Origin of the sequence: Lacrimispora sinapis, from assembly GCF_043633585.1 — a bacterium.
Taxonomy (GTDB): Bacteria; Bacillota; Clostridia; order Lachnospirales; family Lachnospiraceae; genus Lacrimispora; species Lacrimispora sinapis.
In genome coordinates, this window is record NZ_CP141832.1 from 1,440,357 (window position 1) to 1,555,169 (window position 114,813).

A 114,813-nucleotide genomic window follows, 5' to 3' on the forward strand; every position below is an offset into this window, starting at 1 on the left:
CGCAGAAAAGACTGGTGCTTCCACTGCGACCATCAGCCGAGTCAACCGTTCCTTAAATTATGGAAACGACGGCTATGATATGGTATTTAAACGTCTGGAAGAAAAGAAAGAAGGATAAAAACAAGGGACAGGCCCAAACAGGTGCTGTCCCTTGTTTTATACTATTTTTTCTTTTTCCCCGGAGCAGTTTCTGTCAAATCGTCAATGAGCTGTTCAATGACCTGCTTTTTCATGTAAACATCAAAGGAAAGTCCGCAGATCCAGGAGAAGAGCTGCAGATATTCCAGATCCTCAGGATCTAAGTCTTTGTCGGCAAACGCGGACTGGGCATGTTCATATTTTTCCAAAACATCCGCTTTAATCCTGCTTAATTCAGATTCCTCCTGTTCAAAGATCTCCTTGTAGATATCTTCCAGAGGCAGATCTTCCGTCCGGTTAAAATGTTTTTCCGTTATGGGGCGGAAAAGCTGCTCAATATCACGGAAGGAAAGAAGATTCTTAAAATAGTAGATAAATATAAGCAAAAGAATGTGTTCTCTTGTATACTTCTTTTTATTGGGAGGCGGTAAAAGATTATTTTTTGCATAATTGTTGATCATGGTTTTTGTAAGGACCTTGTCTTCCGGATAGCGCTTTGTATCTTTTAAATGCTCATCCATAAAGGTTGTGACCTGGTCCATATATAGATCTATGTTAGGAATGGTTTCCGGTTTGATATGCTGAAATGATTCCAGGTGCTTTACGATATCCTGCATTCTTTCGTCGTTTGTTTTCATGTGTTCCTCCGTTCTGTGCACAGAATGTCCTGCACAAGAAATAAATCCCTTTATGGTATTATATAGTATTCAATACCAGATGACAAGAGTAAAAGGTGATAAAGTGTCAAATGGATCAAAAGCATATAAGAGATTCTTGACTTTTGGAAAATGTATGTTAATCTTAAACTATTAATTTGGCGAATGAAAGGAGATACAACAAGATGAAAAAAGTATTGGCTACAGAAAAAGCACCGTCAGCCATCGGTCCCTATTCCCAGGGAGTGCGCTGCGGGGATTACGTATTTGTATCCGGACAGCTTCCGATTGATCCGGCTACGGGTGCATTTACAGGAGATGATATTGCAGTGCAGACCAGACAGTCCTTAACAAACATTCAGTCCATTCTGGCAAGTGATGGTTTAACCATGGCCAATGTGGTAAAGACAACCGTACTGTTAAAGAATATCAGTGATTTTGCTGCCATGAATGAAGTGTATGCTACCTTTTTTGAAGGTGCCTGTCCCGCCAGAGCAGCTTTTGAAGTCGCAGCGCTGCCGAAAGATTCGTTGATTGAAATCGAAGCGGTTGCATACTGCGGAGAATGAGATCATTAAGACAGGGAGTATGGCTTTGATAAGCGATGCTCCCTTTTTTATTGGACAAAGAACGGTAATTCGGGAGTCATTGTAGAAATTAAGGGCTTTTTGCGAAAGAAATGGGTTGCATATTGACGGACTTATATTATAATAAATTGAGGAAGTTCGATTGCTTCTTATACCTATCAAATGGTTGATTTTCCCTTTTAGGAGTAAAATCAAGGTTTAATTTAACGATGGAAGTTGGTACTTTAACGATGAAGGTGAACGAGACGGCAGAGGAATACTTAGGCAGGATTCCCATGTGGGCCAAAAAGAAAAATTCTCTGGCAGATATCCGAAGCTTTTTGTGTGAGATGGGAGAGCCGGATGAGGATATGAAGATTTTTCATGTGGCCGGAACCAATGGGAAGGGATCGGTATGCGCATTTCTTCAGTCTGCTTTAATAAGCTCTGGGTTTCGTGTGGGGACATTTACCTCTCCCCATCTGATTGAGACAAGAGAACGTTTTTCCATAAATGGAAAGATGGTATCTGAAAATACATTTTTAAAAAGCTACGAAAGTGTTCGGGAACTTTCAGAGAATATGATGGAGAAAGGGTTCTGCCATCCTTCCTATTTTGAATTTCTGTTTTATATGGCCATGGACCTGTTCCGGAAAGAAAACGTGGATTACGTTATATTGGAAACAGGGCTGGGAGGAAGGCTTGATACTACCAATGTCATAAGACACCCGATGGTATCGGTAATTACCTCGGTCAGTCTGGATCATACAGAATATCTGGGGGATACGATTGAAAAAATCGCAGCGGAAAAGGCTGGCATTATTAAGAAAGGTGTCCCGGTGGTCTTTGACGGGAATGACCGTCAGGCGGCTTCCGTAATAAAACGCAGGGCAGAAGCACTTGGTGTTTCCTTTTACGAGGTGGACAGGCAGGACTATCAGATAACCAGTTACGAAGATATGGGCTTTAAAGCCGGATTTTTTGATACAAAAGGAGAGCTTACCGAGGTTTTTATACCTTCCCACGGGGAATATCAGGTCATGAATGGACTTCTTTCCTATCGTGCTTTGGAGGCGGCTGGATTGGCTGGATTAAAAGGCATTAGAGACGGATTTGCGCAGATGCGCTGGCCGGCGAGGATGGAAGAAGTTCTGCCGGGCGTATTTCTTGATGGGGCCCACAATCCGGGTGGAATCGAGGCATTTATAAAAGCGGCGTCCGGTTTATGCCAAAAGAGACAAAAAAAAGCAGACCTGTTGTTTTCGGCAGTATCCGGCAAGGCTCACGGTGAAATGATAAAAAGGATTGCAAATGCCCTTCCTCTCAATCAGGTGGCGGTGGCTCATATTGATTCGGAACGGGGAATGGACACGGAAATTCTTCTTCAGGAATTTCAAAGTGTATGCAAAAACCAGGCAATAGGATTTACCACAGTAGAAGAGGCTGTTTTATATATGCTGAAAGAAAGGGAGGAAGGCCACCTGCTTTTTTGCGTTGGCTCCCTTTACTTAATGGGTGAAATTAAAGCAGTTTTAAGGAGGAACGGTTTATGATTGATTTTGAAGCTGAAATTAACGAATACAGGCCAAGCCTTGAGGTTGATGCCATTGAAGATGCCATTGTAAAAAGCGATTTGACAGATATGAAAGACTTAATAATGGATCTTATCAAAGAAGTCAGCAAGGAATAGGCGGTTACGATATGGATTATGAAAGAAAAACCCGTTTCATAGCAAACAGCTATTACAACATGGGACTGGAAAAGGCAAGGCTCAGGGATCTATCAGGAGCAGCGGAATGCCTGAAGAAAAGCCTGCATTTTAATAAATATATGACAGATGCAAGAAACCTTCTGGGACTGATTTATTATGAGGTCGGAGAGGTGGGCGATGCTTTGGTTCAATGGGTAATCAGCATGAATCTTCAGCCGGAGGAGAACCGGGCAGATTATTATCTGGGAGAGATACAGCGGAAAAAAGGCACTATGGATAATGAGCGGCGTCTGGTGCGCAGATTTAATCAGGCGCTGGTATATGCACAGAACGGAAGCGAGGACCTTGCGATATTACAGCTTAACAAGGTGGTGGAAAGCAAGCCCAACTATGTAAAAGCCCAGCTTTTGTTTGCCATACTCTGCATTGCCAGAGGAGATTACCAAAAAGCCGGAAAGGCAGTTAATAAAGTGCTGCAGATTGACTGCAGCCACCCAAAAGCCCTGTACTATAAATCGTTAATAAAGTCTTCCGGTGTGAATATGAAGCCTGAGAAGGAACCGGAAAAGCGAAAGCTGAAAAATGTGCTTTCCCACAGGCAGATGGAAGATGATGATGTGATCATACCTCCCAGCTACCGGGAGAATACCAAAGATCAGGCCGTTATGAATATTCTGGCCGGACTTGTTTTGGGGGCAGCCGTAATCTTTTTTGTGGTCATGCCTGCCAATACAAAATCCATCAATGAGGCTCATAACAGGGAGATGCTCAAATACAGCGAACTGCTGAGTCAGGCCAATAAAAAAGTGGACAGCCTCAGTGACCAGCTGGAACATTTAAAAGCAGAGAAAAAGGCAGCAGAGGATTCCCTGGCATCTTTAACCAATAATGCAGACAGCATATTAGCCCAGTACCAGGCAGTCATAGGCATTCTTGAAGCGTATAAAAAGGATGATTTTAATACGGCAGTCAAGATTTATGCCGGTCTGGACCCGACTCTTATCACTTCAGAGGATGTACAGGCAGTCATTGGAGAGATCAGAAAAGATATGGCTGAGAAAGGCACATCCGTACTGGAAAACCTTGGGGATAAAGCAACGGCAGCCGGTGACAGCCAGACAGCACTTGTTTACTATTCCAAATGCATTGAGCTGAAACCAGCCAGCTGGCAGGCAAAATTTAAGGCAGCAGTCATTTATAAGGCTATGGACCAGAAGGACCAGGCCAATGGACTGTTTTCTGATATTATCAATAACAGCAAAGATGTGGAATTATCTGCAAAAGCAAAAGCAGAACGCGGTTTTTAAAAACGTTCTGTGAAAAAGACACTACAGAAGAGAAATCTTATTTTGTGGTGTCTTTTTTTCTATTACGGAAAGACAATAAAGAATGGAGGAGATTGCATATGAATCAACCGCACTTTACATATGAGGCAGATGGTCATACACTGATCGTACATCTGCCGGAGGAGTTGGATCATCATAACTGCTCAGGACTCAAATACGAAACCGATCTGATCCTTTCGGAAAATTACATCAAACGGATTCTGTTTGATTTTACAAAAACCAGATTCATGGACTCTTCGGGATTAGGAATTTTGCTGAATCGTTATAAACAGATGGCATTAAGCGGAGGAACCGTTGCCATCTACGGTGCAGGCGCCCAGGCTCTCCGCATTCTTAAAATGGGAGGCATTTTAAAATTAATGAAATTATATGACTCTAAGGAAGCAGCAGTCACAGGTTGAGGAGGAACGTATGTCTGAACAAAACAAACCAGAAATTCTGAAAATGGAATTGGAGGCCTTATCAAAGAATGAGGAATTTGCCAGAGTGGCAGTGGCTGTTTTTATGGCGAGATTAAATCCTACTCTGGAAGAGGTGGATGATGTAAAAACAGCCGTGTCGGAGGCAGTTACCAATGCAGTCATCCATGGATATCAGGGGAAGGGAGGGATCATATACCTGGAAGTTGGAGTGGAAGGTCAGGAGATCACCATTACCATTCGGGATACCGGAATTGGAATCCCGGATATTAAGCAGGCCATGGAGCCTATGTATACCACAGATCCTGACGGAGAGCGCACCGGTATGGGATTTTCCTTTATGGAAGCATTTATGGATGAGGTGGAAGTACAGTCGGCGCCGGATGAAGGAACTGCCGTGACCATGAAAAAGAAGATTAAAGGGTGAGCCTTATGGATGAGACCATGAGATTGATACAAATGGCTCACGAAGGAGATAAAGCGGCAAGGGATCAGCTCGTGACCGACAATTTCGGGTTGATCTGGAGCATTGTACGCAGATTTACAGGGCGGGGGTATGAACCTGAGGATTTATTTCAGATCGGAAGCATAGGCTTGATGAAAGCCATTGACAAATTTGATTTATCCTATGATGTGAAATTTTCCACTTATGCGGTACCCATGATTACAGGAGAAATCAAACGGTTTTTAAGAGATGACGGAATCATCAAAGTCAGCCGTTCCATTAAGGAAATGGCATTAAAAGTGAAGCGGGTGCGAGAAGAGTTGGTGTTCCGTTTTGGCAGAGAGCCTACGGTGGAGGAGATCGCCGGAGAAATCGGGGCCAGCAAAGAAGAAGTAGCAGCCTCCATGGAAGCCGGTGCCGAGGTGGAATCTTTATATCGTTCCGTCAATAAAAATGATGAAAACAGCATTTTGCTGATTGATAAAATCGAAGAGGAAAGCTCAGCCCAGGAAGAGCTTCTAAACCGAATGGTGCTTCGGGACTTGCTTACGGAGCTTTCTGACAAAGACAGGGAAATCATCATCAGGCGCTATTACTACAATGAAACTCAAAGTCAGATCGCAGCAAAACTGGGAATATCCCAGGTTCAGGTTTCCCGGCTGGAAAAAAAGATTTTAAAACAAATGCGTGAAAAATTATAGAATAAAAAAATTGGTACGGCTCATACTAATTCTGAAAAACCAGAGAAAAGGATGTGAGCACGTATGGAATCCGTTAAACACAAGCTTGTCATGGCACTTCTTATCGTGTGCCTGATTGCAATTGCAGCAGCTATCTGGTATATGATTGCTGTTATGCCGGATGGTCTTGAAAAAGAAGGTACTCTTGTAGAAGCATTTCCCGGAATAGGGACGGTGATTTCATGAACAAAACAGTATACTTAAATATTAGAGAAATTACCGAGGTTCATCATAAAGACATCCAATTAAAGGATGTAGCAGATGTATATTGTGACGATTCTGCCACAATGAATAAGTGCAATGCCATGAGGATCAAAACCATTCATTTGGATCAGAATAAAAGGTATGTGGAAAGCGCTCTTGATGTCATTAAGAAGCTGGTGGAAATGGACCCGTCCATTTCTGTCACAAATGTGGGGAAAGTAGAATATATCATTGATTACCATAAACCCAAGCCTCCTCACTGGGCATGGCAATGGGCCAAAACCATATTTGTATGCATCATATGTTTCTGTGGTGCTTCTTTCGCAATTATTACCTTTAACAACGATGTGAATGTTGCGGATGTATTTAAGGAAATTTATAAAATTGTAATGAGAGAAGAATCAAGCGGATTTACAATTCTTGAAATCTGCTATTCTGTCGGCTTGTTTTTGGGAATCGTCGGATTCTTTAATCATTTTGCAAAATTCAAGATCAATACCGATCCGACGCCTATTGAGGTGGAAATGCGTCTTTATGAAGATAATGTCAGCAAAACTCTGATCCAGAACGATGGAAGAAAGGAGTCCGATATTGATGTTACTTAAAGAAGTATTTCTTGGTTTTATCGGGTTAAGCGCTGGCGGCATTATCGCAGCCGGCGTTTTTGCTTTTTTAGCGATGATCGGAGTTTTCCCCCGGATTATTGGATATACCAAGACCCATAAACACATCATTCTTTTTGAAACGTGCATCATTCTTGGAGGTGTACTCGGAAATATCTTTGATATTTATGAATTTCCAATTGGCTTTGGGGGGAATGTAGCTTTGGGGACTTATGGCCTGGCCGTAGGAATCTTTGTAGGCTGTCTGGTCATGTCACTTGCAGAAACGTTAAAAGCACTTCCTGTCATCAGCCGCAGAATTCATCTTGGGGTTGGTCTGCAGTATATCATTCTTTCCCTGGGCCTTGGTAAATTACTGGGATCCCTGGTATTTTTTGCGGAACGGTTCGGACAGTAAATGCGGCAACTATGGTACAGAACGGAGGAAAACAATGGAGATAAACAAAAAAGCGTATGAAGCGTATGTAAAAGAAGTAACACCGGTACACAAAAAATGGCCTTCCATCATAAAGGCATTTCTGGTAGGGGGGATCATATGTACCCTGGGCCAGTTCATCACCAATATTTTTATGAATATGGGACTTGAAAAAGAGGCTGCCTCATCCTGGACGATTCTGGTCCTGATTGCCTCCAGCGTCATTTTAACGGGACTGAATATCTATCCGAAAATCGTCCAATTCGGAGGTGCAGGTGCATTGGTGCCGATTACAGGTTTTGCAAACTCTGTCGTGGCCCCGGCTGTGGAATTTAAAGCGGAAGGCCAGGTATTTGGGATCGGCTGCAAGATATTTACCATCGCCGGACCCGTCATCTTATATGGAATATTAAGCTCCTGGATTCTTGGAGTTATCGCCTATGTATTAATGGCTTTTGGGATACTGTAGGAAGGAACAATTAGAGAAATGGAGAGAAGATATGCAGGTAGGAAAAGCAAGCATTAAATTTGAGGAACCGCCGGTCATTGAAAGTATGGCATCAATCGTCGGTAAAAAAGAAGGGGAAGGCCCTTTGGGAAAACTATTCGATATGGTAGAGCAGGATGATATGTTTGGAGCGGACACCTGGGAAAAAGCAGAAAGTGCTCTTCAAAAACAGACCGCTGATCTTGCCATAGAAAAAGGTGATATCCGGAGAAAAGATCTCCGCTATTTGTTTGCGGGAGATTTGCTTGGACAGCTGATCGCCACTTCCTTTGGTACTGTGGATCTGGAAATACCGCTGTTTGGCTTATTCGGAGCCTGCTCCACCATGGGGGAAGCCCTAAACCTTGGTGCAATGACCGTAGCAGGCGGCTATGCCGATAAAATCATGGCCATGGCTTCCAGCCACTTTGCAACGGCAGAAAAGCAATTCCGTTTCCCCCTGGGATACGGAAATCAACGGCCGTTTTCCGCTTCCTGGACCGTAACCGGATGCGGTTCCATCATTCTGGGTAAAAACAAAAAGGAAGGAATTGCTGCTATAACCGGAATCACCACGGGACGCATGGTGGATATGGGAATCAAGGATTCCATGAATATGGGAGCCGCAATGGCTCCATCAGCCTTTCACACCATTCAGCAGAATTTTGACGACTTTTCCGTGGATGAATCCTATTACGATAAAATTATAACAGGAGATTTGGGAACGGTGGGCCGCACCATTTTGTTGGACTTTATGAAAAACAAAGGCCATGATTTGGAAAAGATTCATATGGACTGCGGGATTGAAATCTATGACAGCGAGGCGCAGGATACCCACGCGGGAGGAAGCGGCTGCGGCTGTTCTGCCGTAACACTATGTGCTTATATTCTCCCCAAAGTACAGAGCGGAGAGTGGAAAAGGGTTTTGTTTGTCCCCACAGGTGCCCTGCTTTCCACTGTCAGCTTCAATGAAGGAGAAACCATTCCCGGAATTGCCCACGGAGTTGTCATAGAGCATATTGAAAACCAGTCATAAGAGGAAAGGAGTAAGCGATGGACTACGTAAAAGCATTTTTAGTAGGGGGAGCGATTTGTGCATTAATCCAGATATTAATGGACAATACAAAACTAATGCCAGGCCGTATTATGGTACTGCTGGTGGTAAGCGGAAGCATTCTTGGTGCGCTGGGACTTTATCAGCCATTTTCTGAATGGGCAGGTGCAGGGGCCACAGTTCCTCTCCTTGGATTTGGAAACAGTCTTTGGAAGGGCGTTTGGAAGAGCATAGGAGAAGATGGCTTTTTGGGGTTATTCAAAGGAGGATTTACTGCCAGTGCAGTCGGCATATCTGGAGCTCTTATCTTTGGATATTTAGGCTCTATTATATTTAAGCCAAAGATGAAGGGTTGACATTAGGCCGAATAAAGGGGGACACTATCTTGGGTGTCCCCCTTTATTCGGCCTTTGTTTGCTCATCGCAGTACAGCGTTACCGTTATGATGCGGTTTCTCCTATTCTGGAAAGGAATCAGTATCCCCAAGGCCAAAAGCCTCCCGGCGTCTGTGGCGGCTGAGGTACCTGTGGTGCCGGTCCCGGACCATATTGCTGAGGAGCATCTTCTGAAGGCCCTGGATTATCCGGAACATTCCCCGGCGGAATAATAATGGAATTAGCCGAATGAATGGTACAATATCCCGGCATCGCATATTTTGAATCATCCGTGATCCCATTTTCTCCGGCCGGCAGAACCATAAATACAGCGGTGGTACGCTCCGGACAATATGGGGTGGGTAGTTTGTGAGAAGTCGCACAAACCGTAGCACGCACATGGTTGTTGCAGACGTCCGTGGGAACGGTTCCTTTTGCAAAATATTCCGTATACACCGGATTGCCCCTCGGATCTTCGGTGCAGACTCCTGTAACTGCCAGCTTACCGGATTTACGGCAGATTTCAGCCGTTTCAATGCTGTCTGGTACGGCAAACCCTGGGTCTGACATGCCCTGATGTACTCTGGTCATGATTTTCCGCCAGATGGCTTTGTGGAAGGAGGTCCCTCCGTTTTGTTTGGTAAGCTTCTGGTTGTCATCGCATCCGCCCCAGATGCCGGCAGTATAGTAAGGAGTATATCCTACGAACCAGATATCATTGTTTGCTGATGTGGTTCCGCTTTTTCCGGCAGCCGACATACCCGGTATGCTTGCGGCCGTACTGGTAGAAGACGGTCCGTTGCTCGAAAACTTTCTGCTGCTTTTCATGGAGTCAGCCATGGCATCCGTTAAAAGAAATGCAGTGGAATCCTTTAAAACCCGGTAAGTTTCCGGCTTGTTCTCAATTAGGACTTTTCCATTGTGATCCAGTATTTTAGTAAAAAAGACAGGTTTTGTATACACGCCTCCGTTAGCAATGGTGGCAAAAGCACCGGTCAGTTCCAGGTTTGACACACCTTTTGTGATACCGCCCAGCGCCAGGGCAGGGTTATAATCGGTATCCGTTAAGGAGCTGATCCCGAAATTCTTCGCATATTCCACTCCCAGCTGCGGGGTTACTGTTTCCATCAGACAGCGGACTGCCACAATGTTCATGGAATAAACAATCCCATCCCGGATGCTGGAATAACCCTGATAACCGGAACTATACCAGTTGCGGAAGGTTTTCTTTCCGATCGTGTAATTGGTATCGTAATAAACGGTTCCAAGAGTGGCCCCGCTGGTATCTAAGGCAGGTGCAAATGAAGTCAGGATTTTAAAAGCAGAACCAGGCTGCCGGTATGTGTTGGTGGCACGGTTTAACGTCAGACTGGCCGTCTTTTGCCCCCGTCCGCCGCTGATTGCTTTCACTTCCCCGGTTCGTTGATCCATAATAACAAAGGAAGCCTGGGGCTCCAGTGTTTTATGAAGGCTTTCGCCTATAATGGTGTCCCCGTCTTTGATCAGTTCTGCCTTGTAGCCGTCAATATCATTCTGGATTTCCTGTTCTGTGTTGTATAATCCGTCAAACCCAGCATCCACATTTTCTTTATGATATCTTTGGAGTTGCTTCTCCGAATAATGTCTGGTAGTCCCATCCTTGTGGGTGACGGAAAGCCGGTATTCGATGGAATAGCGGGCCGCCGAATAATTTTCAGGATTGTTGATTTCCTCATCCACTATAGTCTGGATGCCAGGGTCCTGTGTGGTATAAATAGACAATCCCCCGCTGTACAGCATGTTGTGGGCCTGAGTTTCCGTATAGCCTAACTGGGTCTTCATGGCTGCTATGACCTGTTCCACCAGTTCGTCGGTAAAATAACTGTAAGGAGTGGACGTCTCTTTGGCTGCCATGTCCACATTCTGGATTCTGGAGTAAACATCGTCAGAAAGAGCAAGTTCTTCCTCTTCCTTTGTAATATAGCCCTGGTCATGCATGTACTGAAGAATTACTTTCTGCTTTGCAGCGTTTAACTTCTGGCCGGTGATTGGATTGAATTTGGAAGGATTCTGTGTGATTCCTGCCAAAACGGTACATTCGGACAACGTCAGGTCCTTTACATCCTTATTAAAATACCTCTTGGCGGCTACCTTTACTCCAAGCGTGTTGTTGCCAAGGTTGATGGTATTCAAGTAATTGGTAATGATCTGCTCCTTGGACATGGCACCATCCAGCTTGACAGCCAAAAACCATTCCTGAAGCTTACGTTCCAGACGTTCGCCGAAGCTTTTTTCCATACCGCCGCCAAACACGCTGTTTTTAATCAGCTGCTGGGTGATGGTGCTTCCGCCTCCTGCAGAGGAATCACCGGTCAAAACCCCTTTTGCGGCACGTAAAATGGAACGCAGATCAATTCCGTTGTGTTCCCAGTAACGGGAATCTTCATAGGAAACAAAAGCATTTATTAAATTTTTAGGTAGTTCTTCATAAGTAGCTTCCTCCCGGTTGGAACCTGCAGTCACCAGAGTTTCGGTGATGTTCCCGGCACTGTCGTAGACCGTGGATGCATATTCATTGGGGACGATGGTTGATATATCTACATCAGGAGCATTGTCTATGATTCCTTTTACCATGCCGATTCCAACACTGGCGATTATAATACCGCCGAACAGGCACAGTACAAATAGACTTTTGATAAAAGCCAGAAAAACTTTATTGGTGTATTTCCTTGCTTTTGAATTGGCAGATCGGATTTTCTTCTCTGTCGCTTGTTTGCCGTAATTCATAGGAAACCTCCTTTACTGGTCCATTATACCAAAAATAGGGCAGCAATTCAACAATTACCATTTTCGGAGAAAAAATGGAGAAATATACATGAAGGCTTGATTGAAATACCAATTTTCGATATAATGAGAGAAATTTTTAAATTTATGGAAGTAAAGAGAAATGAGGCTGCTTATGAGAACGTCTTACCGGATTTTATACGAAGGCGCAACCGGGGAGATCACCGAAAAAAAATCACGTTTTATCGCGAATTTCAGACCCGTACGGTCAGAGGCGGAAGCACTGGCTTTTATAGAAGAAATGAGAAAAAAATACTGGGATGCCAGACATAACTGCTATGCGTGGATCATCGGTAAAAAAGGGGAAGAGAAACGCTGCAGCGATGACGGAGAGCCAAGCCAGACCGCAGGAAAGCCCATGCTTGATATTTTAGAGGGAGAGCAGATCGTAAATGTCTGTGTGGTGGTGACCCGTTATTTCGGAGGAACCCTGCTTGGCACAGGAGGGCTTGTGAGAGCCTATTCGGGAGCGGTAAAAGAAGGACTGAAAGCGTGTAAGCTATTAACCGTCGAACCCGCTAAAAAAATTGCGGTTTACACAGATTATAATGGAATCGGAAAGATTCAGTACCTACTCGCACAGCAGGAAATTACAACCTTAGACAGCCAATATACGGACAAGGTAGAGCTGACCATTCTTGTGCCTGATGAGAAAATCGGGAAGTTAAATGCAGAAATAAGGGAAGCAACAAGCGGAAAAGCAGAGTTTCTTGAATTGGAAGAGGTTTATTATGGCATACTGGAAAAAGAAGTCCTTTTATTTTCAGAATAGGTAAGTAACTGCAAAAAAACAAGAAAAAAATCTTGCAATATCAAATACATGATGTTATACTAACTAATCGTGATAATGTTAATGGAACTAAGGACAGAACCGGTCCTTAGTTTTTTATGGTATGGACATGGGTTTGTCCGTATTATAAAAATGTTCTCTGGTTTTTGCCTCTTGGGCGGCTGGAGTGCATTCTTTGTTGAAAGAAGAGAAAGAAGAGTACATTTTATGAAGATGAAAAGAGAAGACGTAAGAAATGTGGCAATTATTGCCCACGTCGATCACGGCAAAACAACACTGGTTGATGCCCTGTTAAAGCAGAGCGGTATTTTCCGTGAAAATCAGGAAGTAATGGAGCGCGTTATGGACTCCAATGATATCGAAAGAGAACGTGGGATCACGATCTTATCAAAGAATACAGCCGTACATTATAAAGGTACAAAGATCAACATCATTGATACGCCAGGACATGCAGATTTCGGCGGCGAGGTGGAACGTGTGTTAAAGCTGGTAAACGGCGTTATCCTGGTTGTGGATGCCTATGAAGGTGTTATGCCCCAGACCAAATTCGTTCTTCGCAAAGCTCTGGAACTGGGACTTTCCGTAGTTACCTGTATCAATAAAATCGACCGCCCCGAAGCAAGACCGGAAGAGGTGGAGGAAGAAGTATTAGAGCTTTTAATGGATCTTGATGCCAGTGAAGAACAGCTTGACTGCCCATTTCTCTATGCATCTGCAAAGGCTGGATTTGCGAAAAAAGCCCTTACGGATGAAGATGTGGACATGGCTCCTTTATTCCAGACGGTTATCGACCAGATTCCCGCTCCGGAAGGCGATCCGGTTGCATCCACTCAGCTTTTGATCAGTACCATTGATTTCAATGAATACGTGGGCCGTATCGGTGTAGGGAAAGTGGATAACGGCAAGATTAAGGTAAATCAGGAATGTGTGATCGTAAACCATCATGAACCTGACAAATTCCGCAAAGTAAAAGTAGGTAAGCTTTACGAATACGAAGGTCTTAACAAGGTAGAAGTCCAGGAGGCTTCCATCGGTGCTATCGTTGCCATATCCGGCATTTCAGATATTCATATCGGCGATACCCTTTGCTCTGTGGAAAATCCTGTGGCCATTCCGTTCCAGAAGATTTCTGAGCCAACCATTGCCATGAACTTTATGGTAAATGACAGTCCTCTTGCAGGTCAGGAAGGTAAATTCATCACATCCCGTCATATCAGAGAGCGTTTGTTCCGTGAATTAAATACCGATGTCAGCCTTCGTGTAGAAGAGACAGAATCTCCGGACTGCTTTAAGGTATCCGGACGTGGAGAACTCCATTTATCCGTATTGATTGAAAACATGAGAAGAGAAGGCTTTGAGTTTGCGGTCAGCAAAGCAGAGGTTCTTTATCATTACAACGAAAGAAATCAAAAACTGGAACCAATGGAGATCGCCTATATTGATGTACCTGAGGAATTTACAGGAGCTGTCATTCAGAAGCTTACCGGCCGGAAAGGAGAGCTTCAGGGCATGAGTCCGGCAAACGGAGGCTATACAAGACTGGAGTTTTCCATCCCTTCCAGAGGTCTGATCGGATACCGCGGGGAGTTCATGACAGATACTAAGGGAAATGGTATCATGAACACGGCTTTTGACGGTTATGCACCATATAAGGGAGAGATTTCCTATAGAAAATCCGGTTCCCTGATCGCTTATGAGTCCGGAGAATCCATCACCTACGGTCTTTTCAATGCGCAGGAAAGAGGAACCTTATTTATCGGAGCCGGAGTAAAAGTATATTCCGGTATGGTCATTGGACAGAATCCGAAAGCGGAGGACATTGAAATTAATGTCTGCAAGACAAAGAAACTTACCAATACCCGTTCCTCCAGTGCGGATGAAGCCCTCAAACTGACCCCGCCAAAGGAAATGAGCTTAGAGCAGAGCCTTGATTTCATTGATACAGACGAGCTTTTGGAGATCACTCCTGTAAGCCTTCGGATCAGAAAGAAAATTCTTGACCCGACCATGAGAAAAAGGTCTTCCAGCAATAAAAAATCATTAGGATAATCTGTAATAAAATGGAGGATGCTGACTTAGGTGGCCGAATATTCGGTGATCTGGCGGCATTCTCCATTATTTTTGTGCATCATGCCTGGTTCTGTCGATATTTTTGGATTGTTTTTTATCATTTTAGAGCATTCTATCACATAAATTTAATAATAGCTGTGAAGCGTATTAGCAAATAAGTGAAAGAAGAGGAGAAATACTATGTCAGAAAAAATGATTGAAAACAACAAAGTAAGCGTTATCGGAGAGATTATCTCCGGCTTCACCTTCAGCCATGAGGTATTTGGAGAAGGATTCTATATGGTGGACATGGCAGTAAACCGTCTCAGTGACCAGGCAGATGTGATACCGTTAATGGTTTCAGAGCGTCTCATTGACGTAACTGGAGATTACAGCGGCTGTACGGTAGAAGCAATCGGCCAGTTCCGTTCCTACAATCGCCATGAAGGAACCAGAAACCGTCTGGTGCTGTCCGTGTTTGTAAGAGAAGTACACTTTATGGAAGAATTTACCGATTATACAAAAACCAATCAGATTTTTTTGGATGGATACATATGTAAAGCTCCCATTTACAGAAAGACTCCCCTTGGAAGGGAAATCGCCGATTTGCTGCTTGCAGTAAACCGCCCTTACGGAAAATCCGATTACATCCCTTGTATTGCCTGGGGACGAAATGCCAGATACGCGTCCGGATTTTCAGTAGGAACCAGAGTGAAGGTTTGGGGGAGGGTCCAAAGCAGAGAGTATACCAAAAAATTGAGTGAGACAGAATGCGAGAAGCGGATCGCCTATGAAGTATCTGTCAGCAAGCTGGAATGTGCAGAGTAAATTCTGTTGCAATTATATTAAGAAAATGGTAAGAAAACTTGCAAAATAGTTAATTTTGTGATACGATAAGCAGGTTCTAACGTAATATGTAAGTTTTTGCATTTTAGCTGTTATGAGGTGCTGAAGGATGAATAGAGGTACGATACAAGTTATATGCGGCGAAGGAAAAGGAAAGACCGCAGCTGCATTCGGTATGGGAATCGAAGCTCTGATGAAGAACAGGAATGTGATTGTCATCCAGTTCTTAAAAGGATGTACAGGGCGTGGATCTTCAGATATTATCAAACGCCTGGAACCGGAGATGAAGATATTCCGCTTTGAAAAATGTGACGGTTTTTTTGAAAACCTCACAAAAGAAGAACAGGATGAAGAGCGGATGAATATCCGCAATGGTTTGAATTTCGCCCGGAAGGTCGTATCGACAGGGGAATGCGATTTGCTGATCCTGGATGAAATATTAGGAATACTGGATCAAAAGATTATTGAGGCAGAGGAGCTGGTTAAGCTGCTTCAGACCAAGGATGATGAGATGGATATCATAATGACCGGAAAGGTGTTCTCCAAAGAAGTGGAGCCTTATGTAGACAGTATTCTGGAAATCAACCATGTTAAAGTTGACAATACAAAATAATAATGATAGTATGGAAACATACATAATAGAGTAGAGGTTGCGTTGCTTATGAGTACTCTGTCCGATGTATCAGGTACAGGTGAGGGCAGAGGGAAGGAAGAGACGCCGAAGAACGGTGCGGCCTGAACGCATTTGTTCTGGGCATATGGTTAAGAGCCATATGACTGTCATCCTGGTGGGATGGGGAGCTACTTAAAGAAAGATGAGATTACCAAATTCTGGACTTTAAGAGCTGACCCTGTTGTCAGCTCTGTTTTTTCGTGTACAGACAGCGGTTCCCTGACTTCCGCGATGACGGATGAAAGTTTACTATGTATGATGAGAATGGATCAGGAGGATGAGATCATGGCAATTTTTGAAGGCGCTGGTGTAGCGCTTATCACACCATTGAAAGAAAACGGAGAAGTAAACTACGAGAAACTGGAGGAACTGGTAGAGGAACAGATTGCAGGAGGAACGGATTCTATCATAGCCTGCGGAACCACCGGAGAAGCGTCTACTATGACTCATGAAGAACATTTGGAGGTAATCAAATACGTTTGCCAGGTGACAAAAAAACGGATACCGGTCATTGCCGGTACCGGCTCCAACTGCACAGATACCGCAATTTATTTATCCAAAGAGGCGCAGCACTGCGGAGCGGACGGACTGCTTTTGGTGTCTCCATACTACAACAAAGCGACTCAGAATGGACTGAAAGCGCATTTTAAAGCGGTTGCCGATGCGGTAAAACTCCCCATTCTTTTATACAATGTACCTTCCAGAACCGGAGTGGATATTTCAGCAGAAACCATCGCAGACTTATGTTTGAATGTTTCCAATATTTTAGGAGTAAAGGAAGCCAGCGGCAATTTCTGTTCCATTGCGGATTTGATGTATCTTACAGACGGAAAAGCCGATGTTTATTCCGGCAATGATAATCAGATCGTGCCGATTCTCTCTTTGGGCGGAAAAGGCGTAATCTCCGTACTTTCAAATATCGCGCCTTCCCAGACCCACGAGATCTGCCAGGCATATTTTGACGGCGATGTAAAGCGAAGTGCCAAATTACAGCTTGATGCGATCCCGCTGATCAATGCCCTGTTTTGTGAAGTGAATCCAATTCCGGTCAAGGCTGCTTTGAATCTTATGGGAAAGAATGCAGGACCTCTGCGTCTGCCGCTGACGGAGATGGAACCAAAGAACCAGGAACGGTTGAAAAATGCCATGAAAGCGTATGGAATTTTATAATGCGTGAAAGCGATACCTATGGAGGAAAACATGATTAAGATGATAATGCACGGCTGCAACGGGGCGATGGGACAGGTGATTACCTCAATGGCGGCAGAAGAAAAAAACATTACGATCGTAGCAGGAATTGATCCTCATGATACGAAAGCAAATCCCTATCCAGTATTTCCATCTTTAAAAGAATGTGAGGTTGCGGCAGATGTAATCGTGGATTTCGCTTCGGTAAAAGCGGTGGATGCGCTTCTTGATTACAGCATGGAAAAGAAGATCCCCGTTGTGGTATGTACCACAGGGCTTTCCGATGATCAGATCAGAAAGCTGGAAGAGACCTCCAATCATGTTGCGGTACTTCGTTCGGCCAACATGTCTTTGGGTGTGAATCTGCTTATGAAGCTTGTAAAAGATGCGGCACAGGTGCTTGCTGTGGCAGGATTTGATATAGAAATCGTTGAGAAGCACCATAATAAAAAAATAGATGCTCCCAGCGGGACTGCCTTGGCTTTGGCTGATTCCATCAATGAAGCCATGGACCAGGAATATCACTATGTCTATGACAGAAGCCAGGTGAGAAACGCAAGGGATAAAAAAGAAATTGGCATCCAGGCAGTTCGCGGAGGAACCATCGTCGGCGAGCATGATGTGATTTTTGCAGGAAAAGATGAAGTAGTCACTTTCAATCATACGGCATATTCTAAGGCCATTTTTGCCCAGGGTGCAATATCTGCTGCAAAATTCCTGGCAGGTAAAAAACCCGGATTATATACGATGCAGGATGTGATTGAATCCTAAATTTTCCAAAATTTTCCACCATAATTCATTTGACCTTTACACATACTAATTGTAGAAAATGAAAGGAGAATGTATTATGAAAAGAATAAAACCATTAGTATTAACCCTTCTTGTAATTATGGCAGTGATGTCTCTTACCGCCTGCGGAACAACCAACAAAAACGGAGGAACCTCTGCAGCAACTTCCGCAGCTACTACCCAGACAACTGCAGCCACCACAAAAGCAGAAACTACTTCAGCAAATAAAACCACAAATGACGGTGAAGCAACAACAGAAAGTACAGGTGTCATCAACGGAGTTGTAAATGATGTTGAAAAAGGTGTTGACAAAATCACAGGCGAAAGCAATGGCCAGCCAACGACAGAAAGCACAACAGCAGCAAGATAAGGTGAAATATGAGGAAAAAGCTTCAGGCAAAATTTTATGCTTGAAGCTTTTTTTATTATAAGTTATAATAGATTGTAACATATCTTCCTGTAACATACATCAATTCCTTTTAACCTATCAAGAATCTGTAGTTTGATTTCAGACCCATTTACCCTATCCTTATGTCAGGGGGCCGCCGTTTCGTGACAGAAAAATTTGATTTATTAAGAATGCAACGCTATAATAACAAAAGAAAACCATGGAGACAGTTCCAGTGGACGGTAAAAAAGATGAACAGCAGAAGTCCTCGCATTGTGGCTGTGCTTTTTTTGCTTGCCGGTCTGGAAGCAGCGTTTTTGATTCCTGGCTGTGGACAGGCCATTCTTTCTGAGACCCGATCCCTCTTTGCTGTCAGCAGAGAGATGGAATTAAAGACGGAAAAAGGTTATCCTTATTCTGTTGATGCCGGGGAAACAAAGGAACATGGTTTTTCCCTGGATTGGAAAGACGGAAAAGTGAAGCTATGGCAGAAAGTAGAGCGGGCAGTCTTTCAAAAAACTGATTGAGAAACAGAAACGCATAGTGGTCATTAGTATTTATAATAAGAAAATCAGTTGCATTCCTATTTTCAGTGTATTATAATTTCTACTGAAACACCATAGTTTTATTTGAAAAACTAATAAATTAATTCAGAAAAGGACAGGTGGCTGCCATGGAGAAAAAAGAAATGCTGTATGAAGGAAAAGCAAAAAAAGTTTATATGACGGAAGATCCCGACGTATTGATTGTTTCATATAAAGATGATGCTACAGCGTTCAATGGCCTGAAAAAAGGTACCATTGTTGGAAAAGGTGCGATTAACAACCGAATGACCAATTTTATCTTCAAAAAGTTAGAAGCCAAAGGTGTTCCGACACATCTGGTGGAAGAATTAAGCGACCGTGAGACTGCGGTAAAAAAAGTGGAGATTGTTCCTCTTGAAGTGATTATCAGGAATTTCTCCGCCGGAAGCTTTGCCAAAAAGATGGGAATGGAAGAAGGCGTGAAGTTCTCCTGTCCGACGCTTGAATTCAGCTATAAAAATGATGATCTGGGAGATCCGTTCATCAATGACTATTATGCACTTGCATTAAATCTTGCCACTCAGGAAGAGATTGATGCCATTACAAAGTATGCATTTAAAGTGAATGAAGTATTGCAGGAATATTTTGACGGTTTGAATATTGACCTCATTGATTTTAAACTTGAATTCGGCCGTTACCATGGAGAGGTGATACTTGCCGATGAGATCTCTCCGGACACATGCAGGCTTTGGGACAAGGATACCCACGAAAAACTGGATAAGGACCGTTTCCGCAGAGATTTGGGAGATGCAGAAGGCGCATATGAGGAAGTGTTCCGCCGTCTTGGGATTCAGTAAACCGCACAGAGAGGGAAAAAACATTAGATGAGTAACGAATTAAACTTCAACATAGAGGAAGAGTTACATGAGGAATGCGGCGTCTTCGGTATGTATGATTTTGATGGTGCTGACGTTGCATCTACCATTTATTACGGATTATTTGCTTTACAGCACAGAGGCCAGGAAAGCTGCGGGATTGCCGTCAGTGATACGGAAGGGCCCAAGGGAAAAGTGAGTGCCTATAAGGGGATGGGGTTATGTAACGAAGTTTTTACTCCGGAGATTTTAGAAGGCCTTCATGGGAATATCGGAGTAGGTCATGTTCGTTATTCCACGGCCGGAAGCAGTACACGGGAGAATGCACAGCCTCTTGTCCTGAACTATGTAAAGGGTACTCTGGCAATGGCCCATAACGGCAATTTGGTGAATGCGCCGGAGCTTAGAAGAGAATTGGAATATGACGGGGCTATTTTTCAGACGACCATTGATTCAGAAGTGATTGCCTACCACATCGCCAGGGAACGGGTAAAGACTTCGTCCGTTGAGTCAGCAGTAGCCAATGCCATGAAAAAGATTGTAGGTGCTTATTCTCTGGTCGTTATGAGCCCGAGGAAGCTGATTGGAGCAAGAGACCCTTATGGGTTTAAACCTTTGTGCATCGGGAAAAGGGATAATGCTTACATCATTGTATCGGAAAGCTGTGCGCTTGATACCATTGGAGCTGAATTTGTCCGGGATGTCTTACCGGGAGAGATTGTGACCATTACAAAGAATGGGATTGTTTCCGATACAAGACTTTGCCAGACAGACAAGTCAAAGGAAGCCAGATGTGTGTTTGAATATATTTATTTTGCTAGACCGGACAGTGTTTTTGACGGAGTCAGCGTGTATCATGCAAGACTCTGTGCGGGACGTGCACTTGCTATAGATTCTCCGGTAGAGGCAGACCTGGTTGTAGGTGTTCCGGAATCCGGCAATGCGGCGGCACTCGGCTATTCCCTGCAGTCCGGAATCCCTTATGGAACGGCTTTTATTAAGAATTCTTATGTTGGAAGAACTTTTATAAAGCCGAAGCAGAGCAACCGGGAATCCGCTGTGAGAATTAAACTAAATGTTTTAAAAGAAGCGGTTGTAGGAAAGCGTGTGATTATGATTGATGATTCCATTGTCCGGGGGACCACCAGTGCGTTGATCGTCAATATGCTTCGGGAATCGGGAGCCAAAGAGGTCCATGTCCGCATCAGTGCGCCGCCGTTTCTCCATCCCTGCTATTTTGGAACGGATATACCGGATGAGGACCAGCTGATCGCCCATAACCGAAGCGTAGAAGAGATCCGGGACTTGTTGGGAGCGGATTCCCTGTCTTACTTAAATATAGACCGGTTACCGGAGATGGCGGCTGGTCTGCCGATCTGTACGGCTTGCTTTAGCGGCAATTATCCCATTGAACCGCCAAAAGAGGATATCCGCGGAGAATACAGCAGATAAAACGATCCGTATTGGGTGGGAGGACTGCCTGACTGGCTGGAAAGAGGCCCGTCAGGCGGTTTTTTCTTCCCCTTTTCAAACAATAGAAAATATGATAACATAAAACTAACATGACCCCAAGGAGGAATATAGGAAACATGACAGATCGATACCAAAGCCCGTTGTCTGAGCGATATGCCAGCAAAGAGATGCAGTACATTTTTTCACCGGATAAGAAATTTAAAACCTGGAGAAAACTTTGGATTGCACTTGCGGAAGCAGAGAAAGAACTGGGTCTTCCCATTACGGAAGAACAGATAGAAGAGTTAAAGGCGCACCAGGATGACATTAATTACGATGTGGCCAGACAGAGGGAAAAAGAGGTCCGCCATGATGTTATGTCCCACGTATATGCATACGGTGTTCAGTGTCCAAAGGCCAAAGGCATCATTCATTTGGGTGCAACTTCCTGTTACGTTGGGGATAATACGGATATCATTATTATGACAGAAGCTTTAAAGCTTGTAAGAAATAAATTGATCAATGTGATCGGAGAGCTGGCTCGATTTGCCGATGCTTATAAGGACCTTCCCACCCTTGCTTTCACCCATTTCCAGCCGGCCCAGCCTACCACCGTAGGAAAGCGTGCCACGCTCTGGATCCACGATCTGACTATGGATTTGGAGGATCTGGATTATCTGCTTGGATCTATCCGCCTTCTGGGTTCTAAAGGGACCACCGGCACTCAGGCCAGCTTTTTGGAACTCTTTGACGGGGATATGGATAAGGTAAGAAAGGTAGACACTCTGATTGCGGATAAGATGGGATTTACAGGATGCTATCCGGTTTCCGGCCAGACTTATTCCAGGAAGGTGGACAGCCGCGTGGTAAATGTTTTGGCAGGCATTGCACAGAGTGCGCATAAATTTTCCAACGACATCCGCCTGCTGCAGCACTTAAAGGAAGTGGAGGAACCATTTGAAAAGAGTCAGATCGGTTCTTCTGCCATGGCATACAAGCGTAATCCCATGAGAAGTGAGCGGATAGCCTCTCTTTCCAATTATGTGATGGCAGATGTCATGAATCCTATGCTGGTTTCTTCCACCCAGTGGTTTGAACGGACGCTTGATGATTCTGCGAATAAACGATTAAGCGTTCCCGAAGGATTTCTTGCAATTGACGGTATCTTGGACCTCTATTTAAATGTTGTAGACGGACTGGTGGTTTATCCAAAAGTCATCGAAAAGCATATGATGGCAGAGCTTCCGTTTATGGCCACAGAAAATATTATGATGGATGCAGTAAAGGCTGGCGGAGACCGTCAGGAGCTTCATGAAAAAATCAGGGAATTATCCATGGAAGCCGGACGGAATGTGAAGGAACGCGGCCTTGACAACAATCTTTTGGAGTTGATTGCAGCAGATCCGACCTTTAATCTGACACTTGATGATTTAAAAAAGAGCATGGAACCAGGAAGGTATGTTGGCTGTGCTCCTGTTCAGGTTACCAATTATCTGGAGGAAGTAATTAACCCTCTGCTTGAGGAAAACAAAGAGATCCTTGGACTGACAGCAGAGATTAACGTATAGTTATAATGCGGGCGGACTAAAGAAATTTGGTCTGCCTGCGTTTTGTTTTTATCAGGAGGAATTCATGAGCATCAATTTGGAATACTATAAGGTGTTTTATTATGTGGCTCAGCTGGGCAGCATCACTCTGGCAGCGGAACGGTTATGCATCTCCCAGCCAGCGGTGAGCCAGGCCGTGAGGCAGCTGGAACAATCCTCAGACAGCCAGCTTTTTTTGAGAACCTCAAAAGGAGTCCGTCTGACCCGGGAAGGCGAGTTTCTCTATGAATATGTAAAATCCGGTTTAGATAGTATCTGGCACGGAGAAAATATGCTTAAGCGAATGAAGGACCTGGATACGGGCGAGGTGCGGATCGGAGCCAGTGATATGACTCTGCAGTTTTATTTGCTGCCCTACCTGGAACAATTCCATGAGCTTTATCCGGGGATTAAAGTTATGGTTTCCAACGGACCGACACCGGAGACCCTCCGTTTTTTATATGAGGGAAAGATCGACTTCGGAGTGGTCAGTACTCCTTTTGAAGCAAAGGCCGAAGTGCTCAGCACACCGGTGAAAGAGGTGGAGAATGTATTTGTTGCCGGTGATAAATTCCGTTATTTGGAAGGCAAAAAACTGAGTTATGATGTGTTAAAGGAGCTTCCATGCATTTTTCTGGAAAAAAACACCAGTACCAGAACCTTTATGGATCAGTATCTGGCAGAGCGGGGCGTGGAGGTGGAGCCGGAATTTGAACTCTCCACCAGTGACATGATCGTACAGTTTGCCATACGCAATCTTGGGGTCGGCTGTGTCATGTCGGGATTTGCCAGGGTGGAACTGGAAAAAGGAAATTTACTGGAACTGAAATTTGAGGAGGAAATGCCCAAGCGCCACTTTTCCATTATCACAGACGGCAAAACCCCTGTTTCACCGGCTGGAAAGCGTTTGCTGCAGCTAATGACAAATGATATAAGCTAAAATTATGAGGAATATAAATAATATTGATTTTACTTATGGAATACTTTGCGCTATCATAGAGTAGTAAAAGGTATTATTCACTCGAAGGAGGAACAATCAAATGGTAAGAGCAATCGTAGGCGCCAATTGGGGCGACGAAGGAAAAGGCAAGATCACGGATATGCTGGCAAAGGAATCTGATATCATCATTCGTTATCAGGGCGGAAGTAATGCCGGACATACAATCATCAACAATTACGGAAAGTTTGCACTTCACCTTCTGCCGTCAGGTGTATTCTACAATCATACGACAAGTATTATCGGCAATGGCGTGGCATTAAACATCCCGTTCCTTGTAAAGGAAGTCGGAGATCTTGTAAGCAAAGGCGTTCCAAAACCTCAGATTCTGGTTTCTGACCGTGCACAGATTTTGATGCCGTATCACATTTTGTTTGATCAGTATGAGGAAGAGCGTCTGGGCAAACAGTCCTTTGGTTCCACAAAATCCGGGATTGCTCCATTTTATTCAGATAAATATGCAAAGATCGGTTTTCAGGTAAGTGAGCTTTTTGATGAGGAAGCCTTAAAAGAAAAGGTTTTCCGTGTTTGCGAGACAAAAAATGTTTTATTAGAGCATCTTTATCATAAGCCTGTCATCAATCCGGAAGAATTATTAAAGACCCTTCATGAATACCGGGAGATGGTAGAACCGTTCGTATGCGATGTATCCAAATATCTTCATGATGCTATTAAGGAAGGGAAAAACATTCTTCTGGAAGGCCAGTTAGGATCTTTAAAGGATACGGATCACGGCATCTACCCTATGGTGACCTCTTCGTCAACTCTGGCGGCTTACGGGGCCATTGGTGCAGGTATTCCGCCTTATGAGATCAAAAACATTACAACGGTTGTAAAAGCCTATTCCAGTGCAGTTGGTGCAGGTGCATTTGTCAGCGAGATTTTCGGTGAGGAAGCAGATGAATTAAGACGCAGAGGCGGTGACGGCGGAGAGTTCGGTGCCACCACAGGACGTCCGAGACGTATGGGATGGTTTGATGCGGTTGCTTCCAGATATGGCTGCCGTATTCAGGGTGCCACAGAGGTGGCTTTGACCGTACTTGATGTTCTTGGATATCTTGATGAGCTTCCGGTTTGTATCGGATATGAGATCGACGGTAAGGTAACAAAGGATTTTCCCACCACGGCAAAGCTTAATCAGGCAAAACCGGTTTATACCACACTTCCAGGCTGGAAATGCGAGATCCGGGGCATCAAGAAATACGAGGATCTTCCGGAGAACTGCAGAAAGTATATCGAATTCATCGAGCAGGAACTTGAGACACCAATTACAATGGTATCCAATGGACCAGGAAGAGACGAAATCATTTACCGCAAATAATGATAATTAAATAAACGGAGAACATGGAAAAAGCATCGGCTTATCCTGTTCTCCGTTTTTTATTTTTTCGGGTCTTTCTTTTCTGTCTGATTTTTTCCGGTATCAGGCTTTAATACCCGGTACACCAGTTGGCTGGCATAGATGATGCACGGAACGATAACGGTGGAAAAAATAGCAGCCATCAGCCAGTTTTTGGAGTCTGGATGACGGGAAAAAGCAGATACGATGGCAATGATGTACATGGATAAAATAAAAATAATTCCAATCATGGCCAGTGGGCGCTTCCATTTCATAAGAGATACCTCGCTTTCTGAAACCAATTATTTTTCTTATTATATCCTAAAAGCGTGAAATTGTAAAAGAAAACCTTAGAGATTCTTTATAAATTCTTATAACTTGTAACCTGTACATTTCCAATAAAGTATAGTAAAATTTTAATAAATATGAAGTACGGCTTGAAAGGAGTGTAAGAATCCTTGAAAAAAAGATGGTTTATGGCGTCCATATGTATTGCTCTATGTCTGGGCAGTTCCATGGCTTCAGCCGCACAGGAAACAAGCACTCTGCTGCAGGAGGGGGATTTACAGGCATTAGAGCCCAAATGGGAGTGGCAAAAGGATTATAACGGATGGAAGTATATCAATGACCGGGGAACTTACAAAAGGAATACCTGGCAGAAAATAAATGGTTTTTGGTACTACTTTGATAACGATGGTTACATGGCTACGGATTGGAAAAAGATAGGCGGAATAGAGTATTGTTTTTCTGAGAGCGGGGAGCTGGAGGTTGGCTGGCTGTATCATGAGGAGGAGGAAAAGTGGCATTATTACACGGAAGACGGTTTTGCACAAAAGGGCTGGTATCAGGAAAAGGACGGAAGCTGGTACTGGTTTTCCAACAAAGGGGAGATGGTATCCTCCGGTTATAAAAATATATCCGGAAAGAGATATTATTTTTTTGATAACGGCCAGATGGCAGCGAACCAGTATGTGGGACTTGCCTATATGGATGAAAACGGCATAAGAAACAGGGATAGGGATATAGCCATTCAAGGAAAGAAAGATTCCTATACGATTACGCCGGAAGTTAAGGAGGCATTTACAGAAGCCTCCAAAAACATTCCCAGGTATTGGGTGAAGAAATTTGTGGATCAGGGCTGGCAGGTCCTTTATTATCCGAATAAAAAGTATTTTTCTGCACCTGTCACAGGAAGCGGCGTTTATTACGTGTGCCATAAGCTGGATACCAATTATAAAAAGATCAAAATCTGCAATCCGTCGGATTTGACAGAAGCATTTGGTGAATATATCGGTTATGCCTCCGGATGTTATGACCGTAACAGTACGGCCGCCATAGATTTGGTTATGAACCGGGATTCTGTAGATGAATTTGTGTATATACCAGACTATTTTGAAGATGATCTGGTCTTTTATTTTGGAAAGCTGGTAGGGGCTTATGCAGGGTCTCCGTCGACCAGATCTGAAATGCAGAAAGAAGCTCCTGAAGTGACGGAGATATTAAACAATATTTTATATGGACAGGTAAAAAAAGAGTAAGCGGTTCTGGAGAGATCCAGGCCGCTTTCCTATTCTGCCAATTCCTCCCACTGTTCATAGAGTTCTTCCAATTGTTTGCCAATGGATTCCTTTTCCTGGTTCAGCTCCATCAGCCGGGGAACATCGGTAAAGACTTCTTCCTGTGCAAGCAGCGCATCAATCTCACCATCCCTTGTTTCCAGACGGTGAATCTCATCCTCCGTTTTCTTGAGTGCATTCTGCCGTTTCCGAATCCGGGCCTGTTCTTCCTTTTGGGCCTTCCAGTCAAGCTTTGTCTCTGAGACTTCTGCTTGAGGAGCGGAATCTGCGGAGGGGCCATCGGTATAAAGACTGGTCATTAACTCCTTCTTTTCCAGATAATAATCATAATTACCGATATAATTGACCAGAGTCTTATTAGTTAAGTCAAGGATTCTGGTGGCAGTTTTATTGATGAAATAACGGTCATGGGATACATAGAGTACGGTTCCCGTATAGTTTACCAGGGCATCCTCTAAAATCTCCTTGGAGGTAATGTCCAGATGGTTGGTCGGCTCATCCAAAATGAGAAAATTGGCTTCCGAAAGCATAAGCTTTGCAAGAGAAACTCTTCCCCGCTCGCCGCCGCTTAAATCCTTCACCCGTTTATACACATCGTCTCCGGTAAAGAGAAAAGCCGCCAGAATATTGCGGATCTGGGTATTGTTCATGGAAGGATAGGTGTCCTGCAATTCATCAAAAAGAGTCTTTTCCATGTGCAGTACCTGATGCTCCTGGTCATAATAACCGATATGTACCTTGGAGCCTAAAATGATTTCCCCTGCATCCGAAGAAAGAATCCCATTGATCATTTTAAGGATGGTCGTTTTTCCGGTCCCGTTGCCGCCGATGACCGCTACCCGTTCTCCCCGTTTTATCTCAAAGTTCACCTGGTCAAAAAGAAGATTCTGGTCAAAGGATTTTTTCAGTCCCCGTACGGTGAGAACATCGTTGCCGCTGATGATATTGGGTTCCAAACGAATCCGCATCTCATCATTGATTTCCGTCGGCTTGTCCAGCAGTTCTATTTTATCCAGCATCTTTTCCCGGCTTTCCGCCCGGCGGATGGATTTTTCCCGGTTAAAGGATTTTAATTTGGCAATTACTTCTTCCTGGTGCTTGATTTCCTGCTGCTGGTTTAAATAAGCCTTCATCTGGGCTTCCCGGATCATGGCCCGCTTGCTGCTGTAATCCGTATAGTTTCCCTGATAAACATTCATGATTCCATTGTCAAGCTCAATGACTTTCGTGACGACCCGGTCCAAAAAGTAACGGTCATGCGCCACGATGATGACGCTGCCGTCGTAATTGATCAAATAGGTTTCCAGCCAGGCAATGGATTCCATATCCAGATGATTGGTGGGCTCATCCAATAGGATGATATCCGGTTTTGTGAGAAGAAGACGTCCCAATGACACACGGGTTTTCTGTCCCCCGGACAAAGCAGAAACAGGTTTATGGAATTCTTCCTCCGTAAATCCCAGTCCTTTTAAGACTCCGGTTATTTCGCTTTGATAAGCATAGCCGTTTTGCTGTTCAAATTCATGATTGAGCCGGCTGTAAGAGGTGAGCATATCATTTAGTTCCCGGCCGGTAAGATGTTTCATATCCAGTTCCATCTGGCGGATTCTGGCTTCCATTTCAAGAATGGGCCGCTTGACCTCTAAAACTTCTTCATAAATGGTTTTATCGCCTGTGAGATCCTGGTGCTGTGCCAGATATCCCAAGGTTTTTCCCTTTGAAATGATGACTTCACCTTCATCAGAAGGCAGTTCTCCCATAATGATTTTCAAAAGAGTGGATTTTCCTGCACCGTTAATGCCTACGATCGCCGCTTTTTCATGGTCCTCTATATGAAAGGAAGCGTGTTTGATGACCTCATTGCTTCCAAAGGCTTTGCTTATGTTGCTGCATGAAAGAATCATGTTTTCATTTCCTCCTGAATAAGTGTAAGACAATAGGACTAGTATAATATAGGTCTTTTGTTTTTTCAAGGATTCAATGATAAAACTCGTTTGACATTATTTTGACGTGAAGTTATAATAATGTTAGTTTATTCTAAGTAAAAGAAGGTGAAGATGTGGCAGATAAAGAAATTTCAAAAGCAGTGATTGCCAGGCTTCCGAGATATTACCGGTATCTTGGAGAGCTTCTGGAAGAAGGAGTGGAGCGGGTATCCTCCAATGATTTGAGTATCCGCATGAAAGTGACTGCTTCTCAGATTCGACAGGATTTAAATAATTTTGGAGGATTTGGTCAGCAGGGATATGGTTATAATGTGAAATATTTATATACAGAGATAGCAAAGATACTGGGAATTGACAGGCAGCATAATCTTGTTATTATTGGTGCCGGAAACCTTGGGCAGGCAATCGCCAATTATGCAAATTTTGAAAAGCGCGGTTTTCTGATCAAGGGAATGTTCGATATTAATCCGCGTCTGATCGGTCTTGTAGTTCGTGGAATAGAGATCCGCAGCGTAGATGATCTGGAACAGTTCGTGAAAGATAATGATGTCCAGATTGCCGCTTTGACCATTCCTAAGACCAAGGCACCGGAGATTGCAGACCGCCTTGTAAAGGCAGGAATCAAGGCTATCTGGAATTTCGCCCACACGGATTTGACAGTACCGGAGGATGTGGTGGTTGAGAATGTCCATTTGTCGGAGAGCCTGATGCGGCTGTCATACCGGGTATGCAGCATGCAGGACCAGGAGCAGGCCGGAGTATAAGAGAACAGACAACCTGAGGAATAAAGGAGTATGCCTGCCGGCAGCCGAAGAGGAAAGACTCTTTGCTGCCGGCTGTTTTTTCTATAGAAAGGGGAAAGCATTATGAGGTATCTGGTTACAGGAAGTCAGATGAAGGAAGTGGACCGCTATACCATAGAATGTATTGGGATTCCATCTCTGGTCCTTATGGAACGGGCTGCTTTGGCGGTTTTTGAAGAAGTAAAAAAGCATGTGCAAAAAACAGACCCCATATGGGTCCTTTGCGGCAACGGGAATAACGGGGCAGATGGTGTGGCGGCCGCCAGGATGCTTCATTTAAATGGGTATCACGTTCAGGCAATTCTTGCCGGAACCAAGGATAGAGGAAGTCTGGAATATGTCAAACAGCTCGATATTGCAGAAAAGGTAGGCGTTGATCTGGTGGAGTATCCTGATTTTAGTCCGGGCAGTTGTATGCTTTTTGTGGATGCACTGTTTGGAGTGGGGCTTAACCGGGAAATACTTGGAGCCTACCGGGAGATTATGGAGACATTCATGGAATACCGCCCTGTATTTACCGTTGCGGTGGATATTCCATCCGGAGTCCATTCTGATACGGGACAGATCATGGGCACCGCTTTTCCGGCAGATGTAACCGTAACCTTTGGATATGAAAAACTGGGGTCCATGCTTTATCCCGGAAAAGAATACTGCGGTCAGGTAACTGTGGCTGATATTGGTTTTCCCCAAAAGAGTCTTTTGGAAACAGGAACCGGATATTTTACCTTTGAACCGGGGGATGAGAAATTGATTCCAAAACGGCCGGCTTATTCAAACAAAGGCAGCTTTGGAAAAGTTCTTATAGCAGCAGGCGGACGGAATATGAGCGGTGCGGCCTATTTAAGTGCTCTTGCCGCTTACCGGACAGGAGCCGGTCTGGTAAAAATTTTTACCGTAGAAGAAAACCGGACAATCCTTCAGACCGGACTTCCCGAAGCTGTCATAGTGACTTATGATCCAAAAGAGGCAGAAGCCAAAACAGAGGCTTTTCAGGAATTATTGAGAACCCAGTGCGAGTGGGCAAGCGTGATTGTCCTGGGACCAGGACTGGGGCGGGAAGCATATGTGAAAAATCTGGTGGAAGAGGTGCTTACCAATGCCTATGTCCCCATCATACTGGATGCAGACGGTCTGAGCACGATTGCAGCGAATCCGGAACTGACCGGTTATTTTACGGAAAATATTATCGTGACTCCCCATCTTGGCGAGATGGCGAGACTCACTGGCAGTTCCATTGAAGCCATCAGAAAGAATTTAATCGCAGCAGCCAGGGAATATGCAGACCGGTTTGGGATCACCTGTGTCTTAAAGGATGCAGTAACCATCGTTGCATGCAAGGATCAGAGAACCTACATCAATTCGAGCGGCAACAGTGCCATGGCAAAAGCAGGATCCGGAGATGTGCTTACAGGGATCATCGCCGGTCTTATGGCCTTGGGGCTTGAAGAGTCGGATGGGGCAGCCCTTGGGGTTTGGCTTCATGGCCGTGCCGGAGACGCAGTAAGAGAAAAATACGGAAGTTACAGTCTTTTAGCCAGTCAGCTGACAGAAGAACTATATACAATAATGCAGGAGCAAACGAGGGAACAAAGAGATGAGATTATATGGCAGGGTCTTTGAAACAGTGAATTTGGATGCGGTGAAACATAATATGGAAGCAATGAGGGCAAATCTGGCAGAAGGCACAAAGATGATCGGTGTTGTGAAAGCGGATGGCTACGGGCATGGGGCAGTTCCTGTTGCTTGGGCCATTGATCCTTATGTCTGGGGCTATGCGGTGGCAACAGCAGAAGAAGGGGTAATATTAAGAAAGCATGGCATTAAAAAACCAATTTTGGTGCTGGGAGTCGTTCCGGCGGATGGCTATGATCTTCTGGTGGAGTATGGGATCAGCTCGTCCATCTTCCAGTATACAAGGGCCTGCCGCCTTTCCGATACGGCAAGCAAGGCGGGAAAGAAGGCTATCGTTCATCTTGCTCTGGACACCGGCATGAGCCGGATCGGATTTCCTGTCACAAAAGAGGCAGCAGAGGAGGCGGCTAAAATCTGCAGCCTTCCCGGAATCCAGGTGGAGGGACTGTTCACGCACTTTAGCAAGGCAGATGAAACCGATAAGGCATCCACGGAAAAACAGATACAGGAATACCGCAGATTTGTAAAACTGCTGTCGGAAAGAGGAATCCGCATTCCGATTCTTCATTGCTCCAACAGTGCGGGAATTCTGGATCTGCCGGCTGCAAATTTCCATGCGGTGCGCGCGGGGATTTCCATCTATGGACTTTATCCATCCGACCAGGTCGGCAAAGAGGCCGTAAAGCTGATGCCTGCCATGGAACTGAAAAGCGTGGTCTCTTACATAAAAAAAATCGGTCCCGGCACCCCGGTAAGCTATGGCGGAACCTTTGTTGCAGAAAAAGAGATGGTTGTGGCAACCATACCCGTCGGATACGGAGACGGGTATCCGAGAAATCTTTCTGGAAAAGGAGAGGTCCTTATAAGAGGCCGGCGTGCCAGAATTCTGGGGAGGGTCTGCATGGATCAGTTCATGGTAGATGTGACCGGAATCAAAGGCGTGGAAGAAGACGATGAAGCTGTTTTGATCGGCACACAGGGCCAGGAACAGATCACGGTAGAAGATATCGCTGATACCTGCGGCGGGTTCCATTACGAGGTCCTTTGCGATATCGGAAAACGGGTCCCCAGGGTGTATTATGAGAACGGTCAGATCGTTGGTTCCAAAGATTATTTTGATGATTGTTATAAAGGGTTTCAAAGGGTGTGATAGCAAACTCCATGTCCAAATCATATCATAAGGTATGCGGCGGAAAAACTTAAGTGTATACACGAGTCAAAGAAGGTCAATACTAGACTTAAATAAATTGACGGAGTGTGAGAATGTGATAATCAGACGTGGAGACATTTATTATGCCGATCTTAGACCGGTAGTAGGCTCTGAACAGGGCGGTATCCGTCCGGTTCTTATTATACAGAACGATATAGGGAATAAGCACAGTCCAACCGTGATCTGTGCAGCCATAACTTCCAGAATGAACAAGGCAAAGCTTCCCACTCATGTGGAGCTTGACACAAAAAAGTGTGATATGATCAAAGATTCGGTGATTCTTCTGGAACAGCTTCGTACCATTGACAAGCAGAGACTGAAAGAAAAGATCTGTCATATTGATGAAGAACTTCAGCAGGAAGTGGACTGTGCATTAAAAGTCAGCCTGGAACTGGATACATAGTTCATTATTGACGGAATGCTGATAAAATGGTATATTTTAAACAGTTGCATGAAAAATACGGAAGATAATGAACAAAAGGAGTCGATAGTTAGAATGGACGATGGCAATCCGCTTATACGCGTGATTATTTTTATTGCTTTTATCGTATTGGACGCAATATTTTATGGTTTTGGAGCAGCAATCCAAAACGTGAATACTGGCGAATTGGAAACGGAGATGGAAGAAGGAAGCGAAAAGGCCGGGAAGCTGTTACATATTGTGAACAGACCTACCAGATTCGTGAATGCCATCCAGATAACCACCAATTTGATCGGTATGGTCACCGGAGCCTTTGTATTGGAGGAATTGGGCGCAAATCTGGAAAAGATACTGGCCAGGGAGGGTGCTTTCCCGGGGCAATGGCTGTCTTTGTTGAGCCTTTTTCTGGTTGCGGTGATACTGATCGTGCTTTTGATCAGCTTTGGAATTATAATACCCAAGCGGTGCGCAGCAAAGAATCCTGAGAAATGGGGGTACGGGCTGCTGCCGGTGGTGTCGTTTCTTATGATACCCATCATGCCCCTTGCATGGTTGGCCAATCTGGTGGCGTTTTTCATCTTAAAACTGTTTGGAATCGGAATGACATCAGATAATGAGAACGTTACGGAAGAAGACATCATGTCTATGGTAAACGAAGGTCATGAACAGGGGGTATTGGAAGCCAGAGAGGCTGAGATGATCACCAACATCTTTGAATTGAATGAAAAAGAAGCGGGTGATATCATGACCCATAGAAAAAATCTTGTGGCTTTGGAAGGGGATATGACTCTTCGGGAAGCAGTTGATTTTATTCTGAATGAAGGCTTTAATTCGCGTTACCCGGTTTATAAAAAAGATGTGGATGATGTAATTGGAATCCTTCATATGAAAGATGCCCTGATCGCGGTAGAAAATAAAAAGAATGCGGGACGGAAGCTGTGGGAGATCGAAGGTCTTCTGCGGGAAGCGGTCTTCATTCCTGAAACAAGAAATATCAATGATCTGTTCAAGGAGATGCAGTCCGGAAAGATCCATATGGTGATTGTGGTGGATGAATACGGTCAGACAGCCGGTATTGTGACCATGGAGGATATTCTGGAAGAAATCGTGGGCAATATTTTAGATGAATACGACGTGGATGAACAATATATTATACCTTCCGAAGATGGTTCTTACATCATGAATGGTATGACCCTTCTGGAAGATGTGGAAAAGACCCTGGACATTGAATTTGAAGAAGAGGATTATGATTCTTACGACACCATAAGCGGACTTCTGATTTCAAAACTGAATCGGATTCCTCAGGAAGGGGAACAGATTGAGGTATCAATTCTTGGATACCGCTTTAAGATTCTTCAGGTGGAAAATAAAGTCATTCAATCCATCCGGGTCTATAAAGAGGAATCGGATGAGCCTAAGGGGAAGGCTGGTTCTGTTAAAAAAATGGACGCAGATCAGGAATTCCCCGAAGCGTTGATATAAAACTGGCACAGCCTCCGGAGATTCCATATGTGAAAGCAGTTGGATTCGGTGGCTGTGCATTATTTTTTCTTGCCAGATAAAAAAAATAGTGTTAGAATAGAAAAGATTTTGGTTTTAAGAAGAAAAGGACGAAATAGAGAAAGAAAAGGAGTGCTTTAAACAATGTCAGGACATTCAAAGTTCGCAAATATCAAACACAAAAAAGAGAAGAATGATTCCGCAAAAGGCAAGATTTTCACTGTCATCGGAAGAGAAATAGCAGTAGCAGTAAAAGAAGGCGGACCAGACCCTGCAAATAATAGTAGGCTCCGTGATGTTATTGCAAAAGCAAAAGCAAATAACATGCCAAATGATACCATTGACCGCGGGATTAAAAAAGCGGCCGGTGATGCGGCTTCTGTTAATTATGAAACAATTACATACGAAGGTTATGGCCCCAACGGAGTTGCAATCATCGTAGATACCTTGACAGACAATAAAAACCGTACGGCAGCAAATGTCAGAAGTGCATTTACAAAGGGCGGAGGCAATGTAGGTACTCCCGGCTGCGTTTCCTTCCTTTTTGATAGAAAGGGCCAGATCATCATTGACAAGGAAGAATGTGAGATGGACCCGGATGAACTGATGATGCTCGCTCTGGATGCAGGGGCAGAGGATTTTTCAGAGGAAGAGGACAGCTATGAAGTGATTACCGGACCGGATGAGTTCAGTGCGGTAAGAGAAGCGCTGGAAGCGGCAGGAATTGCCATGGCAGAAGCGGATGTTACCATGATCCCTCAGACTTGGGTAGAACTGACAGATGACGAATCCATTAAGAAGATGAACCGGATTCTGGATCTTTTAGATGCCGATGATGACGTGCAGGCAACCTATCATAACTGGGATGAATAATATAGATAGAGTGAGAGAGGAAGTTATAATCCTTTCCCACTCTTTTTGTTTTCCTACATATTATTTGATCTGGATAAAAATTAGTATACATAATAGGACAGGGTTTCTGTGATCTGGAATCCTGCTTTTTTGTACAGAGCGAGGGCCGGCTCGTTAAGCCCGGATACCTGTAAAAAAAGCTTTTTAAACCGTTTGGCATTGGGATGGGCAAAATAAGTATCCAAAAACAGAGAAAGACATGCGGTTCCAAGTCCCTGATTGCGAAGGGGTTCTGCGATCTCAAAGCCGTAAAAATAAGTGCCATGGTCTAAGAAATCCAGAAAGCAGGACCCCACAGTGCTGCCCTCTAACAAAAATACACATTGGACCGGTGTCTCTTCCGGCGAAGTGGCAATGGTCAGGGACAGCTTGTCGGAATAGCGTCTGTCTTTGGAATGACTGGTTTTAAACAGCTGGGAAGGAGGCAGTTCCATGATGTGCTCCTGGTACCAAAAGGAGGCTTCTATGGCTTTGATTGCTGCAAGCGTGTCCGGGCAGGTTTCGTCTACGGGAAAGATCAGATCGGTTTCCCCGGTCTCCTTTAATAACTCTTTGAGCAAACGGACAAAATATCCTTTTCTCCGGTGAACCGGGGCCGTAAAAGCGCTGCATTCGTAATCCTGATTTTCGGTAAAAAATGCGCTGATAGCGGATAAGAGAACCTCTTCGCCGTATAATAAGTAATAGATACAATCCTCTTCCATTGGAAAGGTCAAAGATATGCTGTCATGGTTTCTGCAGGTATCCTGCAGTAAGTATAAATCATGTTTTTGTGTTTGCGTAGGGGAATTGGTACGGATTATATTCATAGCAGGACTCCTGATTTGTTTTCCTATAGTATAATACAAAAAAACATGTAAATTCAATAAAATATTTCCATATTTATGGTTGTTTCTTTGAAATATGGGTGATAGAATAAACACAAGTAAATCGGTTGGAGGGATATCATTGAAAAAAAGAGATGAAATACCAGTTTGCGATACCTGGAACCTGGCGGATATTCTGCCGTCAGACGCGGCATGGGAGGAATTGTTCCATGAAACTGAGCAGGAACTTTCCGGTTATAAAAAGTTTGAAGGACATCTGGCGGACTCCGCAGAGATGCTTTTTTCGTGTTTGAAGTTTGACGAAGAGGTGTCCTTAAAGATAGAGACGTTATTTGTTTACGGAAAACAGAAATCAGATGAAGATACCGGCAATGCAAAATATCAGGAATTCTCGGCAAAGGCGAGAACACTGTCGTATCGGGCAGCAGGACTTTCCTCATTTCTGATACCTGAAATCATTGGGCTTCCGGAGGAGACCCTTGCCGAATTCCGAAAGAAGGAGCCAGGCCTTGCGCGTTATGAAAGAACCTTTGAGATTATTTTAAAAAAGAAGGCCCATACGTTATCCGCATCTATGGAAGCACTCCTGGCAAAATCCATGGAGGCCACATCCGGCTCTTCGGATATATTTAATATGTTCAATAATGCAGATGTAAAGTTTCCTGAGATCCCGGATGAGAATGGCCAGCCAGTCAGGATCACCCATGGGAATTATATTGCTCTTATGGAAAAGCAGAACAGAGAGGTGAGAAAATCCGCTTTTGAGGCCCTCTACGGTGTTTACAAGCAGTTTGGGAACACACTGGCAGCGACGTTTGCTTCCAACGTAAAAAAGGCTGCTTTCTATGCTGCGGCAAGAAATTATCCCTCTGCAAGGGCCCACTCTCTGGCTGAGAATGAGATTCCGGAAGAAGTCTATGATCATCTGATAGAAGCGGTTCATGAAGGAATTTCTTATCTCCATGAGTACGTTTCCATACGCAAAGAGGCACTTGGAGTTGAAGAACTTCATATGTATGATCTGTATGTGCCTATGGTATCCGCAAAAGAAAAAAAGATTTCCTTTGAAGAGGCCAAAGCCATGGTTTTGGAGGGGCTGAAGCCTTTGGGAGAAGAATATCTTTCGCTGTTGCGGGAAGGCTTTGAAAACCGTTGGATTGATGTGTATGAGAATGAAGGAAAAAGAAGCGGGGCATATTCCTGGGGCGTTTATGGGGTCCATCCCTATGTACTGCTTAATTATAACGGAACGCTTGACAGTGTTTTTACGCTTGCCCATGAGATGGGGCATGCGCTTCACAGCTGGTATTCCGACCGCAACCAGTCCTATGTGGATGCGGGCTATAAGATCTTTGTAGCGGAAGTAGCTTCCACCTGCAATGAAGCCCTGCTCATCCGTCATCTGCTGAATACGACAGAAGATAAAAAGGAACGCGCCTATCTGGTCAATCATTTTATGGACAGTTTTAGAGGAACCCTTTACCGGCAGGCTATGTTTGCGGAGTTTGAGGCAGAGACTCACCGTATGGTGCAGGAAGGCCGGATATTGACCTCAGAACTTCTCTGCCAGATCTACCACCGTCTCAATGAATTTTATTTTGGGCCCGATATGGTGATTGATCCGGAGATTGACTATGAATGGTCCAGAATCCCCCATTTTTATACGCCATTTTACGTATATCAGTATGCGACAGGGTTTTCGGCTGCCGTTGCCATAAGCAGCAAGATTCTCGCAGGAGATCAGGAAGCCATCAAGGGGTACTTTGAATTTTTAAGCGGCGGAAATTCCAGAACTCCCATAGACCTTTTAAAGCTTTGCGGTGTTGATATGTCAACAGCAGAACCGGTAAAAGAGGCGCTTTTGGTGTTTGCCGGGCTTTTAAAAGAAATGAGAGGGCTTATTTAAGTCCGATTGCTGGTTAGAGAAGAGGGGAGCAGGTATGAATCTTTATCAGATGATATTTAAAAGAAGATCCATCAGGAAATTTAAAAGAGAGCAGGTCTCGGAACAGCTTTTAAAGGATATCCTTTATTTCGGGAACTGTGTATTAAAGCTTGATCCGGACATTTCAGTAAAATTGGAAATATACGAAAATCTGGATGGGCGTCTGCCGGTTAAGGGGTTATGGAAAGTAGAGGCACCGTATTATCTGGTATTTTACTCGGAGGAGAAGGAGGGATATCTGGCAAATGCCGGGTATATTTTGGAACCGGTATTGCTGTACATGACAGGAAAAGGTCTTGGCACCTGCTACCTTGGAAACACAAAAGTATACAAAGAGAATCATGAAAAGTATAAGCAGGTGATTACCATCGCATTTGGTTATCCCAAAACATTGCTCTATCGTGATCCAGCCACGGCTAAGCGGCTGCCTTTAAAAGAATTGTGCGTATTTAAAGAGGAAGTAGGCGAACCGATTAAGAACATCTTAAAGGCTGCAAGACTTGCACCGTCTTCCATGAATACACAGCCCTGGCGCTTCATCGTTTATAATGACCGGATATATATATTTGCCTGCAGAGATTTTTTGCCCTCATCACCCCTTGTTTCCATGCGTGAATTATGCATTGGAATTATGTTATCCCATTTAACCATTGCGGCAGAAGAGATGTGGATGAACATAAAGCTGGAAAAAGATGAAGCCATGGCGAAAAAATCTTATAAAAGCGGGACTTATGTGACGACCGCTTATATAAAGGAATTCAACTGAGAAGCATTGGATCAAATATAAAAAAGCAGAAGGCTCAAAACGAAAGCCTTCTGCTTTTTTTGAATTATTCAATTGGAATGTATTGAGTGGCCTCAATTTCCTTAGGAGCCTCCTTTGGAAAGGTGAGTCTTAAAATACCATTATCAAAGGAAGCTTTAATATCTTCCTGTTTCACTCTGGACCCTACGTAAAAGCTTCTTTTTAAAGAACTGTGGTAGCGTTCCTTACGAATATAGTTTTTCTCAGATTCAGATTCATTTTCAGAGGTATTCTCTGCAAAAACGGTTAAATATCCGTCCTTCAGTTCTGCTTTTACCATTTCTTTATTAAATCCCGGCAATTCCATGTCAATAATGTAGTTGGTACCATCATCTTCGATGTCGGTTTTCATTAAGGATTGTCTGTTCGGATATACATCTGCAAAGAACGGATCATTGAAAAAATCATCAAATAAATTGTTTCTTCTGGCTAATAACATAATTATTCCTCCTTTTTCATTCAATCCTATCGCACCATTTGATCGGTGCTTTGTTTATTTGTTATAGCTGTAATATAACACACATTATTAGCGCTGTCAATAGGTGAGTGCTAATTTTTTGAAAAAAATTGAAATAACATTGATGGTATTTCAGGAAAATGATAAAATAGCCATGTTTTTAATAAGAAGAAGTGAGGGGACTCAGCATATGAAGCGGGAAGTCGATCTAAAAGAGATTTCAGATGGAAAATTATATGGGTTAAATGATATGGTGAAGGCGGATTGCGGAGACTGCAAAGGTTGTTTTGCCTGTTGTCAGGGGATGGGGCAGTCGGTTATCCTGGACCCTCTTGACTGTTTCCGCTTGACCGAAAACCTTTCCTGTACCATGGAGAAACTGCTTGCAGATAAGCTTGAATTAAATGTTGTGGACGGGATCGTGCTTCCCAACTTAAAGATGTCTGGCAAAGAAGAACGGTGCGGATTTTTAAGTGAAGAGGGACGCTGCAGCATTCATGGATTCCGGCCGGGGATCTGCCGTTTGTTTCCGCTGGGAAGAATTTATGAAGAACAGGGATTTCGGTATTTCCTGCAGACCAATGAATGCCGCATGGAAACCAGGACAAAGGTGAAGGTTCGGAAATGGCTGGATACTTCGGATATAAAGCGGTATGAAACATTTATATGGGACTGGCATTCTCTATTAAAACGTTTACAGCAGAGGCTGGAACAGGAAAATAGCCCGGATTTTGCAAATAAAATCAGCCTGTATGTGCTGAAGAATTTTTATCTGGCTCCTTATAACTTTGGAACGGACTTTTACAGCCAGTTTGAGAAACGATTGGTGGATGCTTCCGTTCAATTGACCGGCTGGTAAATAAGAATACAGTCATAAGTTTTCTAAAAAAGCATAGGTCTGCTTTCTTTGTTCGGAGGAACAAAAGGCTTGAAGCCAGTTCCTTCTTATGATAGAATTGGAAAGAATAGAGAATAATAAGGACAAAGAGACCAAGGAGGAGACAATGATCAGGCAGTTAATTGAGAAAATCCAGAAGACAAAAGCACCGATTTGTGTAGGATTGGACCCGATGCTTAACTATATACCGGAGCATGTTATAAAGAAAGCATTTGAAGAATTCGGTGAGACACTGGAAGGTGCAGCCGAAGCGATCTGGCAATATAACAAAGAAATCATAGATCATGTATACGATTTGATCCCCTCCGTAAAGCCCCAGATCGCCATGTATGAACAGTTTGGCATCGAAGGTTTGAAAACCTATGTAAAGACAGTGAATTATTGCCGGGAAAAGGGTCTTCTCGTGATTGGAGATGCCAAAAGAGGTGATATCGGTTCTACCTCGGCTGCTTATGCTGCTGCCCATATCGGTAAGGTAAAAGTAGGCAGCAATCACTTTTCGGGATTTGGCACCGATTTTCTTACGGTCAATCCATATCTGGGTACCGACGGGATAAAGCCTTTTGTTGATGTATGCAACGAAGAAGACAAAGGGCTTTTTGTGCTGGTCAAGACCTCCAATCCCTCCAGCGGGGAATTTCAGGACCGTCTGGTCGATGGACGCCCAGTGTATGAGCTGGTTGCGGAAAAAGTTGTAGAATGGGGAGCCGAATCCATGGATGGAACTTACAGCAATGTGGGTGCTGTTGTAGGTGCTACTTATCCTGAGATGAGCAGAATTCTCAGAAAACTGATGCCAAACACATATTTTCTGGTGCCGGGGTATGGGGCACAGGGAGGAACTGCTGAGGATTTAAAACCATGTTTTAATGAAGATGGGCTGGGCGCAGTTGTAAATTCTTCCAGAGGAATCATTGCTGCATATAAGCAGGATAAATATAAAAGGTTTGGAGCAGAGCATTTTGGGGAAGCCTCCAGGCAGGCAGTGATCGATATGGTGACTGACATCAACCGGGTATTATAAGAGGAGGCATCATGGCGAAAGTAATGGAATCAGCAAGGGTCTCCAGTCAGATCAGGCTGGCAGATGGTGTATACAGCATGTGGATCGAAACAAAAGACATGGCGGAACAAGCAGTACCAGGACAATTTATTTCTATGTATACAAAAGACAATTCTAAACTTCTGCCTCGGCCAATCAGTATTTGTGAGGTCGACAGGGAAAAGGGCCTTTTAAGAATCGTATACCGTGTGCTGGGAAGCGGAACAGAAGAATTTTCCCATTATAAAGAAGGCGATTCTGTGGATATCATGGGCCCCCTGGGGAATGGGTTTCCCCTTTCTGCAGGTGCTCCCGGAAAAAAAGCCTTTTTAATCGGCGGAGGAATCGGGATTCCCCCAATGCTGGAGCTTGCAAAGCAGCTGTCCTGCGAAAAGCAGATCATTCTGGGATACCGGGATTGTCTCTTTTTAAACGAAGAATTTCACCCCTATGGGGATATTTTTTTGGCGACAGAGGACGGAAGCGAAGGCACAAAGGGGAATGTCCTTGATGCGATACGGGAGCATGGTTTAAAGGGAGATGTGATTTTTGCCTGTGGTCCCACCCCCATGTTAAAAGCAATCAAAGCATATGCACTCGAAAACCAGATGGAATGTTATCTGTCTTTGGAGGAGCGGATGGCATGCGGGATCGGAGCCTGCCTTGCCTGCGTCTGCAAGAGCAGCGGAATTGATCAACATTCTATGGTACACAATAAAAGGGTCTGCAAAGACGGCCCGGTGTTTCGGGCAGAGGAGGTAGACTTTTAAGATGAATACAAAAGTAAATCTGGCTGGAATAGAACTTAAAAACCCTGTTATGACCGCTTCCGGTACCTTTGGGTCCGGAGAAGAATACAGTGAGATGATTGACTTAAATGATCTGGGCGCGGTGGTGACAAAAGGTGTTGCCAACGTTCCATGGCCCGGCAATCCCACTCCCAGAATTGCTGAGACTTACGGCGGCATGATCAATGCGATCGGTCTACAGAATCCTGGTATGGAGGTATTTGTTAAGAGAGATGTTCCATTTTTAAAGCAATACGACACAAAGATCATCGTCAATGTCTGCGGAAAGACAACCGAAGATTATCTGCAGGTGGTGGAACGTCTGGCAGATGAACCGGTGGACATGCTGGAGATTAATATTTCCTGCCCCAATGTAAAAGAGGGCGGAATTGCCTTCGGCCAGGACCCCAAAGCGGTGGAAGCCATTACCCGCGAAGTAAAAAAATATGCGAAACAGCCGGTGATCATGAAATTGAGCCCCAATGTAACGGATATTACGGTTATGGCAAAAGCGGCGGAAGCGGGAGGGGCCGATGTACTTTCTCTGATCAATACGCTGACCGGGATGAAAATAGATATCAACCGCCGGACATTTGCCGTGGCAAATAAAACCGGAGGACTTTCCGGTCCTGCGATTAAGCCCATTGCAGTCCGCATGGTATATCAAGCTGCCAATGCGGTGAAGATTCCAGTCATCGGCATGGGTGGAATCATGACTGCGGAGGATGCTATGGAATTTATTCTGGCAGGAGCTACTGCAGTATCCGTGGGAACCGCTAATTTCAGAAATCCTTATGCAGCCAGTGAGGTAGTGAGAGGCATTGAGGGATATATGAAGAAATACGGTGTGGATGACATTCGGGATCTGATCGGAGCAGTACGGTAAGTGAGGACTATTAGAATAGAGAGGATAAAAGAATGGAACAGTATAAGCAGGAATTTATAGAATTTATGGTGGACAGCAAAGTCCTTAAATTTGGCAATTTTACATTGAAAAGCGGAAGAAAATCCCCCTTCTTTATGAATGCAGGTTCCTATGTAACAGGAGCCCAATTAAAAAAGCTGGGAGAGTATTACGCAAAGGCCATTCATGATAATTTTGGTGATGATTTTGATGTTTTGTTCGGACCTGCTTATAAAGGCATTCCATTAAGCGTTGCGACGGCTATTGCTTTTCACGATTTATACGGCAAGGAAATCAAATACTGCTCCAACCGAAAGGAAGAAAAGGATCACGGGGATACGGGAATTCTTCTCGGAAGTCCGATTAAGGATGGAGACAGGGTCGTCATCATTGAAGATGTGACCACTTCTGGAAAATCCATTGAAGAGACATTCCCAATCATAAAAGCACAGGGAGATGTGGAGATCCTGGGACTGATGGTATCATTAAACCGTATGGAAAAGGGAAAGGGCGAAAAGAGTGCTCTTGATGAGATCCAGGAAAAGTATGGATTCCCAGCGTCTGCCATTGTATCCATGGCAGAAGTCATTGAACATTTATATAACAAAGAATGCGGCGGTAAGATCGTCATTGATGATACGTTAAAAGCTGCCATTGACACTTATTACGAAATTTATGGTGTAAGATAAGGAGAGTCTGATATGGAGAGAGTTTACAAGACTATGAGAAATGCGGGCGCATTAAGCCTTGCAATAGGGATTGTTGTGACTGTTATCGGCCTTACTGCCGGCATCATATCAATTATAAATGGATCATTTCTGCTGAAAAGAAAATCAGAAATTACATTTTAATGCGATTACTCATGGAGGAAGCTGTTAGAAAGGAATGGCTTTCAGACAGTCTTTCTCTTTTTAAGAAAAGATGGAGCTGTTATGATTAAAAATGCGACAAAGCGGCAGAAAATGGGGTGGGTTGTTTTTTTAATCTACTTACTCTTTTTGGTGTACTTTCTATTCTTTTCCGATTTCTTTGGCAGAGGGAGCCACTTGCGGCAGGATTATGCCTACAATCTGGTCCCATTAAAGGAGATACGGCGATTTATCGTTTACCGCAAGGTAGTTGGACTTGAATCTTTTCTTCTTAATATCGTCGGGAATATTGCAGGATTTATGCCCTTTGGTTTCTTTTTGCCGGTCATCAGCCGCCGAAGCCGCCGCTTCTTTAATACGGTGCTGTTAAGTTTCCTTTTTAGTCTGACGATTGAAACCATTCAGCTGGTATTTAAGGTGGGAAGCTTTGATGTAGACGATATGATTTTGAACACGGCAGGAGGAATTCTGGGCTATACCTTGTATAAAATTGTGCAGCACATAAGAGTTAGGAGGAAAAGGCGTGAAAAAACAGAAAAGAGTGTCCTACATTAGAAAACCTTTTGCCAAGAAAAGTTTTCTGTCTCTGGGGCTTTCTGTTGGGGCGCTGGTATTGGGAATCATTGGGATCGCCAGTTCAGTCATGGCGGCAGGGCAGGCGCAGCTGAACGTTGCGGCTGTCTGTTTCTGTAGTCTGATCATATCCTTTGTTTCCATTGGCTATGGTGTCCTTTCCTTTTTTGAAAAGGAGAAAAAATACATTCTGTCCAGAATCGGTATAGGAATCAGCGGGATTCTTGTGATTTTTTGGATCGTTTTAATTATTATCGGAATAAGGGGGTAACAACATGGATTATAAAATACAATTTCAACAGGAAAATGAAGCGATAATGGAACGCTTTGAATTATCAATGGAACGGATCAGTCAGATGGTTTTGGAAAAAACCGTACAGAAACCGTTCCTTGATTATTTTGCCAAAACAGCCTCGTTCATACAAATGATAGGAGAATACTTAGCTTTTATTGAACAGGGACATCAAAAGACTGCTTCCATGGAAGAATTGAGTCAGTGGAACCACAGGCTGTATGAGGATATTTTACCGGGCCATTATGAAAGCAGCTATGCGAATCCCTCCTATGCAGTGGCACAGCTGGGGGAGGAGTACGGACGGCTTCTTTGTTACTTATATAAGGAAATAAGGGGAGATATCGTTTTTGTTCATGAGTGGCGTCTTACGGATATTACTATTTTAAATGAAGTGCTCATAGAGATTTACAATATGTTTGAAGAAGAGGCACCGGAGGTTTCCGCTATAAAGGAAGTATTGTACTGGTTCGTCAGCGATTATACGGATCACACGGTCTCTTACCGGGTTCGGGAGGGGTTAGATCCTTCTTTATCTTTTGCAGCAGATATCATTAAGGAAAACGATTTATCGGATCTTCGATACCTGTATTATTTCGGTGAATATATTTCGGATTCCGAGCTTAAAGTGGCAGAATTTTTAAATTCTCTTCCGGAAGAAAAAGTCCGTCTTATGGCGGACACCTATACGGAGGGCTACCGCAAAGGCTTTGAGGTCATGGGAAGGGATCTGTCCAAAAAAGGAGCGGTACAGATCCGCTACGAACTGGGCTTTGAACGAATGGTGAAATATGCCATGGAGAATTTTGAAAAAATGGGCCTTAAGATCATTCTCTGCCGGGCTGCTGTGTGGTCCGTCAATACGAACGCAGGTAGAAAAGCAGGGTATTACAGCACTTCTCCCAACCGCCAGTATGATTATGACCACCGCTATGATAATGCCATCTATTTAAATAAGGCGTTTAAGGACAGGAAGGCTTCTGTCATGAAGGTGGCATATGAAACCTATAAAGACCTGGCGCTTCAATATGCTGGTCCGGCAGTGATAGAAACCTTTGGAAAAGAAGAGTTTCACCCGGTCAATAAGCCGGAGGCTTTTAGGCTTGACAGCAAGCAGGAGAAGCTGGCGGCAGAGATGTCCAATGAAACTTCCGTGATTTTAAATCAATTTATCCCTGGAGAAGAGACAAGCTTTACCATTATAGCCTTCCCTGTTCCGACAATCGGGGAGCGGTTTGAAGAGATCTTTGAAGAGACAATCAAGATCAATACGCTTGATTATGAAAAATACAAAGGCTTACAGCAGATTATCATAGATGCACTTGATGAAGCTGAATATGTGGAGGTTACTGGAAAAGGCAACAATAAGACCCGTCTGAAAGTAGCACTTCATTCGCTGCATGACAAAGAAAAAGAAACAAAATTTGAAAACTGTGTGGCCGATGTAAATATCCCTTTGGGGGAAGTATTCACATCCCCGGTGCTTGCCGGAACAGAAGGGACACTGTTTGTCAGCACTGTCTATATTATGGACTTCCAGTTTAAAAATCTGATGATGACGTTCCAAAACGGTATGATAACCGATTATTCCTGCAGCAACTTTGAAGATCCCGCGGAGGGACGAGCCTTGATTAAGCAGGTCATATTAAAGAATCATGACACCCTTCCTATGGGAGAGTTTGCCATCGGCACCAATACCACAGCATATGCTATGGCAAGAAAATTTGGAATCCTTGACAAACTGCCTATTTTAATTGTTGAGAAAATGGGACCTCATTTTGCAGTGGGAGATACCTGCTATAGCTGGGCAGAGGACAGTCCTGTTTATAATCCAAACGGAAAAGAAATGATTGCCAGGGACAATGAGGTGTCAGAACTGAGAAAAGAAGACTTATCAAAGGCTTATTTCAGCTGTCACACAGATATTACCATACCATACGCCGAGCTGGACCGCATTGAGACCATAACCCCGGAAGGGAAACGGGTGCAGATTATTGACGACGGCAAATTTGTGTTAGAAGGCATTGAAGAGTTAAATCTTCCTTTGTTAGAAGTTTGATGCTGGGAATCATATAATTTATCGTCAAGTACTGATTATATTAAGACTTTTATAAAATCACTTAAGAATTGTGGTATCATGTCGATAATGGGGATAGACGATACAAAAGAAAATTAATGCAAATGGAGGATACCAGATGAAAAATCTAAAGATTGGTAAAAGGATTACAATTGCTTTTGGAATTGTATTCGTTTTGTTTTTAATCGTTTCCTGTACTTCTTTATATGGCTTAGTTACGAATAATGGCAAGTTTGTTGAGTTTTATAACAACGGCCATCAGGTTTCTTTGCTCGCTGTGGAAATGAGACGTGATATTCAGTCTTCTGCGAAAAACGTAAGCTATGCGACGATGAGTCTGGATGTGAATACGACGGCCTCCTATATTGAAGAAGCAGAAGCTGATTTCGATAAGTTGGAAGAAGGAATCAAGTATTTGAAAGAGAATTTCAGAGGGGATCAGGCTCTTGTAGACGATATGACCAAAACTTTGAAGGAAGCAGAACCTTTTAAAGAGCAGATATTTGTTCTTGCAAAAGAGAACAAGAGCCGTCAGGCATCCAATCTTTTCTTTGATTCACTGGAACCATATTATTTAAAGGTTCAGGATGATTTAATGAAAATCAGTGATTCTGCGAAAGCAAATGCCGAGAGTGACTTTAAGCACGCACAGTCCGTTATAAAAGTCACTGAGGTTGTTATTGTTATATTTCAGCTCCTTGGAGCCGCAGCTACCATCGGATTGGCTTCCATGATAACAAAAAGTATTGTAAAGCCTGTAAAAGAGATCGAAAGAGCTGCCGGGGAGATGTCCAAGGGAAGTCTTCATGTAGATTTAAGCTATCAGTCCAACGATGAACTGGGAGTTCTTGCAGATGGCATGAGGACCACCATTTCCAATATCGGTAACATTATTGATGATATTACTTATCTTTTGGGGGCTATGGCATCGGGAGATTTCCAAGTCGGTTCCAAATGCCGGGAGAAGTATGTCAATGATTATCAGCCTATTATGGAGGCAATACGCAATATCCGGAATAACTTGAGCGACGCACTTTCCCGCATCAACGAAGCAGCCGACCAGGTAGCCAATGGCTCCGAGCAGGTTTCCTCCGGTGCACAGGCTCTTTCCCAGGGGGCTACGGAGCAGGCATCCTCCATTCAGGAACTTGCAGCTACCATTAATGATATTTCCAACCAAATCAACAGCAACGCTGAGAATGCAAAAGAGGCCCGCCTGGAAGCAGAGGAAGCAACAAAGAATGTGGCTGTAAGTAACGAAAAGATGTCTGAGATGAACCAGGCTATGCTGCAGATCAGTGACAAATCCAATGAAATCGGTAAAATCATTAAGGCCATTGAAGATATTGCTTTCCAGACGAATATCCTGGCACTTAATGCAGCAGTAGAAGCAGCCCGTGCAGGAGAAGCAGGAAAGGGCTTTGCAGTTGTTGCTGATGAAGTCCGCAATCTTGCCAGCAAATCCGGTGAGGCAGCGAAAAATACGACCCTTCTGATTGAAGAAAGCATACATGCGGTGGAAAATGGAACCAAGATCACGGCAGAAACCTCTAAGTCCATGCAGGCAGTCGTGGAAAGTACAAAACGGATCAATGCAATTATTGAAGACGTGGCAGAAGCTTCCGACAAGCAGGCAGTTGCAGTAACTCAGGTAACTCAGGGAATCGAACAGATATCAAGTGTTGTTCAGACCAACTCTGCGACGGCAGAACAGAGTGCAGCTGCCAGCGAAGAGTTATCAGGCCAGGCCCAGATCATGAAGGGACTTGTCCAGAAGTTTAAGTTATACGATGGTGAGGCAGCCGGTGAATTCCATAGTGAAACAATACAGCCCGAGCTTCCTCATTATGAGGAGGAACCGGAAGCACCTGCGGTTTCTATAGATCCTGTTTATTTTGAAGACAGTGACTCTTATGACAACGGTAAATATTAAGCCTACATAACCAGGCGCAGAAAGTGGAGAGCAAAAAACTTTCCAGTTTCTGCGCTTTCGTTTTGTTTGTCTTTGGTTATACTTAAATTAATGAAGAAAACCATTGACGAAGCAGAAAAAAACTAGTATTATAATTAATAAGCAGTAGTTGATTAACAGACAATAATTATTAATTTTACTAATTAATAATATTACCGTTAATAATGAATTACCATATCATACAGAAGGAAAAGGAGAATTTACTATGGCAAAAGTGTCAATTGTTATGGGAAGTGATTCAGATATGCCTGTAATGGCTCAGGCTGCAGAGATTTTGGAGAAGCTGGGTGTGGATTTTGAGATCACGGTCATTTCTGCCCACAGAGAGCCGGATGTATTTTTTGAATATGCCAGAACAGCTGAAGCAAGGGGCGTTAAAGTGATCATCGCAGGTGCTGGAAAAGCCGCTCATCTTCCAGGGATGTGTGCAGCCCTGTTCCCTATGCCGGTCATTGGTATCCCTATGAAGACTTCAGACCTTGGCGGAGTGGATTCTCTTTATTCCATCGTGCAGATGCCCTCCGGCGTTCCTGTTGCGACCGTTGCCATTAACGGAGGTACCAATGCAGGAATTTTGGCAGCTAAAATCCTGGCAGCAAGTGATGAAGAGCTTTTAAAGAAATTAAAGGATTATTCTGAAAATTTAAAAAATGAAGTGGTAAAAAAAGCAGAAAAACTGGATCAGATTGGCTATAAGGAATATACGGCCCAAATGAAGAAATAAAATTACCGGAAGCGGAGGAGAAAGCTATGGATTATAAAAATGCCGGAGTAGACATTGAAGCCGGATACCGGTCAGTTGAATTAATGAAAAAGCATGTGCAGGAGACAATGAGACCAGAGGTTCTTGGCGGCCTGGGAGGATTTTCAGGTGCTTTTTCCATGTCAGCATTTAAGGATATGGAGAAACCAACCCTTGTTTCCGGTACGGATGGGGTAGGAACGAAGCTGAAGCTTGCCTTTTTGATGGACAAGCATGATACCGTAGGAATCGACTGCGTGGCCATGTGCGTGAATGACATTGCCTGCGCAGGCGGAGAGCCGTTGTTCTTCCTTGATTATATTGCATGCGGTAAAAATTTTCCGGAAAAGATAGCAGAAATTGTCAGCGGGGTTGCAAATGGCTGCAAGCAGGCTGGAGCTGCATTGATCGGAGGGGAAACTGCAGAGATGCCAGGCTTTTATCCGGAGGATGAGTATGATCTGGCCGGTTTTTCCGTAGGTGTGGTAGACGAGAAAAATCTTATTACGGGAGCGGATTTAAAAGCTGGAGACATTCTCATCGGAATGGCATCTTCCGGTGTACACAGCAATGGTTTTTCTCTTGTCCGCAAGGTATTTGAGGTATCCAAGGAAAGCCTTGATACCTATTACGGGGAGTTGGGAAAAACTCTTGGAGAAACTTTGATTGTTCCGACGAAAATTTATGTAAAAGCATTAAAGAGCGTCAAAGACAGCGGAGTGAAGATCAAAGCCTGCAGCCACATTACGGGCGGTGGCTTCTATGAAAATATTCCGAGGATGCTCCCTGACGGCATTTGTGCCGTTGTGGATAAGAACAGCTATGAAGTACCTGCCATTTTTAAACTGCTGGCAAAAAAAGGAAACATTGAAGAAGAGATGATGTATAATACCTTCAATATGGGAATCGGAATGATTCTGGCAGTGGATGAAAACGATGTGGCTCCGGCGATGGAGGCAATCAGGAATGCAGGAGAGACTCCTTATGTGATCGGACGTACCGCGAATGGGGAAAAGGGAGTGACCTTATGCTGAGAATCGGCGTGTTTGTTTCCGGAGGCGGAACCAATCTTCAGGCCATCTTGGATGCTATGGACAACGGGGCAATAACCAATGCTTCCGTGGAAGTGGTAATCAGCAACAACAGCAATGCCTATGCCCTTCAAAGAGCAAAGGCTCACGGGATTAATGCAGTTTGTATCTCTCCCCGTGAGTTTGATAACAGGGAGCAGTTTTATCAGGCTCTGATGGAGAAAACAGATGAATACCGGCTGGATCTGATCGTTCTTGCCGGATTTCTTGTTGCCATACCAAAAGCCATGATAAAAAAATACCAAAATCGGATCATCAATGTCCATCCTTCCCTGATTCCCTCCTTCTGCGGCGTGGGATATTATGGTCTGAAGGTTCATGAAGCCGCATTGGAGAGAGGTGTTAAAATAACAGGAGCAACGGTTCATTATGTGGATGAGGGCACAGATACCGGCCCGATTATTCTGCAAAAAGCGGTTGAAGTACGAAAAGGTGATACGCCAAGGGAGCTTCAAAAGCGGGTCATGGAAGAGGCGGAATGGATCATTTTGCCGAAAGCGATTCAAATGATTGCAAACGGACAGGAGGAGATAATATGAAAGTTCTGATCATAGGCGGCGGAGGAAGAGAACATGCGATCGCATGGAAGACGGCCAGAAGTCCCAAAGTCCAAAAACTGTATTGTGCACCTGGTAATGCAGGAATTGCGGAGTTTGCAGAGTGTGTGGATATCGGTGTTATGGATTTTGAAAAGCAGGTGGCATTTGCTAAAGAACATGAGATTGACTTAACCATTGTGGGGCCGGATGATCCTCTGGTAGCGGGAGCGGTAGATGCATTTGAAACCGCAGGACTTAAGGTGTTCGGTCCCCGTAAAAATGCCGCCTGCCTGGAGGGTTCCAAGTCTTTTTCTAAGGATTTGATGAAAAAGTATAACATACCGACGGCTGCATATGAAACCTTTGATTCCTCAGAGGAGGCCCTGAAGTATCTTGAGACAGCCAAAATGCCGATTGTGTTAAAAGCGGACGGTTTGGCTCTTGGAAAAGGAGTGCTGATCTGCAACACACTGGAAGAGGCAAGAGATGGAGTGAAAACTTTGATGCTGGACAAGCAGTTTGGTTCTTCCGGAGACCGGATCGTGATTGAGGAATTCATGACCGGCAGAGAAGTCTCCGTTCTTTCCTTTGTGGACGGGAATACGGTCAAAATTATGACCTCCGCCCAGGATCACAAGCGGGCAAAGGATGGCGATCAGGGCCTTAATACAGGAGGTATGGGTACCTTTTCTCCAAGCCCATTCTATACGGAGGAAGTGGATTTTTTCTGTCAGGAGCATATCTATAAACCGACTGTTCAGGCAATGAAGGAAGAAGGCAGGGAATTTAAGGGCATCCTTTTTTTTGGACTGATGCTGACGGAGCAGGGGCCAAAAGTGCTGGAGTATAATGCCAGATTCGGAGATCCTGAAACCCAGGTTGTGCTTCCACGCATGAAGAATGATATTGTGGAAGTTTTTGAAGCCTGTATTAACGGTACTTTGGATGAGATCAATCTTCAGTTTGAGGACAATGCGGCGGTATGTGTGGTTCTTGCCTCTGATGGATATCCGGAGCATTATGAGAAAGGCTTTCCCATATCCGGTCTTGCTGCTTTTAAAGAAAAAGAAGGTTATTATGCATTCCATGCAGGGAGTAAGTTTAACGATAGGGGAGAGATTGTGACCAACGGCGGAAGGGTGTTAGGGATAACCGCATTGGGAACAGATTTAAAAGATGCCCGAGCCAATGCATATGAAGCAGTAAAATGGGTATCTTTTGAGAATAAATACATGAGAAATGATATCGGTAAAGCCATTGATGAACTTTAAATCCGTATACTTATCTGTCTTCTAAACAGGAGCAAAATGGTGTCTGATTTATGAAAAAATGTTGACATGGCTTACGTTTCATGGTATGTTATCACTAATGTATGGTATGTATAAATCCGCATAATGAATGATAGGACAGCAGTCCGTCCGGCAGGGAATATTCCTTGAGAAAGGATTTGATAAAGTCATAATTGGCGGTTAATTATACAGGATTTTAGTGGATTTTATAGAAAAACATTTGAAAATTTGAACGGATATCATGGATGTTGTCATCACAAGTACCCACTCTGACAGGAAACCAGATCAGGTGAAAGGTTATTTTTATAACTGTGGCTGGAATTGATAGAAGTGCTCTATACAGTTAAATAGTAACGGAAAACATCACAAAGTAGGGATTGCTCTAAGTTGTAATTAAGCCGATATCCAATTTTTGGATATCGGCTTTTCATATATACCATGAAGGGGGCTGATAGATGGATCGAAGACTTTAATGTTACATATTTTTAGGAAAAAATGGATTCTAATGAAAACAGGGAAGGATTTTAGGAGAATAATACGTCAGCATTATTTTCAAAGTCAAAAGGGGATTAGTAATACATCAGAAATGAAAAAAGAATCGACAGCGTCGTATGTATCTGAATTTTATTCAGAACAAACGAAAGATGTGCATAAACATGCACAAGAATGGAGGAAAAAATGCTTCAATGTTTAAGTAAATTAAATTTGCCGGACTATGTACTGGAAATTTTGGATCATTCAAAAGGAGTCATAATTCCCAAAACGAGAGCGGAACTTCTGGAGCTTGCTATGGGGAATGCAGAAAATAAAGAATACCATATTGAATACGATGTCAAAGGCAAGGGGATGGTATTGGAAGCAATCGCTACCCGTTGTACCAATGGAATCGTAGTCAATTACATGGAAGACTATATGAGAAGGCGTGATCCAAACTGTACCATTATCGCTGATGACAAACCAACAGACAAACCCAGATATGAGGATGTTTATAAAAGTGATTTTAAATCCTTGAGAAAGGAGACCTTTGACTGGCTGAAGGATCAGGAACTGATTTTCTTCCCATTTAAGTCCGGCGGTGTTGAATATGGATATGATTCTGTCCTGATCGCTCCGATCAATGCAGGCTTTTTTGCTGCAGGACTGGCAGACTTACAGGGCTTTGAAAATATTGATGATATCAAAGAGTTTGATCTGAAAGCCATCGTATATCTGGCACCGCCATTCCGTCATACTCATTTTAACGGAAAACAGGTTGTGATCCATAACCGTCTGGACCAGATCCATGAGGTATATTCTTATAATTTGTATCCGGGTCCAAGTGCGAAAAAGGGGATTTACGGCGTGCTTTTAAATATCGGTGAGTCTGAGGGCTGGGTAACCGCACATGCTTCCACCGTAAAGGTTATCACCCCTTATGACAACGAGATCGTCATCATGCATGAAGGCGCTTCAGGCGGCGGAAAGAGCGAGATGATCGAGGACATTCACCGAGAGATGGATGGAAGAGCCTTACTGGGTACCAATACGGTGACGGGAGAGAAAAGCTATCTGGTTCTAAACGATTCCTGCGACTTAATTCCGGTAACCGATGATATGGCATTATGCCATCCTGCCATTCAGAATGAGAGCAAAAAGCTGGTTGTAACCGATGCGGAGTCCTCCTGGTTCCTTCGTCTTGATAACATTAAGCACTACGGTTCTTCTCCCCAGTATGAAAAGCTGCTGATTCAGCCGGAAGAGCCGCTTGTTTATCTGAATATGAAAGCCATTCCTGGTGCCACCGCCCTTCCATGGGAACATATCATGGACTCCAACGGAAAACCATGTCCCAACCCGAGAGTCATTCTGCCAAGAAGGATGATTGAAAAGGCCATTGACGGTGCCGTTGAAGTGGATGTAAGAAGCTTTGGTGTACGTACACCGGCTTGCACTAAGGAGAACCCATCGTATGGTATTATGGGAATCTTCCAGGTGCTTCCCCCTGCCCTTGCCTGGTTGTGGCGTCTGGTAGCTCCAAGGGGCTATAACAATCCGAGTATTATTGATTCTCTGGAGATGACCAGTGAAGGGGTCGGCTCTTACTGGCCATTTGCAACCGGTAAAAAGGTTACTCAGGCAAATCTGCTTCTGGACCAGATCGTAAACTCCAGCAATACCCGTTACGTTCTGATTCCAAATCAGCATATTGGGGTATATGAAGTGGGCTTTATGCCTCAGTGGGTTTCCAGAGAGTATATTGCACGCCGCGGAAGTGCGAAATTCAAACCGGAACATCTGGTAGAATCACGCTGTCCTTTATTGGGCTTTGGCCTGGAATCCTTAAAGATCGACGGACAATATATCAGCAGAGCGTTCCTGAGACCGGAAACACAGCATGAGGTTGGTCTGGAAGGATACGATGCCGGCGCAAAGATCCTTACCGATTTCTTTAAGCAGGAGCTTGCTCAGTATAACACGGAAGAATTAAATCCATTGGGAAGACAGATCATCGATATGTTCTATAAGGGAGCTACGGTGGAAGAATACATGAATGTTATTCCAATGAGATATTAATGAGAAAAAACCTTCCCCTTTTAGGGAAGGTTTTTTCTTCAAGGGCAGAGGGCTGCCGCAAGATAGCCAATGCTGCAGATAAAGGCAGAAATAGTTTTTTGACTATTCTTTGAATATTTATATTAAACATGATAATTATGACAATTTAACCAACAGAACGACAGGAAAACTGGTCAAATCAGAGAAAAAAGCATAAGAAATTTGTCAAAATGACGTTGACATTCCCCTCGGGGTCAATGGTTATAATGATTTAAGCTGACAGGTTTTTAGTAAAAATGTAGAGGTGTTTATAATGGAAAAAGAAAATGGGGAACAGATTCGCATTGTTCAGGAAACTGTTGCCGGAAGAGAAATTACACTGGCGCATATCATTGGAGGGCCGTTGCCCATCGTTTACCGTAAATTGGGATTGAACCCCGATATTGATTACCGTTCTTCTGCAATCGGCATTATGAATATGACTCCGCCGGAGTCCGCCGTCATCGCTTCTGATATTGCAGTCAAAAGTGCAAATATCTATCTGGGCTTTGCCGACCGGTTCAGCGGGACCTTGATCATAACCGGAGAAATTGCAGAGGTAAATGCTGCAATTACAGAAATCGTCGAATATTTTCACAACACTTTAGGATATGTTACCTGTCCGATTACAAAGCGGTGATTTTATGAAAAAATTGTTTTTATGCGGCAGAAGTGAAGCAGGGAAAACCTCTCTTACGCAGGCTTTAAAAGGAGAACCGGTTGTCTATCATAAGACCCAGTATGTCAATCACTGGGATATCACCATAGATACTCCCGGGGAATATATGGAAAACAAAAATCTGTCCTTACAGGGACTTTGCTGTTTTTCCTATGAATCGGATGTCATTGGGCTGCTTTGCAGCGCCAATGAGCCTTTTAATTTGTTTTCGCCTGGTATTTCCACCGCCTGCAACCGGCCTGTCATTGGAATCATTACAAAGATCGACTGCCCGAATGCCAATGTATCCATGGTCCGCCAATGGCTGGAGGAAGCCGGCTGTGAAAAAATCTTTCCAGTCAGCAGCACGACTGGTGAGGGCATTGATGCTCTCAGGGAATATTTGAATGAGCCTAAGGAAGAAATGACGTGGGATAAAATTATGGAAGCCCAGGAAAAGGGCGTAAGAGAATGGGATTTGTAACTGAAATAACTGATTCGATGAGAGAGTAGGAATATGACAGATAATAAAGAACATCAGGAAGGTGTGCAGAACCTCTTTTCCAGGGTCTTTGATCAAGGAAACGGCAGGACAAGGCGTATGGTCAATGTTACGGTTGCCGGACGGGAGATTAGGCTGGCACACGTGATCGGCGTCTCGGAGGCCTCTGTATATAAAAATCTGGGTCTGGATATTGGAACCAATGCAGGAGCAGATTTTACCGGAATGTCCATCGGGACCATTCACATAACACCTCCGGAGTCGGCTATCATTGCCGCGGATATCGCAGTGAAAAGCGGGGATGTGATCATCGGTTTTCTGGATCGGTTCAGCGGGACCCTTATCCTTACCGGTCCCCGTGTGGAAGTCAGAACGGCGTTTGATGAGATCGTAAAATATTTTCGGGAAGGTCTGAACTATAAAACCTGCCCGGTTACAGAACGGTAACAAAAAAGACAGTATCACGAATTTCAAAATTCGGAGACACTGTCTTTTTTGTCCCTTTATGCGTCATTGCATACGGTCAGTCCGTTACTGCGGATCAGTCTTTTCAATTCAGCCAGATAATTTTCTGCAAAGCTGCTTAAATGGACTTTGGGATTTGTGATCCAGCCGATTCTCATATGTTCAGAGGTGCCAAGGGGGACGGCAATGATGTTATCGCCGTTTAGGTTGCTGTTTAAGATCCCGCTGCATATGGTGTAGCCGTTTAATCCGATCAGCAGGTTAAACAACGTGGCACGGTCACTGACGTAGATGATCTTCTTTCGGGGAACGGTACTTAAAATCTCTTCGGAAAAATAAAAGGAATTATTTTCTCCCTGCTCAAAGGCCAGAAATGGGAATGGTTTTAAATCCTCCATGGTCACAAGCTCTCTCAAAGACAGGGGATGGGAGGAGCTTATAAATACATGGGGAGAAGCCTCAAACAAGGGGTGGAAGATCAGACCGCTTTCTTTAAAGAGTTTTTTCATCACCTTCTCATTGAAATCATTTAAGTAAAGAATTCCCAGTTCACTTCTGAAATTTTTCACATCCTCGATGATCTCATAGGTTCTGGTTTCCCGAAGCGTAAATTCGTACTCGTCATGCTCCTGCCTGGAAACGAGATTGACAAAGGCATTGACTGCAAAGGCATAATGCTGGGTGGAAATGGAACAGATCCGCTTTAACGGCTTCTTGTTCAGGTAATGCTGTTCCATAAGATCGGTCTGTTCCAGGATCTGTCTGGCATAAGAAAGAAATTCGGACCCATCCGGAGAAAGGGAGATCCCTTTTGAGGTTCTGTTGAAAATGGAGATATGATACTCCTGTTCCAGTTCCTTCACCGCATTGGACAGACTGGGCTGAGTGATATATAGCTGTTTTGCAGCTTCAGAGATCGAGCCGCAATTGACAATGGTAATGATGTAACGAAGCTGCTGTAGGGTCATAATTAATTCCTTCCGCATCAGTTTTTTGGTATTATAACACAAATTGATATAGTTTAAAACTATACCAGGTCATAATTTAATAGAATTATACGTATTCTCCTTTTTGAGTTACAATTAGGGAAGAAAATATCATAGATTATAAAGGATGTAAGGAGATAAAAATATGAGCCAGAAGAAAAAAAGAGCACCGTTTAAATTTGATATCGTGGGAAGTTTTTTAAGACCGGAGTATTTGAAAGAGGCAAGAGAGGGTTTTAAAAATGGTACGGTCACAGAAGAAGAATTAAGAAGAACAGAAGATAAAGCCATAAGAGAGCTGATCGAGAAACAAAAAGAGATTGGACTGCCTGTAATTACAGACGGTGAATTCCGCAGAAGCTGGTGGCATCTGGATTTTATGTGGGGGCTCCAGGGCGTAGAAAGACAGGAGGTTTCCCAGGGGTATGCTTTTCACGGGGAAGTGACCAGAGGAGAAACTGCAGGGCTGACCGGTAAAATCTCAGGAGAAAATCACCCGTTTGTGGAACATTTTAAATTTGTAAAGCTGTTTGAAGATGAGACTGTGACCGCCAGACAGACCATACCGGCTCCGGCCCAGTTCCTGGCAGAGCTGGAAAGAGGGGATAACTTAGAACAGACCAGAACCTTTTATCAAGACGAAGAAAGCCTGATCCAGGATATTGCGGCCGCGTACCGTACCGTACTTGCAGATTTATATGAAGCAGGATGCAGAAACGTACAGTTTGATGATTGTACCTGGGGCATGTTCTGTGACACCAAATACTGGGAAGCAAGACAAAATGGAAAGAAATCCGTGGAAGAGGAAGCGAGAAAATACGTGAGAGTCAACAATCTGGTGATTGAGGGACAGCCGGAGGATCTTGTGATCAATACTCATGTATGCAGAGGAAATTATCATTCCACATGGGCATCTTCCGGCGGCTATGCACCGATTGCACCGCATTTATTCTCAGAAGAAAATGTGTCTGCTTATTATCTGGAGTATGATGACGAACGTTCCGGCGATTTTGAACCACTGAAGTACGTGGATGGAGAAAAACAGGTGGTGCTTGGCCTTGTTACCACAAAATCACCAAAGCTGGAGGAGAAAGATCGTATTATCGCAAAAATCCGCAAGGCTTCACAATACATTCCACTGGAGCGTCTGGCATTAAGCCCTCAGTGCGGTTTTGCTTCCACGGAAGAAGGAAATATTTTGACGGAAGAGGAACAGTGGGAGAAGTTAAAACTTGTCAAAGAAATTTCAGAAGAAGTCTGGTAAAGTCATAGAGGAAGAAAAACGCCGTAAAAGAGTCTGGCTCCTGCGGCGTTTTCTTTTTTTCTGACTGGTATACCAGTGCTTGACAGCAGGAATGATTTGGCTTATTCTAAGAACATATGAAAAAAGGGGGTCATGATATGAGGCTTTCAGAACGGAATTTAAAAGAAACGGGACGGGAGTATGCGCTCCGGATGCTAAAGGATAATATCATTAACCTTGATCTGATTCCCGGAAGTATGTTAAGTGAAAATGAGTTATCTGCCGAAATGAAGCTTTCCCGGACGCCGGTCAGAGAAGCTTTGATCGAACTTTCCAAAGTAAAGATCGTTGAAGTTTATCCGCAGAAAGGAAGTGCGGTTGCATTTGTGGATTACGAGCTGGTGGAGGAAGCCCGTTTTATGCGGGAGGTGCTTGAGTGCGCTGTGGTGGAGCTGGCCTGTAAACTGGCATCGGAAAAAGACCTTGAGGCGTTGAAAGAAAACGTAAGACTCCAGGAATTTTACATGGAAAACCGGTCTCCCAAAAAGCTTTTGGAGCTGGATAATGAATTCCACCGGATGCTCTTTCACATCACCAGCAAGGATCAGGTATATCATCTGATGGACAGCATAACCATACATTTTGACCGGATACGCAGCATGTCCCTGACTGCGGTCAAGGATTTAAAGACCATTTCCGACCATAAGGAGATCGTGGAGGCCATTGCAGCAAAAGACGGGATTAAAGCAAAAGTCCTGATGGAAAATCACTTATCCAGATATAAATTTGACGAAGAGGCCTTACGCAGAGCGTATCCGGGATATTTTAAATGATTTTCTTCATACTAGAAAATGAGTGCGGTAATAAAAGGAATGATCCTTCTATTGCCGTTTTTTGTATACAGAATTTTTGCTGTTTCTTCAGGATTTCTGCTGAAATTTGTGCAGATTACCTGAAAAATCTTTCCGTATTTATCTAAATTAAAGATTGAAATACTAGTATACAAGTTATATACTTAACGTAAGGACAATATAAAAAAATGGAGGAATCAGACGATGAAAATGATTATGCGGTGGTTCCCGGCTGGAGACGACAGCGTAACCTTGAGCCAGATCAGACAGACTCCCGGTGTTACAGGAGTAGCCACCTGTCTGCCTAAGGTGCCGGTTGGAGAAGTCTGGCCTTTGGAAACCTTAAAGGCGCTGAGAGACGAGATCCATCAGGCAGGGCTTGAAATGGAAGTGATAGAAAGCGTGAACATCCACGAGGATATAAAAAAGGGTCTGCCATCCAGGGACAAATACATCGAAGCATACCAAAAGACACTAAAGCACCTGGCAGAGGTCGGTGTCAAATGTCTTTGCTACAATTTCATGCCGGTCATGGACTGGGCCAGAAGTGATCTTGCTTATGGGGCAGAGGATGGAAGCACTGTGATGGCTTACCGCCACGAAGAGGTGCTTCAGATGAATCCGGAGAAAATGGCAAGGGCCATGGAGGGGAAGGCAAGAGGCTACTCTCTTCCGGGCTGGGAGCCGGAGCGGCTTCATGCCATGGCTCAGGACATTGAATTTTACCAGAGCATGACCAGAGAAGAATACTGGGACAATATGAAATATTTTCTGGATGCCATTATTCCATATGCAGAACAATATGATATTAAAATGGCCATTCATCCCGACGATCCGCCCTGGCCGCTTTACGGACTTCCAAAGGTCATAACTAACGCAGAAAATATCCGTACCTTTCTGTCACTAAACGACAGTCCTTACAACGGACTTACCCTATGCTCCGGAAGTCTGGGAAGCGATTTAAGCAATGACATACCGGCAATGGTGCGGGAGTTCGGAGGGATGCAGCGGGTTCATTTTGCACATCTTAGAAATGTGCGTCATATTTCAGAAAAAGATTTTGATGAGGCAGCTCATCTTTCTGCCTGCGGAGATCTTGATATGTATGAGATTGTGAACGCTCTTTATGAAACCGGATTTGAAGGATATATCCGCCCGGACCACGGACGGATGATTTGGGGAGAGCAGGCGCGTCCCGGTTATGGTCTGTATGACCGGGCCATTGGTGCAAATTATCTGCTGGGCTTATGGGAAGCGGTTGACAAATCCCGCAAAAAGAAAGGATAGGAGAGAAATCATATGAAACTGAATCGGTCTTGTCTTACAAACCGGAAGGCGTTTGAGGATATTTCCGTAAAGCTGCCGGAATTTGACTGGGAAAAAATGGTACAGGCAACGGATCAAGCCCCAAGATGGATTCATTTTGGGGCAGGAAATATATTCAGAGGGTTTATCGCCCAATTGCAGCAGCAGCTTTTGGAGAAAGGGCTGGAGGAAAGCGGCATCATAGCAGCAGATACCTTTGATTTCGACATCATTGATAAAATCTACCGTCCTTACGACAACATGACCATGATGGTCCGGTTAAAGCCTGATGGAACCATGGAACGGGAAGTGATTGCAAGTGTAGCAAAGGGTGTGAAGGCGGCTGTAGGAAACGAACCGGATTTTGCATACCTGGTGAATGCCTTTACCAATCCTTCTCTTCAAATGGTGAGCTTTACCATAACGGAAAAAGGATATGCGCTGTCAGATTTCCGGGGAGAATTATTCCCAATCGTAAAAAAAGATATGGAAGAAGGACCTCAAAAGGCAGTTCATGCCATGAGCGTGGTGACAGCACTTCTGCTCAAGCGGTATCTTGCCGGAGGCTTTCCCCTTGCCCTCGTCAGCATGGACAATTGCAGCCATAACGGTGAAAAACTGAAAGCCAGTGTGGTTTCCATTGCAGAGGCCTGGGGAAAGGCCGGATTTGTTCCAGACGAATTCAAAGCCTGGGTGGAGGATGAATCAAAGATTTCCTTCCCGTGGACCATGATTGATAAGATCACTCCAAGGCCGGCAGAGGTGGTACAAAAAGCATTGGAAAAAGATGGAATTGAAGATATGGCACCTGTCATTACCAGTAAAAATACCTACATCGCCCCCTTTGTCAATGCAGAGATTCCCCAGTATCTTGTAGTGGAAGACCGTTTTCCGGGAGGCCGTCCGGCTCTTGAAAAAGCGGGAGTCTATATGACTGACCGGGATACGGTCAACAAGACAGAACGCATGAAGGTGACCACCTGCTTGAATCCGCTTCATACCGCATTGGCGGTATACGGCTGTCTGCTGGGCTATACCAGCATTGCCGCTGAAATGAAGGACAGAGAGCTGAAAGCACTTGCAGAGCGGATTGGTTATGTGGAGGGGCTGCCTGTGGTGACCGATCCGGGAATATTGAGCCCTAAGGAATTTATAAGGGAAGTAATCGAATACCGCCTTCCAAATCCATTTATTCCGGATACTCCTCAGAGAATAGCTACGGACACCAGCCAGAAGATTTCCATTCGCTTCGGTGAGACGATCAAAGCATATTTGGCAGATGAAAGGTTGGAGGCGGAACGTTTGACGGCCATTCCCCTTGCCATTGCCGGCTGGCTCCGGTATCTGTTGGGCGTGGATGATAAAGGCCAGCCTATGGAGATCAGCAGCGATCCCATGCTGCCGGAGCTGAAAGAACAGTTAAAGGAAATAAAATTTGGAGAAGCCTTATCGGACAGGTCAGCCCTTGAGCGTGTGTTATCAAATCCGGTCATATTTGGTACGGATCTGGTAAAAGCAGGACTTTTCCCAAAAATCACAGATATGTTAAGCCGGATGCTGACAGGGCCAGGAGCAGTACGCCGGACTTTGCAGGCATTTTTATAGGCTTATTATTGAATTTGACTCTTTGCTGTGTTAAAATAGCCGTACGCAAGGATAAGTTTGAAAGGCAGATAAAAACATGAATATACAGATCTTTGGAACCAGGAAATGTTTTGATACAAAAAAGGCAGAGCGCTATTTTAAGGAACGGGGCGTGAAGTACCAGTTCATTGATATGAAAGAAAAGGGCATGAGCAAAGGAGAGTATCAGAGCGTGAAACAGGCAGTAGGCGGAAGAGATTCCATGCTTTCCAAGGACTGCAGGGATCAGGAGACGCTGACCTTGCTCCGGTATATTTCCGATGAGGACAAAGATGAAAAGATTCTGGAAAACCAGCAGGTGTTGAAAACTCCCATTGTGAGAAACGGAAAGCTGGCAACGGTAGGGTACCAACCGGAAGTCTGGAAAAACTGGAATTGATAGTTCGCTTGTGATAATTTATTTTGTAGATATCTTCACACCTATGAGAGAAGATTTTTAATAAGGAAGAAAGAACTAACTTGCCAGATCCTGTAAGAAATTGAATAAACTTATTGATATTAATGGTATAATATGCTATAAATGAAGCACATTGTGTTAAAGGAGGTGATTGGGATGACAAAATATGTTTGTGAGCCATGTGGATATGTATATGATCCAGAGGTCGGTGATCCGGATTCCGGCATTGAGCCAGGTACAGCGTTTGAAGATCTGCCTGAAGATTGGGTTTGTCCAGTTTGCGGTGTAGGTAAAGATATGTTCGTAGTAGAAGAATAAACAAGAAAACCTTCAAGCGGTTGAGTAGTAGGCCGGCTTGAAGGTTTTATTTTTTTGCTTACTTGGAATTCAGAGGTTCGTAAACCGTTCAAACAGCCGGTTGATTTCCACCTGACCATACCCCCAGATGTTATTGGGATAAGAATACGCATCGTTTCGGATGGCTCCGCTAATCATAAGCCGGTTTACATCATTTCCTGTCATTCTTATATAATTGCCCCGGACAATGGCCCATTCAAAGACCATGGCGATAATGCCTGCTGCATGGGCTGCAGCGGCTCCGGTGCCGGTGGCGGTCCCATACTGATTTCCAGGTACCGCACAGGTGATCTGGAAACCCGGTGCGGAAATATCAGGCTTGATCTGTCCGGTTCTTGTATATCCTCTTCCTGATTCCGGCAGGATGCTGTCATTGTTTTGATTATAGGCGGCCACCGTCAGAGGGTGTCTTGCATTTCCCGGCGAAGTTATGGTGGTATCCGGATTTGAATTTAAAAAAAAGGTTTCATTAGAAAGAAGCGGACCGGCTGGGAGCCAGGAATGAAACGAAAAAGGTTCGTTCTCCGGGTTTTGAGTACGTAAATACCAGATGCCGGGTAAGGGATTGCTGAAACGAAGGAGAATCAGCTGGTCCCCGGTTTCTTCTTCAAAGATAATATTATTCACATATATGGTAGTCTGGTTGAAAATAAAGCTGAATCTTCTGCACTGGTTTATCGTGGGAAAGATCGGCTGTGTGGATTCTCTGTTCGGGGAAGAGATATCAATGGTAAGTCTGGCAGGAGAATAGGACCAGATTTCCATAGAAAACAGGGTGTCATTGTTTCCTACCCTCAGCTCGATATCATTATAATAAGGAGGGGCAGCAGTTGAATTAAAATAATGCCTCTGATCGTTTCCTTCATTGCCTGCAGCAACAGAGGATGCAGTACCTGGGAGTAATGTAAGGTGGTCTAAATAGGCACTGATGGCTCCTCTTCCGTCGTGGCCTCCCTGGCTGCTTCCTAGTGCAACGCAGATCACAAGCGGGCGGTTGGCATTGGCGGCAATTTCTACCGCATAACGGGTCCCAAGGATAATGTCCGATTCCTGATAGCAGAGGGCGGATTCGGGTACAAAGTAGACGGCTTTTAAATTCTCCTTTGCTTCTTTTAATTTCACTATAATAAATTCAGCCTGAGGAACAACACCACGAAAGGATTGTTCCTGGTTTGGACTGCCGGCTAAGATGCTGGCCATCGCAGTTCCATGGCCATTGAGATCGGTTGATGGAACAATGGAAAGAGGGTCCTCGGAACTCAGTGCTTCATTGATCTGTTCTTTGCTGTATTCTGATCCGAAGTTAAAAGAGTCAGGGATTGTTCCGGTCTGGATAGTTTGATCCCATATGGAGAGAATCCGGGTCGTTCCATCACTGTTTTGGAAGGCAGGATGCCGGTAATCGATGCCGGTGTCAATGATGGCCACCAGTACGCCGCTTCCAAACAGGGCAAGAGCAGGATTTTGCTGCACCGTATTGACGCCTGATTTCTCCAGACTGACGGTAGAGGTCAGCGTAAAGAGTGTAGGGAAACTGCTGTAAGAGTGACGTCCTAAATCACAGGGATTTGCGTTGCCGATGGGGATATGCAGCAAGGAATTCTGCCTGTTTAAGTATGTAATATTGTCTCCGGTGTCATAGGTAGGAGCCAAGGCAGTACTGATTATGAGATCGTAGTAATTATTATCTAATATTTTTGACAAAATCAACCCCCCTGCCGGTTTATAGCAAAGCATATGCTATATTTTATGCAGGAGGGTTTTGATTATGAGTTATAGAAGGAGCTTTACGGAGAAACCGCAGACGGTCCTGTTGATTCACCGGCCTTCTGGCTGTCGGTTTGGGAAGCCTGAGGGGCATCGGTCGTCGGAGTAAACTTACATTTTCCGGCTTTTTGTAAATATTGTATGATTCCCTTTGCATCCGCCTCCCCAAGGGCTTTGTAGTGATCTTCTGTGGAAAGAAATAAAGTTAAGTCACTGGTGTGGTTTATGAAACCATGTTCAATGATAAAACCGCGGATGCCATACATCTGGGAATAGCGTGGAATTGCATAATAATCTGCCAGGCTTCCATCTGCGAAATGGGTTCCATTCTGCGAATCTCTGAGGATCAGACCACGGTTATGAAGGCCAAGCGCACTTAACTGGTCCAAAATGGTTTTTGCAGCTTCCTGAGACTGAAGGGCCAGCTCGTTGTTGTACCGGCCTGCCTTAGGAGCCATGGAGCTGACGCCGTAGGCATTGCGGGTGATTCCGTTGCCTGGGATCGAATCCACGTGCTGGCTGACAAATAGATCGGCATGAACCGAAGCAGCAAAAGCGGCCCGCTGTTCCAGAGGAACGGTCTTTTCCGCGCTGTCTTTCGTTAAATAAACCACATAGTCTGTGTTCTGTTCCAGATACTGCTTGGTATACGCTGCAATCTTCATGGTGATTTCATCTTCGTAATATTTGACCCCGTTATATTCAAAACTGCATCCGGAGTAGTGACCCTGGGTTTTTCCATGGCCCGGGTCCAGAACTACCACTAATTTCGAGGAATTGGATAAGCCAGGACCGATTTGGGGAGCTGTAACTTTCGTAACAGGAGGAGCAAACGCAGGTCCGGATTCTTCTTCGGCACGGACAGAAGCGGAAGCGGTGGCGGAAATCAGTGCAGCCAGTAAAAAGACCCTGGCAGAGGCCGTTAAAACATTCTTTAATTTGATCATGACAGATCCTCCCGAAGTATTGCATTTTACCTCATATTATAGCACTCTGTGGAAGATTTTGTAAATGGTCTTCTTTGCATTCATCCTATGTTATGATAAAATAATTTCACAGAGCAAAAGCAGGAAAGAGAGGCTTTATTGATGAAGTATTATTTTGCCCCTATGGAAGGGATCACTGGATATGTTTACCGGAATGCCCACCGTAAATATTTTAAAGACATAGACGTATATTTTACCCCTTTTCTCGTCCCCACCCAGAACCGGGTGTTTTCTTCCAGAGAGAAAAATGACATTCTGCCGGAGCACAATGAGGGATTGCATCTGGTTCCCCAGATTTTAACCAATAAAGGGGAGGATTTTATCTGGGCGGCTAAAGAGCTTAAAACGTATGGCTATAAAGAAGTTAATCTAAATCTGGGCTGTCCTTCTGCCACCGTTGTTTCAAAAGGAAAAGGTTCCGGGTTTCTCAGTGATACGGACAAGCTGGAGCATTTCCTTGAAGAAGTATTTTCAGCCGTAGATATGGATATTTCCATAAAAACCAGAATCGGAAAGGATCATCCCGATGAATTTTCCAAGCTTTTGGAGATTTATAATAAATACCCCTTAAAGGAACTGATCATTCATCCCCGTGTTCAAAAAGATTTTTATAAGAATGAACCCAATCTATCTGTATTCCAGAAGGCGGTTACGGGGAGCAGAAATCCACTCTGTTATAATGGAAATATTTTTTCTGCAGAGGATTATAAGCGATTTACACATGCCTTTCCGACCGTTGACCGTGTTATGATGGGAAGAGGTTTGGTGACAGATCCTCATCTGGCAGGAGAACTGCAAACAGGGGAAGTCCTGGATAAAGGAATACTGAAAGAGTTTCATGATGAGGTGCTTGCCGGATATGAGAACGTAATTTCCGGTGACCGGAATGTTTTGTTTAAAATGAAGGAACTGTGGGCATATATGATACAACGCTTGAAAGACGGAGAAAAACATGCCAAAAAAATCAGGAAGTCCCAGAACCTTGTGGATTATCGCTCTGCAGTTGCCGCGTTGTTTAAAGAAGTGGAATTAAAATAGAATATTTTGTATATGAGAGGTTGAAAATAACTATATCTTGTGGTATATTCTTTCTACAATATATAATAACAGTTATTGGTATTGATATCATACCATAGAATGGCAGGAACAACATATGGATATTACACATGGAAAACAGATACTTCTGGATTGTTTTAAAGAGATACCGGAGTTTCAGGCGGTGCTTGAGGACATACAGTCCGTTTGGACCGATTCCGCCTATGACCTGGAGCTTCTTTCAGATAAGTTTTGTGCATTTTATAAAAGCGAAGAAAGTTCGTCCCATCGGCTCAAGGTTCTTATACAGGCCGCGGTGGAACTGACGACTCAGGAAGCGCCGGACTGGGAATATATCGGAGCAAGATTTTTGATGCTCCAATTTGAGATGTCCTTAAAAGAAGAACTTCAGCGGCAGAAGATCAAGAGTTTTTACGATAAAATTTGCTTCTTGACAAATGAGGGGCTTTATGGAAACTATATTCTGGAGCACTACAGCAAGGAAGAGATTGACCGGTATGAAACGTATCTGGAACGAAGGAGAAATCACCTTCTCAACTATTCCGGCCTTGAACTGCTTTTGAGCCGCTATGTCATCCGCAGCCATCAGAATGTACCGTTAGAGACGCCCCAGGAGATGTTTCTTGGGATTGCCATGCATCTTGCAATGAAGGAGAAGAGCGACCGGGATGGTTGGGTGAAGCGGTTCTATGACATGTTAAGCACTTTAAAGGTGACCATGGCTACGCCTACCCTTTCCAATGCCCGGAAGCCTTATCACCAGCTTTCCTCCTGTTTTATTGATACGGTTCCGGACAGTCTGAATGGAATTTACCGGAGCATTGACAGCTTTGCCAAGGTCAGCAAATTCGGAGGAGGCATGGGGCTTTATTTTGGCAAGGTCCGTGCGGCAGGCAGTGCAATCAGAGGCTTTAAGGGAGCGGCAGGAGGCGTGATCCGCTGGATCAAGCTGGCCAACGATACGGCGGTTGCAGTGGACCAGCTGGGAGTGCGGCAGGGAGCTGTGGCGGTATATCTGGATGCCTGGCATAAGGATTTGCCTGAGTTTCTAACTATTAGGACCAATAACGGAGATGACCGCATGAAGGCCCACGATGTTTTTCCTGCGGTGTGTTACCCCAATCTGTTTTGGAAAATGGCAAAGGAAAACATAGAGGGAGACTGGCATCTCATGTGCCCTCATGAGATTCTCACGGTAAAGGGCTGGGCTTTGGAGGATTCTTATGGGACCCAGTGGGAAGAACGGTATTTTGATTGTGTGAGTGATGACCGGATAGAGAAGAGGACCATTCCCATTAAGGATATTATCCGCCTGGTCTTAAAAAGTGCGGTGGAAACCGGTACACCTTTTGCATTTAACCGGGATATTGTAAATGAAGCCAACCCAAACAATCACAGCGGTATCATTTACTGCAGCAATCTCTGTACGGAAATCGCCCAGAACATGAGTGGGGTGGAGGATGTGGAACAGCGCTATGAAACGGTTGACGGAGAGACTGTGGTGGTGACCGTTACAAAACCAGGTGATTTTGTGGTCTGCAACCTTGCAAGTTTATCTCTTGGAAAGATTGATTTGAAGGATAAAGAAGAATTAACCAGGCTGACCAGAAGTGCCGTAAGAGCACTTGACAATGTCATTGATTTGAATTTCTTCCCTGTGCCGTATGCCAAGCTGAACAACCTCCGCTACCGTCCCATAGGGCTGGGGGTAAGCGGGTATCACCATATGCTGGCAAAGAATCAAATTTCCTGGGAGTCCGAAGAACATCTGGAATTCGCGGACCGGATTTTTGAAGCCATTAATTTTGCAGCCATTGAGGCAAGCTGTGATTATGCGGCTGAAAAAGGCTGCTATGAAAAATTTGAAGGCAGTGACTGGCAGACCGGTGCCTATTTTACGAAACGGCATTATGATTCACCGCAATGGGACCGGCTGCAAAAAAAAGTAGCTTCCCAGGGCATGAGAAACGGCTGGCTCATTGCCATTGCACCGACCAGCAGTACCAGTATGATTGCGGGTACCACCGCAGGACTTGACCCTGTTATGAGCAGATACTATCTGGAGGAAAAAAAGAACGGACTGGTCCCCCGGGTTGCTCCGGATTTGTCTCCGGAAACCTTCTGGAGGTATAAAAATGCCCATTTGATCGACCAGAAGTGGTCCATTCGGGCAGCAGGAATCCGTCAGAGACATGTGGACCAGGCTCAGAGCATGAACCTTTATATCACCAATGATTATACTCTGCGCCAGGTGCTGCAGCTTTACATTCTGGCATGGGAATGCAAGGTAAAGACCATCTACTATATCCGATCCAAAAGTCTGGAAGTAGAGGAATGTGAAGTTTGTTCCAGTTGATCCTGCAGCCGTGGGAAGAAGGTCAAATGAGAACCATAAACAGGAGGGAGTACAGTGAAAGAATGGAACAATTGAAAAAAAGACCTCTTTTTAACCCCGATGGGGATATTGATGTAAGAAAACGCCGGATGATCAACGGCAATACCACCAATTTAAATGATTTTAATCATATGAAATATCCCTGGGTAAGTGACTGGTACCGCCAGGCGATGAATAATTTCTGGATTCCGGAAGAGATCAATCTGGGCAGAGACACCAAGGACTATCCTCTGCTCAGCCCCTCAGAACGGAGAACCTATGATAAGATTCTGTCATTTCTGGTATTTTTAGACAGCATACAAACCGCTAATTTACCGGCGATCGGGGAATACGTGACCGCCAACGAGATCAATTTATGCTTATCCATACAGACATTCCAGGAAGCGGTCCACAGCCAGAGCTACAGCTATATGCTGGATAGTATCTGCGAACCCCAGACCAGGAACGAAGTGCTTTATCAGTGGAAAAGTGACCCTCATCTTCTTGAACGGAATACTTTTATTGGAAATCTGTACAATGAATTCCAAAAGGATAAAAGTGCCTTTGCTTTTATGAAGGTAGTGATTGCCAACTATATTCTTGAGGGTGTATATTTTTACAGTGGATTCATGTTTTTTTATAATTTGGGACGGAACCACAAGATGACCGGTTCCTCTCAGGAAATCCGGTACATCAACCGGGATGAAAATACACATTTATGGCTGTTCCGAAACATGATCCTGGAGCTTAAAAAAGAAGAACCCCAGTTATTTACCCCGGAATGTGTAGAGATTTACCGCAGTATGATTCTGGAGGGCTGCGAGCAGGAAATTGCATGGGGCTGCTATGCCATCGGCGATGAAGTGCCCGGCTTGACCAAACAGATGATCACGGATTATATCAAATATTTGGGAAATCTCCGCTGCACAAGTCTGGGCTGGGAACCCCTGTATGAAGGTCATGAAAAAGAACCGGAAAGCATGTCATGGGTCAGTCAGTACAGCAATGCAAACTCCATTAAAACAGATTTTTTTGAAGCAAAAAGTACGGCATATGCAAAAAGCAGCGCGCTGATTGATGATTTATAACTGGAAATGGCCTGGTCTTGACAAAGCTTTTTTTTCATGTTAGTATAAATTTACTTTGAAAAAAGTACCAGTCAGGGGCAGTACTGGTTTCGACAGGGACTATGCAACTGGTGAAGCTATCCGCATGCGATGCGTTAAATGGCAAACAAAATATAAACGCTAACAATAATAAATTAGCTTTAGCTGCGTAATGCAGCTTGTCGGCCTTAAGGCACTCACACTTTAAGATCCCGGCATCGACGATGTGAGAAACGACGTATACAAAGCTTTGAGTATGCGGACGTATTATGAAGCTACTGAAGTTGTCAGGGTGTCAGTTCCCGGGCAGCGGAGGGAATGTCAATAAACTGACTATGATAGTAGAAGAACAGGGAATTAGTTTTTGGACACGGGTTCAACTCCCGTCTGCTCCACTTAAAAAGTCTAGTAAATACTAGGCTTTTTCTTTTTCGTGTTGCATATCGTGTTGCATACTCTCAAAATGTTCATTGATTTTATGGTTTATTTTTTTAGATTCTTCATTTATAGTGTTTCGGTAAATGGTCTTCATCACATTGTCAGTTGACCATCCGCCACGCTCAATTATGTATTGATCTGGTATACCGATTGCGTGAAGTATTGAAGCTCCATAATGACGCAGATCATGAAAGCGGAAGCGTGGGATATCAAGCAGTTTTATAGTATCAATAAACCTCTTTGTGATACTGTCGGGGGAAAGTGGAACGACCCTGTCACCAGAAGAATTATTTATGGCAATATCTATGACAAACTGTGGAAATTCAATAGTACGATATCCGGCTGTCGTTTTTGGTGGTTTAATGTGCCATTTTGCATCGTCACCTTTTACCATGGATTTCGAAACCGTTATATTACAACCAACGATATCCTTTTTGGTAAGGGCGCATATTTCGCCTCTTCTCATAGGTCCAAATGCCGCCAGGCAGATTGCTGTTTCCAAGTGAGTGCCCTTGACGTGCTTTAACAGCGCATTTACATCAGTATCGGAAGGGGTGTAGAGGTTGGGAACAATCGTCTGCGGCATAGTGATATCAGTTAGCACATTGGTACATTTAAACATTGTCAATGTCGATGAAAGTAATCCAAAAGCATTTCGTGTGGTTTTTGGTGAATGAGAATCTGAAAAGTTATTAATCCATCTTTGTATTTGAACTGTAGATATTTTGGTGATTTTTAGTGAAATTAAAGAAGTATAATAGCTTTTAATCATTCGCTTATATTCTCTGAGAGTGCTAGGGGAAAGAACATTACTTTTTAGAATACAATATTGATCCAGTGCTTCCTGTAGGGTCATACCGGTATTTGCTTCAATCTTTCCCTGTTCTTTTGTAGCGGCGTAGTTTGCAGCTTGGCGCTCTGCTTCACGTCGACCAGAGGGAGAGGGGTCATCACAGGTAAAAGACTTATAATGACGTTTTCCTGTATTATCAGTGTAATCGAATACCAAGCACCTCCAGGAGCCTGATGGTAATTTCTTTGCTGTTGCCATAATATCATTTTCCTTTCTATTTTTGGGTATAAAAAATACGCCTCTTGCCAGGACGCATCGAAAATGATATAATGTATTGGACAAATTTATCATATCTTATTCGGTTCATCCGGTAAGAGAATCTATGTAAAGCCGTTCCGATTGCAGTCGGGGCGGTTTTAGTTTATTATAAGTTATTTATTTTAAGACAATTTTCATACGCCAGCTCTTGCAAAATTTTATACAAAGACTGAACATTATATTTCTTAGGAAATTCCAATTTATGTGAAGCATATTCCACGTGATGACCTTTAAGTTCAGGAGTCCTAATATAAGTGAATGTTAATTCACTATCGTCAAATCCAAAGCCAGATGTCTCCATTTTTACATCTATAATTGAAAATAAGTTTATAGATGTAACACTCATTTTGGTTCCTGTAGCACCTTGTTTGTCGGTCATAATTAATCTTTTATCTGTAAAAATAAGCGCATCACGAACAAGTTTGAATCCCAAAGTAATAGATTCGCCCTCCATTAAGTACATACCAAATTCTTTGTTTAGTTCTTCAACAGAAACTTCACTGTAGTTTCCAGCAAAACCGCCTTGTAAAATATTTTTTATTCCAAAAGCCATACTCATATACCTCTTTTCTTTTGTTTTGATTTATTAAAAAGCCATAGGCTGTTTTAATCAATTATCATTTATTACATTGCCAATTCTATTGAATCAGCATTATTTTTATTAAAGTCATCGTTTGCAATATGTAGAAGAGCATGCTGATATGCGAGCATTTGACGTTCCTGATTTAGTCTCGAATTGATTATAATGGTAAAGCTGCCGTCACTATTACAGATCACTTGTTCTTCTATCTTTACATCCATATCTAAAAAATGTACCCCTATTGCCTCCGTAAGCAAAGGATTGTTCATTCTTATCAACACCCTTCGTCATTGTGCTTGTCTTCTTGTTGCTTTAAAGATTGTATAAAGTCTATATGCGCTTTCAGTCTTTCCGGTGGCAGATCCTTTGCCGCATGGAATAGTGACTTCAGATCTGGGTTTTCAAAAATTTCCTGCGCTATCTCCCGCGTTTCTTCATTGACGTAGTAATGTTCACTATCATACTCCATGTTGCCGGTCATGAGGTAGTCCACAGTCACTCCTAACCGATTAGCCAGTTGCTGGATTTTCGTAGCATTGGGCGTACTTTTCCCTAGCTTACTAATATATCCTTTACCAAAATCAAGTTCTTGTTCTAATTGATTCATTGAAATATTGTTTTTCTTACATAGCTCTTTGATACGCTCTTTAAGATCCATTTTGCGCTCCTTAAAAAAAATACTGAAAAAATCGCAAAAACACCCTTGACATTCTGAAATAATCGCGTATAATGTGATTATAAGGTTCTGAAAAAATCGCATAATTATAGCGATAAAATATCTGGGAATTTTTATTAATTTGATCGACAATCCAATTATAGAATATTTTCAGAAGTAAGTCAATATATTTTGGCGATTTTTTCAGAACTAAAAGATGGAGGTGATTTTACGAAGCAGGAAGATAACAAAATTATGGTATACGATAATATCTGCAAAGCAGCCAAGAAATCCGGTTTGTCCATTAATTTTATAGAATCGGAAACAGGCTTATCAATTGGAAGTTTGTGCAAATGGAATAAGGTAAGTCCTACAGCAAAAAGTTTAAAAAGAGTAGCAAAACTATTAGGCGTAACCGTAGACAGCTTATTAGAAGATTCAAAAGAAATCCAGTAACCCGACAACCATTGAAGGAGGTGAAAGAGGTGACTAATTTTGAAGCATTAAAGCAAATGCCTATGAAGAACTTTGCTAACTTGGTTTTCAGTGGCGTAAAAAGCGAATGCAATACGCTTACAGATTTTGAAGAAATGCTACAAAGAGATTTTGCAGTAGATTTAGAAGGGGCACTGCAGCAACTGCAACACCCCCAAAATAATTAGCCAGTATTTTTCTCTGGCATACAGTAGGTACACCCATTACAAGAACCTTTGTAGAACATACGAGCATACATTTCCGCTTCCGTGTAAGAATCGCAGTTAAAAACGTGATCGGATTTAATTTCATTGATTCTACAAGAACTGGTTTCTCTGATAAGATCGTGTACTTCAAAAGTATTCTTAGGACGTAGAAAAGGAGGGGAAAAAAGATGGATGTATTTCATAAGGTTTTGAACAGTTGCCTGACAGAGACCCAGATCGAAATATTACGTCAGGCGCTGAAAGCAAAAGCGAAAGTTTATTTTTACGGACGTGGCTTAGGAAAATCATTACTCGCGGAGACACTGAAAAATGCGGGGTATGACGCGGATGAGCCGGGAACAAGATTAGATGCCCTAGGGCCTATGGATGTGCAAGATGCACCTAACACAATCGCTTTTTGTGTAAAAAATACCCCAAAAGAAACCATTAAAGATGTGTTCGATATCCTTTTGGGGTGCAAAAACGAGATTGTAGAATGGGTTAATCTGTAAAATGGGTCTTCCCAACATTAAAGTACCAATTGGGTTCGACCGCCCCTTTCACGGGTACCGCCCTGTATCCCTCCTTTACCATCGCTTCCATAAAGCAGCGCGAGGTAACATGGTGTCCCTTATTCGCACCCGTCAAACGATTATATCGTGCCTTTAAGCCGTATGCGGTCTGCTCATGATTGATACTCTGAATCATTTTAAAGTTGGAGATTATGTAATCAAGCAAGCTGTTCTGATCCGCTTCACTCAGATCAGAAAAATAATTAGCGTTCTCCATGTCCGTTCTCCTTTCATTCGTACTAAGCCCTGGCAGGAGCTTGTAAGTACAGTATAAGGAGAATTGAAAAATTTTACAAGAAAGGAATAGTGATACATGAAAAGTTTAAATCAAACATTAGACAGCCGAGAAGTGGCTGAAATGGTAGGAAAGCAACACAAAAATGTTGTGCGTGATATTCGGGTTTATATCGAAGAACTTAACGAGCTCAAGATTGAGCCGGTTGATTTCTTCAAAGAGTCAACCTATACAGATGGGAAAGGAGAGGTTCGACCTTGCTTCCTAGTTACCAAGAAAGGCTGTGAATTTATCGCCCACAAGCTGACCGGAATCAAGGGTACAGAATTTACCGCCCGATACATTAACCGGTTCCATGATATGGAGGATACGATCAGGGAAGGAATTCCACAGAGGGGATCAACACCGAAGCGCCCGGCTCTTTCATCAGTCAATATGGCCGCAAAGATCATGAAGGATTCTTACAAGGAAGCTGGCGTTGATTCAAAGTTTATCGCCGTTGCAGTAAACAACCTCTATAAGAATGAAGCTGGTATTGACTTTGGAATCCCTCTGATTACTGACAAGGTGGACATGCCGAAACTTTACGATTGTACAGAGATTGCCAAAGAACTTGGGATTTACTCCACTGGTGACAAGCCTCATAGCCTGGCGGTCAGTGCTATTATTCAGAAGCTCCATATGGAGGAAAGCGAGATCGTAACAACTCCATTCAGTAGAAATGGACATTCTGACGTGACTGTTCAGTACAAGCCATCTGTCTTTGACGATGTGAAACTGTGGCTGGCGGAAAACAACTATCCGGTTGGAATCTCTTATGTAGACTCGAAGGGCAATGCAAAACTTTGTACCGTGGTTTACAGGGGAGTAGCCTAACATGATTACACGTTCCTGCAAGTCCTGCCGGATCCGATGCCCGGAGAGGAGCCGAAGATATACCTGTATAAAATATGAGAGGAGGAAGCCAAGTGCCAAAGTTAAAACCAAACGACAAAGAGGCATCAAGCAGGGTAGTAAGGGCCTGCATCTCTAATAATATGGATCTTTATTGCCTTAATGATGAGAATATAGCAGTTAAGCTGGGAGTTACTCAGCGGACGGTCCAAAACAAACGTGCAAGGCCAGAGACTTTTACCCTGGGGGAATTATGGGATTTAAGCAAGTCATTAAAACTCACACCAGTACAAGCTGCCAGCATCGTATTGGGGCGGCCGCTTACAAGCAAGGAAGTCAGAGAGTTTATTTTGTTGTGAAAGGAGGACTCCCATGCGAAAGTACTATGAAAATTTAGACGATTACACCGACACCCGCCCGTCACGTTTGATGGAATGGTGGAAGTGGCTCATGCCCAGACTAATTGCGGTATGGTGTGCTTTACTGGTGTTGGCGTATTGTGCACATTTAGAAGCTATGTGAAAGGAGAAAAATTATGAAAGCAAGTGGCATTGTAAGGCGGGTAGATGATCTTGGACGGGTTGTCATTCCCAAGGAGATTAGAAGAATTTTAAGAATCAATGAAGGCTGCCCCATGGAGATCATTCCGACCCAGGAAGGTATTCTGCTGAAAAAATATTATGCAGAAGAAAGTCTGTCGGATCTGATTTCAAGTATTAACGAGGAAGTGGAGGAGTTGTGCAAGGACTTGGGGCCGGAAAGAACGGGAGATATCAGGCGACACCTTCGGGAAATTCAGAGAGTTCTTAATCCTGAGAGGAAACGCTAATGGGAAGACCAGGAAAGCCAACCAGGGGCCAGCGGGAGATAATCCGTCAGAATGGATATGATCCGGAAGTGTATCTGGTCATATCGAATGAAGCCCGGAAGATGCGGTTACTGAACGTAGTCACCGGAGAGAAACTGAAAATTAAAAAGAACCCGGCAGGTATGAACTGCCAAGGTTCGGGTAATTAGATAAAAACAATTCACCCTTATTATACATAGGGAATCGGAGGAAATCAAGATGGATGAGTTCTTAAATTTATTAAAAGCCATGGAAGAAATGGCAAAGAAGGATGCGGAAGCCCCTGTGGTCATGTGTTTCTGCAAAGAGTCCGGTCTGAATGGAAAGAGATCCACGACAGTAAAGGGGCCAGACTCCGCCATTTTCGCTGGCCTGTGTGAACTGGTTTATGTGGCAATTAAAAAGAACCCAGATAAGACTATGCAGAAGATTACCATGGAGTTGCTGTTTGATGATGTGATGCGCAAACTCAATGAGGACTAGCCTATGAGAGGCGGATTTTTAGGGGGGGGTAGCCTATGTGTGATCGTGTCATGCTTACCCCGCTCACCCCAGAGGAGAGAGCATTTGCAGAAGAAAACCACAGCGCCCTTGAATGGTGTATGAGGATTCAAAAGCTGGATGAGGACCTGTACGATGTGGCAGCCTTCGGATACCTGCAGGCAGTCAAGAAATGGTTTGCCCGGCCCGAGGTTCGGAAGTGGTCTTTTAAAACTATTGTAAAACAAGCTGTGCGCAGATCCATTGGACACGAACGGGAAAGGCAGGATAGACAGATCCGGACAGTCAGCCTGGATGATGTGATTCCGGGGACTGATGATCTGACCTACGGGGATACAGTGACGGACCAAAATATCAGATATTTGACAGGAGGTAAGGAAAAAGTGGCGCTAAAAGTAACTTACGATGCAAATATTCCTAAAGCTGCCAAGGTGAGCCATGCTACCTCGGTAGAGGTTGAAAAGCTTCTGGAATTTCTGGGCTCTTCTCATTATGCCATGTGCTATGAATATGGGGACCCAAAAGAGGCAGACAAGAAATCAAAGGCTCTAAGAGGCTGGAAAAAATATCAGAGAAGGAATGATTTTGAAATCAATAAACGTGGAGAAATGATTTTTATAAAGAAGATTAATATCAAGCCTAAGAAGGGAGAAAAACAGTAATGAAATTGAATGACTTATATAAAATGTCTATCGGTGATGCCTTGAGCAAGATGGATATTGTTGATATGAAAGTACATACCGATGATGAGGGTGAAATAAAATCCCTGGAAATTAAGTATGTTCCGATGCCGCCAAATACACCAGTAGCACCAGTGAAAGCTTGGAGCTAGGAGGATATCAAAATGGCTGATTTAAAATGTGACATTTTAGAAACCCTTGTGGAGCTTCCGAAGTCAGGAAAATTCCACAAGGAACTGAACCTCGTTAAATGGGGAGACAACTCCCCGAAGTACGATCTCCGTGGCTGGTCGGATGACCGGTCGGAAATGACCAAAGGTATCACCCTCTCAAAAGAGGAACTTATAACATTAAAAGATGGATTAGGAGGAATCGAATTATGATTAACGTTACTTTTGAAACTTTAGATGAAATGCTGCACTTCGCAAATAGATTGGCCGGGCTTGGACAGTCTAGCCCTGCACCGGCACCAATATCGGAAACCCTGCCGGCGCAGCAGTCTCCCGCAACTCAAACACCAGTACAGACGACTACTGCATCTCAAGCACCAGCAATGACCGTACCTATTCAGACACAGGCTGCCCCCGCAATGCCCGTGCAGAACACAGCTCCCGCACAGCAGATTCCTGCGCAGGTGCAGACTACGGCCAGCAGCTATACTATGGACGATCTGACAAAAGCAGCAGTCATGCTTATGGATTCTGGAAGACAGGCTGATCTGCTGAACCTTCTGGCCCAGTTTGGGGTGGAGGCATTACCCGCACTCCCACAGGAGCAGTACGGAGCGTTTGCAACAGCTCTCCGGGGATTGGGGGCACAGATATAATGGGACATGCGGAACGGGCACATGCCCTGTTAAGTGCTTCCAGCGCTCACCGATGGCTTTATTGTACTCCCAGTGCAAAGCTGGAGGAGCAGTTTCCTGACACAACTTCAGAGGCGGCAAAAGAGGGTACACTTGCTCACGAATTAGCAGAAATGAAAGTTCGGAACTATTTCTACACAACAGACTTTGGAAAACGGAAGCTGACTGCGGGAATCAATAAGCTGAAAAAGGAAGAACTTTGGCAGGATGAAATGGTGGGCTATACGGATGAGTATCTGGATTACATAAAGTCGGTAGCTCTGGCCATGAAAATTGAGCCTTACGTGGCTATCGAAAAGAGGGTAGACTTTAGCGCCTATGTTCCCGAAGGATTTGGAACTGCGGATTGTGTGCTGATCGGGGGTAAGGTGCTGCATGTTATAGATTTTAAGTACGGAAAAAGTCCAGATGGGCGGGTGAAAGCAGAAGGGAATCCCCAGCTTGCCCTTTATGCTTTGGGAGCCTACGAAACCTATAAAGTTCTATATCCTATAGAAGAAATCAAGATGTCCATTGTCCAGCCAAGGCTTCCTGATGGTATCTCAGAGTGGGGCTGTCCACTATCAGAACTGCTGGCATGGGGAAAATACGTGCAAGAGCGTGCAGAGTTAGCCACAAAAGGAGAAGGGGATTTTTCTCCGGGCCCAAAGACCTGTAAATACTGCCGGGCCCGTGGCAGATGCCGGGCAAGGGCAGAAGAAAATGTCAGACTGGCATTCTCCCCTGACAAGGGAAAGCTCCCTCCCCTGATCACCAATGAACAGATGGGACAGTATCTTACCCAGGGTGCAGATGTTGCTAAGTGGCTTAGTGATCTTCAGGACTGTGCACTTGCAGAATGTTTGGCTGGTAAGGAGGTTCCTGGCTGGAAAGCAGTAGAAGGCCGCGGCTCCAGAGTCTGGACAGACATGGATGAGGCATTTTCAAAGCTGAAAGAAAACGGAATTTCCGAGACTGTATTATGGGAAAGAAAGCCTCTTACCCTGGCACAGATAGAAAAAGTAGTAGGAAAAAAAGATTTTGAAACTTTTGTAGGGGACAAGATAGAAAAGGCCCCAGGAAAACCGGCGCTGGTAAAAGAATCAGATAAGAGGCCGGCGATCACAAACACCATAAGCGCGAAAGACGCATTCAAGGAGGATATTTAATTATGAACGAATTAACAAACATCACAACTGGAGAAGTAAGACTGTCCTATGTACATTTATTTAAGCCCTATTCACCGATGCAGGGGCAGGAAGAGAAGTTCAGCTGTACCATTTTAGTACCTAAAACGGATACGGACACCATGAACCGGATTAACGCTGCTATAGAGGCAGCCAAGCAGAAAGGCATATCCGAAAAATGGAATGGCCAGTGCCCTCCAATTCTTCCGACGCCCGTCTATGATGGGGATGGCGTAAGACCTTCCGATGGTATGGCCTTTGGTCCGGAGTGTAAAGGCCACTGGGTATTTACGGCCAGTGCAAAAGCTGACTATCCGCCTGAGATTGTAGACGCACAGGGAAATCCTATTATCAATCAGTCCGAAGTTTACAGCGGTATGTATGCCCGGGTAAATGTGACGTTCTTCCCTTACGCTTTTGGAGGTAAGAAGGGGATCGGATGCGGTCTTGGGCCTGTGCAGAAAAGACGAGACGGGGAATCCCTGGGAGGAAGCGCTCCAACAGCAGCACAGGCTTTCGGAACTCCACAGCCAACAGCGCAACCGGGCTATGCACCATCACAGCAGCAGCCTTTTGCTACAACCGGACAGCCATCTTATACTGCTCCACAATATACACAGCAAGCTGCGCCGAGAATCAATCCGATTACCGGACTTCCATATTAATACCAAGAGGGGCTTAAAGGCCCCTCAATCTAACAGGAGGGACTTATGAACCATTTAAGTATAGATATTGAGACCAGGAGCAGCGTGGATATTAAAAAGGCAGGTGCCTATAAATATGCCCAGTCTCCGGACTTTCAGATTCTCCTGTTTGCTTATCAGTGGGACGAAAATCCCGTTCAGATTGTTGATCTGATCAATGGGGAGCATATTCCAGACTGGATCATATCGGCTCTTTCGGATTATAAGGTTTTGAAACATGCCTACAATGCAGCGTTTGAGTGGTATTGCTTAAACCGTGCTGGATATACAACTCCAATCAATCAGTGGCGCTGCACCATGGCTCATGGTTTGTACTGTGGCTATACGGCAGGACTTGAAGCTACCGGAAAGGCAATCGGGCTTCCTCAGGATAAGCAGAAGATGACAGTCGGAAAAGCCCTGATCAAGTACTTCTGTACTCCCTGTAAGCCCACAAGGACAAATGGTGGAAGGACCTGGAATCAGCCATGGCATGATCAGGAGAAATGGAATTTATTCAAGGAATACTGCAAGCAGGATGTCGTGACCGAAAGAGAAATACTAAAGCGCCTGAATCTGTTTCCGATGCCCCAAGATGAACAACGCCTATGGCAGCTTGATGTTCTTATGAATGCCTATGGCGTCAAGGTGGATAAGGAAATGATTGAAGGAGCTCTTTACATAGATACCGTAAGTACCCAAAAGCTGACGGACGAAGCCATCGTACTTACAGGGCTTTCTAACCCAAACAGCGGGGCGCAGCTAATCCCCTGGCTTAACGAACAGTCTAAGGAGTGTTCAGCCGATCCTGATCTGTTATCCGATATTCAGAAAGCTACGGTGGAGGAACTGCTTAATACCAGGAACGATCTTCGGGAAGATGTGCGCAGAATGTTAGAGATCCGCCAGCAGCTTGGAAAAACCTCCATAAAGAAGTATGTTGCCATGGATATTGCCTGCGGAGAGGGTGATAGGATAAGAGGTCTGACGCAGTATTACGGAGCCAACCGCACGGGGCGATGGGCTGGGAGAATGGTCCAAATGCAGAACCTTCCCCGTAATTACATAAAAACCCTGGACTATGCTAGGAAGCTGATTAAGGCAAAGAATTACGAAGGTTTGAAGCTGTTATATGGGAACGTCCCGGATACATTATCGCAGCTAATCCGTACCACTTTTATTCCAACAGAAGGGCGCAAGTTTGTAGTATCCGACTTTTCAGCCATTGAAGCCCGAGTCATTGCATGGCTGGCGGGGGAACAGTGGGTCAACGAGGTATTCGCCACTCACGGAAAAATATATGAAGCAACGGCCGCGCAGATGTTCCATGTTCCGCTTGAACTGATAGCAAAAGGAAATCCCGAATATGCCTTACGCCAGAAAGGAAAGGTGGCTACTCTTGCCTTGGGATATCAAGGCGGGCCTAATGCACTGATCGCCATGGGCGCTTTGGATCAGGGTCTTACGGAAGAAGAGTTACCAGACATTGTACAAAGGTGGAGGCAGGCGAACCCGAGAATTAAGGATTTATGGTACGCCGTGGAACAGGCGGCAGTTACCGCCATGCAGACGGCACAACCACAAGGAATTTACGGCTTGATCTTTGCCCTCGAAGGAGATCTGGTCTATGGACAGTCCTTCCTTACGGTGCAGCTTCCAAGTGGCCGGAAACTTTATTATCCGAAACCTTTTCTAAAGGAAAACCAGTTCGGTAAGCTGGCGGTTCATTATTACCAAGTTGGCCAGCAGACAAAGAAATGGGAAGTCACCTCTACCTATGGCGGGAAAATGACGGAGAACATTGTGCAGGCCATTGCCCGTGATTGTTTGGCGGTGACGCTAAAACGAATTGAGGACAGAGGATTACAGACAGTTTTCCATGTACATGATGAGGTGATCATAGATGCACCTATGGAGACAACCGTAGAAAGTGTCTGTGATCTTATGGCGGAACCGATTCCCTGGGCGCCGGGGCTTATCTTAAAAGGCGCAGGATTTGAAAGCAGTTATTATATGAAGGACTAGGAGGGAGTAAACGTGCAGAATAACAGAAAGCTGCAGATCAGTACAGCCGGTAGCCGGAAAGCAACGCACTGGCCGAGAAGTATCATCATGTGGTCGGAATTTGTGGACCGTTTAAAGAACCCTGTCCGGAGTACGGAAACTCTTGAACAGTACTTATCATACACAAGGGGCCAGCAGGATGAGCTAAAGGACGTGGGCGGCTTTGTAGGTGGTACTCTGATCGGTGACCGTCGTAAGGCATGTTATGTGGAGGGGAGGGATTTAATTACCCTTGACCTTGATAATATTCCCACAGGTCATACAGAGGACATTCTAAAAAGAGTAAATGGGCTTGGGTGCGCTGCGGCAATTTACAGTACCAGAAAGCACGCAGAGTACGCGCCGAGGTTGAGGGTTATTATTCCCCTCGACCGGACTGCCACAGCGGATGAATATGAACCTGCAGCAAGGAAGCTGGCTGCCCTTATAGGCATTGAGTTCTGTGATCCGACCACTTTTGAAGCCTCCAGACTGATGTTTTGGCCCAGCTGCAGCGCTGACAGCATTTATGTGTTTCAGGTATACGATAGTCCATTCTGTAGCCTTGACGGTCTTCTGGCAATGTATGAAGACTGGCATGATATAGCTTCATGGCCGCAGGTTCCAGGAACAGAAGCAATTGAACGTAGGAGACTTGCAAAGCAGGAAGACCCTACGACTAAAAAGGGAATTATCGGTGCATTCTGCCGGACCTACAGTATTACCCAGGCAATGGAAAAATTTATACCCGGAATGTACGAAGAAACTGACGTTTCCGGAAGATACACCTACACAGGAGGAAGTACAGCAGGTGGAGCCATTGTCTATGATGGGGATTTATTCATGTATTCCCACCATGCAACGGATCCATGTTCCGGACAGCTCGTTAATGCCTTTGATCTGGTCCGGCTCCATATGTACGGGGATAAGGATAACGAAGCAAAAGATGGAACCCCTGTCAATAAGCTGCCGTCCTTTGCGGCCATGAGCCGCTTGGCGGTCGGGGATAAACCCGTAGCTGATCTTATAGCCAAGGAAAAGTTTGAAGCGGCGAGAGAGGCCTTTTCAGCACCAGAACAGCAGGGGCAGCCGCAGGAAGATGATCTAAGCTGGATCAGCCGACTTTCCGTAGATGGAAACGGAAACTACCAGAAGACAGTTAATAATGTGATCATAGTTTTGCAGAATGATCCACTTCTTAAGGGAAAGATCGTGACCGATGAATTTGCAAACCGGGGACTTGTATTGGGATCCCTTCCATGGAACCCCACGGAGGAAAAGCGTCAGTGGGTGGATCCAGACGATGACGGATTCTTTTGGTATATGGAGACCTATTACGGGATATCGTCCAGGGATAAGCTGGCGGCTGCGGTTTCTATTGTAGGGGGCCAGAACACAATCAACGACGTGAAGAGATATTTAAAAGGCTTAAAATGGGACGGTGTGAAGCGGGTGGATACTCTTTTACCTGATTACTTAGGGGCAGAAGATAATATCTATACCAGGGCGATTATGAGAAAGTCCCTGTGCGCAGCTGTAGCCAGAGGGATCGTAGGAGGCGTGAAATACGATTATATGCCTATCTTTACTGGACCACAGGGAATTGGTAAGAGTACGTTTCTTGCGATCTTAGGAAAAGAGTGGTTTTCCGACAGTCTTGCAAGTTTTGAAGGGAAAGATGCTGCCGAGCTCATACAGGGTACATGGATCAATGAGATTGGAGAACTTACAGCCATGTCGAAGCAGGAAACATCCGCTGTTAAACAGTTCCTAAGCAAAAGAGAGGATATCTACCGAGCGGCATACGGGCGACGCACAGAGCGGTATCCCCGGCGTTGTGTGTTCTTCGGTACCAGCAATGACAGCGAGTTTCTAAAGGATTCTACCGGGAACCGGCGCTTTTGGCCCGTTGATGTAGGTGTGCATCCTGCGAAGAAATCTGTGTGGAACGATCTTCCGAAGGAAGTGGATCAGATCTGGGCGGAGGCTTATACATACTGGGCACTTGGAGAAGAACTGTACTTATCAAAAGAAGTGGAAGCCTTGGCATTTGAACAACAGGAGAGCCACCGGGAGACTTCCGGGAAGGAAGGAGTAATCCTGGATTTTCTGGAAAAGAAGATTCCTTCTAACTGGGATCAACTGGATTTAAGCAAGCGGAGAATGTTCTGGAATGGGCAGTTACAACTTGGAGAAGGCACAGAACTGGTGGAAAGAGAAAAGGTATGTGCAGTTGAGATATGGGCGGAATGCTTTGGAGGAGATACCAGGTATATGAAAAAGCAGGATAGCATGGAGATCAACAACATTCTTTTAAACGCAAAGGGCTGGAAGCGGAATAAATCCATGCGGCGATATGGTCCTGCTTATGGTAGACAAAAGGGGTTTGAAAGAGCGTCAACTTAGTGCGTCAACCATCTGGAATTTAAGCGAAATTATGATTAATAGGGTTGACGGCGAGTGTCAACCATGTCAACTATGAAAAATTAAAAGTTGACGCACAAAGTTGACACTAAAATCCGTATAAAATATAGGAAAAATACTATATGTCAACTATGTAAACCAATTATCTATATAAATATAAAAATAGATAGATTAGAGAGATACGCATATTACCTAATGCGCCTAATTACATAGCCCGTACGCGTATATAGTGACTTGGTAGACGGCGGTTTTAAGAAAGGAGGATTTTATGCGAGAAAGCGATATAGAAAAAATCCTTACAAACGAGGTAAGGAGACTGGGGGGCCGGGCCTATAAATGGGTCAGCCCTGGTAACAGTGGGGTGCCAGACCGGATAGTAATTTTTCCGGGAAAGCCTCCGGTGTTTGTGGAGCTTAAGACCGATACCGGAAAGTTAAGTGCTTTACAGTCAGTGCAGATAAAAAGGCTTAGGGATTTGGGACAGACGGTGGAGGTGGTCAAGGGGATTGATGGATTGAGCCAGTTCTTCCGGGACTACGGATATGATGAGGTCAGCAAAGCCCTTGATTGCAAGTATGAATTATAAAGCCATGAGACAGAAAGAGAGGTGATGCCACATGATATTCAAGCCACATGCCTACCAGCAACACTGTATTGACAAGATCCAGGAAGTTAAAAAATTAGGTCTGTTTCTTGATATGGGTTAAGGTCTTGGGAAAACAGTTACAACGCTGACAGCCATTAAGGATTTAAAGTATAACCGCTTTCAAGTCCGCAAGGTTTTGGTGATCGCCCCGAAGAAAGTGGCGGAGGGGACCTGGACCAAGGAAAAGGATAAATGGGATCACACCAAAATGCTTCGGGTATCCCAGGTACTTGGAAGCCTGTCCAAACGGATCCGGGCACTGAACACCCCGGCAGATATTTACATCATTAACCGGGAAAATGTGGTGTGGCTGGTGGATTACTACCGGAATGCCTGGCCGTTTGACATGGTGGTTGTGGACGAGTCCAGCAGCTTTAAGAGCCACAAGGCGAAACGGTTCAAAGCCCTGGCAAGTATGAGTGGCCATATCGACCGGCTGATTGAGCTTACCGGAACTCCTTCCCCCAATGGGTTAAATGATCTATGGGCCCAGGTATTCCTGTTAGACGGGGGTGAACGATTGGGAAAGAGATACACCCAGTTCCGGGAACGGTACTTCGATCCGGGAGACCGGGGAAACAATGTAATTTACAACTACAAGGCAAAGCCGGGGAGTGAAAACAGTATTCTGGAACGGATATCAGATATCTGCATCAGCATGAAGTCAGAAGATTATTTGCAGCTTCCTGATGTGACATACAACCAGATTCCGGTTATTCTGGACCCAAAGTCCAGTAAAGCCTATTACGATTTGGAGAGGAAAATGGTCCTGGCCCTTCCGGAAGCGGAAGAAGAAATAAGCGTTACCAGTGCAGCCGCTTTAAGCAATAAGCTGTTACAGCTGGCAAACGGAGCCTTGTACGACGAGGATCACAACGTCCATGAAATACATAACTGCAAAATTGAAGCCTTTATGGAACTGATCGAATCCCTGCAGGGGAAACCAGCACTTGTTTTCTACAACTATCAGCATGATAAGGACCGGATCCTAAAAGCTCTAAAGGATTCCGGATTAAGGGTGAGAGAGCTTAGGACTACGCAGGATGAAGAAGACTGGAATAACCGGGAAATTGATATCTTACTTACACACCCTGCCAGCAGCGCCTATGGGCTTAATCTTCAGCAAGGAGGAAACCATGTGATATGGTTCGGGCTTAACTGGAATTATGAACTTTACACCCAGGCGAATAAAAGGCTACACCGCCAAGGCCAGACAGAAAAGGTTATTATTCACCATCTGGTATGTAGTGGAACCCGGGACGAAGACGTGATGCAAGCCCTTGAACGAAAGGACGATGTTCAAAACTGGGTCATGGAGAGTTTGAAAGCGAGGATAAGGAGGATTAAGGGTGATCATTGAATTTGGGATTCCAAACGGGGCTATGAAGATAAATGCGGATATTTTCTTTCAGGAAGCCAATAAAACCACGATTCGGAAAATGCTTAAGTACTTTAAGGCTTCCAGTCCGGATCCGGAAGCGGTTCAAGAAGTGAAGGACTGGATAAAGGGAGAAATTCAAAACCTGAAAAAGACAGAGCATACCCACTGGTGGAAGGTGGGGGATAAGATAAAACTTACAGAAAGATACGAATGGATTTTGAGGGAAATAGAAAAGTTAGGCCTGTAAAATTAGGATTTGAGGGAGGAAAAGGATTGAAGAAAATATTAGATGCATGTTGTGGCAGCCGAATGTTTTATTTTGATCATGAGAATCCGGATGTGATATATGCGGATAACCGAGAGATTGAGACTACTTTGTGCGATGGGCGGAGGCTTTTAATAAAACCAGATGTGCAAATGGATTTCAGAAATATGCCATATCGGGATAACTCTTTCAAGGTAGTGGTATTCGATCCTCCTCATTTAGAACATGCAGGCACCGGATCATGGTTAGGATTGAAATACGGAATTCTTCCCAAGGATTGGCCAGAATATTTAAAAGCAGGATTTGACGAATGCATAAGGGTATTAGAACCGGATGGACTATTGGTCTTTAAATGGAACGAGGATCAAATACCGTTGGCCAAGGTATTAAAAACTTTTGATAGAAAGCCCCTTTTGGGAGATCAGAGAGGGAAAACCAGGTGGTTAGTGTTTATCAAGTAAACTGAAATTTACCGGAACGCTGGGAAAGGGAGGAATAAATTTGACCAGTAAAGAAGAACATGCAGCCATGATATCTACAGAGCGGGCCAGGGCTGCGAAACAGGAATACATACTGAAAGGACCCAAAGCTGGTACCTTCAGCGCAACAATGCCAGCTTATGCATATACAAGCCTGTGTCCGGATCGAAAGCGCAGGGAGCCTCCGAAGCGGAAACCGGAACACCCGGAAGGAATACGTCCTTTTGGAAGCACAGAAATGATATGCTTAATTTGTCGAAAACATTGGCCTGTAGATTGTGGGCGTAAAAATTGTGACTGTGAAGAACAAGGGCATTTATACAGTATCAGTGTTTATTTTCAGCGAAAAGTGAGAGGTGGGTCATGAAGCTAAAATATCCATATGCAATGTATGACAACGGGGTATATCAAGGAGAACGCACATCCAAGGAATGGGCAGAAATGCTACAAGTGTCCGTACATCTTGTTCGAGATTATGCCCGTGAAGGGAGATCCTATAAAGGCCGGTACACGTTTAAGGCTGTGAGGGAGGAGAGAACTGATGAATTGACGCATCCGGAGAATCCCCATATTACGGTACAGGACCTGCAGGAGTTTAAGCGGACTTTAAAGGTTGGATCCAAATTTGTTTATGAGGACTCCAGTAAGGTTGTTGTAGTGAGAAAGTACCGTAATCTTGTAGAACTGGTCAGACCGGAAGATCCAAAAAGGCCATTGACCATGACTTATGCCGAATTGTATAAACAGAAAAAGAATAGATCCAAGAAGAAATTGACAGTAGGGAGGTGATTGCTTGGAAAAAGAAGCAGCGGAGTTATTGGTTAGAACGGCAGCACTGGAGGCTGTGAAAATATTTGAGAAGTCTCAGAAAAAGAATAACAGGGCCAAGGTATTTCAGAATGCCAAGAAACTGATGGAGAATTACAACCGGATATGTCAGAGCGTCCAGGAAGGTGTGTCGGAACTGTCGGACGTGGACAATGGGGAAGATTTGGAAGAATTGTCAGCAGAGGATATCTACATAAACAGTATCATAAAAAGCAAGCTGCGGAGCATTGTCATGATTGCACATATTGATAAATGCCTGGGGCTTCTGGAAGAGGAAATGATCCGGAAGGAGTGGCCCGAAAGATACGATGCATTTAAACATTTTTATCTTGATGAAATGACTTATGAGCAGATGGCCGAAGAATATGGATATGCTGAACGGACAGCAAGGCGTTGGATTGCGGACTGTACTGCTATTTTAAGCGTATACTTATTTGGATCAGACGCAATTGTACTTGAATAGGCTTGGCATAGGTTTGGCAAAATCGTGGCCTTGTGTTGGCCGTATGGCCGATTTATAATAGTATTATCCAAAATTAGATAAATTTGGATCCCCTTTAAATTTCTGATTTTCTCCTTTTTGAAAATGCCTGTCGATTTTGTGTCGATGGGTGTTTTCTTTTGGTAAAATTTGGTGTATGATGGAGAAAAATACAAGGGGGCGTAATAATTGAGAGAAGACTTATTAAGTGATGATTTATTTGGAAATGAAGCAGGTGAAGACGAAGCAAAGGAAAGATTAAGTGTGTATTATTTAGAGAAACCAGAAAATAATATATTTTTTTCGACTAAAAAGAAATTGCAGTTTGTGAGGTCGAGAAAAGGAGTTGGAAAATCTGCATTATTAAATTATGCGGCGTATAAATTGGAGAGCGAGTGTCCTTATGACATACAAATTAACATTAAAGCTTCAGAACTAATTGCTCTAAGTGATCCTAAAGATTTAACAGCATTAGAGCTAACTAATTGCTGGCAACAAAGAATTTGTACACGTATAAATGTGGAATTAGGGAAAAAAATTGATATTGCTTATGATGATGATTCATTAACATTAGTAGAAACTTCAGAACTAACAGGGTTTAAGGGAAGAAATTTATTATCGGCCTTGGCCGACAGGCTTAGCCTTAAGATAAAGTCAAATGAAATAAAGATAAATAAATTATCGTCTGCTAATAATATCGAATTATTAAAAAGATACTCTGCAAGTGAAGAAATTAAAGTTTGGTTGTTTATTGATGATATAGATGCGACATTTACAAATACTGAAGAAAATAAGATTATAGTAAGTACGTTTTTTACAGCCTGCAGATATCTAGTTAATGATGTTAAAAATTTGAATATAAGAGCTTCTGTGCGTACGGATGTTTGGACAATATTAGAAGATTATGATGAGGCACTAGATAAATGTGAACAATACATGTTGGATTTAAAATGGAGCACAAGCGATACAGGAAAAATATTGGCTAAAAAAATTCTTACATATTTTAAAGAGGAGCATCCTTTGGACGTACCCCGTTTATATAGCATTGATAAAGATGAGATTAAAATTTTTAATTTAGTATTTTCGGGTGCGATAAAGTGGGGAGATAAGTGCGTGCCGCCTCATAGAGCTATTCACATTCTTAGTGCTGGTCGTCCCAGATGGGCGGCACAATTATGCAAAATTGCAGCACGAGATGCATATTCAAAATACAAAGACGCTATTGCTTCAGGTAATATAAATTTTGCTATGGATGAATATGGAAAATATAGAATTGCGGATTTATATAAAGAACATAGTCATCAATGTACAAATCTAAAATATTTGATTGAAATATTTAGAAATGGGAAAAAGTACTATCGAACATTTGATTTATTAAATTTTATTGAAAATAGCCTTAATAAAGCAAAGATTACTATTTATCTAGATGGAAATGCTATAGGGGCAGATAAAAATCAATTAGCACATTTTTTATACAGAATTGGATTTATAACTTTGAGAAATGATGAATATAATAAAGCATTAGGTTTCACAAGATTTGAGGATAATCCCAATCTATTATTACCAGTTAATTTAAATAATAATGATTTATGGGAAATACATCCATCTTATAGAAATGTTTTAAATTTAAAAGAATAAATTTAATCTTTATATTGTTTAAATAAGAATGAGAGTAGTTAAGAGAGGCGGCCAACCCCGTCTCTTTTTTAATACAACAAAACAAACACAAGTGAGGTGAAGAAGCATGGCCAGAGCGCCAGATGAAAGAATAGAACAGGCAAAGGCCATGTACCTAAACGGGTTGAAATTGGTTGAGATTGCAAGTCAACTAAATCTGCCAGAGGGAACGGTCCGCCGCTGGAAATCAACTCATAAATGGGAAAGCGAACGTTCGGATAAAAAAAGCGAGCGTTCGCATAAAAAAGGGCCCCCAAAGGGGAACAAGAATGCTGTTGGAAATAAGGGAGGGTCAGCACCGGAAAACAACAGGAATGCAGAGAAGCACGGCTTGTTTTCAAAGTACCTTCCTCCTGAAACCTTAGAGATTGTAAGCAATATGACAATCAATCCTCTGGATATCCTTTGGGATCAGATTCAGATTGCCTACGCTGCCATTATCCGGGCTCAGCAGATTATGTATGTGAAGGATCAGAAGGATAAGACCGTTGAAAGGATATCAAAGCAGTCTGGAAAGATTATCGGTGAAAAGTGGGAAGTACAACAAGCCTGGGATAAACAGGCGCATTTCCTTCAAGCCCAGGCGAGGGCGCAGTCAGAACTGCGATCCCTGATCAAACAATACGATGAAATGCTCCATAAAGACTGGAATCTTGCTACAGAGGAGCAGAAAGCCCGGATTGCGCAGTTTAAGGCACAGGCCGATAGACTCAACAAAGAATCTCCGGTAAATGAAGATGATGGGGTGGAAATAATCAATGATGCGCCAAAAGAAACAGACTAAGATATCAGACATTATTATACCCAAGTACATGCCCCTGTTCAATGATACCAGGCATAAGCATATAATCCTGACCTCCGGCCGTGCGGGAACAAAGTCCAGCTATGCTGGGGTAAGGTCCATTTACCAGATCGCTTCCGATCCGTCAGGCTCTGTAGTAGTTCTACGCAAGCGGCACAACAAACTCCGCAAGACGGTCTACAAAGAAATGATTCGAGGAATCAATCGCCTGCAGATAAGCAAGAGCCGTTTCGATATCGGAAAATCCCCGATGGAGATACGCTACAAGAAGTATGGCACGGTCCTCTACTTTTCCGGATCAGATGGAATTGATGATACGAAAGGTATCATCGACGAGGATAAGCCTATTAAGCTGGTTGTCCTTGACGAGCTGACGGAATTCTTTGACGATGGAGAGGGCGAAGAGGAACTGGCGAACATAGAAGCAACCTTCGTAAGAGGAAATAAAGCCGGGTTCCAAATGATCTACCTCTATAATCCTCCAAAGAATCCCAATGCTCCAATCAATCTATGGTGTAAGAAGATGGAGCAAAGGCCGGACTGCATACATATCCATTCAACCTATCAGGATGTACCTGTTGACTGGCTTGGTGAGGACTTGATAGCTTCTGCCAAGATGATGGAGCAGACAGATCCCAAAATGTACCGCTGGACGTGGCTTGGTGAACCGATAGGCGTTGATGAACTGATCTATTACATGTACAGCGAGAAGAACCGGTATAAGCCAGAGAATGAGCGTTACCGTATCATTGGTATCGGTGTTGACTATGGTCAACAGAACGCAACCACGTACCAGCCTTTTGGACTGAATCTGGAAAGAAGAAGGTTAGAGGGCCTGACAGAATATTATCACTCCGGAAGAGATACCGGAAAGCAGAAAAGTCCTTCTGAGTATGCAAAAGACTTTATAGCATTGACCGATGAACTGCATGAGAAATATAAGTGCAGTATTTTTTATGTCTATATTGATCCATCGGCAGCAGGGCTTGCAGAGGAAATTCGAAGGCAGGCCATGAACTGTGACTATCAGATCACAATTAAGAAGGCTGAAAATGATGTGGCGGTGGGAATCCAACGAGTGCAGAAATGTCTATCCTATGGAATACTTACTATTTCACCTATGCAGCCGAAACTTGATTGGGAGCTGGGGCTATATGAGTACAATAAGAAATCCATTGAAAAGGGCAAGGAAGAGCCGGTTAAGGAAAATGATCACGGCTGCGATGCCATGAGGTACCTTGTCATGGGAATGTGGAAGAAGATAAAATATTTTCTGCCAAGAGCAGACCGGGGGAGGTGAAGAGGATTAACATTGTTACGTTTTTGAAAAAGAAAGGTTATGACACAGTATCAGGAGATCAGTACCGGGCAATTGGGGTATGGAAAAGCTGGTACCAGGGAAATGTCAGAGGATTTCACAGATATAAGATATGCAATGGAGCCAATACCGTAAGATGCGATCGTTTATCTGCAGGCATGGCCAAAATGTTGAGTGAAGATTTAGCAGATGATCTCATGAATGAAAAGGTCGGTATCACAATGCCGGAGGAACCCGAAAAGAACTTTGTTGACGATATATTAAATCAAAACAACTGGGCCGTTCAGTCAAACAACTACCAGGAGCGCAAGTGCTATACTGGAACTGTGGCCTATGTACCGTTCCTTGATAAAGCGGAAATAGCCGTTGATGGAAGCGTCATTCCCGGAGAAGGGACGATAAGCATTAATTACTTTGATGCAGAAGACATTTATCCTTTGTCATGGGTAAACGGAATTATCACAGAATGCGCCTTTGTTTCAGTTCGTGTGATCAAAGGGAAGAAGTATGCTCATATTCAAATGCACGTAATGGAAGGGAACGAGTATGTGATTCAGAATTATGTAGTGGAATGTACTTCTGGAGCAGGGACAGAAATAAGACCAGAGGACTGGAAACAGCTAAAGCCATTTGAGAGCATGTCAGAGAAGGTGTACACAGGGTCAGACAAAAGGCAGTTTGTGATTGACCGCTTAAACAATGTAAACAACATTGACCCGGATTCCCCTATGGGAGTTGCCCTCTTTGCAAATGCAATCGATCAGCTAAAGGGAATTGATACCGTTTACGATTCTTATGTGAACGAATTTGTTCTCGGAAAGAAGCGTATTTTTGTAGCTCCGGAAATGCTGGCGAGGAATGAAGACGGCGATCCGGTGTTTGATCCAAACGATGTAACCTTTTATCAGCTTCCGGAAGATTCGCTGAAGGATAAGCCGCTGATAGAAGTAAACATGGATATTCGTGCGGAACAGCACAGCCGGGCCATGAATGATTTTCTGAATATTCTTTCTGTAAAGTGTGGGTTTGGTACCCAGCATTACCGCTTTGAGAGCGGAAGCATACAGACAGCTACCCAGGTGATTAGTGAAAACTCTGATATGTATAAAACCATAAAGAAGCATGAAATTATATTGGATTCCGCAATCAAGGAACTGGTAAAAATCATTCTCCGGCTTGGAAACGTGCTTGGTAAGGGATTAGATGAAGAAGCAGAGGTGCTTGTGGATTTTGATGACTCCATCATTGAGGATAAAGCCACCGAACGCAAGGAGGACCGCTTGGATGTTGCCATGGGTGCTATGAGGATAGAGGAGTACCGTGCCAAGTGGTATAACGAAACAGAGGAAGAAGCAGCCAAGAATCTGCCTGATCCGGTAGAGACAGAGGAATAATGATGAGGGGAGGTGGGGAGATGAATAAGTTTGAAATCATAAAATCTATTACTGATATCAAAAAGTTTTCCTCTTTAATTTTTGATATCCTTTCAGACAAGAAAACTCCGGAAGAGATTGAGGAATTTCTTTTAGAAGAAATATCGGGAGAAGGGTTAAGGGGTATTGAAGCCTTAGCCCGAAAAGGTTATCCATTATCTCTGGATCGTAAGCAATAATAGCAACCGTTGGGGTTGCGTGGACCGAGTAAACGGCCACGGAGCCAGGCATCTTCAAAGCTTACACAGTTAAGTACATTTTCCGGCTTTATTTCATTAATCTGACAGAGATCAGTTTCATTGTCCAGATCGTGAATTTCCCCGGTAGATTTGTTAAGGACGTACTGATTTCCATTAAAGGGTGAATTGTATCGGCGCATGAAATTCTCCTTTCTTTTGTACTTGGCCGGGCATGGCCTGTAAGTACAGTATAGTACTAAAAGGAAGAAAAAGGAAACAAAAACAGGAGGTGATTACTTGACTCCAGACGAACTCGAAAGCCTCCCCAAACCAACGGAACGTACCATGACGGTAATGGAACTGGCAATTATGACGGAGATCGTGGAGCGCATTAAAAATGCGGGTGAGATTACGCCGCTCATTGATTGGACTCTGGGCCGCTTAGCTGCCATCGGTGAGAGTAAAGCCAAAATCAAGAAGATTATCAGCAATGCACTAAAAGAGACTGATCTCCAGATTGATAAAATATATGAACAGGCTATCCGGTCAGATTATGTAACGAATAAGGAACTTTATCAGGCCGTGGGAAAGGATTACATTCCCTATCATGAAAACAAGTGGTTGCAGCAGGTGGTTGAAGCTATTAAAGCACAAACAAAAGACAGCCTGCGTCCCATGGAGAACATCACACAAACTACAGGCTTCAATGTGAAGGTGGGAAAAGAAACGGTATTCACTCCCCTTTCAGAATATTTGGAAAGAACGCTTGATAAGGCCATGACGGAAATAGTCACAGGGGTAAAAACATACAGCCAGGCCATTGAGGGTGTCATTGACGAAATGACCTCCAGTGGGTTGCGAACCGTGGATTATGCTTCGGGACGTTCTGACCGGGTAGAGGTTGCTGCCCGCCGGGCAGTTATGACAGGAGTGGGCCAGCTGACCGATAAAGTCAATGAAAAGAATGCAACAGAACTTCATACGGACTACTGGGAAGTAGAATGGCATATGGGAGCCAGAAACACTGGTACCGGTTTCATGAATCATCAGAGCTGGCAGGGAAAAGTATACAGTTCCGAAGAGATGAAGACGGTATGCGGCCTGGGTGAAATGCTTGGCTTTGCCGGTATTAACTGCTATCATATCCGGTTCCCTTTTATCCTGGGAATTTCAAAGCGGAAATATACTGATGAATGGCTGGCAGAACAAAACCGCAAGGAAAACGCAAAAAAATCCTTTAGGGGAAAAGAGTATGATACTTACGGGGCCCTGCAGTATCAGCGCAGGCTTGAAAGAACCTTACGAAAGCAGAAACAGGACATTAAGCTGATGGAAAAGGCAAAAGTGGATGCCGATGATATCAATGCGGCTAAGATTCGGAAAAGATTAACTGGAAAGACCTATGCGGATTTTTCTAAGGCAATGGGACTTAGGCAGCAGATGGAGAGGTTGAAAGTATGATAACCATTACCTTTAAAAGCGAAGATGGCGAGTGCCGGGGATTCGATGCTTTTGGTCATGCCGGATATGCTCCGGAAGGCAGGGATATTATTTGTGCAGCAGTATCAGCGCTGACACAGGGAACGGTTTCTGCCATAAAAGAATTGTCCTCATGTAAAGTGACGGAAGAGGGCGGCAGCGGTAGTCTTAAATTCAGGATCTATAATCCGGACCAGACAGCAATCATACTACTGGCAGGGCTTGAGATAGCTTTACAGGATATACAAACAGAATATGGAACTTATGTAGAGGTGTGTCATGGATAACGTGGCACTTTTATTTTGTCCAAAACGTGATGACGCTATAAAAGCACCGGAAAAGTTCACGCACTTAAAACGGAGGTATAACCATGTATAAGAAAATGAATTTACAGCTTTTCGCAGACGGCGGCGAAGGGGGAACTGGCGCACAAGGTGCAGCAGCCGGAGCAACAGGAACGGGCGTGGGTGGAGCCCAAGCAGGAGCAGGAACATTTACATATCAGCAGGCAGAAGAGATTGCAACGGCGAGAGCCGAACGGGCAGAAAAGGCAGCTTTAAAGTCTTTCTTCCAGCAGCAGGGCATGAGCGAAGCGGAGGTTCAGCAGGCCATGGCTGATTATAAGGCCAACAAAGAAAAGAATAAGCCCGATTTATCGGCAATTGAAAAGGAACGTGACGAAGCAAACAAGGAGCTTACCAACCTTAAGAATGAAAAGATTCTTTCGGGAATGAAGGTAAGAAGCGAAGATTTGGATTACGTCAGATTCAAGGTCGACCAGTTGGTAACTGATAAAAAGGATTTTAAAGCAGCAGCAGAAGAGTGGTTGAAAGAAAATCCCAGGTATAAAGAAGGTGGAGGATACCGGGTTACAACCGGCACTACTTCCAGCGGTTCCGGAGAATCCAGCGCAACAAACCCAAATGAAGTAATTAATAACATGATCCGAAGTTCCTTCGGCAGAAAGTGAGGAAAATATGAGAAAAAAGGCAATTGACATTCAGAGATTTGCAGTCAATTTGATTGACCGTTCCGGCGCAGACGCACTGATTCCAGAACAGGTAAGTAAGGAGATTATCCAGGGAGTAACAGAAGGGTCCGCGGTCCTTTCCATGGGACGCAAGCTGCCAAACATGACATCAAACCGTACTGTCATGCCCGTCCTTGATATGCTTCCGGTCGCATACTTTGTAAACGGAGATACCGGCACGAAGCAGACCACTAAAATGATGTGGGATAAAAAGAGAATCTATGCAGAAGAGATCGCAGTCATTGTACCGATTCCAGAAGCAGTTATTGATGATTCCGATTACGATATTTGGGGAGAAGTAAGACCCCGCCTTGTTGAGGCATTCCATAAAAAGATTGACGGTGCCATTTTGTTTGATGATGAGAAGCCCAGCAACTGGCGTGCCGGCGTTGTCACGACTGCAACAGCTGCAGGAGCAACGGTAACGGCCACTGCTAACATGTATAAGGACATTATGGGAACCAATGGGGTTATTGCAAAGATTGAAAAATCTGGCTACTTCCCTACTGGCCACATTGCTGATATTTCTATGCGCTCCGAGTTAAGGGAACTGGTTGACAGCAATAACCGTCCGCTGTTTAAAACCGATATGCAGGGAAGTACCCAGTACTCCTTAGACGGAAACGCTATGATGTTCCCTAGAAATGGTGCCTTTGATGTGACAAAAGCAAAGATGATATCCGGTGATTTTTCCCAGCTTGTTTATGCAGTACGTCAGGATATTACCTTTAAACTGTTCGATCAGGGCATTGTTCAGGACCCGGCTACAGGAGAAATTATCTACAACTTAATGCAGAATGACATGGTTGCCCTGCGTGCGGTTATGCGTCTTGGCTGGGAAATTCCTAACCCGATTAACAGCCTGGAACAGGATAAAACAAAACGCTGCCCGTTTGCAATCTATGTTCCTAAAGCTGGCGCAGAGGGATAAATAAAGGAGGCAGGAGCTAGTGAAGATCTATGCGGATGCAGCCTTTTATGAAGGTGATTATTTGCTTGGAAGAAAGCCGGTTATCAAAGCCGGCTTCGATTATTATGCCAGGAGTGCCAGCCGGATCATGAACAGCCTGACTTTTGGCCGGATTGATAAATTGGAGGAACTAACAGATGACATCCGGATGTGCTGCTGTGAAATGGCAGAGCATTGTTACACCAACGAGAAGGAGCGCAAGGCAGCGGAAGGAAAGACCTCTGAAAAGAACGGTACCTACTCCGTTACCTATTCCGATAAAGTCCAGTCGGATGAGGATATCGAATCAAAGACGGCTCTGCACATCATGAATAAATGGCTGAGTGAAACCGGACTCTTATACAGGGGGATTTGATATGTTTACCAATGCAGATGCAACTATTTATCTATATAGCAAAGTAGACGGTGCAGAGAAGTATACACGGCTGCCTATTGAGGGGGTTTACTGGGAGGAAATCTCACAGTCTACCTTGCTACGAACGGGAGAAAAAAACTCTGTTTCTGTTCTTCTTGTAATACCCTTAGAAAGCCTGGAATCTCCCGTTGAATTTACACAGGGAAAGGACATTGCTGTTAAGGGAATTATTACGGATGAGATTGACAGCAGTTCGCAAAAAGCGTTATCAAACTCCCTGACCGTTTTTAAGAAAGCCCATAAATGTTTCACTGTAACATCAGTCGATGCCAAGTTGTATGGAAGTGAAGCGGTACAACATTATGAGCTGGCTTGTAACTAGGAGGTGGCACAATGAAGGTTGAACTTGATATGCTCCCAAATGAAGCACTATTGAAGCGCAGGGGGCTGCAAGAGGGCGGTCCGGTGCAGAAGTTCATAGACAGTGAATCCCTGCGGTATATGAGCGACTACATGCCCCGCAGGCAGGCCGGAGAGCTGGAACACATGATGGTGCTTGCTACAGTGATTGGATCCGGCCAGATTGATATTCCCGGTCCCTACGCTCATTATCTCCATAAAGGAATCCTGTATGTTTCACCTACAACTGGTAGCCCTTGGGCCAAGAAAGATGAAATCAAGGTGCCTACGGACAGAGAATTGCAATATGCCGGTGCTCCCATGCGTGGAAAGGAGTTTTTCCCACGTATGAAAGCAGACCACATGGATGATATCCTATCTGGAGCCCAGGCAATCGCAGACAAGGGGAATTAATCATGACCATTATTGATTTTATGAGACAGAAGTTATCAGAATATCCTAAAATACAGGAATTTCTTTTAGGAGAAGAATTACATATTGATTTTACGGACGGTGATGCAACCAGTTATGGTCTTTCCAGTGCCGGAGACACCTTGCTAAAAGAAGATGTACTGGGAAACCAGCAGAGGCGGCACAGTTTTGTTCTATATGCAGTATGTCAGTCTTTCACGGATTATTGCCGGGTGGCGAACAGTAACTTTCTTCTGGAGCTGGCTTACTGGCTGGAACGGCTTCCGGAAGAAGATGGAATAGAGGTCAACATCGGTGATGAGGTATTGCCCGGAAGATTTCTAAAGGCAACCACGGCCAATGCCATGGCCATGCAGCCTATGGGAACAACGGTAAACGATGGCGTACTGTACCAGATACAGATTTATGCCAATTATGAAATAAGAATGGAGGAATTCTAAATGCCGGAAGTAGTAGGAAAAATCAAAAGAATGTTTATGGCGCATTACATCAATGCCGCCGAACCGGGTGATACCGCAGTTTACCAGAGACTGGGGAGTGACCTGGAAGAGTATAACGTAGAAATGAATGCCAATGTAGATACCAAGAACAACATTATTGGAGAGACATCGGTAATTCTTGACAGTTATCAGCCGCAGGCCAGTGTGGAACCGTACTATGCAGAAGTAGGTACTCCCTTGTTTGAGAGGCTGCAGAAGATTATTGATGAGCGCCAGACTCTTGATGAATTAAAAACAGATGTTATAGAAGCTCATGCGTGGGAAGAAGTGACACCGAAGGTATATGTGGCTTATCGGGAAGAAGCCATCATCGAAATCAGCAGCTACGGCGGAGATACAACCGGGTACCAGATTCCTTTTAATCTCCACCACACAGGAAACAGAACAAAGGGAACCTTTGATACAAAGACCAAGACTTTTACCCCGGACACTGATGGAACTGGAACCGGAGAATAGGAGCGAAAACGTATGAAAAGCCTGAAATTTAACGAAGGTCTTGAAAGCTTCATGATAAACGATGATCCGGCCAGGGTGATATATTTTAACCCTGCGGATCCAGAGATCATTAACCGTTTGCTGAAAATGCAAAAAGACTTTCAGGACTATAAACCGGAAGAAGATATTGAACTAAATCCAGATGGAAGCCCGAAAGGGGAGATTGAGAAGGGGGCAGCTTATATTGCAGAATTCAGTAAAGCTATGCGAAAAGCCATTAATGATGTATTCAATGCTGATATGTTTGATACTATCTTTAATGGCCAGTCTCCCTTGTGTATCGTTGGCTCCAGAGGGAAAGAAAAGTATCTATTTGAAGAAGTCATAGACGCTCTGATGGGGCTGATGGGACCGGCGATTGAGGCTTATAACCGAAAATCAGAAAAGAAGATGAATAAGTATCTGGGAGACATTAAAAGATGATAGGTGTACTTCCCACCAGTCTAAGTGTAGGCGGTCAGGATTATCCCATTGAAACCGATTATAGAAATATCCTGATAGCATTAACTGCATGTTCCGATCCGGAATATACGGACAGGGAAAAGTTATATATCCTTATGAAGCGTATCTTCCGGGACCAGCTAAATGAGATACCGGAAGAATGCATGACAGAAGCAGCTGAAAAGGCAAAATGGTTTCTTGATTGTGGACAGATGGCTAGTGATAAAAAGCCTCCTATAAAAGTCATTGACTGGGAGCAGGATGAATCTATTATTTTCCCTGCCATAAATAAGATTGCTCACAGAGAGGTCCGGTCTGCCGAATATATCCACTGGTGGACGTTCATGGGGTATTTTATGGAGATTGAAGAAGGAACTTTTTCTACGGTGCTTGGGATCAGGCAGAAACGGGCAAAAGGAAAAAGCCTGGAGAAATGGGAAAAGGAATTCTACCTAAGTAATAAAACCCTGTGTGATATCAAAAAACGGTATACCGAAGAAGAACAGGAAGAAATAGAACAGCTAAATAAAGTATTTGATTAGGCACCGCAGGGTGTCTTATTTTATGCCCGGGAATGAGGTGAGACAATGGGATTTGATGGAAGCCTTAAGTTTGACACAAAGGTGAACACAGACGGATTCGAAAAGGGTACCAGCTCTTTAAAACGAGCGACAGATAACGTTGCAAAGACAGCGGAAAATGCAGGGCGCAGGGTAAACGAGGCATTTAATAAGTCCACGCAAATATCTTCGCTGGAAAACCAGATTGAACAAACAGAGCAAAAAATCAGAGAGCTTTCCGCAGCATTGGGAGAAATGAAAACCGCTCAGGTACCTACGGAAGAATATCTGGAGCTATCCAAACTGGTAGAGAAAACACAGCTTAAGATGGACGGATTGATTGACCGTCAGGCAAAGATGGAGGAACAGGGCGTAAGCAAGAATTCTTCCAGGTGGAAGAGCCTGCAATACGATATCGAAGAAACGACCAGAAGGTTAGAAACTTATAAGGCAGAACTTCAAGACACCATTGACCGGGACCGGGCATTTACTTCTGGTGGAGACAGCGCCGCCTATGCAAAGAAAGCGGAAGCCCTGGAGAACTTAAATAATAAGCTGTACGTTCAAAAGCAAAGGCTGTCTGATGTAATAGCAAAAGAAGGAACTGCAGCTACTGAGGCAGCCAGACTTAATGACATAGCAAAGAATGCAGAGGTGAGCAATCAGGAAATTGCTGATTTAAGTCGGAGGTTGCAGGAACTTAATGCCAGGCAGAAGGAGTTACAGGCAGCAGGTGTTGGGTTCGGTCATACGGAATATGATTCCAATGCCTTAGAAATATCCAATTTATCGGCACGTATCAAGGAGTACAAAAACTCTCTTGGGGGCGCAGGAGAAGGAACTAAGAAGTTTTCTACATACTTAAACATGGCAGCAGACTATGGAAAAAAGCTACTTGGAGTGGTGGGAAGGCTGGGAAAAGCAGGTCTTGGAAAACTTGGTACATTTGCGAAAAGAGCAGCAAATGGCCTTATGAATGTTGGTAAGGCCTTTTTGTTTGGAAAAAAGCAGATGGGATCCTATAACCAGGGGCTTGGCAGTATTTTAAAGCAGATGCTTTTGTATGGCCTGATTAGTAAGATTATGAGCGGAGTTGCAACCGCATTTAAAGAAGGCATTCAGAATTACGCACAGTATTCCAGCAGCTTCAATGCAGTCATGAGTTCGTTTGTGTCCTCGCTGATGCAGTTAAAGAATAGCATAGCCGCAGCATTTGCACCGATCATATCGGTAGCAGTGCCTATCCTAAACGTGCTGATACAGAAACTAATACAGGCAATTAATGTAATCGGTCAATTTCTTTCTGCATTAACCGGAAAGGGAACCTTTTCAAAAGCAGTAAAGACACAGGAAGATTATGCCGCAGGTATCAAGAAAACAGGTGCAGCCGCAAAGAAGGCAGGTAAGGACGCAAAAAAAGCACTGGCACCATTTGATGAACTGAAAGAGCTCACAAAAAAGGATGAATCTGATTCCGGAAGTGGTGGAGCTGGTGGTACGGATCCTTCTCAGATGTTTACTGAGGAAAAGATAGAAGGTGGAATCAGTGACTTTGCAAACCGTATCATGGAGGCTTTCCGGGCAGGTGACTTTTCGGCTGTCGGTCAGATCATTGGTGAAAAAATCAATGAAGCAGTACAAAAATTTACGGACTTTATCAGTTGGGATAATGTGGGGGAGAAGATTACTAAATTTGTAACAGATTTTACCACCTTATTTAACAGTCTTGTGAGAACCATAGACTGGTATGCCATCGGTGTTATGATGGGTACCGGAATCAATACCCTGGTTAATACGCTCTTACTGCTCGTTACTCATATTGACTGGGGACTTTTGGGGGATTCCTTTGCGACGGGGTTAAACGGGGCGATTGATACTATTAATTGGGCGAACATCGGTCTGTTGTTTGCAGCAGGTCTAAGTGGTGTATTCACTACAATTTCCCACTTTGCGGAAACCTTTGACTGGACCGGATTTGGAAGTTCTATTGCACTTAGCTTAAGTACCTTTTTCCAGAATTTTGACTGGGCAGGTGCGGGTACCGCAATCAGCAATGTAGTAATAGGATTTTTAGATGCCTTAATTGCTTTTATTACAGAAACAGACTGGTGGGCCTTTGGGGAAGGGGTTGCAACCTCTTTAGAAAATATTGACTGGACTACAGTAGCCAACCGATTGTTTACGGCGATTGGGGCGGCTCTTGGGGCAATTGCGGCTTTTCTTGGCGGACTGATATCTGATGGCGTGGAAGCGGCACAGAACTACTTCCAGGGAAAGATAGACGAATGCGGTGGAAATGTAGGAAAAGGAATATTAAAAGGAATTGGTGATGCACTTGTCGGCATAGGGAACTGGATAAAGAAGAACGTATTTGACCCATTTATTAATGGGTTTAAGGATGCGTTTGGAATTCACAGCCCGTCAACCGTTATGGCGGAAATGGGGCAATACTTGTGGGCCGGATTCTGCAATGGGATAAAAGAATTCTTTGCAAACCCGATAGGGTTTATAAAGTCTACCATTACAGACCCCTTCATCAACGGAATTAAAAATCTGCTTGGAATTCACAGCCCGTCAACCGTATTAAAGGAAGTCGGAGGATATACAGTCGATGGTTTTAATGATGGTGTAGAAGGTGGACAGAGCAGTTCCCAGAGTGTCGTGCAGAAATGGGCCTCCGGCATATCAAACTGGTTTACCAGTAAGCTGGGGTTATCCAGCAACAATTCAGGCGAATCAAAGAAGTGGGCTTCCGGTATCATAACCGGTTACAACAGCACCATCAGTCAGGATTATACAAAATCTCAAAGTGTCATGGAAACCTGGGCGGCCGGTATTCAGAAATGGTTTGTAGGAAGTGAAGGAAAAGGCATCAATGACGCAATATGGAGCCGGTTTGCTGATCAGATCGTCAATGCGTTTAATAAAAACGTACAGTCCGGAAGCATGAATTCAAAGGCTCCTATGGAATCATGGGCTTCAAACTTAAAAACATGGTTCTGGGGAGATTCCAATTACGCGGGAGCCGGTGGACTCTACAATGCATTTTACATGATGGCGAAGCGTATCAACGAAGGATTTGCAAACGGTATGTCAGACTTTTCCAATCTGACCAAAGCAGCTATGAATAAGTGGGCGCAGGGAGCCATAAACGAGGCAAAGGAAGGACTGGACATTCATTCTCCGTCCAGAGAATCCTATTCCATTGCAGAGTATTTTATTATGGGATTCAATAACGGAATTTCTGACATGGCAAAGTCATCTGTGAATACTGTGAGAAGCTGGCTTGACGGTGTTATGAATGTACTTGACGGCATAGACCTTGGGCTTTCTGCTGGTATGAATATCCCGAATGCCGCAGCCTATTTGCCAAGAGTGGCGCAAGGAACTGTTGTTCCGCCAAGAGCAGGGGAGTATCAGACGATGAAAAACTCTCCGGAAGGAAACTCTTTCCTGGAAGGACTTGCAGGCCTTCTCCAGCAGTTAAAATCCACTGGCACTCCAAACGGATCCACTGGAAACGGCAGTATAAATCTTAACGTGTTCTTAAGCGGAAATCAGATTCATCATGAAGTGGTTAAGGTAAACAAAGAAGTAATTGACGCTATGGGTACAAACCCATTAATGGGATAAAGGAGGGAGAACATGGCATTTCAAGGCTGGTTGTTAAAGTTCGGAGATACGATTCTCCCGAACAGTTACATAGAAACATATGGTGAGACACCAAACCAAAGATTGGAACTGGATTCTTACCGGGATTCAGCAACTATCTTATTAAACAGGACCACTTCCCCCTACTTTAAATCAAAAATGGAAGTGCCGATCCGAAAACTGTATTATGGAGAAAAGATTGTTTTAAAGGCGATTGTAGATTCTGGCATTATCAATGCGGTGGAAAGGAAGGTGCGTCTTACCTACTGGAACAGTGAGATTATGGATTATGCCAGCGGAGAGTTTTATATGCCGGATATCAAGTACACAATCAGTCACGTGGACCAGTACCGTTTAAATATGGTTTACGAACCTTTTACCATAACACTGATAGAATATTAAGGAGGCAGCAAGTGTTAAATATTCCAGAGGATATAAAAGCCCTGTATCGGCAGTCGAACAGCTCGCTTGATACATGGCGAACATTTAAAATGAGATTCTACGACAAGGATATTAATTTCCTTTATCCAGGGGAAGATGTTTGGCCGTCAGATAATTTGTTCCCGGTAGATGATACCCCGATTTATACCATAGACGGAACGCAGGTACCGGATGACAATCTGACACTGACACAGGTCTTGTGTCCGACAGATGCCCTGACGTTTGGTCATTGTGCTTCTGCTACGTTGGAAGTAACGGTATCTGATGTGCTGATGGACCTTTCCGGGAAATGGTTTACCCTTTCCGTAGAAGTCGGCGGCTACGAAATGATGCTGGGAATTTATAAAGTCCAGAGCTTTGAGCGTCAGGCGGACCGAAGCAAGAAAAGGATCCTTGCTTATGACAGAATGCTTAATTTTGCCGTAGACGTGGCTGACTGGTATCAGGGGCTTACATTCCCCATGAGCCTAAAGCAGTTCCGCACGGCTTTATGTGAGTACGTGGGAGTACCACAGAGAGAAGTTACTTTACCCCTTGATGATATGCAAGTAACAAAGACCATAGAGCCGTCTCAGATATCCGGCCGTGATGTAATGAAAGCAATCTGTGAAATAAACGGCTGCTTTGGCCAGATTGACGCTACTGGGAAGTTTAAGTATGTCTTCCTGGGAGCGTCTGGCCTTTATCCATCAGAGGAGCTTCACCCGGCAGACGACTTATTTCCTTCCCAGATGGAGGGAGAAACGCTGTCTCGCCTTAGGGAATCCAGATATGAAGATTTCCTAGTATATGGAATTGACCAGGTACAGATCAGACAGGAAGAGGGAGACGTAGGAGCCGTATACGGTGGCGGAAAGAACGCTTACATCGTACAGGGGAATTTCCTGGTATACGGAAAAACCTCAACGGATTTACTGAACATAGCGGCGAACCTGCATAACCAGATATACGGAAAATCTTATCGCCCCTGCAGGATCGTCACCGATGGCTTACCGTGGGTAGAACCGGGGGACGGAATCATTTGCTATACCTCTGATGATGTGATTGAGACTTATTGTCTGAAACGAACCTTAAAAGGCATTCAGGCCATGACAGACACCTACGAAGCCCAGGGTACCAGGGAGAGAAAACAAAACTTTGGAATTCCCATGCAGATCATACAACTGGAAGGAAAAACGGCGGTTATAAAAAAATCTGTGGAGGAGGTATCTGTCAGGGTATCGGATTTAAAAGCAGAAACCGAAGCGCAGTTTAAAGTAACAGCAGAACAGATCATTGCAGAAGTGGCCAGGGCACAACAGGCAGAAGCGTCATTGCGGATTAGAGCGGATCAGATAGCTATGTCTGTAACCAGCCTTGCCAATGAAACTAATTCAAAATTTGAACAGACAGCGGAGCAGATATCATTGAAAGTAAGCAAGGGCGATGTTTCTTCTCAACTTTCTATTGAACCGGATGATATTATCCTTAAAACAAACCGTTTGTCATGGGAATCTAACTATTCCAGCATGACAAAGGACGGAGTATTAACCTGCCGGAATATCAGAGCGATAAACGGTACTTTCTCCGGAAACTTGGAATCAGAAACATTTTATGCGAATGACGATGCGGTTGGGTTTGGGGATTATTATGTGAGTGCCGATGGGGCGAACTTATTAAGGTCAAACGATGGTACCATAGCTATCCAAACAGCGCAGGGAGGACCATTCGGTAAGTTTGCTGCAATAAAATTAAGCTCTGAATCAGGAACCACGATATTAACCGACCATCATTTGGAAACACCGCTTATTAATGCAAAAAAAATAAACGGAGATTGCGAATTATATGGTGATAACTGGTGGAAGAGGTATACGTTATTTGATGCGCTTGACTATTTGTATAATATGATAAAAAAATTAGAAGCATAATTTACCCAAACTTGCATAGCATAAAATATTGTGATATTATATGAAAAAAAGAATTGGGGGTAAGGTTATGAAAACAAAACGTCTGTTTTTTATTGTTATAATGCTAATTTTTTCTTTAAATATTATAGCTTTTGCAGAAGAACGCAGACCATTAGGAGGAAACGAAAGAAGGCTTACTGCACTTAACGAGGATTACCTCCCAATAAAAAACGCATGGCATCAAGAATATGATGGAGCATGGATATATCTCGACCACGAAGGCTTGGCACTTCAAAACACCTGGTTTCACGATCCCGCCGACGGTAAGTGGTACTATTTTGATGAATACTGCTATATGCTCCATGACACCACAACACCCGATGGTTACACAGTGGGCCCTGATGGAGCTTGGGTAAAAGACGGTCAGGTAGTTATTGAGGCGGTAACCAATAATTAAATAAAATATTACACAGAGCGAGGATTGATTCCCCGCTCTTTTTGTATGCCTGAAAGGAGGTAAAACCTTGAAAGTAATCACATTTACGGAGGAACAGATATTACAGATCAAATACATGCTTAACGGAATTACTGTTATTGGAATCCAGAATGCAAGGCAAGTATCTGCTATTGCGCAGGTATTAGAATCTGGAATGCCGGGAGAGGTAGGGACAGAGGAAACGGCAGAGTTAAAAAACATGTATTCTGCCGATGATTGGAAAAATCCACCTGAAAGAAAAACTAAAATCAGCAATGGACCTAAAAAGAAAGAAGGTGAAGGCTAATGGCTTTACAACCATATTATAGGATTACTGATTGGCAGAATGAACCTTCTCAAAAGACGGCCATCAATCGAACCAATCTACTAAAGATGGAAAACGGGATTAAAGAAGCTGACAACCGTCTTGTACTGATGGACACAAACAAGGCAGATAAATCCATGGTCAATGCCATGGTTAAAGATATTGATGTTGATGTTGATGCCGGAATATGGACAATAACCTATCAAAACGGATCAGTAAAAACTTTTGATCTGGATATCGAAAAAGTGGTCACAAACTTTGACATCAACGACGATAATGAACTGGTTCTTACTTTGGCAGATGGTACGCAGAAAATAATTGACCTTACCCGGTTTGTGTATTCCGTGGCCAGCTCTGCCACGATCACTATGTCGATCAATAATCGGGTCATGACGGCCAGCATCGTAGATGGATCTGTTACTATGTCAAAACTGGATGCTGCCATACAGACAGAGTTCCGACAATATATGCTTGATGCTCAGTCAGCCCGGGACGCAGCTCTAAATTATCAGAAATTCGCCAAAACATATTTTGAAGGTGATAATGATTTTCCAGGGAGCGAAACGGATAATGTCAAGTTCTATTACGGGCAGATAAAAGAGGATGTAGCCACTTCCGGCCAGAATGCCCAGCTTGCGGCTGACAGTGCGGCGGTATCTAAGCGGCAAGCAGGAATCGCCACAACAAAGGCAGCAGAGGCCACGGCAGCAGTAAACCAGACGGCAGCCGATGTTATAACCACCACACAAAAAGCAACAGAGGCGGGGAACAGTGCACAGGTGGCAAGGGATAAGGCAACCGAGGCAGGGACCAGTAAGACGGAAGCAGAGCAGAGTGCAGCTGAAGCCCAGGCCAGCGCAGATATGGCCATGAGGTATGCAGTAGGAGGTGTGGTGCCGGCTGATGCAGAAGACAATGCAAAGTGGTACTGGCAGCAGGTACAGGATCTGAAAAAGCAGATTGACCATGTGGCAAAATTGTCAATTCCCCGATTTTGGGTTGACCCAAAAACAATGCAGTTAAAAAGTACCTTTTTGGCTAAAGGCATGAGCTTTCGTCTGGAAAAAGGAAAGTTTATAGGAAAGGAGATAACAACATAATGGCAATGGACGAAACAGAAGTAATTTATGGAACCATAGGCGAGGTTCCCATGGGGAAGTACGATCCGAATGTAAAGTATGAGTTATTAAATTTGGTTTCCTATGATGGCAGCAGCTATGTAGTACATACAGATCCCCCGGTCGGTACTTTACCAACAGATGAGGATTATTGGCAGCTATCTGCCCAGGGAACCAGTAAAGCTACGGTAAGCACACCAGGAACAGTTAAGCCGGACGGTGTAACAACAGAAGTGGACAGTAATGGCACTTTAAGCGTAAAAACTGCCACACAATCTACTGCCGGAATCGTAAAAGGCAGCGAAGGGATAAAAGTGGGAGAGGACGGCAGCATAGATATAAATACTCTCTTCACCCAGGCTACAGAAATGGCCAATATCATAGCCGGAGAAGCTATTTCTACTGCTCTTGGTAAAATTGCAAAGTCCATAGCGGTGACCATGGGGTTAAATGAAAATGCTCTGCTGAAAAATATGCTCACAAATATGGATGCTGATGATTCCACTAAAATACCAACGTCAAAATTTGTCCATAAACTTTATGAGCGCATTGGTATGGGTGAGGACTTGGACATCGGGGATAATTTAACGGCGGGACTTAATGCATTAAATAGCAATTTAACAAGTTTAACTGGCAAGTTTACATTAGAGACTGGGGCACAAAAATTTGTAGCTGGTTATGATATAGCTAACGATACAGTATACATACAGGTCCATGTTGGGTCAGGCAAAATATATCAGCTTGCGATTAACTCTAATAATATAAAATATGCAAAGGTTGATAATGGCACATGGACAACTCTATGGACTAAATGATTAATTTAAAAAAGTTGATGCCATGTTCCGACTGTATAATTTGTTCCATTTGTGGTTGCCATTCTCGCTATATATACATGGTCACCGTATAATTGATATGCCGTAAGCCACACAACCCAGCTACCTTGCGACGGTGCGAATGCTTGAAAAATAAATTCTTTCGTATCATCGGGCGTATATGCTCTATTTACTACAGCATATAAACCGCTACGCCGGATTAGGTCTAGCCATTCGATTGGTACCGCATCTGTATTTGCTTTGTTGCCTAAATTGCTATTTACCGAACTAAATAAACTTGTAAACCAGAGCCAAAAGGCTCTTATTTTTATGCCCGAATCGGGCGGAAAGGAATCAATTTATGAATCAAATTGAAAAAATCAAATTTAGCGATCAGGAATTTTACCTGGTGGTTGATGGAGTACGTTTGGGAGACTCAGGGGGTACCATCACTTTCCAGAAGGGAGAGTCTTCTTTCGATGAGATTAAAACTCTCTTGAAAGCAAATGGAAGTATTACTCAAATTAATTTATCTGGAAATCCTGACTGGTCCCGTGAAGATTTGGTATATGCTGGAAAATTATCCGAGCAATCCAATTATGTGATCGGCACGGCAGAGGACGGCGTGACAGAAGTAAAGGCAGATGTGATGACTGCTTATTTCAAAACCCCGGATCTGACAGAGAGAGTGGCCGCCCTGGAAGCGGAGAATCAGTCCTTAAAAGCAACCGTTGACACATTAGTTTTGTCAAGTCTGGAGGTGTAAATATGTTTGAGACATTAATGAGATTGTACGCAGCTGGCAAGGGACCGTTGACGGTGCCAATGTTGGCAAATGCAGTTATTAAAAAGTGGATTAGTGAGGACCAGAAAAAAGAGATTCTTGCAACCAAAAATTAAGGAAGAACGAGGATAACGGAAATGGATAGAATTACAGAACTGCTTGCCCTGGCATGGGGAAGTCCAATTATTAAACTGGTTATTTTGGCGGTAGTAATGGATACCTGCTTTGGTTGTATCAGAGCAATTAAGGAGCATGAATTTAACAGCTGTTTTGGGATTGATGGAGCAATCCGGAAAATCTCCATGGTGGCCTCCCTTGCCTTTCTCCTGATACTTGATAAGATTGTGCATTTAAACTTGATCGGCTTCATTCCGGAAGCTGTTAGAACGTATCTGCCAGTTGATGGTATCGGTGTGGCGGAGTTCTTCGGGCTTTTGTACATAGCTTATGAACTGGTCAGCATTCTTAAAAACATGACTCTGTGCGGCTTACCTGTAAAAAGGGTTTGGGAAATTATAAAGAAATTCTTGTCAAAGTATACTGACGAACTACCGGATAATACTTAAAACTATTGCGACCGTCGCAACTTTTGGGCCTGGGTGATTCCTGGGCCTTAATTTATGTTAAAATAAGAAAAAGGAAGGTGTTATTATGAGAGATATTACATTATGCCACCCAAGGCTTCAGGTGTTGGCTGCTAAGCTGGTAGAAGAGTGCGGCAAACAGGGGTTAAAAATTGCCATAGGAGAAACGTTCCGGACCGTAGCAGAGCAGGATGCACTTTACGCAAAGGGAAGAACAAAGCCAGGAAAAAAAGTAACCAAGGCCCCCGGCAGTACATACAGTTCCTATCACCAGTGGGGAACTGCCTTTGATTTTTATAGAAATGATGGACAGGGAGCATATAATGACACCGATGGCTTCTTTCGTAAGGTTGGTGCGATTGGAGTCAGTATTGGTCTGGAATGGGGAGGGAACTGGAAGTCACCGGTCGACAAGCCACACTTCCAGCTTCCGGACTGGGGCAGTTCAACCAGCGGAATCAAGAAATATTATAAGAACCCAGAAGAATTCATGAAAACATGGTCTAAGGTAGAAGTGTCCCAGGTTAAGAAATCCGGCTGGAAAGAAGAGGATGGAGGCTTGCGTTACTATAACGGAGATACTGGTTTGCCGGTCTGTAATGACTGGGTGAAGGATGACGGCAAGTGGTACTGGTTTGACGGTGCTGGTATGATGGTAAAAAACACCTGGTATCAATACAAGGGGGAATGGTATTACCTGGGACCGGACGGCGCAATGTGTAAATCTCAGCTGGTAGAAAACTCTGGTAAAATTTACGCGGTAGACGCTGGTGGCAAGATGATTACGGAGCCAGTGACCCTCACTCCTGATCAGGATGGCGCGTTACAGTGGCCAGGGCTGGTGAAGTAAGTGTCTGTTTCTATTGTAAATAATCCATTCTTATGCTAATATATTCATGGTTGTTCCGTGTTGCATTTTCGTGTTGCATAGTTGCGAAAAAGTGCAACATGAGCTGAAAAGCAGCTCCACATAGAGAAAGATAAAAACACCGGGAAACCTCGTATTTATAAGGAATCCCGGTGTTTGCTGGTTTTTCCGTCAATGCCTATTTACGGGTTCAACTCCCGTCTGCTCCACTTTTAATTAACGGCGGAAACTCAGGCTTTACAAAGAGGTTTCGCTTTTTTTTTGTGTCTTGCTGTCTGGATACAGTTGCAGACACTTCATAAAATTAAAAGAAAGGAAAAGTATGATATTTAGTTTCTTACACATCATACAAAAATAAGATGGCTAAATTATATTTTAAATATGGTGCAATGGGAAGTTCCAAGACCGCCAACGCACTGATGACCAGGTACAATTTTATGGAAAAGGGGAAACAGGTACTTCTTGTAAAGCCTGATATAGAAACCAGGGATGATATTAAAAAAATCAAATCAAGAATTGGTTTAGAAGCCGAATGCATTTTATGGTCAGAGTTAGAAAACTATCCTCCGGATAGAATCAAACAGTTTGATGTGATTATTGTAGATGAAGTACAGTTTCTTTCAGAAAGTAATATCGATCTGCTTGCTGGCTTTGTGGACTACTATCAGATTCCGGTCCTGTGCTACGGACTCCGGACAGATTTTACTTCCCATCTTTTTCCAGGTTCCAAAAGGCTTTTGGAGCTTGCAGATGAAATAGAAGAATTAAAAACAGCGTGCTGGTGCGGCAAGTATGCAGCCATGAACGCCCGCATTGATAAAAACGGCAATGTACTCAGAAGCGGCGAACAGATTTTATTAGGGGCAAACGATAAATATGTGGCATTGTGCCGAAAGCATTATAATGAAGGGAAGATTAAGGAAGATTAATTCTTTTCACGTTTTCAGCAAACCTGGCATATCTTGAATCATATGATAAAAATGTCAAAGGACTTTCAAGACAATGCGCAGGGAGAAAAAGTTAAAAAAATGTTCGCTGGATAGAACGAAGTATAACCATTACAAAGAGGTATTTAAAGAGAAAGGGTTCGTAATGTTCCGGGTAAGAGGAATGCTTTATTATAACCGGACCGTAATGAGGGAACCCGAAATCACAGCACAGGTCACAAAAACGGCCAGACAGGCTGGAATGGAAATGGCAGGAGTGGAAAGCCGCGTGAAATCCAGAAGATCCTATTTTAAAAAGCTGCGAAGAAAATGCGGTCCAAGAGAAAGCACTTATAAGGTAAAAGACATACTCAGGTATACGTACACGGCTTCCGGAGAAGAACTGGTGGAGAAAATTCAAAAAACCATTGAGCTGTATTTAAATTCCGGTTATAATACGGTTGAGATTAAGAATTACTGGCTCGACAGGCAAAATCCTTACAACGGGATCAACACTACCGTGCGTTCTCCGGAAGGTCTTTCATTTGAACTGCAGTATCACACGCCGGAAAGCTTTGAAGTGAAGAATGGAAAGATGCATGAACTATACGAGAAGCAAAGGCCTATCAAAGACGTAAGCAGTAAAAGGTACATAGAGCTGGGCGATCAGATGTTTGAATTGTCGGATTCTATGGAGATTCCTAAGGGCATAGAAAAGGTGAAAGCGCATGAATGAAACCAGATTTTTAAAACTGACCGATTATGATAACCGGGGAACTGTAATAAAACAGGAAGGAAGACAGTTCTTCGGATATGAACAAGGAGCGTGGGTGAGGCGAGGACTGTCGCTCGGGTATTTTTATCCGGATGCCCCGGAATTTGACTGCTACGAAGTGATAACGGAAAAAGAAGCGAAAAAGCTGCTGAATGCGGAATAAAGCCACCGGTATACAGACGGTTGGCCGGATTCCGCATTTTTATGTGACCGCAATGGAATCAGAGGAATGTGTGCGGAGCAGGCTTCATTATAAATAATGAAAAGCTTTAAGCTGCTCCATGTGAAAAAGAAGGACAAGATGTTTCCCGCCGTCTGCAGCATATGCTTTACAGCCAGTTATATTTTTCCTTTGAAAAGAAATCTTTCTGCATGAATTTAAAACTTATTTATTACATGGAACCTTGTAAATGGGTTATGATATTACCACTGAGAACAAAATGAAACCGTTATTGTTCCAAAATAGGTGGCTGCTATCTTGGACCTTTTAGCAAAATATACAAAAGTTTAGAGAATTTTTATCAAAAAAACATAATTTGTTTCGTTGCATTTAAAAACATACAGTGCTATACTTTCACATAGTTAATTAGCTAATTATTAATTGGCTAATCGAAAGGGGGCATTTTATAAATGGAACCAACGTGTGGAAGGGATGAGGAGGATACGAAGAATCCTTTTTCCTTGCGTAGAGCTGTCATGATGGAATATATGAGGATCATGAAGCTGTACCGCTCGATTCTGGAATCGCGTTTTAAGCAGACTGGAGTA

General features: G+C 43.9%; 128 protein-coding genes, 1 other RNA gene, 1 pseudogene and 1 riboswitch (2 of these 131 running past the window's edge). Of the genes and pseudogenes, 117 read left to right on the forward strand and 13 right to left on the reverse strand.

The annotated features are described in order from the left end of the window. On the forward strand, positions 1–118 hold the final stretch of the coding sequence (locus VIG27_RS06535) for a YerC/YecD family TrpR-related protein (protein ID WP_394526306.1). The gene continues 182 nt to the left of window position 1, outside the view; only the last 118 of its 300 coding nucleotides appear in the window; its start codon lies beyond the left edge, outside the window; it ends in the stop codon at positions 116–118. Between the two features lie 43 nt (positions 119–161). Here the strand turns inward: VIG27_RS06535 and VIG27_RS06540 are convergent, their stop codons facing one another. Continuing rightward, positions 162–776: a DUF1836 domain-containing protein gene (locus VIG27_RS06540; RefSeq protein ID WP_394526308.1), complete on the reverse strand. Its 615-nt coding sequence runs from the start codon at positions 774–776 to the stop codon at positions 162–164. Positions 777–979: 203 nt separating this feature from the next. On the opposite strand from VIG27_RS06540, the gene VIG27_RS06545 reads away from it, so the two are divergent. From VIG27_RS06545 to spoVAE, 13 genes are all read left to right on the forward strand, one after another. Next, positions 980–1,363: a RidA family protein gene (locus tag VIG27_RS06545; protein WP_394526310.1), complete on the forward strand. Its 384-nt coding sequence runs from the start codon at positions 980–982 to the stop codon at positions 1,361–1,363. A gap of 248 nt (positions 1,364–1,611) precedes the next feature. Next, a complete protein-coding gene (locus VIG27_RS06550) occupies positions 1,612–2,913 on the forward strand; it encodes a bifunctional folylpolyglutamate synthase/dihydrofolate synthase (RefSeq protein ID WP_394526313.1) in 1,302 nt (433 codons plus the stop codon). Beyond that, complete coding sequence (locus VIG27_RS06555) at positions 2,910–3,050, forward strand: hypothetical protein (RefSeq protein WP_394526316.1); 141 nt, start codon at positions 2,910–2,912, stop codon at positions 3,048–3,050. The genes VIG27_RS06550 and VIG27_RS06555 overlap by 4 nt, the downstream gene beginning before the upstream one ends. Positions 3,051–3,061: 11 nt before the next feature. Next, the gene (locus tag VIG27_RS06560) at positions 3,062–4,378 is read left to right on the forward strand and encodes a tetratricopeptide repeat protein (protein WP_394526318.1); all 1,317 of its coding nucleotides are present in this window, start codon (positions 3,062–3,064) and stop codon (positions 4,376–4,378) included. A 98-nt stretch (positions 4,379–4,476) separates the two neighbouring features. Beyond that, positions 4,477–4,818 (forward strand): STAS domain-containing protein, encoded by a 342-nt coding sequence (locus VIG27_RS06565; RefSeq protein WP_394526321.1) that lies wholly within the window; start codon positions 4,477–4,479, stop codon positions 4,816–4,818. A gap of 10 nt (positions 4,819–4,828) precedes the next feature. Next, a complete protein-coding gene (gene spoIIAB / locus VIG27_RS06570) occupies positions 4,829–5,263 on the forward strand; it encodes an anti-sigma F factor (RefSeq protein WP_394526325.1) in 435 nt (144 codons plus the stop codon). Positions 5,264–5,268: 5 nt separating this feature from the next. Continuing rightward, complete coding sequence (gene sigF, locus VIG27_RS06575) at positions 5,269–5,982, forward strand: RNA polymerase sporulation sigma factor SigF (protein ID WP_394526329.1); 714 nt, start codon at positions 5,269–5,271, stop codon at positions 5,980–5,982. 63 nt (positions 5,983–6,045) lie between these two features. After that, the gene (locus VIG27_RS06580) at positions 6,046–6,207 is read left to right on the forward strand and encodes a hypothetical protein (RefSeq protein ID WP_394526332.1); all 162 of its coding nucleotides are present in this window, start codon (positions 6,046–6,048) and stop codon (positions 6,205–6,207) included. Further along, positions 6,204–6,830, forward strand: a complete 627-nt coding sequence (locus VIG27_RS06585; RefSeq protein WP_394526334.1) for a stage V sporulation protein AA — start codon at positions 6,204–6,206, stop codon at positions 6,828–6,830. The genes VIG27_RS06580 and VIG27_RS06585 overlap by 4 nt, the downstream gene beginning before the upstream one ends. Then, on the forward strand, positions 6,817–7,245 hold the full coding sequence (locus VIG27_RS06590; RefSeq protein ID WP_394526336.1) for a stage V sporulation protein AB: 429 nt from the start codon (positions 6,817–6,819) through the stop codon (positions 7,243–7,245). Before VIG27_RS06585 ends, VIG27_RS06590 begins: the two co-directional genes overlap by 14 nt. Before the next feature lie 34 nt (positions 7,246–7,279). Then, positions 7,280–7,732, forward strand: a complete 453-nt coding sequence (locus VIG27_RS06595) for a SpoVA/SpoVAEb family sporulation membrane protein (RefSeq protein WP_394526339.1) — start codon at positions 7,280–7,282, stop codon at positions 7,730–7,732. A 31-nt stretch (positions 7,733–7,763) separates the two neighbouring features. After that, positions 7,764–8,786, forward strand: a complete 1,023-nt coding sequence (spoVAD, locus tag VIG27_RS06600) for a stage V sporulation protein AD (RefSeq protein ID WP_394526342.1) — start codon at positions 7,764–7,766, stop codon at positions 8,784–8,786. Positions 8,787–8,803: 17 nt separating this feature from the next. Then, the gene (gene spoVAE / locus VIG27_RS06605; protein WP_394526345.1) at positions 8,804–9,160 is read left to right on the forward strand and encodes a stage V sporulation protein AE; all 357 of its coding nucleotides are present in this window, start codon (positions 8,804–8,806) and stop codon (positions 9,158–9,160) included. A gap of 117 nt (positions 9,161–9,277) precedes the next feature. On the opposite strand, the gene VIG27_RS06610 is transcribed toward spoVAE, so the two are convergent. Further along, positions 9,278–11,944: a transglycosylase domain-containing protein gene (locus VIG27_RS06610; RefSeq protein WP_394526347.1), complete on the reverse strand. Its 2,667-nt coding sequence runs from the start codon at positions 11,942–11,944 to the stop codon at positions 9,278–9,280. Positions 11,945–12,116: 172 nt separating this feature from the next. Between VIG27_RS06610 and VIG27_RS06615 the strand changes: the two genes are divergently transcribed. The 13 genes from VIG27_RS06615 (at position 12,117) to VIG27_RS06675 (ending at position 25,479) form a co-directional block, all read left to right on the forward strand. Beyond that, complete coding sequence (locus VIG27_RS06615) at positions 12,117–12,773, forward strand: YigZ family protein (protein ID WP_394526349.1); 657 nt, start codon at positions 12,117–12,119, stop codon at positions 12,771–12,773. Positions 12,774–12,998: 225 nt separating this feature from the next. Beyond that, positions 12,999–14,840, forward strand: a complete 1,842-nt coding sequence (typA, locus tag VIG27_RS06620; RefSeq protein ID WP_394526352.1) for a translational GTPase TypA — start codon at positions 12,999–13,001, stop codon at positions 14,838–14,840. Positions 14,841–15,041: 201 nt separating this feature from the next. Further along, the gene (locus VIG27_RS06625) at positions 15,042–15,668 is read left to right on the forward strand and encodes a single-stranded DNA-binding protein (RefSeq protein WP_394526355.1); all 627 of its coding nucleotides are present in this window, start codon (positions 15,042–15,044) and stop codon (positions 15,666–15,668) included. A gap of 127 nt (positions 15,669–15,795) precedes the next feature. Next, positions 15,796–16,299, forward strand: a complete 504-nt coding sequence (locus tag VIG27_RS06630; protein WP_394526357.1) for a cob(I)yrinic acid a,c-diamide adenosyltransferase — start codon at positions 15,796–15,798, stop codon at positions 16,297–16,299. Positions 16,300–16,322: 23 nt separating this feature from the next. After that, positions 16,323–16,498, forward strand: a riboswitch (Lysine riboswitch). 146 nt (positions 16,499–16,644) lie between these two features. Further along, positions 16,645–17,529: a 4-hydroxy-tetrahydrodipicolinate synthase gene (gene dapA, locus VIG27_RS06635; protein WP_394526359.1), complete on the forward strand. Its 885-nt coding sequence runs from the start codon at positions 16,645–16,647 to the stop codon at positions 17,527–17,529. A 30-nt stretch (positions 17,530–17,559) separates the two neighbouring features. Then, positions 17,560–18,318, forward strand: coding sequence for a 4-hydroxy-tetrahydrodipicolinate reductase (dapB, locus tag VIG27_RS06640; protein WP_394526362.1), 759 nt, complete (start codon positions 17,560–17,562; stop codon positions 18,316–18,318). Positions 18,319–18,394: 76 nt separating this feature from the next. Continuing rightward, on the forward strand, positions 18,395–18,706 hold the full coding sequence (locus VIG27_RS06645; RefSeq protein WP_394526364.1) for a hypothetical protein: 312 nt from the start codon (positions 18,395–18,397) through the stop codon (positions 18,704–18,706). 182 nt (positions 18,707–18,888) lie between these two features. Then, positions 18,889–19,251, forward strand: a complete 363-nt coding sequence (locus VIG27_RS06650; RefSeq protein WP_394526366.1) for a hypothetical protein — start codon at positions 18,889–18,891, stop codon at positions 19,249–19,251. A 146-nt stretch (positions 19,252–19,397) separates the two neighbouring features. Further along, complete coding sequence (purC, locus tag VIG27_RS06655) at positions 19,398–20,105, forward strand: phosphoribosylaminoimidazolesuccinocarboxamide synthase (RefSeq protein ID WP_394526368.1); 708 nt, start codon at positions 19,398–19,400, stop codon at positions 20,103–20,105. 27 nt (positions 20,106–20,132) lie between these two features. Further along, positions 20,133–21,575, forward strand: a complete 1,443-nt coding sequence (gene purF, locus VIG27_RS06660) for an amidophosphoribosyltransferase (protein WP_394526370.1) — start codon at positions 20,133–20,135, stop codon at positions 21,573–21,575. Positions 21,576–21,712: 137 nt separating this feature from the next. Then, entirely contained in the window at positions 21,713–23,143 is a 1,431-nt protein-coding gene (purB, locus tag VIG27_RS06665; RefSeq protein ID WP_394526373.1) for an adenylosuccinate lyase, read from the forward strand. A gap of 64 nt (positions 23,144–23,207) precedes the next feature. Continuing rightward, complete coding sequence (locus VIG27_RS06670; protein WP_394526375.1) at positions 23,208–24,101, forward strand: LysR family transcriptional regulator; 894 nt, start codon at positions 23,208–23,210, stop codon at positions 24,099–24,101. Between the two features lie 100 nt (positions 24,102–24,201). Next, positions 24,202–25,479 carry an adenylosuccinate synthase gene (locus tag VIG27_RS06675; protein ID WP_394526378.1) on the forward strand — a complete coding sequence of 426 codons (1,278 nt, stop codon included), beginning with the start codon at positions 24,202–24,204 and terminating at the stop codon, positions 25,477–25,479. Between the two features lie 59 nt (positions 25,480–25,538). Here the strand turns inward: VIG27_RS06675 and VIG27_RS06680 are convergent, their stop codons facing one another. Next, on the reverse strand, positions 25,539–25,772 hold the full coding sequence (locus VIG27_RS06680; RefSeq protein ID WP_394526380.1) for a hypothetical protein: 234 nt from the start codon (positions 25,770–25,772) through the stop codon (positions 25,539–25,541). A 183-nt stretch (positions 25,773–25,955) separates the two neighbouring features. Between VIG27_RS06680 and VIG27_RS06685 the strand changes: the two genes are divergently transcribed. Beyond that, positions 25,956–27,035 carry an N-acetylmuramoyl-L-alanine amidase family protein gene (locus VIG27_RS06685; RefSeq protein ID WP_394526382.1) on the forward strand — a complete coding sequence of 360 codons (1,080 nt, stop codon included), beginning with the start codon at positions 25,956–25,958 and terminating at the stop codon, positions 27,033–27,035. Between the two features lie 29 nt (positions 27,036–27,064). Here the strand turns inward: VIG27_RS06685 and VIG27_RS06690 are convergent, their stop codons facing one another. Next, complete coding sequence (locus VIG27_RS06690; protein ID WP_394526384.1) at positions 27,065–28,978, reverse strand: ABC-F family ATP-binding cassette domain-containing protein; 1,914 nt, start codon at positions 28,976–28,978, stop codon at positions 27,065–27,067. A 155-nt stretch (positions 28,979–29,133) separates the two neighbouring features. Here VIG27_RS06690 and VIG27_RS06695 point away from each other — a divergent pair, with 155 nt between their 5' ends. From VIG27_RS06695 to VIG27_RS06720, 6 genes are all read left to right on the forward strand, one after another. Beyond that, entirely contained in the window at positions 29,134–29,784 is a 651-nt protein-coding gene (locus tag VIG27_RS06695; RefSeq protein ID WP_394526388.1) for a redox-sensing transcriptional repressor Rex, read from the forward strand. A 102-nt stretch (positions 29,785–29,886) separates the two neighbouring features. Further along, positions 29,887–31,443 (forward strand): NAD(P)H-hydrate dehydratase, encoded by a 1,557-nt coding sequence (locus VIG27_RS06700; protein WP_394526390.1) that lies wholly within the window; start codon positions 29,887–29,889, stop codon positions 31,441–31,443. After that, complete coding sequence (gene alr, locus VIG27_RS06705) at positions 31,418–32,605, forward strand: alanine racemase (protein ID WP_394526393.1); 1,188 nt, start codon at positions 31,418–31,420, stop codon at positions 32,603–32,605. Before VIG27_RS06700 ends, alr begins: the two co-directional genes overlap by 26 nt. Positions 32,606–32,720: 115 nt before the next feature. Further along, entirely contained in the window at positions 32,721–33,068 is a 348-nt protein-coding gene (locus tag VIG27_RS06710) for a type II toxin-antitoxin system PemK/MazF family toxin (RefSeq protein ID WP_077611211.1), read from the forward strand. A 93-nt stretch (positions 33,069–33,161) separates the two neighbouring features. Continuing rightward, entirely contained in the window at positions 33,162–34,568 is a 1,407-nt protein-coding gene (locus VIG27_RS06715; RefSeq protein WP_394526396.1) for a hemolysin family protein, read from the forward strand. 162 nt (positions 34,569–34,730) lie between these two features. Next, positions 34,731–35,459 (forward strand): YebC/PmpR family DNA-binding transcriptional regulator, encoded by a 729-nt coding sequence (locus tag VIG27_RS06720; protein WP_394526398.1) that lies wholly within the window; start codon positions 34,731–34,733, stop codon positions 35,457–35,459. Between the two features lie 80 nt (positions 35,460–35,539). On the opposite strand, the gene VIG27_RS06725 is transcribed toward VIG27_RS06720, so the two are convergent. Further along, positions 35,540–36,307: a GNAT family N-acetyltransferase gene (locus VIG27_RS06725; RefSeq protein ID WP_394526400.1), complete on the reverse strand. Its 768-nt coding sequence runs from the start codon at positions 36,305–36,307 to the stop codon at positions 35,540–35,542. Between the two features lie 139 nt (positions 36,308–36,446). Between VIG27_RS06725 and pepF the strand changes: the two genes are divergently transcribed. Next, complete coding sequence (gene pepF / locus VIG27_RS06730) at positions 36,447–38,231, forward strand: oligoendopeptidase F (RefSeq protein ID WP_394526403.1); 1,785 nt, start codon at positions 36,447–36,449, stop codon at positions 38,229–38,231. A 34-nt stretch (positions 38,232–38,265) separates the two neighbouring features. Next, complete coding sequence (locus VIG27_RS06735) at positions 38,266–39,036, forward strand: nitroreductase family protein (RefSeq protein ID WP_394526405.1); 771 nt, start codon at positions 38,266–38,268, stop codon at positions 39,034–39,036. Between the two features lie 64 nt (positions 39,037–39,100). Here the strand turns inward: VIG27_RS06735 and VIG27_RS06740 are convergent, their stop codons facing one another. Then, positions 39,101–39,514: an Hsp20/alpha crystallin family protein gene (locus VIG27_RS06740; RefSeq protein ID WP_394526407.1), complete on the reverse strand. Its 414-nt coding sequence runs from the start codon at positions 39,512–39,514 to the stop codon at positions 39,101–39,103. Positions 39,515–39,722: 208 nt separating this feature from the next. On the opposite strand from VIG27_RS06740, the gene VIG27_RS06745 reads away from it, so the two are divergent. The 18 genes from VIG27_RS06745 (at position 39,723) to VIG27_RS06830 (ending at position 56,786) form a co-directional block, all read left to right on the forward strand. Then, positions 39,723–40,391 carry a YkgJ family cysteine cluster protein gene (locus VIG27_RS06745; protein WP_394527444.1) on the forward strand — a complete coding sequence of 223 codons (669 nt, stop codon included), beginning with the start codon at positions 39,723–39,725 and terminating at the stop codon, positions 40,389–40,391. A gap of 145 nt (positions 40,392–40,536) precedes the next feature. Then, positions 40,537–41,454 carry an orotidine-5'-phosphate decarboxylase gene (gene pyrF / locus VIG27_RS06750; RefSeq protein ID WP_394526410.1) on the forward strand — a complete coding sequence of 306 codons (918 nt, stop codon included), beginning with the start codon at positions 40,537–40,539 and terminating at the stop codon, positions 41,452–41,454. A gap of 11 nt (positions 41,455–41,465) precedes the next feature. After that, a complete protein-coding gene (locus tag VIG27_RS06755; protein WP_394526412.1) occupies positions 41,466–42,242 on the forward strand; it encodes a dihydroorotate dehydrogenase electron transfer subunit in 777 nt (258 codons plus the stop codon). Between the two features lies 1 nt (position 42,243). Next, complete coding sequence (locus VIG27_RS06760) at positions 42,244–43,146, forward strand: dihydroorotate dehydrogenase (RefSeq protein WP_394526414.1); 903 nt, start codon at positions 42,244–42,246, stop codon at positions 43,144–43,146. A gap of 32 nt (positions 43,147–43,178) precedes the next feature. Further along, on the forward strand, positions 43,179–43,853 hold the full coding sequence (gene pyrE / locus VIG27_RS06765) for an orotate phosphoribosyltransferase (protein ID WP_394526417.1): 675 nt from the start codon (positions 43,179–43,181) through the stop codon (positions 43,851–43,853). A 12-nt stretch (positions 43,854–43,865) separates the two neighbouring features. Next, entirely contained in the window at positions 43,866–44,015 is a 150-nt protein-coding gene (locus VIG27_RS06770) for a hypothetical protein (protein WP_394526419.1), read from the forward strand. 81 nt (positions 44,016–44,096) lie between these two features. Beyond that, entirely contained in the window at positions 44,097–44,588 is a 492-nt protein-coding gene (locus tag VIG27_RS06775; RefSeq protein ID WP_394526422.1) for a VanZ family protein, read from the forward strand. Then, positions 44,557–44,877 (forward strand): DUF6142 family protein, encoded by a 321-nt coding sequence (locus VIG27_RS06780; RefSeq protein WP_394526425.1) that lies wholly within the window; start codon positions 44,557–44,559, stop codon positions 44,875–44,877. Before VIG27_RS06775 ends, VIG27_RS06780 begins: the two co-directional genes overlap by 32 nt. A gap of 4 nt (positions 44,878–44,881) precedes the next feature. Next, positions 44,882–46,957 (forward strand): aminopeptidase, encoded by a 2,076-nt coding sequence (locus VIG27_RS06785; RefSeq protein WP_394526428.1) that lies wholly within the window; start codon positions 44,882–44,884, stop codon positions 46,955–46,957. Positions 46,958–47,093: 136 nt separating this feature from the next. Further along, complete coding sequence (locus VIG27_RS06790; protein WP_394526431.1) at positions 47,094–48,908, forward strand: methyl-accepting chemotaxis protein; 1,815 nt, start codon at positions 47,094–47,096, stop codon at positions 48,906–48,908. A 244-nt stretch (positions 48,909–49,152) separates the two neighbouring features. Beyond that, positions 49,153–49,671, forward strand: coding sequence for a 5-(carboxyamino)imidazole ribonucleotide mutase (purE, locus tag VIG27_RS06795; protein ID WP_394526434.1), 519 nt, complete (start codon positions 49,153–49,155; stop codon positions 49,669–49,671). A gap of 26 nt (positions 49,672–49,697) precedes the next feature. Next, positions 49,698–50,723, forward strand: coding sequence for a phosphoribosylformylglycinamidine cyclo-ligase (purM, locus tag VIG27_RS06800; RefSeq protein ID WP_394526436.1), 1,026 nt, complete (start codon positions 49,698–49,700; stop codon positions 50,721–50,723). Beyond that, positions 50,717–51,319: a phosphoribosylglycinamide formyltransferase gene (gene purN / locus VIG27_RS06805; RefSeq protein WP_394526439.1), complete on the forward strand. Its 603-nt coding sequence runs from the start codon at positions 50,717–50,719 to the stop codon at positions 51,317–51,319. Before purM ends, purN begins: the two co-directional genes overlap by 7 nt. Further along, positions 51,316–52,590, forward strand: coding sequence for a phosphoribosylamine--glycine ligase (gene purD, locus VIG27_RS06810; protein WP_394526441.1), 1,275 nt, complete (start codon positions 51,316–51,318; stop codon positions 52,588–52,590). Before purN ends, purD begins: the two co-directional genes overlap by 4 nt. A 696-nt stretch (positions 52,591–53,286) precedes the next feature. Further along, positions 53,287–55,161, forward strand: coding sequence for a DUF4914 family protein (locus VIG27_RS06815; protein ID WP_394526443.1), 1,875 nt, complete (start codon positions 53,287–53,289; stop codon positions 55,159–55,161). Between the two features lie 292 nt (positions 55,162–55,453). Then, positions 55,454–55,819 carry a BMC domain-containing protein gene (locus VIG27_RS06820; RefSeq protein ID WP_394526445.1) on the forward strand — a complete coding sequence of 122 codons (366 nt, stop codon included), beginning with the start codon at positions 55,454–55,456 and terminating at the stop codon, positions 55,817–55,819. A 4-nt stretch (positions 55,820–55,823) separates the two neighbouring features. Next, positions 55,824–56,321 carry a EutP/PduV family microcompartment system protein gene (locus VIG27_RS06825; RefSeq protein WP_394526448.1) on the forward strand — a complete coding sequence of 166 codons (498 nt, stop codon included), beginning with the start codon at positions 55,824–55,826 and terminating at the stop codon, positions 56,319–56,321. A gap of 33 nt (positions 56,322–56,354) precedes the next feature. Further along, positions 56,355–56,786, forward strand: coding sequence for a BMC domain-containing protein (locus VIG27_RS06830; protein WP_394526450.1), 432 nt, complete (start codon positions 56,355–56,357; stop codon positions 56,784–56,786). A 56-nt stretch (positions 56,787–56,842) separates the two neighbouring features. Here VIG27_RS06830 and VIG27_RS06835 read toward each other — a convergent pair whose 3' ends face one another. Then, the gene (locus VIG27_RS06835; RefSeq protein ID WP_394526452.1) at positions 56,843–57,772 is read right to left on the reverse strand and encodes a LysR family transcriptional regulator; all 930 of its coding nucleotides are present in this window, start codon (positions 57,770–57,772) and stop codon (positions 56,843–56,845) included. A 163-nt stretch (positions 57,773–57,935) separates the two neighbouring features. On the opposite strand from VIG27_RS06835, the gene VIG27_RS06840 reads away from it, so the two are divergent. From VIG27_RS06840 to rd, 6 genes are all read left to right on the forward strand, one after another. After that, positions 57,936–59,054, forward strand: coding sequence for a 5-methyltetrahydropteroyltriglutamate--homocysteine S-methyltransferase (locus VIG27_RS06840; protein WP_394526455.1), 1,119 nt, complete (start codon positions 57,936–57,938; stop codon positions 59,052–59,054). A 137-nt stretch (positions 59,055–59,191) separates the two neighbouring features. Further along, the gene (locus VIG27_RS06845; protein WP_394526457.1) at positions 59,192–59,866 is read left to right on the forward strand and encodes a GntR family transcriptional regulator; all 675 of its coding nucleotides are present in this window, start codon (positions 59,192–59,194) and stop codon (positions 59,864–59,866) included. 222 nt (positions 59,867–60,088) lie between these two features. Then, positions 60,089–61,171 carry a mannonate dehydratase gene (gene uxuA / locus VIG27_RS06850; RefSeq protein WP_394526459.1) on the forward strand — a complete coding sequence of 361 codons (1,083 nt, stop codon included), beginning with the start codon at positions 60,089–60,091 and terminating at the stop codon, positions 61,169–61,171. 12 nt (positions 61,172–61,183) lie between these two features. After that, positions 61,184–62,794, forward strand: a complete 1,611-nt coding sequence (locus tag VIG27_RS06855; RefSeq protein WP_394526461.1) for a mannitol dehydrogenase family protein — start codon at positions 61,184–61,186, stop codon at positions 62,792–62,794. A 76-nt stretch (positions 62,795–62,870) separates the two neighbouring features. Then, positions 62,871–63,212, forward strand: a complete 342-nt coding sequence (locus VIG27_RS06860; protein ID WP_394526463.1) for an arsenate reductase family protein — start codon at positions 62,871–62,873, stop codon at positions 63,210–63,212. Positions 63,213–63,386: 174 nt separating this feature from the next. Continuing rightward, positions 63,387–63,548, forward strand: coding sequence for a rubredoxin (gene rd, locus VIG27_RS06865; protein ID WP_394526465.1), 162 nt, complete (start codon positions 63,387–63,389; stop codon positions 63,546–63,548). 69 nt (positions 63,549–63,617) lie between these two features. On the opposite strand, the gene VIG27_RS06870 is transcribed toward rd, so the two are convergent. Both VIG27_RS06870 and VIG27_RS06875 read right to left on the reverse strand, forming a co-directional pair. Then, positions 63,618–65,291 carry a S8 family peptidase gene (locus VIG27_RS06870; RefSeq protein ID WP_394526467.1) on the reverse strand — a complete coding sequence of 558 codons (1,674 nt, stop codon included), beginning with the start codon at positions 65,289–65,291 and terminating at the stop codon, positions 63,618–63,620. A gap of 83 nt (positions 65,292–65,374) precedes the next feature. Further along, a complete protein-coding gene (locus VIG27_RS06875; protein WP_394526471.1) occupies positions 65,375–66,301 on the reverse strand; it encodes an N-acetylmuramoyl-L-alanine amidase family protein in 927 nt (308 codons plus the stop codon). 141 nt (positions 66,302–66,442) lie between these two features. Here VIG27_RS06875 and VIG27_RS06880 point away from each other — a divergent pair, with 141 nt between their 5' ends. The 4 genes from VIG27_RS06880 (at position 66,443) to ssrA (ending at position 71,274) form a co-directional block, all read left to right on the forward strand. Next, the gene (locus tag VIG27_RS06880; protein WP_394526475.1) at positions 66,443–67,378 is read left to right on the forward strand and encodes a tRNA dihydrouridine synthase; all 936 of its coding nucleotides are present in this window, start codon (positions 66,443–66,445) and stop codon (positions 67,376–67,378) included. A gap of 115 nt (positions 67,379–67,493) precedes the next feature. Beyond that, positions 67,494–69,752: a ribonucleoside-diphosphate reductase subunit alpha gene (locus VIG27_RS06885; RefSeq protein ID WP_394526477.1), complete on the forward strand. Its 2,259-nt coding sequence runs from the start codon at positions 67,494–67,496 to the stop codon at positions 69,750–69,752. A gap of 62 nt (positions 69,753–69,814) precedes the next feature. Beyond that, on the forward strand, positions 69,815–70,858 hold the full coding sequence (locus VIG27_RS06890; protein WP_394526479.1) for a ribonucleotide-diphosphate reductase subunit beta: 1,044 nt from the start codon (positions 69,815–69,817) through the stop codon (positions 70,856–70,858). A 74-nt stretch (positions 70,859–70,932) separates the two neighbouring features. Beyond that, positions 70,933–71,274, forward strand: a transfer-messenger RNA (tmRNA) gene (ssrA, locus tag VIG27_RS06895). Between the two features lie 17 nt (positions 71,275–71,291). Here ssrA and VIG27_RS06900 read toward each other — a convergent pair. From VIG27_RS06900 to VIG27_RS06910, 3 genes are all read right to left on the reverse strand, one after another. After that, positions 71,292–72,365: a site-specific integrase gene (locus VIG27_RS06900; RefSeq protein ID WP_394526481.1), complete on the reverse strand. Its 1,074-nt coding sequence runs from the start codon at positions 72,363–72,365 to the stop codon at positions 71,292–71,294. A gap of 166 nt (positions 72,366–72,531) precedes the next feature. Next, positions 72,532–72,978 carry a PH domain-containing protein gene (locus VIG27_RS06905; RefSeq protein WP_394526484.1) on the reverse strand — a complete coding sequence of 149 codons (447 nt, stop codon included), beginning with the start codon at positions 72,976–72,978 and terminating at the stop codon, positions 72,532–72,534. A 301-nt stretch (positions 72,979–73,279) separates the two neighbouring features. Beyond that, positions 73,280–73,663 (reverse strand): helix-turn-helix domain-containing protein, encoded by a 384-nt coding sequence (locus tag VIG27_RS06910; RefSeq protein ID WP_394526487.1) that lies wholly within the window; start codon positions 73,661–73,663, stop codon positions 73,280–73,282. A gap of 252 nt (positions 73,664–73,915) precedes the next feature. Between VIG27_RS06910 and VIG27_RS06915 the strand changes: the two genes are divergently transcribed. The 3 genes from VIG27_RS06915 (at position 73,916) to VIG27_RS06925 (ending at position 74,852) form a co-directional block, all read left to right on the forward strand. Then, positions 73,916–74,116: a helix-turn-helix domain-containing protein gene (locus VIG27_RS06915; RefSeq protein ID WP_394526489.1), complete on the forward strand. Its 201-nt coding sequence runs from the start codon at positions 73,916–73,918 to the stop codon at positions 74,114–74,116. 29 nt (positions 74,117–74,145) lie between these two features. After that, entirely contained in the window at positions 74,146–74,322 is a 177-nt protein-coding gene (locus VIG27_RS06920; RefSeq protein ID WP_394526491.1) for a hypothetical protein, read from the forward strand. 206 nt (positions 74,323–74,528) lie between these two features. Next, complete coding sequence (locus tag VIG27_RS06925) at positions 74,529–74,852, forward strand: hypothetical protein (protein ID WP_394526493.1); 324 nt, start codon at positions 74,529–74,531, stop codon at positions 74,850–74,852. Here the strand turns inward: VIG27_RS06925 and VIG27_RS06930 are convergent. Further along, complete coding sequence (locus VIG27_RS06930; protein ID WP_394526495.1) at positions 74,842–75,129, reverse strand: hypothetical protein; 288 nt, start codon at positions 75,127–75,129, stop codon at positions 74,842–74,844. The two genes, VIG27_RS06925 and VIG27_RS06930, sit on opposite strands and share 11 nt — an antisense overlap. A gap of 96 nt (positions 75,130–75,225) precedes the next feature. Between VIG27_RS06930 and VIG27_RS06935 the strand changes: the two genes are divergently transcribed. The 50 genes and pseudogenes from VIG27_RS06935 to VIG27_RS07180 form a co-directional block, all read left to right on the forward strand. Further along, positions 75,226–76,023, forward strand: a complete 798-nt coding sequence (locus VIG27_RS06935) for a Rha family transcriptional regulator (RefSeq protein WP_394526497.1) — start codon at positions 75,226–75,228, stop codon at positions 76,021–76,023. A 92-nt stretch (positions 76,024–76,115) separates the two neighbouring features. Continuing rightward, entirely contained in the window at positions 76,116–76,400 is a 285-nt protein-coding gene (locus tag VIG27_RS06940) for a hypothetical protein (RefSeq protein ID WP_394523708.1), read from the forward strand. A 176-nt stretch (positions 76,401–76,576) separates the two neighbouring features. After that, positions 76,577–76,870 carry an AbrB/MazE/SpoVT family DNA-binding domain-containing protein gene (locus tag VIG27_RS06945; RefSeq protein ID WP_394526500.1) on the forward strand — a complete coding sequence of 98 codons (294 nt, stop codon included), beginning with the start codon at positions 76,577–76,579 and terminating at the stop codon, positions 76,868–76,870. After that, on the forward strand, positions 76,870–77,058 hold the full coding sequence (locus VIG27_RS06950; protein ID WP_394526502.1) for a DUF6906 family protein: 189 nt from the start codon (positions 76,870–76,872) through the stop codon (positions 77,056–77,058). The genes VIG27_RS06945 and VIG27_RS06950 overlap by 1 nt, the downstream gene beginning before the upstream one ends. 49 nt (positions 77,059–77,107) lie before the next feature. After that, on the forward strand, positions 77,108–77,371 hold the full coding sequence (locus VIG27_RS06955; RefSeq protein ID WP_394526505.1) for a hypothetical protein: 264 nt from the start codon (positions 77,108–77,110) through the stop codon (positions 77,369–77,371). A 35-nt stretch (positions 77,372–77,406) separates the two neighbouring features. Then, positions 77,407–78,051 carry a hypothetical protein gene (locus VIG27_RS06960; RefSeq protein ID WP_394526507.1) on the forward strand — a complete coding sequence of 215 codons (645 nt, stop codon included), beginning with the start codon at positions 77,407–77,409 and terminating at the stop codon, positions 78,049–78,051. Next, positions 78,051–78,221, forward strand: a complete 171-nt coding sequence (locus VIG27_RS06965) for a hypothetical protein (RefSeq protein ID WP_394526509.1) — start codon at positions 78,051–78,053, stop codon at positions 78,219–78,221. Before VIG27_RS06960 ends, VIG27_RS06965 begins: the two co-directional genes overlap by 1 nt. A gap of 12 nt (positions 78,222–78,233) precedes the next feature. Next, the gene (locus tag VIG27_RS06970; RefSeq protein WP_394526511.1) at positions 78,234–78,452 is read left to right on the forward strand and encodes a YdbC family protein; all 219 of its coding nucleotides are present in this window, start codon (positions 78,234–78,236) and stop codon (positions 78,450–78,452) included. Then, a complete protein-coding gene (locus tag VIG27_RS06975; RefSeq protein WP_394526513.1) occupies positions 78,449–78,895 on the forward strand; it encodes a hypothetical protein in 447 nt (148 codons plus the stop codon). The genes VIG27_RS06970 and VIG27_RS06975 overlap by 4 nt, the downstream gene beginning before the upstream one ends. Continuing rightward, a complete protein-coding gene (locus VIG27_RS06980; protein WP_394526515.1) occupies positions 78,895–80,082 on the forward strand; it encodes a DUF2800 domain-containing protein in 1,188 nt (395 codons plus the stop codon). Before VIG27_RS06975 ends, VIG27_RS06980 begins: the two co-directional genes overlap by 1 nt. A gap of 2 nt (positions 80,083–80,084) precedes the next feature. Further along, complete coding sequence (locus VIG27_RS06985; protein ID WP_394523695.1) at positions 80,085–80,765, forward strand: DUF2815 family protein; 681 nt, start codon at positions 80,085–80,087, stop codon at positions 80,763–80,765. A gap of 45 nt (positions 80,766–80,810) precedes the next feature. Next, positions 80,811–82,808, forward strand: a complete 1,998-nt coding sequence (locus VIG27_RS06990; protein ID WP_394526517.1) for a DNA polymerase — start codon at positions 80,811–80,813, stop codon at positions 82,806–82,808. A 12-nt stretch (positions 82,809–82,820) separates the two neighbouring features. Next, positions 82,821–85,232, forward strand: a complete 2,412-nt coding sequence (locus VIG27_RS06995; protein WP_394526519.1) for a VapE domain-containing protein — start codon at positions 82,821–82,823, stop codon at positions 85,230–85,232. 286 nt (positions 85,233–85,518) lie between these two features. After that, positions 85,519–85,836 carry a VRR-NUC domain-containing protein gene (locus VIG27_RS07000; RefSeq protein WP_394526524.1) on the forward strand — a complete coding sequence of 106 codons (318 nt, stop codon included), beginning with the start codon at positions 85,519–85,521 and terminating at the stop codon, positions 85,834–85,836. 31 nt (positions 85,837–85,867) lie between these two features. Beyond that, positions 85,868–87,256: pseudogene (locus VIG27_RS07005) on the forward strand (SNF2-related protein). Further along, on the forward strand, positions 87,246–87,524 hold the full coding sequence (locus VIG27_RS07010; RefSeq protein ID WP_394526529.1) for a hypothetical protein: 279 nt from the start codon (positions 87,246–87,248) through the stop codon (positions 87,522–87,524). The pseudogene VIG27_RS07005 and the gene VIG27_RS07010 overlap by 11 nt, the downstream one beginning before the upstream one ends. Then, the gene (locus VIG27_RS07015) at positions 87,488–88,003 is read left to right on the forward strand and encodes an SAM-dependent methyltransferase (protein WP_394526532.1); all 516 of its coding nucleotides are present in this window, start codon (positions 87,488–87,490) and stop codon (positions 88,001–88,003) included. The genes VIG27_RS07010 and VIG27_RS07015 overlap by 37 nt, the downstream gene beginning before the upstream one ends. Positions 88,004–88,384: 381 nt before the next feature. Further along, positions 88,385–88,810: a hypothetical protein gene (locus tag VIG27_RS07020; protein ID WP_394526534.1), complete on the forward strand. Its 426-nt coding sequence runs from the start codon at positions 88,385–88,387 to the stop codon at positions 88,808–88,810. Positions 88,811–88,814: 4 nt separating this feature from the next. Then, a complete protein-coding gene (locus VIG27_RS07025) occupies positions 88,815–89,312 on the forward strand; it encodes a helix-turn-helix domain-containing protein (RefSeq protein ID WP_394526536.1) in 498 nt (165 codons plus the stop codon). 207 nt (positions 89,313–89,519) lie between these two features. Continuing rightward, entirely contained in the window at positions 89,520–90,968 is a 1,449-nt protein-coding gene (locus VIG27_RS07030) for a P-loop ATPase, Sll1717 family (protein ID WP_394526538.1), read from the forward strand. Between the two features lie 106 nt (positions 90,969–91,074). Next, a complete protein-coding gene (gene terS, locus VIG27_RS07035) occupies positions 91,075–91,791 on the forward strand; it encodes a phage terminase small subunit (RefSeq protein WP_394526541.1) in 717 nt (238 codons plus the stop codon). Beyond that, positions 91,766–93,109, forward strand: a complete 1,344-nt coding sequence (locus VIG27_RS07040; protein WP_394526543.1) for a PBSX family phage terminase large subunit — start codon at positions 91,766–91,768, stop codon at positions 93,107–93,109. The genes terS and VIG27_RS07040 overlap by 26 nt, the downstream gene beginning before the upstream one ends. After that, on the forward strand, positions 93,106–94,521 hold the full coding sequence (locus tag VIG27_RS07045) for a phage portal protein (RefSeq protein WP_394526546.1): 1,416 nt from the start codon (positions 93,106–93,108) through the stop codon (positions 94,519–94,521). The genes VIG27_RS07040 and VIG27_RS07045 overlap by 4 nt, the downstream gene beginning before the upstream one ends. A 20-nt stretch (positions 94,522–94,541) precedes the next feature. Next, the gene (locus tag VIG27_RS07050; RefSeq protein WP_394526548.1) at positions 94,542–94,739 is read left to right on the forward strand and encodes a hypothetical protein; all 198 of its coding nucleotides are present in this window, start codon (positions 94,542–94,544) and stop codon (positions 94,737–94,739) included. 297 nt (positions 94,740–95,036) lie between these two features. Next, positions 95,037–96,200, forward strand: a complete 1,164-nt coding sequence (locus VIG27_RS07055) for a phage minor capsid protein (protein WP_394526551.1) — start codon at positions 95,037–95,039, stop codon at positions 96,198–96,200. Further along, entirely contained in the window at positions 96,197–96,505 is a 309-nt protein-coding gene (locus VIG27_RS07060; protein WP_394526553.1) for a ribosomal-processing cysteine protease Prp, read from the forward strand. The genes VIG27_RS07055 and VIG27_RS07060 overlap by 4 nt, the downstream gene beginning before the upstream one ends. 83 nt (positions 96,506–96,588) lie before the next feature. Further along, positions 96,589–97,188: a hypothetical protein gene (locus VIG27_RS07065; protein ID WP_394526555.1), complete on the forward strand. Its 600-nt coding sequence runs from the start codon at positions 96,589–96,591 to the stop codon at positions 97,186–97,188. 7 nt (positions 97,189–97,195) lie between these two features. Further along, positions 97,196–98,179, forward strand: a complete 984-nt coding sequence (locus tag VIG27_RS07070) for a phage major capsid protein (RefSeq protein WP_394526557.1) — start codon at positions 97,196–97,198, stop codon at positions 98,177–98,179. 19 nt (positions 98,180–98,198) lie between these two features. Next, a complete protein-coding gene (locus VIG27_RS07075) occupies positions 98,199–98,573 on the forward strand; it encodes a hypothetical protein (protein ID WP_394526560.1) in 375 nt (124 codons plus the stop codon). Position 98,574: 1 nt separating this feature from the next. Next, positions 98,575–98,955, forward strand: coding sequence for a DUF6751 family protein (locus tag VIG27_RS07080; RefSeq protein ID WP_394526562.1), 381 nt, complete (start codon positions 98,575–98,577; stop codon positions 98,953–98,955). Between the two features lie 11 nt (positions 98,956–98,966). Further along, positions 98,967–99,386 carry a hypothetical protein gene (locus tag VIG27_RS07085; RefSeq protein ID WP_394526564.1) on the forward strand — a complete coding sequence of 140 codons (420 nt, stop codon included), beginning with the start codon at positions 98,967–98,969 and terminating at the stop codon, positions 99,384–99,386. Positions 99,387–99,388: 2 nt separating this feature from the next. Beyond that, positions 99,389–99,844 (forward strand): hypothetical protein, encoded by a 456-nt coding sequence (locus VIG27_RS07090; protein WP_394526566.1) that lies wholly within the window; start codon positions 99,389–99,391, stop codon positions 99,842–99,844. After that, positions 99,845–100,360, forward strand: a complete 516-nt coding sequence (locus VIG27_RS07095) for a hypothetical protein (protein WP_394526569.1) — start codon at positions 99,845–99,847, stop codon at positions 100,358–100,360. Positions 100,361–100,372: 12 nt separating this feature from the next. Further along, positions 100,373–100,822: a hypothetical protein gene (locus VIG27_RS07100; protein WP_394526571.1), complete on the forward strand. Its 450-nt coding sequence runs from the start codon at positions 100,373–100,375 to the stop codon at positions 100,820–100,822. Then, positions 100,819–101,382 (forward strand): Gp15 family bacteriophage protein, encoded by a 564-nt coding sequence (locus VIG27_RS07105; protein WP_394526573.1) that lies wholly within the window; start codon positions 100,819–100,821, stop codon positions 101,380–101,382. Before VIG27_RS07100 ends, VIG27_RS07105 begins: the two co-directional genes overlap by 4 nt. A 45-nt stretch (positions 101,383–101,427) precedes the next feature. After that, positions 101,428–105,033 (forward strand): hypothetical protein, encoded by a 3,606-nt coding sequence (locus VIG27_RS07110; RefSeq protein WP_394526575.1) that lies wholly within the window; start codon positions 101,428–101,430, stop codon positions 105,031–105,033. 12 nt (positions 105,034–105,045) lie between these two features. After that, entirely contained in the window at positions 105,046–105,453 is a 408-nt protein-coding gene (locus tag VIG27_RS07115) for a DUF6711 family protein (protein ID WP_394526577.1), read from the forward strand. A gap of 11 nt (positions 105,454–105,464) precedes the next feature. Continuing rightward, positions 105,465–107,399, forward strand: a complete 1,935-nt coding sequence (locus VIG27_RS07120) for a tail fiber domain-containing protein (RefSeq protein ID WP_394526579.1) — start codon at positions 105,465–105,467, stop codon at positions 107,397–107,399. Between the two features lie 67 nt (positions 107,400–107,466). Beyond that, on the forward strand, positions 107,467–107,835 hold the full coding sequence (locus VIG27_RS07125; RefSeq protein WP_394526581.1) for a hypothetical protein: 369 nt from the start codon (positions 107,467–107,469) through the stop codon (positions 107,833–107,835). Between the two features lie 67 nt (positions 107,836–107,902). Further along, positions 107,903–108,160, forward strand: a complete 258-nt coding sequence (locus VIG27_RS07130) for a hypothetical protein (RefSeq protein WP_394526583.1) — start codon at positions 107,903–107,905, stop codon at positions 108,158–108,160. Further along, positions 108,160–109,278 carry a hypothetical protein gene (locus VIG27_RS07135; RefSeq protein ID WP_394526585.1) on the forward strand — a complete coding sequence of 373 codons (1,119 nt, stop codon included), beginning with the start codon at positions 108,160–108,162 and terminating at the stop codon, positions 109,276–109,278. Before VIG27_RS07130 ends, VIG27_RS07135 begins: the two co-directional genes overlap by 1 nt. Further along, positions 109,278–110,111, forward strand: a complete 834-nt coding sequence (locus tag VIG27_RS07140) for a hypothetical protein (protein ID WP_394526588.1) — start codon at positions 109,278–109,280, stop codon at positions 110,109–110,111. Before VIG27_RS07135 ends, VIG27_RS07140 begins: the two co-directional genes overlap by 1 nt. A gap of 358 nt (positions 110,112–110,469) precedes the next feature. Continuing rightward, positions 110,470–110,874: a hypothetical protein gene (locus VIG27_RS07145; RefSeq protein WP_394526590.1), complete on the forward strand. Its 405-nt coding sequence runs from the start codon at positions 110,470–110,472 to the stop codon at positions 110,872–110,874. Between the two features lie 2 nt (positions 110,875–110,876). Continuing rightward, positions 110,877–111,008 (forward strand): XkdX family protein, encoded by a 132-nt coding sequence (locus VIG27_RS07150; protein WP_394526592.1) that lies wholly within the window; start codon positions 110,877–110,879, stop codon positions 111,006–111,008. A gap of 21 nt (positions 111,009–111,029) precedes the next feature. Then, a complete protein-coding gene (locus tag VIG27_RS07155; protein WP_394526594.1) occupies positions 111,030–111,458 on the forward strand; it encodes a phage holin family protein in 429 nt (142 codons plus the stop codon). A gap of 85 nt (positions 111,459–111,543) precedes the next feature. After that, complete coding sequence (locus tag VIG27_RS07160; protein ID WP_394526598.1) at positions 111,544–112,326, forward strand: M15 family metallopeptidase; 783 nt, start codon at positions 111,544–111,546, stop codon at positions 112,324–112,326. Positions 112,327–112,703: 377 nt separating this feature from the next. Then, on the forward strand, positions 112,704–113,273 hold the full coding sequence (locus VIG27_RS07165; protein WP_394526601.1) for a thymidine kinase: 570 nt from the start codon (positions 112,704–112,706) through the stop codon (positions 113,271–113,273). A 163-nt stretch (positions 113,274–113,436) separates the two neighbouring features. Further along, positions 113,437–114,006, forward strand: coding sequence for a hypothetical protein (locus VIG27_RS07170; RefSeq protein ID WP_394526604.1), 570 nt, complete (start codon positions 113,437–113,439; stop codon positions 114,004–114,006). Then, positions 113,999–114,208: a hypothetical protein gene (locus VIG27_RS07175; RefSeq protein WP_394526606.1), complete on the forward strand. Its 210-nt coding sequence runs from the start codon at positions 113,999–114,001 to the stop codon at positions 114,206–114,208. The genes VIG27_RS07170 and VIG27_RS07175 overlap by 8 nt, the downstream gene beginning before the upstream one ends. A 467-nt stretch (positions 114,209–114,675) precedes the next feature. Then, a protein-coding gene (locus VIG27_RS07180; protein WP_394526608.1) for a MarR family winged helix-turn-helix transcriptional regulator crosses the window boundary here: on the forward strand, positions 114,676–114,813 show its 5' end (the start). The gene runs 369 nt beyond the window's last position; 138 of the gene's 507 nt are visible here — the first part of the coding sequence; its start codon is at positions 114,676–114,678; the stop codon falls past the right edge of the window.

Coding starts and splice junctions, on each gene's coding strand:
- VIG27_RS06540 (WP_394526308.1), bottom strand. CDS start 776: ATGAAAACAAACGACGAAAGAATGCAGGATATCGTAAAGCACCTGGAA.
- VIG27_RS06545 (WP_394526310.1), top strand. CDS start 980: ATGAAAAAAGTATTGGCTACAGAAAAAGCACCGTCAGCCATCGGTCCC.
- VIG27_RS06550 (WP_394526313.1), top strand. CDS start 1,612: ATGAAGGTGAACGAGACGGCAGAGGAATACTTAGGCAGGATTCCCATG.
- VIG27_RS06555 (WP_394526316.1), top strand. CDS start 2,910: ATGATTGATTTTGAAGCTGAAATTAACGAATACAGGCCAAGCCTTGAG.
- VIG27_RS06560 (WP_394526318.1), top strand. CDS start 3,062: ATGGATTATGAAAGAAAAACCCGTTTCATAGCAAACAGCTATTACAAC.
- VIG27_RS06565 (WP_394526321.1), top strand. CDS start 4,477: ATGAATCAACCGCACTTTACATATGAGGCAGATGGTCATACACTGATC.
- spoIIAB (WP_394526325.1), top strand. CDS start 4,829: ATGTCTGAACAAAACAAACCAGAAATTCTGAAAATGGAATTGGAGGCC.
- sigF (WP_394526329.1), top strand. CDS start 5,269: ATGGATGAGACCATGAGATTGATACAAATGGCTCACGAAGGAGATAAA.
- VIG27_RS06580 (WP_394526332.1), top strand. CDS start 6,046: ATGGAATCCGTTAAACACAAGCTTGTCATGGCACTTCTTATCGTGTGC.
- VIG27_RS06585 (WP_394526334.1), top strand. CDS start 6,204: ATGAACAAAACAGTATACTTAAATATTAGAGAAATTACCGAGGTTCAT.
- VIG27_RS06595 (WP_394526339.1), top strand. CDS start 7,280: ATGGAGATAAACAAAAAAGCGTATGAAGCGTATGTAAAAGAAGTAACA.
- spoVAD (WP_394526342.1), top strand. CDS start 7,764: ATGCAGGTAGGAAAAGCAAGCATTAAATTTGAGGAACCGCCGGTCATT.
- spoVAE (WP_394526345.1), top strand. CDS start 8,804: ATGGACTACGTAAAAGCATTTTTAGTAGGGGGAGCGATTTGTGCATTA.
- VIG27_RS06610 (WP_394526347.1), bottom strand. CDS start 11,944: ATGAATTACGGCAAACAAGCGACAGAGAAGAAAATCCGATCTGCCAAT.
- VIG27_RS06615 (WP_394526349.1), top strand. CDS start 12,117: ATGAGAACGTCTTACCGGATTTTATACGAAGGCGCAACCGGGGAGATC.
- typA (WP_394526352.1), top strand. CDS start 12,999: ATGAAGATGAAAAGAGAAGACGTAAGAAATGTGGCAATTATTGCCCAC.
- VIG27_RS06625 (WP_394526355.1), top strand. CDS start 15,042: ATGTCAGAAAAAATGATTGAAAACAACAAAGTAAGCGTTATCGGAGAG.
- VIG27_RS06630 (WP_394526357.1), top strand. CDS start 15,796: ATGAATAGAGGTACGATACAAGTTATATGCGGCGAAGGAAAAGGAAAG.
- dapA (WP_394526359.1), top strand. CDS start 16,645: ATGGCAATTTTTGAAGGCGCTGGTGTAGCGCTTATCACACCATTGAAA.
- dapB (WP_394526362.1), top strand. CDS start 17,560: ATGATTAAGATGATAATGCACGGCTGCAACGGGGCGATGGGACAGGTG.
- VIG27_RS06645 (WP_394526364.1), top strand. CDS start 18,395: ATGAAAAGAATAAAACCATTAGTATTAACCCTTCTTGTAATTATGGCA.
- purC (WP_394526368.1), top strand. CDS start 19,398: ATGGAGAAAAAAGAAATGCTGTATGAAGGAAAAGCAAAAAAAGTTTAT.
- purF (WP_394526370.1), top strand. CDS start 20,133: ATGAGTAACGAATTAAACTTCAACATAGAGGAAGAGTTACATGAGGAA.
- purB (WP_394526373.1), top strand. CDS start 21,713: ATGACAGATCGATACCAAAGCCCGTTGTCTGAGCGATATGCCAGCAAA.
- VIG27_RS06670 (WP_394526375.1), top strand. CDS start 23,208: ATGAGCATCAATTTGGAATACTATAAGGTGTTTTATTATGTGGCTCAG.
- VIG27_RS06675 (WP_394526378.1), top strand. CDS start 24,202: ATGGTAAGAGCAATCGTAGGCGCCAATTGGGGCGACGAAGGAAAAGGC.
- VIG27_RS06680 (WP_394526380.1), bottom strand. CDS start 25,772: ATGAAATGGAAGCGCCCACTGGCCATGATTGGAATTATTTTTATTTTA.
- VIG27_RS06690 (WP_394526384.1), bottom strand. CDS start 28,978: ATGATTCTTTCATGCAGCAACATAAGCAAAGCCTTTGGAAGCAATGAG.
- VIG27_RS06700 (WP_394526390.1), top strand. CDS start 29,887: ATGAGGTATCTGGTTACAGGAAGTCAGATGAAGGAAGTGGACCGCTAT.
- alr (WP_394526393.1), top strand. CDS start 31,418: ATGAGATTATATGGCAGGGTCTTTGAAACAGTGAATTTGGATGCGGTG.
- VIG27_RS06715 (WP_394526396.1), top strand. CDS start 33,162: ATGGACGATGGCAATCCGCTTATACGCGTGATTATTTTTATTGCTTTT.
- VIG27_RS06720 (WP_394526398.1), top strand. CDS start 34,731: ATGTCAGGACATTCAAAGTTCGCAAATATCAAACACAAAAAAGAGAAG.
- VIG27_RS06725 (WP_394526400.1), bottom strand. CDS start 36,307: ATGAATATAATCCGTACCAATTCCCCTACGCAAACACAAAAACATGAT.
- VIG27_RS06735 (WP_394526405.1), top strand. CDS start 38,266: ATGAATCTTTATCAGATGATATTTAAAAGAAGATCCATCAGGAAATTT.
- VIG27_RS06740 (WP_394526407.1), bottom strand. CDS start 39,514: ATGTTATTAGCCAGAAGAAACAATTTATTTGATGATTTTTTCAATGAT.
- VIG27_RS06745 (WP_394527444.1), top strand. CDS start 39,723: ATGAAGCGGGAAGTCGATCTAAAAGAGATTTCAGATGGAAAATTATAT.
- pyrF (WP_394526410.1), top strand. CDS start 40,537: ATGATCAGGCAGTTAATTGAGAAAATCCAGAAGACAAAAGCACCGATT.
- VIG27_RS06755 (WP_394526412.1), top strand. CDS start 41,466: ATGGCGAAAGTAATGGAATCAGCAAGGGTCTCCAGTCAGATCAGGCTG.
- VIG27_RS06760 (WP_394526414.1), top strand. CDS start 42,244: ATGAATACAAAAGTAAATCTGGCTGGAATAGAACTTAAAAACCCTGTT.
- pyrE (WP_394526417.1), top strand. CDS start 43,179: ATGGAACAGTATAAGCAGGAATTTATAGAATTTATGGTGGACAGCAAA.
- VIG27_RS06770 (WP_394526419.1), top strand. CDS start 43,866: ATGGAGAGAGTTTACAAGACTATGAGAAATGCGGGCGCATTAAGCCTT.
- VIG27_RS06775 (WP_394526422.1), top strand. CDS start 44,097: ATGATTAAAAATGCGACAAAGCGGCAGAAAATGGGGTGGGTTGTTTTT.
- VIG27_RS06785 (WP_394526428.1), top strand. CDS start 44,882: ATGGATTATAAAATACAATTTCAACAGGAAAATGAAGCGATAATGGAA.
- VIG27_RS06790 (WP_394526431.1), top strand. CDS start 47,094: ATGAAAAATCTAAAGATTGGTAAAAGGATTACAATTGCTTTTGGAATT.
- purE (WP_394526434.1), top strand. CDS start 49,153: ATGGCAAAAGTGTCAATTGTTATGGGAAGTGATTCAGATATGCCTGTA.
- purM (WP_394526436.1), top strand. CDS start 49,698: ATGGATTATAAAAATGCCGGAGTAGACATTGAAGCCGGATACCGGTCA.
- purN (WP_394526439.1), top strand. CDS start 50,717: ATGCTGAGAATCGGCGTGTTTGTTTCCGGAGGCGGAACCAATCTTCAG.
- purD (WP_394526441.1), top strand. CDS start 51,316: ATGAAAGTTCTGATCATAGGCGGCGGAGGAAGAGAACATGCGATCGCA.
- VIG27_RS06815 (WP_394526443.1), top strand. CDS start 53,287: ATGCTTCAATGTTTAAGTAAATTAAATTTGCCGGACTATGTACTGGAA.
- VIG27_RS06820 (WP_394526445.1), top strand. CDS start 55,454: ATGGAAAAAGAAAATGGGGAACAGATTCGCATTGTTCAGGAAACTGTT.
- VIG27_RS06825 (WP_394526448.1), top strand. CDS start 55,824: ATGAAAAAATTGTTTTTATGCGGCAGAAGTGAAGCAGGGAAAACCTCT.
- VIG27_RS06830 (WP_394526450.1), top strand. CDS start 56,355: ATGACAGATAATAAAGAACATCAGGAAGGTGTGCAGAACCTCTTTTCC.
- VIG27_RS06835 (WP_394526452.1), bottom strand. CDS start 57,772: ATGACCCTACAGCAGCTTCGTTACATCATTACCATTGTCAATTGCGGC.
- VIG27_RS06840 (WP_394526455.1), top strand. CDS start 57,936: ATGAGCCAGAAGAAAAAAAGAGCACCGTTTAAATTTGATATCGTGGGA.
- VIG27_RS06845 (WP_394526457.1), top strand. CDS start 59,192: ATGAGGCTTTCAGAACGGAATTTAAAAGAAACGGGACGGGAGTATGCG.
- uxuA (WP_394526459.1), top strand. CDS start 60,089: ATGAAAATGATTATGCGGTGGTTCCCGGCTGGAGACGACAGCGTAACC.
- VIG27_RS06855 (WP_394526461.1), top strand. CDS start 61,184: ATGAAACTGAATCGGTCTTGTCTTACAAACCGGAAGGCGTTTGAGGAT.
- VIG27_RS06860 (WP_394526463.1), top strand. CDS start 62,871: ATGAATATACAGATCTTTGGAACCAGGAAATGTTTTGATACAAAAAAG.
- rd (WP_394526465.1), top strand. CDS start 63,387: ATGACAAAATATGTTTGTGAGCCATGTGGATATGTATATGATCCAGAG.
- VIG27_RS06875 (WP_394526471.1), bottom strand. CDS start 66,301: ATGATCAAATTAAAGAATGTTTTAACGGCCTCTGCCAGGGTCTTTTTA.
- VIG27_RS06880 (WP_394526475.1), top strand. CDS start 66,443: ATGAAGTATTATTTTGCCCCTATGGAAGGGATCACTGGATATGTTTAC.
- VIG27_RS06885 (WP_394526477.1), top strand. CDS start 67,494: ATGGATATTACACATGGAAAACAGATACTTCTGGATTGTTTTAAAGAG.
- VIG27_RS06890 (WP_394526479.1), top strand. CDS start 69,815: ATGGAACAATTGAAAAAAAGACCTCTTTTTAACCCCGATGGGGATATT.
- VIG27_RS06900 (WP_394526481.1), bottom strand. CDS start 72,365: ATGGCAACAGCAAAGAAATTACCATCAGGCTCCTGGAGGTGCTTGGTA.
- VIG27_RS06905 (WP_394526484.1), bottom strand. CDS start 72,978: ATGGCTTTTGGAATAAAAAATATTTTACAAGGCGGTTTTGCTGGAAAC.
- VIG27_RS06910 (WP_394526487.1), bottom strand. CDS start 73,663: ATGGATCTTAAAGAGCGTATCAAAGAGCTATGTAAGAAAAACAATATT.
- VIG27_RS06915 (WP_394526489.1), top strand. CDS start 73,916: ATGGTATACGATAATATCTGCAAAGCAGCCAAGAAATCCGGTTTGTCC.
- VIG27_RS06925 (WP_394526493.1), top strand. CDS start 74,529: ATGGATGTATTTCATAAGGTTTTGAACAGTTGCCTGACAGAGACCCAG.
- VIG27_RS06930 (WP_394526495.1), bottom strand. CDS start 75,129: ATGGAGAACGCTAATTATTTTTCTGATCTGAGTGAAGCGGATCAGAAC.
- VIG27_RS06935 (WP_394526497.1), top strand. CDS start 75,226: ATGAAAAGTTTAAATCAAACATTAGACAGCCGAGAAGTGGCTGAAATG.
- VIG27_RS06945 (WP_394526500.1), top strand. CDS start 76,577: ATGAAAGCAAGTGGCATTGTAAGGCGGGTAGATGATCTTGGACGGGTT.
- VIG27_RS06950 (WP_394526502.1), top strand. CDS start 76,870: ATGGGAAGACCAGGAAAGCCAACCAGGGGCCAGCGGGAGATAATCCGT.
- VIG27_RS06955 (WP_394526505.1), top strand. CDS start 77,108: ATGGATGAGTTCTTAAATTTATTAAAAGCCATGGAAGAAATGGCAAAG.
- VIG27_RS06960 (WP_394526507.1), top strand. CDS start 77,407: ATGTGTGATCGTGTCATGCTTACCCCGCTCACCCCAGAGGAGAGAGCA.
- VIG27_RS06965 (WP_394526509.1), top strand. CDS start 78,051: ATGAAATTGAATGACTTATATAAAATGTCTATCGGTGATGCCTTGAGC.
- VIG27_RS06970 (WP_394526511.1), top strand. CDS start 78,234: ATGGCTGATTTAAAATGTGACATTTTAGAAACCCTTGTGGAGCTTCCG.
- VIG27_RS06975 (WP_394526513.1), top strand. CDS start 78,449: ATGATTAACGTTACTTTTGAAACTTTAGATGAAATGCTGCACTTCGCA.
- VIG27_RS06980 (WP_394526515.1), top strand. CDS start 78,895: ATGGGACATGCGGAACGGGCACATGCCCTGTTAAGTGCTTCCAGCGCT.
- VIG27_RS06985 (WP_394523695.1), top strand. CDS start 80,085: ATGAACGAATTAACAAACATCACAACTGGAGAAGTAAGACTGTCCTAT.
- VIG27_RS06990 (WP_394526517.1), top strand. CDS start 80,811: ATGAACCATTTAAGTATAGATATTGAGACCAGGAGCAGCGTGGATATT.
- VIG27_RS07000 (WP_394526524.1), top strand. CDS start 85,519: ATGCGAGAAAGCGATATAGAAAAAATCCTTACAAACGAGGTAAGGAGA.
- VIG27_RS07015 (WP_394526532.1), top strand. CDS start 87,488: ATGGATTTTGAGGGAAATAGAAAAGTTAGGCCTGTAAAATTAGGATTT.
- VIG27_RS07020 (WP_394526534.1), top strand. CDS start 88,385: ATGAAGCTAAAATATCCATATGCAATGTATGACAACGGGGTATATCAA.
- terS (WP_394526541.1), top strand. CDS start 91,075: ATGGCCAGAGCGCCAGATGAAAGAATAGAACAGGCAAAGGCCATGTAC.
- VIG27_RS07040 (WP_394526543.1), top strand. CDS start 91,766: ATGATGCGCCAAAAGAAACAGACTAAGATATCAGACATTATTATACCC.
- VIG27_RS07050 (WP_394526548.1), top strand. CDS start 94,542: ATGAATAAGTTTGAAATCATAAAATCTATTACTGATATCAAAAAGTTT.
- VIG27_RS07060 (WP_394526553.1), top strand. CDS start 96,197: ATGATAACCATTACCTTTAAAAGCGAAGATGGCGAGTGCCGGGGATTC.
- VIG27_RS07065 (WP_394526555.1), top strand. CDS start 96,589: ATGTATAAGAAAATGAATTTACAGCTTTTCGCAGACGGCGGCGAAGGG.
- VIG27_RS07070 (WP_394526557.1), top strand. CDS start 97,196: ATGAGAAAAAAGGCAATTGACATTCAGAGATTTGCAGTCAATTTGATT.
- VIG27_RS07080 (WP_394526562.1), top strand. CDS start 98,575: ATGTTTACCAATGCAGATGCAACTATTTATCTATATAGCAAAGTAGAC.
- VIG27_RS07085 (WP_394526564.1), top strand. CDS start 98,967: ATGAAGGTTGAACTTGATATGCTCCCAAATGAAGCACTATTGAAGCGC.
- VIG27_RS07090 (WP_394526566.1), top strand. CDS start 99,389: ATGACCATTATTGATTTTATGAGACAGAAGTTATCAGAATATCCTAAA.
- VIG27_RS07095 (WP_394526569.1), top strand. CDS start 99,845: ATGCCGGAAGTAGTAGGAAAAATCAAAAGAATGTTTATGGCGCATTAC.
- VIG27_RS07100 (WP_394526571.1), top strand. CDS start 100,373: ATGAAAAGCCTGAAATTTAACGAAGGTCTTGAAAGCTTCATGATAAAC.
- VIG27_RS07105 (WP_394526573.1), top strand. CDS start 100,819: ATGATAGGTGTACTTCCCACCAGTCTAAGTGTAGGCGGTCAGGATTAT.
- VIG27_RS07110 (WP_394526575.1), top strand. CDS start 101,428: ATGGGATTTGATGGAAGCCTTAAGTTTGACACAAAGGTGAACACAGAC.
- VIG27_RS07115 (WP_394526577.1), top strand. CDS start 105,046: ATGGCATTTCAAGGCTGGTTGTTAAAGTTCGGAGATACGATTCTCCCG.
- VIG27_RS07125 (WP_394526581.1), top strand. CDS start 107,467: ATGAAAACAAAACGTCTGTTTTTTATTGTTATAATGCTAATTTTTTCT.
- VIG27_RS07135 (WP_394526585.1), top strand. CDS start 108,160: ATGGCTTTACAACCATATTATAGGATTACTGATTGGCAGAATGAACCT.
- VIG27_RS07140 (WP_394526588.1), top strand. CDS start 109,278: ATGGCAATGGACGAAACAGAAGTAATTTATGGAACCATAGGCGAGGTT.
- VIG27_RS07145 (WP_394526590.1), top strand. CDS start 110,470: ATGAATCAAATTGAAAAAATCAAATTTAGCGATCAGGAATTTTACCTG.
- VIG27_RS07150 (WP_394526592.1), top strand. CDS start 110,877: ATGTTTGAGACATTAATGAGATTGTACGCAGCTGGCAAGGGACCGTTG.
- VIG27_RS07155 (WP_394526594.1), top strand. CDS start 111,030: ATGGATAGAATTACAGAACTGCTTGCCCTGGCATGGGGAAGTCCAATT.
- VIG27_RS07160 (WP_394526598.1), top strand. CDS start 111,544: ATGAGAGATATTACATTATGCCACCCAAGGCTTCAGGTGTTGGCTGCT.
- VIG27_RS07165 (WP_394526601.1), top strand. CDS start 112,704: ATGGCTAAATTATATTTTAAATATGGTGCAATGGGAAGTTCCAAGACC.
- VIG27_RS07170 (WP_394526604.1), top strand. CDS start 113,437: ATGTTCCGGGTAAGAGGAATGCTTTATTATAACCGGACCGTAATGAGG.
- VIG27_RS07175 (WP_394526606.1), top strand. CDS start 113,999: ATGAATGAAACCAGATTTTTAAAACTGACCGATTATGATAACCGGGGA.